This is a genomic window from Rhodococcus sp. BP-349, assembly GCF_019835845.1.
GTDB lineage: Bacteria > Actinomycetota > Actinomycetes > Mycobacteriales > Mycobacteriaceae > Rhodococcoides.
The window spans coordinates 1369008-1481461 of record NZ_JABUDR010000001.1; the positions used below are offsets into that span (position 1 = coordinate 1369008).

Consider the following 112454-nt stretch of genomic DNA (forward strand, 5'->3'; position numbering starts at 1 on the left):
GCGTCGCGTGCCTGGGAGTTCGGCGACACCGAGCCGTGGGACGTCGTCCGGACGGTGACCAACGCCGTCCTGCGCACCGCGACGGAACCTCGCGGAGACGGCGAGACCGGAGTGCGTCTGGCAGTCACCGACGTCGAGATCAGCGAGACCGAGCAACGGTCACAGGCAGTGGTGGCCCTGCTGGTGGACACGTCGTTCTCCATGGTTATGGAGGGACGCTGGGTTCCGATGAAGCGCACGGCGCTGGCGTTGAATCATCTTGTCAGCACCCGGTTCCGTGGGGACGATCTGACGATGATCGGCTTCGGTCGACACGCGCAGACTCTGACGCCGTCGGAGCTCGCGGGTCTCGACGGCGCCTGGGACCAGGGCACCAACCTTCATCACGCGCTGATGTTGGCCGTCCAGCATCTCCGTCGCAATCCCAACGCCCAACCCGTGGTGCTCATCGTCACGGACGGCGAGCCGACCGCCCATCTCGAACCGGACGGCCACGCCTTCTTCGACTATCCGCCGCATCCGCGGACCCTCGGTCTGACGGTCAAGGAGCTCGACACCCTGGCGAAGATCGGTGCGCAGGTGACGATCTTCCGACTGGGAGACGATCCCGGTCTGGCCCGCGTCGTGGACCGGATGGCCCAGCGTGTGGGCGGGCGGGTCATCGCGCCCGATCTGGACGGACTCGGCGCGGCGGTGGTGAGCGACTATCTGAACGCCCGCACGAAGCGCTGAACCGCGTCAGGTCCCGTTGAGCACCGTGCGGGTGCCCACCGGGGCCGCGAGTTGCAGCTCCATCGTGCCGTACACGGCGATCATGATGCAGGACTTGTCCTTCGCCGATTCGAGGGTGCCGGTCCGGACGGTGACCACCACCGACTCGGCGGTCTCCTCGACGGTCGCGTCGGCGCCGTAGCACTCGGGTGTCCCGGTGACGAAGTGCACCGCGATCCGGTTGTCCGGCAGCGCGGTCCACGCCTCGAACGGTGTGGACTGCGCCATCACCAGCGGCGCACCGGGTGTGAATTCGGTGCCCACCTGGTCCGCGGACACCTCGTGGGGGACCGGCGGCGAGCCGGGGACGGGCACGAGATCGGTGGGGGACGCCGCGCCGGTCTCGAGGTCGCCGACGTCGCCCGGGTCGGAGGAGCCGCATCCGCCGAGCGCGACACACAACAGCAGCCCCAGGGCGAACGACCTCATGACCTCCACGGTAGCGCGGCCGCGCGCGGGCCCTGCCGCGCTACCGCTCGCACTCTCACGCGAGCAGCGCGGCGACGAGGGCGATGACCGGAACGGACACCAGCGTCGTGACGAACGCGGTGTCGCGCGCCAGCACGGTCCCCCGGCCGTAGCGAGTGGCGTAGATGAACACGTTCTGCGCGGTGGGCAGTGCCGCGATCACCACCACTGCAAAGAGGTCGTGCCCGTCGACACGCCACACCCACCGTGCCAGGACGTAGGTGAGGACGGGCAGCACCGCCATCTTGAGGAAGGTTGCCAGCGCGACGTCGCGGCGCGGTCCGGCGCCCCGCTCGAGCACGCGCACGCCCTGCAACGACATGCCGAAGGCGAGAAGAGCGCCGGGCACGCTGGCACCGCCGAGCAGAGCGAACGGCTGCATCACGGGGTCCGGCAGTGTCAGGCCCGTCACCGCGAGAACCAGGCCGGCGAGGCCGGCGAGGACGATCGGGTTCGTGAAGGGGGCAGCCACGACCCCCACCAGCGAGGTGTCGCGTGACGACGTCGACACGTCGAGGATCGTCAGGGCGAGCGGCGAGTAGATCATGATCTGGAAGAGCAGCAGCGGCGCCACGAACGACGCGTCGCCCAGCACGTACACGGCGATGGGGATACCGAGGTTGGCCGCGTTGACGTAGGACGCGGCGAGGGCGCCGATGGTGGCCTCGGGGACCGTGCGCTTCGCGATCGTCAGGGCGATCAGCAGGTACAGGGCGCCGACGAGCAGAGCCCCCACGGCCGTGATGGCGAGCGTGGGGGAGAAGATCACCGACAGGTCGGCGCGGGCGAGGGTGTCGAACAGCAGCGCCGGGGTGGCGACGAAGAACACCATCCGCCCCAGAACGAGTCCGCCGGACTCACCGAGTACGCCCGTGCGGGCGACGACGTAGCCGATGAAGACGACCACGAAGATGACGGTGAATCCGGCGAGAACTCCTGCCACGGGGGGCCTGTCAGCCCCTACCGGTCGGCACTCAGCGGGTGGTGAACGGAAGGAGCGCCATCTCACGTGCGTTGCGCACGGCGGTGGCGACCTGGCGCTGCTGCTGGGGGGTCAGCCCGGTGACGCGGCGGCTACGGATCTTGCCGCGATCGGAGATGAACTGGCGGAGCAGGTTCACGTCCTTGTAGTCGACCTCGGTGATGCCCGCCGCGATGAGCGGGTTCTTCTTGGGCTTGCGGTCCTTCTCGACCCGGTCCTTCTTGGACGGGCCCCTCTTCACTGCCATGAGTTCTCCATCTCACCAACTGCTCTTGTGGACGCCGGGAAGTTCCCCGCGATGTGCTCTCTCTCGAACGCCGATGCGGGAGAGTCCGAATTTCCGGAGGTACCCGCGCGGGCGACCGTCCGCAGCGTCTCGATTGCGCAATCTTACCGGACTCGCATCGCGCGGCAGACGGTGGAGAGCCCGCTGCGCCGCGAACCGGTCCTCGTCGTTCGTCGAGGGCTTGCGGATCAGCTCTTTCAGTTCGTGACGACGCGCCGCGTGCCGGGCGACGATCTCGGCCCGCTGGGTGTTGCGGACGATCTTCGACTTCTTGGCCATCAGCGTTCCTCCCGGAAATCGACGTGTCGACGCACGACGGGGTCGTACTTGCGCAGCACCAACCGGTCGGGGTCGTTGCGGCGGTTCTTGCGAGTGACGTAGGTGTAGCCGGTGCCGGCGGTCGACTTCAGTTTCACGATCGGCCGGACGTCGGTGCTCTTGCTCGCCATGTCAGAACCTCTTTCCGGCTGCGATCAGACGAGTCACGACGGAATCGATGCCGTCGCGGTCGATGGTCTTGATCCCCTTCGCCGAGACCGTCAGCCGCACTCGTCGGCCGAGACTCGGTACGAAGTAGGTCTTGTGCTGCACGTTGGGGTTCCACCTCCGGCTCGTGCGGTGGTGGGAGTGCGAGACGGACTTCCCGAAGCTCGGTACCCGTCCTGTGACGTCGCAGTGCGCGGACAAGAGCCGCTCCTTCCTGTGCTGTGTGTCGTCGGTCCGCTGTGTCGACAATCGTTGTCGACAAGCGCTGGGTCGGAACTGTACGCTCGGACTGCTGTAACTGACAATCGTTGTCGACAACTCGTGAAAGGACGTGCTGTGCCGATGCAGAACCGCGAGACGGCCGACAGGAGAACGCCCCTGGTCGTGGTGTGCGGGCCGGAGGACCTCGGCGCCGCGGTGAGCGCCACGTTCCAGGAGCCGGGCACGATCGTGCTGCACCACGATCTCTCCGACGCATCCGTCGGTGTCGTGCGCCGCCGAACCGTCCGGGTGGACGACGACGGCACGGTGACCACCCGCGTCGTCGACCTCGCGGGGCTCGGGTGCTGTGTCTCCTGCCTGCTGCGGGAGGATCTGCTGCCCCTGCTGCGATCGGTGTCCGCGGACTCCTCCGTGCGGCGCATCGTCGTGCGGGTGGATCCCGCGCTGGAGGTCGAGGCGATCTGCTGGGCGGTCGAGAACACCGTCGTCACCGGCATGGTCGGGAGGGTGGACGCCACCGCATCGCGGGACGTGCGCATCGAGGCGGTCGTCGGTTGCGTCGACGGCGCGACCTGGCTCTCCGACGCCACCGGCGACGAACTCGTCGGCGAACGTGCGTTCCCGGCGGGGCCCGACGGCGATCAGGTCGTCGATCTTCTCGACGACCGCACCGTCGCGCAGGTGGCCGTCGGCAACGTCCGAGGGTCCGACCTGCTGGTCGTCGCGGACACCGGAGTCGATCGGTGGGACGCCGCCCGCCTCGACGCGGTGCTCGTGCGGCTCGCCCCACGCGCGCCCCGAGTCTGGATCCTGCCGGGCGAGCGACCTCGGAACCTGGTGTCCCGCGTGCCGGCGACGGCGCGCCGAGGATTGGTCGACGACGCCCACGCGCCGCTGCTCGACGGACAGCCGCCGCTGTCGGCGGAGTGCGGCGTCACCCTGCTCGAGTTCACCGACCGACGACCGTTCCACCCGGGCCGGCTGCACGACGCGATCGATGTTCTTCTCGACGGCGTCGTGTCCACCCGCGGTCGGCTGTGGGTGGCGACGCAGCCCGACGCCGTGCTGTGGCTCGAGTCCGCCGGCGGGGGGCTGCGGGTGGCCTCCGCGGGCTCGTGGCTCGCCGCGATGGCACCGGACGAGTTCGACGAGGTTCCCACCGCCCGCCGCGCTCTCGCCGCGCTGGCGTGGGACGAGGAGTACGGGGACCGCGCGCAGTCGCTGGTGGTGCTGGTGCACGAGGCCGATCCCGAGCACGTGTACGCGGCGCTGTCCGACGCCCTGCTCACGCCCGCGGAGCTGCAGAGTCCCGAGCGCTGGACCGAGTGGGCCGACCCGTTCGGGCAGTACCACGAAGATCCCTGCGAGACAGACAGTTCCGCCGTCGGGGCGGACGACGACAGAAGGGCTGCACAGTGAAGAAGAACGTACATCCGGACTACCATCCGGTCGTATTCCAGGACTCCGGGACGGGATCGATGTTCCTGACCAGGTCGACCGTCACCAGCGAACGCACCGTCGAGTACTCGGACGGTCGCACCTACCCGCTGGTGGTCGTCGACGTCACCAACGAGTCGCACCCGTTCTGGACCGGCGCGGCTCGGGTTATGGACACCCAGGGGCGCGTCGAGAAGTTCGAGCGCCGGTACGGCACCCGCACGAGAAAGGCCTGACCCGTGGCGGTTCCCAAGAGGAAGATGTCTCGCTCGAACACACGCAGTCGGCGCTCGCAGTGGAAGGCGACGCCACCGGATCTGGTGTCCGTCACCGTCGGCGGCGTGACGCACCGGGTGCCGCGTCGGCTGGTGAAGGCGGTGCAGACGGGGCTGTTGGACCCGTCACGACTGACCTGAGGGGTTAGCATCGCCGCATGAACGTCGACGTCACCCTGCTTCCCGGCATCGGGGTACGCAAGGATTTCGCGTTGTCCACGGGGCGACGCATCGGGGTCATCACGCGCAAGGACGGCACGAACGAGCTGATCGTGTCGAAGAAGGAGGACCCGGATTCGACGCAGGCGTCGATCACGCTGACGAACGAGGAGGCGGCGGCGCTCGGCAATCTGCTGGGCACGCCGCAACTCGTCGCGCAGCTGGGGGAGGAGCACCGCGACCTTCCCGGTATCCGGACCCGGCAGTTGCCGATCCACGAGGGGTCCCGGTTCGACGGCCGGCTTCTCGGTGACACCGCCATGCGGACCAAGACCGGGGTGTCCATCGTGGCGGTCATGCGGGCGGGCCAGGTGCAGCCGTCGCCACCGCCGAACTTCACCCTCGTCTCGGGCGATCTGCTCGTCGTCGTGGGAACGAGCGACGGCCTCGATCACGCGGCGAAGATTCTCGGTAGCTGACGGGTGGGAGAGACTGCGCTCGGACTGACCGAGCTGGGCGCTGTCTTCTTCGCGCTGGGGTTGCTCGCCAGGCTCGCTTCGCGGATCGGCATGTCCCCCATCCCGTTCTATCTGCTCGCCGGGTTGTTCTTCGGCAACGGCGGCATCGTCGAGCTCGACGGTATCGACGACTTCACCCATCTCGCGAGCGAGATCGGCGTGGTGTTGCTGCTCCTGCTCCTCGGACTCGAGTACACCGCGAACGAACTGGTCACCGGTCTGCAACGGTCGTGGACGGCGGGCCTGCTCGACCTGGTGCTGAACTTCGTGCCCGGCGCGGTGATCGCCCTGATCCTCGGCTGGGGACCCATCGGTGCCCTGGTGCTCGGCGGTGTCACCTACATCTCGTCGTCCGGCATCGTCGCCAAGGTGCTCGGTGACCTGGGCCGACTGGGCAACCGCGAGACGCCCGTCGTGCTGTCCATCCTGGTGTTCGAGGACCTCATGATGGCGCTCTACCTGCCGATCCTCACCGCGGTGCTCGGCGGTGTCAGCATTCTCGGCGGCGCCGAGGCCGTGGGCATCTCCCTGCTGGTCGTCGCCGTCGTGCTGGTCGTCGCGTTGCGGTACGGGTGGGTGGTGTCGAAGGTGGTCGCCAGCCGGGACCGGGAGGTGGTGCTGCTGAAGGTCTTCGGGCTCGCCCTCCTGGTGGCCGGAATCGCGTCGGCGATGCAGGTGTCCGCGGCCGTGGGGGCGTTCCTGCTCGGCATCGCCATCTCGGGATCCACCGCCCAGGCCGCCACCCGGGTGCTCGAGCCCTTGCGTGACCTGTTCGCGGCCATCTTCTTCGTCGTGTTCGGATTCAACACCGACCCGCGCTCGATCCCGCCCGTCCTGGGGTACGCGGTGCTGCTCGCGGTCATCACCGCCGTGACCAAGGTGGCCACCGGCGCGTGGGCCGCGAAGCAGATCGGCGTGGGACAGCTGGGCCGGATGCGGGCCGGGGCGGCACTGATCGCGCGCGGCGAGTTCTCCATCGTCATCGCGGGTCTGGCCGTCGCGGCCGGCGCCGTGGAGAGCGAACTGGCCGCACTCGCCACGGCCTACGTGCTGATCATGGCCGTCGCCGGACCCATCGCAGCCAGGGTCGTCGAGCCCGTGACGCAGCGTGTTCTGGCTGCCCGGGGTCCGGCTTCATGAGACCGGCCTGCTGCAGCACGGCCTTCTTCGCCGCGAGCGCCGCCCTCGCGGCCGCCCGGTCCTGCGTCCACTGCGCGACCACCTCGTCGGCGTCGACGCGGCCGATGGGGACCTGAGGTCCGACAGGCGCCCGCAGCCAGTCCATGATGCGCGCGTTCAGATCCGAGACGATCGCGCGGACCGCATCCTCGGATCGGACGTCGCGCAGCGCCTCCGGGAGACGCTCGACTTCCTTGCGCAGGCGTAGCGGCGTCGGCAGGAGGGCATCGCCCGACAGGTTCTCGCGCTTCAGATACCCCCGCACCCAGGACAACTCGTCGGTACTCGACGGCGGGATCGGCTTGCCGAGGCCCGGCAGGTTCTCGAAGGCGCCGCTCTCCTGAGCGGACGCGATCTGCCGGTCCACCCACGTCTGGACACTGATGTCCGACGGCTTGCGTTCCGTCATGCGACAAGACCTCCTGCTGTGCTGCTGCTCCACTATCCGACTGGGTCGGACCCGAGCTCCTCTATCCGACCGGGTCGGACCCGAGCTCCTCCACGAACTCGCGGACCAGTTGCTCCGCGATCACCCGCGCCTTGACGTTGGCGGCCTGACTCATCGTCGCGATGTGGTCGAAGGCCGCCTCCGGCGACATCCGCTGCGTGACCATGAGCAGACCCACTGCCTGACTCAGGACACTGCGACTGTCGAGTGCCGTGCGCAGAGAGGACACCTCGCGTTGCGCGCTACCGAGCAGCTGTTCCCGCAACCGAGCGAGCTCGAGGTGTACTCGGATGCGGGCGACGAGCTCCGCGGGCTGGAACGGCTTGGTCACGTAGTCGTCCGCACCGAGGCGGAGCCCTTCGACGACCGACTCGGATCCTGCACGCGCACTGAGCAACACGATCGGGACGCGCACCAACCGGCCGTCGGACCGCGCCTCGTCGACGAGCGAGAGACCGGAGCGTCCCGGCAGCATGATGTCGCTGACGACGACGTCCGGCGGGTGGGTACGAGCGTGCGCCATCGCGGAGTCGACATCGGCGAACATCGTCACGTGCCAGTTCTGCTCGCGGAGCAGTCCGACGAGATAGTCGCGCATGTCGGCGTTGTCCTCGACGAGCACCACCTGGCGCTGATCGGGTGTCGGGTCGGTCCGGGCGTCGTCCAGTGGTCGCCAGGTGTCGGCTTCACCGATGTAGCCGGCGCCCAACGCTTCCGCGACCTCCTGCGTGGTGGCGTCGGAGGCGGGCGGCGCGGAGGCCACCGTGCGGGGAAGCGTCACGGTGAACGTGGATCCCGTGCCGTCCGGACCGTCGCTCACGTCGATGGTGCCGTGCAGGGCGGCCACGAGGTCGCGCACCAGGGAGAGCCCGACGCCGGACCCCTCGCGGCTGCGACCGGCGGCGGCCGCGACCTGATAGAACCGGTCGAAGATCTTCGCTCGGTCGGCCTCGGGGACACCCGGTCCCGTGTCCGTGACCGTCAACGTCACCGTGTCCGCGTCGTCTCGCAGGCTCACGGTCACCGATCCCGCCGTCGTGAACTTGACCGCGTTGGACACCAGGTTCATCACCACGTGAGTCCACATCGTGCGGTCCATCTCGGCGAAGCGGTGGGTGACGCCGTCGAGTGCGAGGTGCAGTTCCACGCCGGCCCGCGCCGTCGCGTCGCGGAACATCGAGGCGCAGTCCGTGGTGAGCGAGACGATGTCGGTCGGTTCGAGAGACACGACGAATCCGTCGGCATCGCCGCGGGCGACGTCGAGCAGGGTGTCCACCAGTCGCTGCAGTCGCAGTGCCGCGCGCCGCGCGGTCTGCAGCGATCGCACCCGGTGCGGCGGCAGTGGGTTCTCCTGGTCGTCCACCACGTCGCCCAACGGACCCAGGAGCAGTGTCAGCGGGGTGCGGAACCCGTGGCTGACGTTCTCGAAGAACCGGGTCTTGGCAGCATCCAGCTCCTCCAGGTCGCGAGCCCGGCGGCGTTCTGCCGCATACGAGTACGCATCCGTCAGCGCCGTCGAGATGCGTCCGGCCACCAGATCGAGGAACACGCGGTACGGCTCGTCGAAGCGCCGCAACGCGCTGATGCCGGCCACGAGAACGCCGACGGGTCGGCCCGACGACGCGTGCAGGGGGAGCACGACGGCGGTCGTGCCCACGATCTCGCCGACACCGCTCGTGCTGACGCGATCGATCACGCCGCGATCGACGGTCGTGGCGGTGTGCGGCCGACCGGGGAGCGTCGCGGACGTCGAGGCGACGGGACGGATCTCGCCGAGTTCCGCGTCGTGGGTGGTGCGGAGGTGGATGGACGCGAACGGCACGTCGGCCTCGTTGCCGGCGAGCAGGTCCAGTGACGCCCGGCAGACGTCGTCGATGTCGCGGGAGGCCACGGAGATCGAGCCCAGCTCGTGCAGCACCGACATGCGGCGCTCCGCCAGCACCTGCTGGGTCACGTCGGTGGTGGCGACGAAGACCCCGTTCACCGTGTCGCCGGAACCGAGGATCGGGCTGTAGGAGAACGTGAAGAACGTCTCCTCGAGGTAGCCGAAACGGTCCAGCAGGACGCGCTGACGGGTGCGATGGACGGCGGTGCCGCGCAGGGCGTCGTGCGCCAACGGGCCGAGCTGCTCCCAGCCGACGCGCCAGCAGTCCGCGGCGCGCTGGCCCACGGCCTCGGGAAACAGGTCGCCTGCCATCGGGGTGTAGGCGTGGTTGAAGAGCTGGACCAGATCCTCGCCCCACCACACGAGCTGTCCCACCTCGGACGGGAACAGCGTGCGGATGGCGGTCACCAGTGCGTCCGGCCAGTTCTCGACCGGTCCGAGTGACGTCGTCGACCAGTCGAACTCGCGATGGGCGGTCGAGGTGGCGTCCGTGCCGGGGAACAGCTCGTCGCGGGTCGTCACGCGACCACGTGCATCATGCGAGCACACCCGTCATGCGCTGTGTGCTGTCGTCGTCCCCGGCATTCCTGATGAACCTTCCTCGCGCGTCTCCGTACAGTGTAAAGGTGCGCGCGGGGTGGTGACGACTGCGAGCGGATCAGGCCAGCGCACTCCCGGCGAGCCACTCGGACCACGGGACGCTCCAGTCACCGTTCTGCCACTGCTGCAGCGGTGCACCGCCGGTGTCGCGCACCTCGACGACGTCGCCGGGCATCGAGAAGTCGTAGAACCAGGACGCGTTGGCCCGGCTCAGGTTGAGGCAGCCGTGCGAGACGTTGGTGTTGCCCTGCGCCCACACGGTGTCCTCGAGTTCGTGCAGGTAGATGCCGTCGTTGCTGATGCGCGTCGCGTAGTTGATCGACTCCTTGTACCCGAGGCGCGAGTTCACCGGCAGCCCGTACGTCGAGGAGTCCATGATCACCGGGTTCGCCTTGTCCAGCACGGTGTAGACGCCGGGCTGAGTCCAGAACGTCAACGTCTGGCCGCCGACGGTCTCGCTGCCGCCCATGCCCATCGACGTGGGCATGGTGCGCACGAGCGTGCCGTTCTCGTACACCTCCACCTGCTTGGTGTCGTCGTCGGCGACGGAGACGTGCGAGTCGCCGATGGTGAACGACGTGGTGACGTCCTCCTGTCCGAACAGGCCCTCACCGACCTCGACGCCGTACACCTTCGCGGAGATGGTCACCGCGGTTCCGGGCGCGTAGTAGCTCTCCGGCCGCCAGTGCACGTTCTGATCGTCGGCCCAGTACCAGGACCCCGTCACGGCGGGCGTGGTCTGCACCGACAGCGTGCGCTCCGCAGCGGCGCGGTCACCGATGGGCTCGTCGAAGTGCACCACCGCGACGATGCCGACGCCGAAGGTGCCGCCGTCCGTGAGCAGGTTGCCCCCCGATGTCACGAAGGAGGGCAACGTGTAGTTGTCCGGCTCCACGGTGGTGAAGGTGCTCGTCTGCCGGTGCGCGGCGCCGTCGGTCGCCTCGGTGTCGATCTCCAGGGAGTACTGCTTCCCGTAGCCGAGCGTGGTGGCCGGCTTCCAGGTCGAGCCGTCGGGTGTGACGACCCCGTCGACGACGACACCGTCCGCATTGGTCATCCGCACCGCGGTGATAGTCCCGTTCGACGCCGTCACGCTCACCGGCGCGAGCGGGTTGACGTCGGCGGCACCGTCCGGCGGGTCCAGGGTGACGGTCGGCGCCGGAGCGGCCTGTGTCGTCTCCGGCGCGGCGCCGGAGCCGCCGTCGCCCGATCCGACGGTGCAGGCCGAGGCCAGCAGCGTCACGAACGCGAGACACGTCAGGAGAACGGTGCGAAGGAGGGCAGGGCGGGACGACATGCGGGTGCTCCGTAAGGGTGCTAAATCGGGCAGCGCGACGACACGGCGCTGACCACCACGGTAGCGCGTGTGTCCCGCTCACCCCCGCCGAGCGGTGGAGTGGGTTCGATGGAAGCATCGCGGGCATGACCACGACTCGCCGCCGATCCTCCGTCCCGGACGCGTTGCCGCCACAGGTGGTCGTCCTCTTCGGTGCCACCGGGGATCTGGCCAAACGCAAACTGCTGTCCGGAATGATGCACCTCGTCCTGTCCGAACTGGCGCCGCGGATGCGCGTCGTCGGTACGTCTTTGCAGGAGATGTCGTCGGACGAGTTCCGGGCGATGGCGAAGGAGGCCGTCGAGCAGTTCTCCACGCGCACACCGACGGACGACGAGTGGGACCGCTTCGCGGCTCGCCTGACCTACGTGCCCCAGACCGCCGGTCCGCAGGCGTTGTCGGACGCGGTCGCGGCGGCGGAGAAGGAACTCGGCAGTGGGGTGGGACAGCCGGGGGTGCAGCGGCTGCACTACCTGTCGGTACCGCCGTCCGCAGCGCTCGCCGTCATCGACATGCTCTCCGAGGCGAAGTTGGTGGAGCGGGCCCGCATCATCATGGAGAAGCCGTTCGGCACCGACCTCGCCAGCGCGGTCGCACTCAACGCGGCTGTGCACGAGACCTTCGCCGAGGAGCAGATCTTCCGCATCGACCACTTCCTCGGCAAGGAGCCGGCGCAGAACATCCTCGCGTTCCGCTTCGCCAACGGTCTCTTCGAGCCGATCTGGAACCGCACGTTTATCCAACACGTGCAGATCGACGTGCCCGAGACCCTCGGACTGGACGGTCGCGCCGGCTTCTACGAATCGACGGGTGCCTTCAAGGACATGGTGGTGACCCACCTGTTCCAGGTGTTGGCCTTCACGGCCATGGAGCCGCCCACCGCGCTGGAACCCGAGGCGATCAAGGAGGAGAAGAACAAGGTCTTCCGCTCCATGCTTCCCCTCGATCCGCGGAACGTCGTGCGCGGCCAGTACTCCGGCTACCGGAGCGAGAAGGACATCGCCCCCGACTCGGACACCGACACCTTCGTCGCGCTGAAGTGCCACATCGACAACTGGCGGTGGGCGGGCGTGCCGTTCTATCTCCGTACCGGCAAGAAGCTGGCCGAGGGGCAGCGCATCATCTCGATCGCGTTCCGGGAACCGCCCAAGTCGATGTTCCCGGCCGGATCCGGTGTCGGAGCCCAGGGCCCGGACCACCTGACCTTCGACCTCACCGACTCGTCCAAGGTGTCGCTGTCCTTCTACGGCAAGCGGCCGGGCCCCGGTATGCGTCTGGACAAGCTCAGCATGCAGTTCGCGTTGCACGAGACCGACAGTGCCGCAGACGTTCTGGAGGCGTACGAGCGGCTGATTCTCGACGCGATGCACGGGGATCACACCCTGTTCACGACGTCGGAGGGCATCGAGCGGTTGTGGGAGGTCTCGGCACCGCTGCTCGAGGACCCGCCGCCCGTGCGGTCCTACGCGCCGGGGTCGTGGGGCCCCAACGCGATCCACAGTCTGGTCGCGCCCGATGCGTGGCGGCTGCCGTTCGAGCGTGAGTGGCGCGGGGAGTGAGCTGGTGAGCTAGCTGCAGGTACTCGGCGCAGGTGTCCCGGCGAATCGGCCGTCCAGCCATTCCGCCGGCGCGCTCCCGAGGTTCAGGATGCCGTGGCCCTGCCCCGGTGCCTCGCGAAGTTCGATGGTGTCGCCGAGCGCGCACGCCCGCTGCACCGCGGCCACGGTCCACTCCGGGAGCGCGAGTCGGTCCAGTTCTCCGTAACCGACGAACATCGGTGCCGTCGCCGGGGCGCCCGGTACTGCGGCCGCGGAGAGCCACGCGCGCAGGCGATCTGCGGCTGCTCGATCCACCGGTGCGTAGTCCGCCGGCGTGACCGACTCGACGATCAGGCTCTCGAGTCCGTCGTTCTCACCCTCGCAGGCGGCGAAGACGTCCCGGCGTTCGTACAGCACGCCGCGGAGGTAGTCGGTCACCTGGAGGTCGGGGTGCGCGACGGAGAGTCCTGTCAGAACCGACGGCAGCAGGGCGATCTGTTCCGTGGTCAGGGTCCCGGCGACCATCGCGTCCACCATGGGGCTCAGATCGGTCGCGGGGGACATGCTGATGGTGCCGACGAGACGGAGTCCTGCGCCGTAGTCGCCGGCCCGTTCGTTCGCGGCCCACACCGCCTGTCCACCCTGGGAGACGCCGTAGCCGATCCACGAGTCGGACGTCGCCGGTTCCACCTCTCGCGCCGCGCGCACCGCGTCGATCACGTTGTTGCCGGCCGTGGCGGCGTCGAGGTACGGGTGCGGCCCCGGTGTGCCCAGACCCTCGTAGTCGGACATCGCGACGACGTAGCCGTTGGCGAGGAACGGGATCACGGTGGTGAGCGATCCGAGCAGCCCGATGTGGGTGGACGGCGCGCACCGACTGTCGGTGCCGGTGGTCGCGTGGCCGAGGGAGACCACGGGCCACCCGCCGGCCGGTGGGTCGCCGCGAGGAACGAGGACCAGCCCGCTCACCTCGGTGGCTGCACCGTCGATGCCGGAGGTCGAGCGGTAGAGCACCGTCTTCGACGCCGCGGTCAGCGCGGCGAGTGCGGGGTAGCCGGCGAAGTCGCGGGGAGTGGCCAGGAGCGAGCCGGCGGCGACGTCCGCGGGCGAGTCGGCTGCCGTCTCGGTGTCCGACTGTCCCGGCATAACGGTGCAGCCCGCACAGAGGACGATCAGCACCGACAGCCAGGTCAGCGCAGCGTGGCGGCGCGCGGTGGTCGTCCCGTGCGCGGCCACCGCACGTCACTCGCCGTCGGAGCGCAGGTCGGCCGTGTTCTGCTGCAGCAGCGCGACGGGATCGGCACACGCGCGAGCGAGGGCACGGTCGACGATCTCGGTCTCGATCATGCCGCTGCAGAACGATGCCGAGTACGTCCGCGCACCCTGGACCTGAGAGACCAGGATCGAGATGCCGTCCGGACCGTCGGGTTCGAGGGAGGCCGTCATCTGACGGGGTCGCCCGTCGTCGAGCCAGGGAAGGTGGTCGTAGCACGACAGCGTTCCCAGGTCGCTCACCGCGAGACGCGGTCGGTCGGGAACCGTGACGACGTCTTCGCTCGGCGCCGGTGCCGGGGCTGTCCTGTGCCCCTCGAGAGTTGCTCGCGCATCGGCCATTCCGAGCACGGCGATGGGCCAACCCGAGTCGATGACCTGCTTCATGACCCCGGCGACGTCACCGGGCGTCGGCAGCACGGGCAGGCGTACCGGGATACCGATCGCGAAGTTGCCGTGTTCGGCGCGGTGCTTCTCGTCGAGGTATCGGCGGCAGTTGAACAGGATCATGACGTGCTCGTCCAGCGCCACACCCTCGGCGCGCAGCGCGGCGACCATCAGGGCGACGGACACGGACGCTCCGGTCGCGCCGGGTGCGTTCGCCTTCGACCACGACCGCAGTTCCGCGACCCGCTCGGGACGCATGTAGGCCGCGCGGGTGGTCTTCGTCGATTCCCAGTGCTCGATGCGGCGGGTCGGAACCCCGTCGGTCGGTGCATCGCGCCGCTTGTGGACGGCGCGCAGGCGCCGGAGGTCCTGCAGGGCCCGAGGGTGGGACCGGTAGTGGCGTCGCAGTGCGCTCCACGTCGCGTTTCTCGGCAGGGACGGAGCCATACTGCGAGCGAATGCGAAGCCGGGGTCGCTCGCAGCGGCGCCGACGAGAAGAACGCCGAGCTGCCCGTCGCCCACTCCGTGCGAGTAGTGGACCACGGCGTAGTCACCGCACAGCACGATCTCCACGGGAGCCCGCACACCGTCGCGGGTACGCACGCGATCCATCAGCTCACCGAGGTCGTCGGTGGCCAGATCGGGCCTGCTGGTGACGGCGGTGCCGGCGCCGATGTCGGTGCGGTAGGCCCAGTTCCGTCGGTCCGAGCGGGGATCGAGACGGATGCGGGAGGTGGGGGACGCGCTCTCCGCCGCGGCGAGCATCGCCCGCACGGCGTCGACGTCGAGACCTGCCGTCGGACCGACGACGGCCAGGGTCTGCGCGGACGCGAAGGTGCGGTCGAGTTCGGTCGACGGGTACTCAGACTGCGGCATCGATCACCTCCTGCATCCGTGAGCGGAAGTTGGCTCGCGAGAAGCCTTCCGCCCAGACGCGGATCTGCGCTCGATCGAACTGGGCCGGATCGAACGTCTTCATGGCGTCGGCGAAACCGGTGACGATCTCGTCGTCGGTACCGGGCTGCACGTGCAACCCGGTGGTGCCGTGGATGACCGAATCGACGGCACCGCCCTCACCGAGCGCGATGACCGGGGTGCCGGTGGCCATGGACTCGACGGGAACGATGCCGAAGTCCTCGATACCGGGCATCAGCAGTGCGCGCGTGGAGCGGTGGAGCTCGAGCAGCTTCTCGTGCGAGACCCGACCGAGGAACACCGTCTTCGGTCCGGCGAGGGCGCGGCACTGCTCCATCGCGCGACCGTCGCCGGCGACGATGAGGGGTACGTCCGCCAGGGCTGCCGCGCGGATGGCGATGTCGGGACGCTTGTAGGGCACCAGACGCCCGGCGAGGAGGAAGAAGTCCTCGCGCTCCACCGTCGGGTCGGGGGTGAAGCCCTCGGTGTCGACGGGTGGGTGCACCACCACGGCGTCGTCTCGTCCCCACCATCGCGAGATGCGGTCCGCGACGGCGGTCGAGTTGGCGACGACGGTGGTCAGACGCGGCGCGGCACCGGTCTCGCAGCGCCGTGCGACGGCCGACAGTGCCGTGAGGATCGCGGCACCTGCGCGGCCGCCGCCCTCACCCGCCCGCAGTTCCGGATCCCACGCCCAGCGCGCCGGACTGTGCACGTAGGCGATGACGGGAGCATCGGTCGCGTGCACGGCCTGTGTCGCGAAGGCGTGGTGGCTGACGACGACGGCCTCGGCGTCCCGCAGCGGCAGACGACGGAACGCCGTCGGCATCAGCGGCAGGACCGGGGCGTAGGACCGCTGACCGATGCCGTTGTAGATCGAGTTGAGCCACGTGGTGCTCGGCGGCGTGGTGAGCCCGGCGGGGGTTCCCTCGGGCCGAGCGATGGGTGCGTAGACCCGGGCGCCCGGCCACTGCAGAGCGAGCTGTTCGACGACGTGCTCGGACCCGGCGATCTCGGTGAAGCGCTCGTGGACGATCGCGATCTTGTCAGTGTCTGGCATTGTGTCCGACCTGTTCCTCGGGGCGCTGGGAAGCCGTGCGTCCTCCCGGAGCGGGATCGGACCGGCGCTTGCGGCCGGACGGTTGCACGACGAGGTGAGTGTGGATGCCGAACGTCCGCAACTGCTTCAGAACTCCCTCGGCAGCTCGGCGGTCATGTCCACCGGACGACAGTAGTACCACCGCTGTCTCGACGTCGTGCACGTCGATGAACGTCCACCACTCGCTCGTGAGGTCGGCCCCGACGAGTGCGTCCGGGTGACGGGGTTGCCCGCCCGCGGACAGGGAGGTGGGAGTCGGATACACGGCGTCGTCGCCGACGAGCACCAGCACGTTCTGCTCCACGCGACCGTGGGCGGCGTGCCGCGCGCCGGCCGAGCGGGTGCCGTTGCCGTTACTGCCGTTCCCGTTCGACGACGGCGCGCCCCGCGTGGATTCCGACACCGACGCGGCCACCGTCGCGGCGACGACCGGCGGCAGGCCCATGGTGACCTTCGGATCGAACTCGGCCTGGTGCTTGCGGGCGACGCGGCGGGCCCAGGCGGGGCGCGGACGTCGCCCGAGTCGACTGCGCAACAACACGATCAGCTCGGCGGCGACGATGAACGCCACCAGCCCGGCGACCGACGCCTCCGAGGCCGGCATGGGTGAGACGGGGGCGGTGCTCTGTTCGGGCACGGCGAGCACCACCAACTGGTTCCCACCGCCCGTGCTCTGCAGCTGGGTCAGCTGGTCGCGGAGATCGGCGAGCGACTGGTCCGAGGCGGTGCGGGCGGGGTCGCCCGGGATGAGCTGGGAGTTGCGTGCCTCCTCGGCGGCGATGGAGGCCTGGACCTGCTCGAGCTGCCCCTGCGCGTTGCGGGCGGCGTTGGCGGACGATGCCTGCGACACCGTCGTCACCGTCGTGCGGGCGACCTCGAGTGCGAGCTCGGGCGAGTCCGCGGTGACGGTGAAGGTGAGCAGGGCCGGCGAGGTTCCCGGCGAGAGCTCGAGGTGCGAGGCGAGCTCACCGGCATCCCATCCGGTGTCCACCTGCGACAGGACCTGATCCAGCACGTCGTTGTCCCCGGCCAGTCCGATGAACGGGGCTCGCAGCTGCTCGATGAACGCGTCGCCGGGAATCACCTCACCGGTCGCCCGGATCTCCGTCACGACGGACGCCGCGTACTGCTTCTCGGTGCCGAACTCGCGTAGGGCGAAGACGCCGGCGCCGACGATCAGCGCGATCACCAGAGCAGGGAGGAACGCACGTCCCAGTTCCCGCATGTGCCCGGCGAGGTCTATCGGCGGAGGTACGTCTCCGCGGTGCACGGGGTCGTCTACGGGCGCCAACCGAATCTCCTCGAGTTGCTGATGCGCGTGCATTCATGCCCGGTCGACGGCATGTCCCATTCGATACTACGCAGGGATGGAGGCCATTCCTGCGTAGTCCAATCACCGTGTGTCACCGTCCGGGAGATCGGTTCGCGAAATGTAGACAAACCGACGCGGTACCCATTCTCGCCGCCTCGACAATGGCCGTTGACCGTTTTCGCGCCGACATTCATGTGGTCAATTCCGTCAACAGTCGGGGAAGCGTGTGCGCGATGTCGTGGCGGGTCGCGACGGTGTCCCGCGCCCGTGCTCCCATGTCCGCGCGCGCCGCGTCGTCGCCGAGCACCCTCCGCAGGGCGTCGGCCAGTGCCGCCGCGTCACCCGGCGGGACGAGCACGCCCTCTCCGCGCGCGAGGAACTCGGTGGGACCGCCGTGATCGGTCGCCACCACCGGCACCCCGTGGGACATGGCCTCGAGGACGGACAGGGGTCCCGCCTCGGGGAGAACACTGGCCGACACCACGACGTCCCACTGTCGCAGCACGCTGTCCGGATCGACGTGTCCGAGGAAGCGGACACGACCCGCGAGATCGGGACGTGCTGCGCGCGTGTGCAGTTCGTCGACGTACGCCTGGTCACCGGAGAAGCTGCCGCCCGCCAGTTCGACCACCACGTCGTCGAGCGTGGCGACGGCGTCGAGCAGGACGAGGTGCCCCTTCCACGGGGTGAGCAGAGCGAGCATGCCCACGACGGGCGGCGCATGGGTGGGAGCAGCGAAGTCCTCCACGGGCCACGGCACGCCGTAGGGCACGATCTCCACCTCGATGCCCAGGTCGCGCACCGGCGCCGCCGCGGCGGACGTGCACGCGACGGCGCGGCGTACGACGGCTCGACTCGCCGACGCGACGGCGCGCTGGCGTCCCGCGGCGATCGCGTCGTGCACCAGCCACGCGACACCGTGCGGCGGCCGAGCCAGTCGGGCTGCGGGCAGGGCGAACAGCGAGTTGACGACGGTGTGGGTCGCCGGCCGTCGCGTCACCGCACGCAGCGTCCGTGCGGCGGACACCCACCGTGCCGCCATTCTCGCCGCGGCGCCGATACGGGCGAGGCCGTGCTCTCCGCCCAGGCCCAGCTCGGGGATCGTGACGTGCGCCGCGGCCTCGGGCAGCGCCTCGGACAACGCTCCGACGGGACAGACGACGGTGACGCCGCCGGGCCCCCGCAGTGCCTCGGAGACGAGCGCCAGCAGCATCTTCTCGGCACCCGAGATGTTCGCGGTGTGCGCGACGAAGACGGTGGTGCGATCCGGAGTCACGAGGCGACCTCCGGGGCAGGAGAGTTGCTGCGCGAGTCGCGCCTGGACAGGAGGAACCCGCACGCGGCGACCAGGAGCGCCGCGACGACCGAGATCAGGAACCACAGAGAGGGTGCCGCGTCGACCAGCAGGGTCGCTCCGACCGTCACCACGGCCGTCACGACGGCGAGAACGAGGATCGGCGACACGGCGAGCAGCCCCGACATGGGCATGCTGCGCTCGATCACGACCCACAGCATGATCACCGTGACACCGAACGTGACGACGGTGGCGATGGCGGATCCGTTGTAGGACAACCGCGGGATGAGCGCGACGTTGAGGCCGATGTTGAGCGCGAGGCCGAACAGCGCGACGAGCGGGTAGTGCCGCTGCATTCCCGCGGAGGCGAGCAGGAAGATGCCGAGCAGGATGAGCGACATGATCGCGGCACCGAGGACGAGGAGCCGTGCCGCGTCGGAACCGGGAGCGAAGCGCTCGCCGTAGAGCAGGCGGATGAGCGGCTCGGCAGAGGGCCAGAAGCCGGCGACGGCGACGGCGCCGAAGGTCGCGAAGTACAGTCCCGCGGAACGGGATCGGGCGCGGAACGTGGCCGTCTCGCTCGGCCAGGCCGCCACGAGGAGGGTGCTCACCGGCGCCACGGCGGCCAGCGCGATGGTGTCCATCATGTCGGAGAACTTGTAGCCGATGGAGTACAGGCCGACCGCGTCGAAGGTGTCGAGAAGGCTCAGCATCAGGACGTCGATCTTCAGCATCGCGATGGTCAGCGCGAAGCCGATCGCGAGGGGAATCGCCTCGCGGAGGTAGGCACCCCACCGGTGGACGTCGATGTGACGGGACGGGCGCAGCCCCACCGACCGCCGCCGCACCGCGAGACCCTTGCCGACCGCGCGGAACGCCTCGTTCAGCACCGCCGGCAGCACGAAGATCAGCAGCACCGGCGCGAAGACGGCGGCGAGGATGGTGAGCACCAGTTGCAGGCCCTGACCCAGGCTCTCGATGACCGCGACCAGCAACAGTCGATGGCGAGCCTGGAACAGCACGGAGAGCGCGTGGGACGGCGTCGCGAACACCACGACGAGGCCGCCCAGCGCGGTCGCCGCGATCACCTCACCCGGGTACTGCAGCACCACGACGTAGCCCACGGCGAGGACGTACCCCACGAGTCCGAGAACGGTGCGCAGTGCGAGGAACGACGATGCGGTGCGGCCGATCTCGTCGGCATCGTCGTCCATCAGCCGGGCCAGGACGACGCGACCGACGCCGAGGTCGGTGACGACGGACATGAGTCCGAGCAGCGCGAAGACGAAGCTGAACTGGCCCCATCCCTCGGGGCTCAGCGAGCGGGCCACGATGACGCTGCCCACCCAGCCGAGTCCCGCCACGATCACCCGAGAGATCAGCACCGCCGCGGTCGCCCGCGCCGCCGCCTTCGGATCGGCGGCGAGCGCGCGATAGTCGGGTGCTGTGGTCTCAGGTCCAGGGGTGACGGCACCCTCGACGGTGATGTCGTCGTCCATCAGAGCAGGCCTGCGTCCCGGTAGGCGTCGGCGGTGCGCTGGGCGGTCCGGGCCCACGTCAGGTCGGCCATCGCGTGCAGGGCCTCGGTCACCAGGTCCGCCCGCGCGGTCTCGTCGAACATCAAGGGGCTCAGTGCCTCCGCCCAGTGGTCGACCCGCTCGTCGTCGAGCAGCACCGCACCCTTGCCGACCACCTCGGGCAGGGCTCCCACCGCGCTCGCGACCACGGCGCCGCCGCACGCCATCGCCTCCACCGGGGGCAGGCCGAAACCTTCGTAACGCGACGCGTACGCGGTGACGGTCGCTGCCGCGTACAGCGCGGGCAGATCCTCCACGTCGACGTAGCCGAGCCCGTTCGCGTAGCGAGGTGCGTCCGGGCCGGTGGACCCCGCGCCCGCCAGGAAGAAGGGCACGCCGAGCTTCTCGGCGGCGTCGGCGACCAGCTGCACGTTCTTGCGCGGCTCCACGGTGCCCACCTGCATGACGAAGCGTTCGGGCAGACCGTACTTCGCGCGCACGGTCTCCACCGCGCCGTCCTCCGGCGGCGTGGCCCACGCGGCCGGCGCGAGTTCGACGACCGCGGCGTCGCGGCCGCTGACGGCCTTGATGCGGTCGGCGGTGAACTGCGAGACGGCGATCAGCAGATCGGCCTTGCGCAGCGAGCGTCGGACGAGGCGCTGTTCGCCGGCGGCGCGGAAGCGACTCGACGCCGAGGGCATGTCGATGACCGAGATGTCGTGCACCGTGGCGACGGTGGCACCCCGGCCGACGAGGGGAAGGTCGACGTCGAGACCGTGGACCACGTCGTGCGGCCCGACCGGGAGTGCACCGAGCACCGCGCGGACGGCGCCGCCGGACACCGGCCGGGGGAGCGCGTCGACGCCTGTCGGCAACTCGCCGATCGCGTCCTTCTGGACGACGGCGGCGAGGTCCGTTCCGGGGAGACGGCCGGGCAGCTCCCTCAGGAGCTCGCGGATGTATGTCTGGACGCCGCTGCCGCCGGGACGGAGGGCGAGGGCCCCGAAGACGATTCGTGTTGTGCTGCTGCGCATCCCACAACTCCTAACAAGAGCCAGAAATAGACGTCGATAGGGAAGATCTCGAAATAGGTGGCCACCAGCGACGCGAACATCGCCGCCACGATGGAGGCGCCGACACCGAGTGTCAGCGCGCCGTCCTGACCGGGGAGGGTGCGCGAGAGTCGCGTGCACCAGATCAGAGCGGTCACCAGGAGTGCGATGACGGCCCACAGTCCGATGGGACCGAGTTCGAGTGCCGTCTTCACGTAGTAGTTGTCGGGCTGGTAATTGGTTGACAGCCCTTGTGATCCGGTGATGTTCTCACCCGCGGCGGACGAGATCCGGTCCGCTGCGGCGCCACTCGACCCGAGCCCCTCGCCGAGCCAGTGTGTGCGCACCTTCTCGATGACCTCGTTCCACCGACCGCCGCGTTCGTTCAGGCTGCTCGACGAGAAGAACACCGACGTGATCTTGGGGACGAACGGCAGGATCGCGCCGACGAGCGCCGCCATGATCACGAGCAGGCCGCCGAGTGCGCGGAACCGGATGATGGTCATGTAGATCAGCCCGACCGCGAGTCCGAGCAGAGCCGCACGCACGATGGCGCTCGACATGGCGACCACCATGACCGGGCTCGCGCACAGGAACAACAGGTTGCGTCGACGCATGGGATTCGCCAGCGCCACGGCTCCGCCGACGAGCAGCGACAGCATCACGTAGAGCCCGAACGGGAACGGCAGATTGAACGTACTGAACGTGCGGAGCAGGCCGCCGGACGTGCGGACCTGAGTGCCGTACTCGTACCCCAGTGCCACCAGCGCCGCCGGTCCGGCGAGCAATTGGGCGATGCCGACGAGGGACGTGAACGCTCCCATGCCCATGAGAATGGTGACGAGGTGGTCCCGGTCGCGGGCGTCGAACGGTGCGAGCCACAGGATCGCCACCAGCAGCAGGTAGAAGAACGTCACCTTGATGCCGACGAAGCCGATGACACCGAACGACAGCAGTGCCGACGCCGTCCCGAACACCAGGAACAGGGCTGCGGCCGGCCACCAGGGCATCAGCAGTGTCGGGCGCCGCACGCCGAGCGCTCGGCTGCGCCGGATCCAGGCGCTGCCGAGCGTGAAGATCACCAGGCCCTCCTTCCATCCGGCGACGAAGCCGGGCAGCGGAAGGATGGCGAGGAGACCGTTCAGTGGGACGAACGCAGCCACCAGGAGCACGCCGAGTTGGGGTCGATGAAAGACCGCGCGCGCCACCAGGAACGCGACGATCAGGACGACGACCGCGGCGAGCCCCTCCAGGACGATCAGCATGACGGGACCGCCGACACGGTCAGTCTTCCGCCTTCTTCAGGACGGCCGCGATGGTGAGGAACAGAATCTTGATGTCGAGGGACAGTGACCAGTTCTCGATGTAGTAGTTGTCCCACTCGGCGCGGTCGGCGATGGACGTCTGTCCGCGCAGTCCGTGCACCTGGGCCCACCCGGTGACACCTGCCTTCACCCGGTGGCGCTCGCCGTAGCGGCGGATCTGCATCTCGAACAGATCGACGTACGCGGGGCGCTCCGGTCGGGGACCCACGAGGCTCATGTCGCCGCGGACGACGTTGAGGAGCTGGGGCAACTCGTCGAGCGATGTCTGGCGCATGATCTTGCCGATGCGCGTCCGGCGATCGACACCCTCGACACCGCCCGGTGCGGAGCCCTCGACGCGAGCGAACTCGGCGTCCGATGCGCGCGGCGGGCGCATGGACCTGAACTTCAAGCAGCCGAACGAGTTGCCGTCACGGCCGATGCGCTCCTGGGAGAAGAAGACGGGCCCGGGAGAGCTCGTCTTGACCAGCAGCGCGAGGATCAGGAAGACGGGGGAGAGGACGAGCACACCGAGCCCGGCGAGAGCGCGGTCCATGACGCCCTTGACGACGAACTGCCATCCCTTGGGGTCGGTGTGCGGCAACACCATCAGGGGCAGCCCGCCGAGATGCTCGACGCGGGTACGTACCCCGACGGTGTCGAACAGGCGCGGTACCAACCACACGCGCATACCGTTCGAGTGGGCCGTGCGAATGGCCTTGACCAGACTCTCGGTCGGAACGTCCGAGAACCCGATGACGAGTTCCTCGGCACCCGTCTCGTCGATGGCCTGCGCGAGCTGCGCCGGTGTGCCCATGTAGGGGACGGCCAGTGCTTCGGGAGTGTCCGGCTGCGCATCGACCGCAGGTGCTTTGTCCAGCACGCCCACGGGGTCGAGGCCGTACTCGGGGAACTGGTGCATGCGAGCGGCGAGCTGGTGGGCGATCGGGCCGCCGCCGATGATCAGTGTCGGCGCAGCCGACTTGTGGTTCACCCGCAGGTAGCGCTGGATCGTCGTGCGCACGAACCGCGCCACCGCCACCAGGATGCCCGCGGCGATCCACACGCGGACCATGAAGAGGCCGGGTCGATAGTCCGTGCCGATCACCAGCAGGATCGTCAGCACCAGGAGGGTGGCCATCGCCACGGACGTCTCGACGGGACCGATCTCGTCGAGGAAGTTCCGTCGCAGTCCGCGCCGGTAGAGCGAGCGAGACGCCAGGATGAGCAGGACCAGCGGTACGAACAACCACGGCACCCAGCCGTAATCGATGCCGCCGGTACCCGGCCAGAACCTCGCCACGGCGACCGCCAGGATCGCTGCCGTCGCATCTGCCGCGATGGTGACCATCGTGTGTGCGGGATCGACGCGAAGACGGTCCGCTAATCCACGTTCTTTGGACACCCTCGTGGCAGGGGCGTTGCGTAGCAACGTATCTCGCGATTCCAGTGTTTCGGACACAGGATTCACTCCGTACGGACCTAGTGGTTGACCGACCGAGGTCAACACTAGACCATTCTTGAGTGGTGTCTTCTCAGAATGGTCACGGCGCCATTACGGAAAAGCGACCGATAGACAGGCAAACGGCGCGAAAAGGCAGATCACGCCCGGAATGGTTCGCTCACTCGAAAATACGCTCGCGAACCATCCACGCGATGTCCTTGAGTACCTGTACGTGCCCCGTCGTCCATTGCCGTGGTTCGGCGTCCCAGACGCACAGCGTGCCCACCGCGTGACCGCCGTCGTCCACCAGCGGGATACCGAGGTAGGAGATGAAGGTCTTGTCCAGTACGCCGGGGTGATTCATGAACTTCTCGTCGAGGCGGGCGTCCTCCACCAGCAGGGGCTCACCCAGGGCCACCGTGTGACGGCACATGCCGGCCTCGAGGGGAATCTCCCGGGGTCGCTCCTCCTCCGGTCCGAAACCGACGGCGCTCTTGATGAACTGCCGGTCCTTGTCGATCAGCGAGATCGAGGCGCCGGGCGTGGACAAGGCGTCCGCAGCCATGGTCACGATGCGGTCGTAGGCCGGTTCGGACGGGGTGTCGAGTAGGCCGGTGGCCTCGACGGCGCGGACCCGATCGGGGTCGGTGACGATCGCGGGCATCTCGGATCCTGCGGGCGACGTGGACGCGGGCGTGTCGGGCACGGGATCCGCCGTCGCCTCGAGGCGCTTGAGAAGGTGTCCCAGATCGGTGTCGTCGGCCTCGGCGAGCTCCTTCACCAGGCGTGTCATCACAGCGCGCCGAACATATGCGGGCACCGTCTCGCCGACCCTCACGGCCTGCTGCTCCAGAACCTCGTTCAGGCGGGCGTCGAAGCCGTCGTTTCCCGTCGTCATTTCGCCGATACTAATGCAGGTGTGTACGGGATCGAGCGATGTGGAGAATCATCGTATTCGGAGTCTCGCCTGTGTCCGTTTTGGCTGGTACGCCCCGCGCGGCCACCGCTGTTAGCCTGGCCCGGTGCTCACCGATCGGTCTGTTTCTCGTTCGAGGCCGACTCGGCGCGGAGCCGGTGTCGGCTTTCTTCGGCGGTGTTCTCTGTCGGCCGTCGCTGCCATTCTCGTTCTCGTCGGTGTTCCGATGCAGGCGTCCGGCGCCCCGTCGGGCGACGTGCCGCGGTGCGTCGCGGAATCGGACGGTGTCCGGGTGGGTGGTTCTCCCGGCGGTTCGTTCGGGTTCCTGTCGGACGAGGACCTCGGACGCGAACTCGACATCGCGAAGATCGCCGGCATGTTCTCGGTCCGGATCGACATCGACTGGTCGGTGGTGGAGCCGCAGCCCGGTCGGCGTGACTGGGCGTCGACGGACCGGGTGGTCGACGCCATCATCGCTCGGGGCATGTGCCCGTACGCCATCGTCACCTACGCGCCCGGCTGGGCGCGTGTGGCGACGGCCCGGGATCAGCCCTACGCGCGCCCGGCGAGTCCGGACGTGTTCGCGGCTTTCGCCGCGCTCGCCGCGGAGCGGTACCGAGATCGGATTGCGTTGTGGGAGGTGTGGAACGAGCCGAACATCACGACGTACTTCACGCCGCTACCCGATCCGACGGTGTACGCGCTGATGCTGCGCGCGACGTACCGCGCCATCAAGAAGGTGCTCCCGGATTCGCTGGTGCTCGCCGGCGGCATGGCGCCCGCCGTGAACAACGGCACCAACATCTCGCCGACGGCCTTCCTCTCGTCGCTGTACACCCTCGGAGCGAATCGCTATTTCGATGCCTTCAATGTCCACCCGTACACGTGGCCGTTTCTTCCGAACGATCTGGCGACGGCGCCGTGGAACACCGCGATGGCGATGTGGTCGATGCACGATGTGATGGCCGCCGAGGGTGACGGCGACAAACAGATCTGGATCACCGAGATGGGGGCGCCCACGGGGACCGACGAGAACGCCATGAGCGAGGAGGGGCAGGCCGAGTCCATCGCCATCATGCTCAATGCCCTTCTCGGCAATTCTTGGCTCGGGCCGGCCTATGTGTACAGCCTGCGCGACTCGGGCAGCGACCTGTCCGACACGGAGCAGAACTTCGGAGTGGTACGCCGCGATTTCTCGCCCAAGCCTGCGCTCGCCGAGATCACGGAGTTCACGGCTGAACATTCCGGCTGAGCATCCGGGTTCACCCGTGTCGGGATTCGCTCAGTCGTCCGGCGGCGGCGCGAGGTGCCGTTCGGGAAAGTTCAGGTGGTTCGGGATGCCGTGCCGACCCTCGTCGATGACGGCAGGCGGATGCCACAGCACTGTTCCCGGGTACGGATGACCCGGAGGAGCGATGCTGGTGGCCCACTGGCCGGTGCGTTCGCCGACGAGAGGGTGGTGGACGTCGCACGCCAGCGCGAGATCGTCGATGTCGGTGAGACCGCCCGCCGCCCAGTCGTCGACGTGGTGCGCCTCGCACCGTGACGCGGGGGCCGTGCACCCCGGCCCGGTGCAGCCGCGGTCGCGGGCGAACAGGGCGAGCCGTTGGTCGGTGCTCGCACACCGGCGAGCTCGGGCGAAGTGCAGCGTGCTGCCGCTCGCCCCGTCGAAGACGCGGAGGTAGTGGTGCGCTTCGGCTGCCCGCCGCACCACCTCCGCCACCGGAATCGTGGACCCGGTGGCGGTGAGCCCGAGACCCGCTGCGGCAGTGAGTTGCTCGAGTGACACCGACACGATCACGGACAGCGGTACGCCGCGGTGCTGTCCGTGGCGCCCCGACGACAGCGAGTCCTTCAGCAGGTATGTCAGTGCATCGTGATTGCGCTGGCCGGGGGTGCGGTGATCCCACTCGGCCTCCTGGTCCCGCGCGTCGGTCGGAGCCGGGGCATCGAGATCGACTGCTGCGGGGGCACCCTCGGGAGTGAGGGTTCCCGGTGCCGCGAACTTGGCGAACAACGCCTCGAGGACGGCACGCAGCTCGGGATCGGCGCAGAAGCGGCCGGTCGTCATCGAATCGGGGCCCTGGGGATCGAGTTCGAAGAAGCGCTTCCGGGCGCGGTCACGATCATCAGGCTCCGCGCCGTCGGGATCGAGGTATTCGGTGAGGCGCGTCGCGATGGCCGTGAGTTCCTCCGGCCCGACGGTCCGCGCAAGGTCGGCGAGGGTCTGCTCGGCGGAGTCACGGGTCTCGGCGTCGACTGCATGGGGAAGCTTCTTCAGGAACGAGCGGATGATCGAGACGTGTGCCTCTGCCAGCGCGCCGTCCCGTGCCGCCGAGGCCGTGTGGGGGAGCGGCGGATCCAGCGCCTCGCCCGTCATCGTGGTGCCGGTCCCGAGATCGCGGGCCACGGCGAGCCGGGATGCCGCAGCAGCCGTGGTGATGCGCAGCATGTGGGCCAGCGCATGCGGCACGCCGCTCGCTCCGATGGCACCGAGCACCGAGTCGAAGCCCGAGCCGGCCACCAGGCCGTTGAGCCAGGTGTGTGACGCGCCGGTGAGCAGCCGACGGGTGTTCTCGGCCCCGCACACGAGCGCCAGTCGGTCCTCGCTGGTGAGCGTCGACGCGTCGAGCTCGGCGATGCCCTCGACCGCGGAGGCGAGCTGGGCGAGCAGCGCGCACACGCGAGGATCGTCGACCGGCGCGGCGACAGCAGGCAGCGCGCCGACATGTCGGCCCATCTGCACCTGCCAGGCCGACCCTGGATCCCCCGATTCCATGACCTCAGACTACATGCAATCGAACATATGTTCGATAGTAGATGTCACCAACTGTTTACAGCGAACTGCCCATCGTTCACAGGTGAACGATGGGCAGTCGGTCTGTACGAAGTGTCAGCGTGAACGGTAGCTGTGCGACATCTGGCGTCCCTGGAAGTCCAGGTCGCGTCCGCCGGACAACAGTGCGACCGCGAGTGCTGCCGCCCCGACGAGTGTCAGTGTGATCATCATGTGTTTCCTCCGATCGTGCTGAGGTCGGTTCCCCTGACCGGCCTCGACGAGAACGTGTCCCGCCGTGCTCCATGATTGCCCGTTCCGGGGTGGTTTCCACCGGAATGAGGGGCACCCCACGTGGTGCCGATCGAGGCGACGCGGGTCACAACTGAGTGTGACGCGAGGTCACGGCTACTCGCGCAGACCGTCGGCCAGCTCGAAGACCCGGCCCACGTAGCGAGAGACGAAGACGTCGAGTGCGTGGTCGGACAACTCCAGGCACCCCACCCGTCGGAACCAGTGTTCGAGGTCCACCAGCTTGTCGCCGAGGGCCACTCGATGGTCGTCGAGCGCCCGGAGTTCGTCCGCGACCGCGCGCAGCTCGAGCACCTTGTCGTTCACCGAACTCTGCGTCGCACCCACCTCGTCCATGACTGAAGAGCCTAGCGGTGATCGAACATATGTTCTAGTCCGGAATCCGGTGTCGTGGCGGTACGGTGACGCCGTGCCGAACCGCTCCCGCCGCCTGCTGCGCGCCCTGGTGACCCTGACCGCCACGACGTCCGTCGCGCTGACCCTCACGGGTGTGGCGCACGCGCAGGACCGCGACCCGGGCACGCTCGTCGGATCGACGGCGTCGCCTGCCCCGATCCCCGGAAGTGTCGACGCCCGGCGCATCACCTACTGGTCGGTGGGCTCGCAGAACGAGCCTGCCCTGAGTACCGGTGGCGTCTATCTGCCGCGCGGTGAGGCGCCCGAGGGCGGCTGGCCCGTCATCGCATGGGCGCACGGCACGTCCGGGCTCGGCGACGACTGCGCTCCGTCGGTCGTGGGTCCCACGTTGCCGGACCGCGACTTCCCGTACCTCCAGACGTGGCTCGACCGCGGTTACGCGATCGTCGCCACGGACTACGTGGGTCTCGGTACCCCCGGAGTGATGCCGTACCTGGACGGCAAGGTGCAGGCGCACAGTGTCGTCGACAGTGTCACCGCTGCACGGGAACTGGAGCCCACCCTGTCGAATCGGTGGGTCGCTATCGGCCAGTCCCAGGGCGGCGGCGCCGCGGTGACGACCGCGCGGTACGCCACCGAATACGGCGGCGCCGGCCTGGACTACCTCGGCGCCGTCGGGACCGGTGTGCCCGCCAACATCGAACTCGTCCTGCTCCCGCTCGGGCCCGGTGTGCCGCCCGTCGCGATTCCGGACGGTCTCACGTCGTACGTCTTCTACATCCTGGCGGGACTGCGCGCCGCCCATCCGGAGATAGATCTGAACTCCTACCTCACGCCGCTCGGTCGGCAGTGGGTCGACACCGCCGAGACGCAGTGCGCGAACCCGTTCCACGACGCGGTGTCCGGGTTGCGACTCGGCGACATGTTCTCGCGGCCGTTGGCGCAGATCCCGAACGTGTACGGATTGCTGAACGACTACATGGGTGTGCCCACCTCCGGGTACGACCGCCCCGTGTTCATAGGCCAGGGACTGCGGGACCTCGACGTGCCGGCACCGTCCGCGCTGTCGCTCGCGGCGGCCATGACGGCCAGCGGCGAACCGCTCACCTTCCGGACCTACCCGGGCGACCACAGTCAGACGTTCCGTGACTCGCAGCCCGACGCCATCGCCTTCGTCGACCGGCTGTTCGGGCGCTGACGCAGGCCGTCTCCATGTCCTCTCAGCAGCGTCTCAGTCGTCAGGGACACACTGTTCCCATGCGTGTACTGGTGACCGACGACGATCGTGCCGTCCGAGAATCGCTACGACGGTCGCTGACGTTCAACGGGTACACCGTGGACCTGGCGACCGACGGTCTCGACGCCCTCGAGAAGGTCGCGGCCGAGCGACCGGACGCGTTGGTGCTCGACGTCATGATGCCGAGGCTCGACGGGCTCGAGGTGTGCCGCCGTCTGCGCAGCACCGGCGACGATCTGCCGATCCTGGTCCTGACGGCTCGTGACTCCGTGTCCGAGCGCGTGGCGGGTCTCGACGCCGGCGCGGACGACTACCTGCCCAAGCCCTTCGCCCTCGAGGAGTTGCTGGCGCGGCTGCGCGCCCTGTTGCGACGCACCGGCGGGGAACTGGGTCCGGACAGCGAGGCCATGACGTTCGCGGATCTGTCGCTCGACCCCGTCACGCGTGAGGTGCGACGCGGCGAACGCCCGATCAGTCTCACCCGCACCGAGTTCTCGTTGCTCGAGATGTTGCTCGCCAACCCCCGACGGGTGCTCAGCCGGAGTCGCATCCTCGAGGAGGTGTGGGGCTACGACTTCCCGACGTCGGGCAACGCTCTCGAGGTGTATGTCGGGTATCTGCGACGCAAGACCGAGGCCGACGGCGAGACCCGACTCATCCACACCGTCCGCGGTGTGGGCTACGTGCTGCGGGAAACGCCTCCGTGATGGTTGCTCCCTTCGGCCGTCGGCGGGGCGAGGCCGGGACCGACAAGGCGCGCGCGGCGCAGGACGGACTGATGCGTCCTCCGATGCCGCTCACCCGCTCGGTGTCGCTGCGGTGGCGTGTCACGCTGCTCGCGGCGTCCGTCGTGGCCATCGCGGTCGCCGTCATGGCGATCGCGGCGTACGCGGTGGTGTCCCGTGCGCTGTACGGCGACGTGGACAACCAGCTCCGCACCCGGGCGAGTGCGCTGATCGAGACCAACCTCGTCGCGTTCGATCCCCGGTACGTCGCGGGCGCCACGCTCTACAGCACCGATGTCAGTGTCGCGCTGATCTTTCCGGATCTGACCAAGTACATCCCGCCGGGCTCGGTAGTGCCCATCGGTGATCCCGAGATGGACGTCGCGCTGGGCCAGTCGACCTCGTCGCTGCGCACCACCTCGGGTGCTCGCGTTCTCGCCGAGCGCACGCAGACCGGAAGCACGCTGGTGATCGCGCAGCGGCTCGCGCCCACCGGCCAGGTCCTCGACCGACTGGCCTGGGTGCTGTTCGTCGTGGGTGGTTGCGGCGTCGTCCTCGCGGCGGTGGCCGGCACAGCCGTGGGACGCACCGGTCTCCGCCCCATCGGACGTCTGACCGCGGCCGCCGAGCGTGTCGCCCGAACCGACGACTTGACTCCCATTCCCGTGACGGGCAACGACGAACTCGCCCGCCTCACCGACAGTTTCAACACGATGCTGCGGGCGCTCGCCGAGTCGCGGGCGCGGCAGAGCCGACTCGTGGCGGACGCGGGCCACGAACTGCGGACTCCGCTGACGTCGCTCCGCACCAACATGGAACTGCTGATCGCGTCGAGTCGGCCGGGTGCGCCGCGCATCCCGGAGCAGGACATGGCCGAGCTGCGCCTCGACGTGGTGGCGCAGATCGAGGAGTTGTCGACGCTCGTCGGCGATCTGGTCGACCTGGCACGTGAGGACGCCCCGGAGAACGTCTTCGAACGGGTCGACATGGCCGATGTCGTCGAACGCAGTCTGGAACGAGTTCGCCGACGCCGCAACGAGATCGACTTCGACTCGATGACCACACCGTGGATTCTGTACGGCGATCAGGCGGGACTGTCCCGCGCCGTCCTCAACGTCCTCGACAACGCGGCCAAGTGGAGTCCGTCGGGCGCCACCGTGCACGTGGCGATGATCGCCCGGCCCGACGGCCTGCTCGAACTCACTGTGTCCGATGCGGGTCCGGGCATCGCGCCGGAGGAGCGGGAGCTGGTGTTCGAACGCTTCTACCGGTCCACCGCATCGCGGTCCATGCCCGGATCGGGGTTGGGTCTGGCGATCGTGCGTCAGGTGGTGCTCAAGCACGGCGGAACCATCGCGGTGGAGGACTCGGTGACCGGCGGCACCCTGATTCGAATCGTCCTTCCGGGGGAATCCGCCGGTCCGCAAGACCCACAGGCGACTGACACGCTGATCTCAGCGCCCTCTCAGTCCGGCGGAGCATCGTCGATCAGGACGACGTGAGGTGACCGGTGCGAGCCGGTCATGGAGATGGAGCGAAACGCATGAACGAGGACCGCACCACTGGTGACAACGGCCGCGACGGCCGGGACGGCGCATCGGAGCCCACCGCGCAGCAGCCCGCGTACGGGGGACAGGGGCACACGCAGCCCCAGTACACCGGGTGGGACGGTCGACAGGCGGGTCAGCACCAGCAGCCCCACAACCCGTATCAGCAGCCTCACCAGCAGGGGCAGAACCCGTACCAGCAGAACCCGTACCAGCAGCAGCCGCAGTACTACGGCGGGACCGCGCCGGCGACCACCTCGCGGAAGCCGGGGCGTGCAGCCCTCGTCGCGGGCGCCATCGCGCTGGCCCTGGTGAGCGGCGGAGTCGGCGGCGCGGTCGGTGCCATCGCCGCGGACGGCGGCAGCGGCGGCATCACCAATGCCCTCAACCAGCCGGTCACCCAGGCCAACCCGGCCGCCAACGCCCCCGACGGTTCGGTGCAGGCCGTCGCGGAGAAGGTTCTCCCCAGCGTGGTCCAGATCCAGGTGGCGGGCCGCACCGCGGAGGGTGAGGGATCCGGCGTGATCCTCTCCTCCGACGGCCTCATCCTGACGAACAACCACGTCGTGTCCGGTGCGGGTGCCAACGCGCAGCTGACGGTCTCCTTCAACGACGGGTCCACGTCGTCGGCGACGGTGGTCGGCGCGGACGCGTCGTCCGACATCGCGGTGATCAAGGCGCAGGGACGCAGCAACCTGACGCCCATCGAGCTCGGCACCTCGGACGGCCTCCAGGTGGGCCAGGGTGTCGTGGCCGTCGGTTCGCCGCTCGGCCTCGCCGGCACGGTGACCTCCGGCATCATCTCGTCCCTGAATCGTCCCGTCGCGACCAGCGGCGAGTCCACGGACCAGACCACGGTGATCGACGCGATCCAGACCGACGCGGCCATCAACCCGGGTAACTCGGGCGGTGCGCTCGTGGACATGAACGGCAAGCTGGTCGGCGTCAACAGCGCCATCGCGACGTTGGGGGCGGGCGCCAGCTCGTCCGAGTCGCAGAGCGGCTCCATCGGTCTGGGCTTCGCCATCCCGGTCGACCAGGCGCGCCGCATCGCGGACGAGTTGGTGCAGACCGGCAAGGCGACGCAGGCCATCATCGGTATCAGTGTCCCGAGCCGTGACGACGCCAACGGGGCGACGGTCATGGCCGTCACCGAGGGCGGGCCGGCCGCGCAGGCGGGTGTACCGACGGGTGCGGTGGTCACGAAGGTCGACGACCGCGTCATCGCCAGCGGCGACGCTCTCATCGCGGCGGTCCGCTCGCACGCTCCGGGCGACGAGGTCTCGGTGACCTACACGCAGGGTGGCTCCGAGCAGACCGTGCAGGTCACGCTCGGGACGGCCCCGAGCGGAGGCAACTGATGAAGCGCCCCCGGATCGTCCGTGATCGCGGCCACCTCACGCCCATCGTCGGGCACATCGAGTCTCCGTCGGGCCCGGGCATTACGGTGAGCGACATGACTATGGATGCAGCCGTGGCCGGACGTGCGCTCGTCGTGATCGTCGACGACCGCACGGCCCATGGAGATGCCGACTCGACCGGGCCTCTGGTCAACGAACTGCTGACCGAGGCGGGCTTCCTCGTCGACGGTGTCGTCGTGGTCAGCAACGACGAGGTGGACGTGCGCAACGCACTGAACACCGCGGTCATCGGAGGCGTCGACCTAGTGGTCTCCGTCGGCGGCACCGGCACGTCACCGCGCGACGTCACCCCGGACGCGACGGCCGAGGTGCTCGACCGCGAACTGCTCGGCATCAGTGAGGCGCTCCGCTCCTCCGGACTGGCGGCGGGGTCGCTCGACGCCGGGCTGTCCCGCGGGCTCGCCGGAGTGTCCGGCAGCACGCTGGTGGTCAACCTGGCCGGGAGTCGCGCCGCCGTCCGCGACGGAATGGCGACGCTGACGCCGCTCGCCGCCCATGTCATCGGTGAGCTGTCCAGTCTTGACGGCTGACGACCCCCAGAAGAACGCCCCTCCAGCCGGCGACGCATCACCTGTCGATCCGGACTCCGAGGACACTGCGAGCCGGGCCCGTGCACGACGGGCCCGGCTCGCTCGTGTGTTCGGTGACGTCCTTCCGGAGTCGACTCGGGACGACGCAACGTCCGACGAACCACACCGAGGTGATTCGGGGCAAGGCTCGGAGGAATGGTTGAGGAGTCAGAGACCTCCCCATTACCACTGAAGTGGTGTGATCCACATCACTGGGAGTTACCACAAGGCGAACCCGATGTTGCCTGTCTGTTAACCGCGAATTCGCTGAATCGGGACGATCACCCCGTGGGTTACCGCAGGGTAGATGTGACTGGTGTGACTGGCAACCCCCGTGTCGGGACCGTTGTACTCGGGTGTGAGCCTGATAACGCGCACGTCACGGGGCATGCGTCGAGGCGATTAGCACAGATCCGGCAGGATCCCGACCATTGGAGCTGCGGCGCGTCGTGCGGCCAAAACGCTTGTGACGCACGTTCACACGCACGAAACGTGGGCGGCGGTGTTCGAGCGCAACGCCGTGAACGTAGGGATTGTCACGGTCCGAATCACCCTCTAAGGTTTCGCTCAGGTTCAACGGTGGATGCTGAATCGATACGAGGATGCGTCCAACTTGTGTTCCTGCACTGCCCGACGCGTAAGCCATGAGCTTGCAGTCGCCGCCTGATACGGTTCGCTCGAAAGCGAACCGCTCGGGAGGACGTCAGAGCCCGACAGCGCACCCGAGGCGAACACGCCGCGGGACGAACATGATGAGGAAGTACATGACCGTAATTCGTAAGCCGCGGCGCAGCCGGGGGCTCAAGTCCATGAGTGTTGCAGCTGTGGCAGGCGCCTCGGTCGTCGGTCTGGTTCTCGGAACCGGCACCGCGCAGGCCGGCGTCGACGCCAGCAACACCGTCGTTGACGCTGATGGCAACTCCATCACGGTCAACCTCGAGGACACCTTCGTGAACAGCGTGTTCCCGCTCGACGGCAACCCGCTCACCCGCGAGTGGTTCGGCAACGGCCGCATCACCTGGGCCATCAACGGCCCGTCCGCCGACGACTTCGAGGGCACGGTCAAGGTCGGTTACCAGGTTGGTTACCCGGCCAGCCTCGGTGGTTCGTTCACCGTTGCCTACACGACGCCGCAGATCTCGCTGGGCAGCAGCTCATCGACAGGTGCTACCGGTGCCGTGACCGGGGGCGGCTCCAGCGTCTCCACTGACGGCCTCCTCCCGACCGCCACTGCCTCTGTCGAAATCTCACCCGGACCCGGCATCGTCCAGTCCGAGGGTGCAGTCGCAGTCATCGACGAGTCGGCTGACATCACCGGTGGCGAGCAGGAAGCTGCCGGCTCCGAGGGCTCCGTCCAGCTGGCCAACGTCCACGGAACCGCCACCGGCATCCTGGGCAACGTCCGCGTCCGTCCCTACGCCTCGATCGTGTCCGCCACCGGCGACACGGCCGTCGCCTACGGCCCCGTGTGGACCTTCAACTGATCCTGGCCCAGCCAGTATCGGTTGCCTGCTGATCGGTAGTCCGCTGCCACAGCAGATCTGAACACAGACGAAGCCCCATCCGGGTCATCCGGGTGGGGCTTCGTCGTGTTCGTGAAGCGTGACAATGGCGCACGACAACGGTCGGTGGCATGTCACCAGGGTCCGAAGGTGCACCGCCCCACTGCGTTCCGGTGGTCGTGCGTCCTGTTGAATGGTCGGCATGAACTCCGGTACCGCGACTCGTGTGATGACTGCCGCCTTTGCCCTCACGGCCCTGGTGGGCCTGTCCGCCTGCAGCAGCGGGGATTCCGGGTCGTCCGACGACTCGTCCGAGAACGCCACCGCCTGCACCGAATTCGAGACCACGTACGACCAGTTCACCGCCCTCGTCAAGGCCGGCCCGGCCGACACCGACGTGCAGACGTGGACCGACGCGAAGACCGCCGAGATGCAGAAGTTCCAGCCGCTCGCGGACACCGCCACCGGTGACGTCGAGTCCTCGCTCAGCACCCTCATCGGTGCGCTGCCCGCAGATTCGCTCGAGCTCACCGAGCCGGACAGCTCGTCCGGTCAGGCCTTCGTCGACAACTCGACGGCTGTGGTCGACGCGTGCTCCGCGGCCGGCACCGCGATCACCCTCGACGAGTTCCCGCTGGTCAAGTTCAACTGATCTCGCTCCGAACAGACGACGAAGGGCTCGTACCCACCGCGCGGTGAGTACGAGCCCTTCGTCGTGTCTCGGGTGACGACGTCTCTCGAGTGACTACGTGGTGGTGCTGCCCGGGGTCGCGGTGCCGGTGATGCCGTCGGAGGTGGTCTTGACGCCGTCGGACCGGCCCTCCGCCAACAGGTCCCGGATCTGGATCAGGATGTCCTGATCGCTGAGGGCCTTCTCCTTCTTCGTCGCGAAGCGGTTCTTCGCGGTGTTCACCGGGAGGATGAGCACGAAGTACACGACCGCCGCGATGATGACGAAGTTGATCACCGCGGTGATGACAGCCCCGATGTTCACGAACGTCGCATCGTTGCCGGAGCGGATCAGGAAGCCCCAGCCCAGCTCGTTGCTCGCCCCGATGGACGAGATCAACGGGTTCACGATGTTGGTGGTGAATGCGGTGACGATGGCCGTGAACGCCGCACCGATGACCACCGCGACCGCGAGGTCGACCACGTTCCCGCGCAACAGGAAGTCCTTGAAGCCCTTCAACATGCGATCCGCCCCTACTCTCGTCGATCATGGATTGAGCCACGACGAGAGTAACCGACCAGCGCGTCTCGAGGGGCCCGGCAGCAGGACCGTGACGGGACGGTCACCGCAGGAGGACGGTGAGCGCGTCGGAGAGTGACGCGGCGGCGACGGCCGACGCGTCGTCGGCCCGCAGGGCGACCAGAACGAGCTGTTCGCGTCGCGAGACCCCGGAGCTCGGAGCCGACACCATCACCACGGTGGCGCTCTCGGCGATCACACCGGATGCGTCGTCCCCGTCCGGTGAGTTCGCCGCCCGCACCACGTCGACCACGTCGCCGGCCCGAAGCAGTTGTGCCAACTCGGGATCGGCGAGGCGGATCGGCACGATGCGGGCATCGCCGGACGGCAGGGTGGCGGACGCGAGCCGGGGCCCAAGCAGTCGGACATCGGTGAGTGCCTCGCCGGAGCGGACGGGTCCGGCGACCGTTCTTCCCACAGCCTCGTCCACCGACCGGAGCGTTCCGTCCGCGAGCAGAGACGAGTCCACGCGGGTCAGCGTGACGTCGGCTGCTGTGAGGTAGGTGCCGGGAGTAAGGTCCGCGGCGGCGACGACCACCGGTACCTCCGTGCGCGACGGATCGGTCCGGTAGGCCGAGACGGCGGCGAGTGCCACGAGAGCGCCGGCGAGGATGCGCCGAGCGGCGGGCGACCGCAGGCGCGGCGGCATCGGCGGGATGCGGTCGAACAGGCGCGCACTCAGCGGGTGGTCGACCGTGGGAGACATGACGCGACCGTAGGACGTGCGCGAGTCGCGGCGCCGCGAGAGTCAGCGGCGCCCGGGGACAGCGGCTCGGCGATCCCCGGGTCGGACGATCAGCTTGCGGCGGCGGGGGTGGAGGTGCTGGTCGACTTCTTCTCGCTCGACTTCTTCTCGCTCGAGGTGCTGGAGGTCGAGTCGGACTTCGTCTCGCTCTTCTTCTCGCTCGAGCCCTTGCTGTCCGACGAGCTGCCGGAGTCGGAGGAACCCGATTCGCTGCTGCTCGAGCTGCCACGGCTGTCGTTGCGGTAGAAGCCGCTGCCCTTGAAGACGATGCCCACGGTGTTGAACAGCTTGCGGAGCTTGCCGGAGCACGCGGGGCACACGGTCAACGAGTCGTCCGTGAACTTCTGGACGATGTCGAACCGGTTGTCACACTCGGTGCACGCATAAGAGTAGGTAGGCACGTTTCCTCCGCTGTCGGTCCCTGACTGGCACTCTACAGTCGACAGTGCCAGCGTCGGCAATCGAGGCAACGTCGGTGCAGGTGGCGCTATTCCTCAGCCGCGACTGTCGTGGACCAGCCGCTGCAGCCCCGACAGCGGCGTCAACACGTGGGTCATGCGCACGTCGTGCGGTTCGGTCGGCAGCGCGTCGACCACGTCGTCGTCGTACACGACCCCCACCAGCCACGCGTCCGGCCGGACGGCACCGAGCGTGCGGTCGTAGAAGCCGGCGCCCCGACCGAGGCGACCACCGCTGCGGTCGACGGCGAGCGCGGGGACCAGCACGATCGACGCGTCCGCGACGGTCTCGGGAGGAAGCGTCGGGCCGGCCGGTTCACGCAGGCCGTACGCGGCCGAGACGAGCGAGTCGGGTCCGGTGTACTCGGCCCACGACAGTGGCCCGGGTTCGCGCGCGACGGGCAGCAGAACGCGCACGCCGGTGGCCAGTGCGGAGTCCAGCATGGTCACGTCGCCGGGCTCGCTACCCACCGGTACGTAGGCGGCGAGAGTGTCGCCGCCGCGCTCCCGCACATCGGAGGCCAAAACCGACACGGCGTGAGAGAGTGCCTCTGATGCCCGCTCCCGTGCGAGGACGTCTCGCTGTTTCCGGGCAGTGAGTATGCGTGTCCTCCACTCGAGTTTGTCGTCACTGATCACGGGGGAAACCCCAGTGTCTCGCGAAGGACGATTCGCGGTCTACATGGATAGGGTGTGCGCATGAGCTCAGCAAACAGTGAGTCCGAGGCCGGTGGCAAGAAGCCGTCGTTCCGTACGGCCGTCGTACCCGCTGCAGGCATGGGAACGCGTTTCCTCCCCGCCACGAAAACGGTGCCGAAAGAGCTGCTGCCGGTGGTCGACACACCCGGGATCGAATTGGTCGCCGGAGAGGCCGCCGATTCCGGTGCCCAGCGTCTGGTCATCGTCACCTCGCCCGGCAAGGACGGTGTGGTCGCACACTTCGTCGAGGATCTGGTGCTGGAGAACAAGCTCGAGGCGAGCGGCAAGCTCGAGATGCTCGAGAAGGTCCGTGTCGCGCCCGGACTTCTCGACGTCCAGTCGGTGATCCAGGCGGAGCCGCTGGGGCTCGGGCATGCCGTCGCGTGCGCCGAGGAGGTGCTCGACGACGACGAGGACGCGATCGCCGTCCTGCTTCCCGACGATCTGGTGATGCCGCGCGGGGTGCTCGACGTAATGTCGCGGGTGCGTGCCAAGCGCGGCGGAACCGTGTTGTGCGCCATCGAGGTTCCCGAGGACGCGGTGTCCGCCTACGGCGTGTTCGACACCGAGATCGTGCCCGACGCGGTGAATCCCAACGTGCTCAAGGTCAACGGCATGGTGGAGAAGCCCAAGAAGGAGGACGCGCCGTCGAACTACGCGGCGGCCGGCCGATACCTTCTGGACCGGGCCATCTTCGACGCATTGCGACGCATCGAGCCCGGCGCCGGCGGCGAACTGCAACTCACCGATGCCATCGCGCTCCTCATCGAGGAGGGCCATCCGGTACATGTGGTGGTGCACCGCGGAGTGAGACACGACCTCGGAAATCCCGGGGGATACCTCCGCGCTGCGGTTGACTTCGCACTGGAACGCGAAGATTACGGTCCGGCGTTGCGCGAGTGGCTCCAGGAGCGCTTGAGCGACAGCTGGGCACCGGAGCTCACGACCTACGAGTGACGCCCGGTCGACACGGATGACGGAAGGTGCGGATGCGCTCGGTTGAGGAGCAGCAGTCGAGAGTGACGGCTGCAGCGGTTGCCCCCCGGCCGGTGCGAGTCGCCATCTCCGAGGCGCAGGGATTGCTGTGCGCAGAGGAAGTGGTGACCGAGCGCCCGCTGCCCGGGTTCGATCAGGCGGCCATCGACGGCTACGCGGTCCGCAGTGTGGACATCGCTGCTGCGGGGTCGGCCACCGACGACGACGGCGCGCCCGTCGACATCTCGCTGCCCGTGGTGGGTGAGGTCGCGGCGGGGTCGCGTCAGCCCATCCGTCTGCAGCCGCGGCAGGCGGTACGCGTGGACACGGGCGCACCGCTGCCCACCCTGGCCGACGCCGTTCTCCCCGTGGAGCGAGCGAAGTTCGCGCGCGGCCGCATCGAGGTGCTCGCACCCGTGCGCTCCGGGGAGTACGTGCGCCGCATCGGTGACGACGTGCAGCCCGGCGACGTCGCGGTGCGGTCCGGGACCATCATCGGCGCGGCGCAGGTCGGGCTCCTCGCAGCCGTGGGCCGCGACAAGGTCCTGGTGCATCCCCGTCCGCGACTCTCGGTCATCTCGATCGGCGGCGAGCTGGTCGACATCGAACGCACACCGGGCCAGGGCCAGGTGTACGACGTGAACAGCTACGCCCTCGCTGCCGCGGCACGTGACGCGGGCGCGGACGTCAACCGCATCGGCATCGTCAGCGGTGACGCCAAGCGGCTCCGCGAGGTGGTCGAGGGGCAGCTCATCCGCTCCGAGATCGTCGTCATCGCCGGAGCCGTCGGCGGCAGCGCGTCCGACGAGATCCGCGAGGCGCTCGAGGACTTCGGCGACATCGAGGTCGGTCGCGTGGCGATGCACCCCGGATCGGTGCAGGGCTTCGGCCAGCTCGGTCGCGACGAGGTGCCCACCTTCCTGCTGCCGTCCAACCCGGTGAGTGCGCTCGTCGTCTTCGAGGTGATGGTGCGGCCGCTCGTGCGCATCGCGCTCGGTCGACGGCAGCCCATGCGCCGCATCGTCACTGCCCGCACCGTCGGACCCATCACGTCCATCGCCGGGCGCCGCGCCTACCTGCGCGGCCAGCTCATGCGGGACGAGGGCACGGGGGAGTACCTGGTGCAGGCACTCGGCGGTGCTCCAGGCAGCTCGTCGCACCTGCTGGCGACGCTGGCGGAGGCCAACTGCCTGGTCATGGTCGACCCCGAGGTGACCGAGGTGCGGACCGGCGAAGAGGTCGACGTCGCATTCCTCGCGCAGCGCGGCTGACGCTCCGTCCTCTTCGCTAAGGTTTCGAAGTATGCCGCGATCGTGGTCGAGCCATCCCGGATGGCCGGCGAAGCTGGGACCTCTCGTGGTTCCCGCGGGCGAGGTGACGGTCCGGCCGGTGCGTCTGCGTGACGCCGCGGTGTGGTCGCGGACCCGCATCGACAACCGCGCGCACCTCGAACCGTGGGAGCCCACCGGTGAGGCGCCCTGGGACATGCGGCACGCGATGTCGTCGTGGCCGCCCCTGTTCTCGAGTCTCAAGGCCGAGGCCCGGCGCGGGATGATGCTGCCCTTCGCCATCGAACTGAACGGCACCTTCGTCGGGCAGCTGACGGTCGGCAACATCGTCCGCGGAGCCCTTCGGTCGGCGTGGATCGGCTACTGGGTGGCCAAGGACGTCGGCGGCCAGGGCGTCGCGACGGCGGCACTCGCCCTCGGCGTCGATCACTGCTTCGCGTCGGCCGGGCTGCACCGGCTCGAAGCCACCGTGCGGCCGGAAAACGCTGCCAGCCAAGCGGTTCTGCGTAACGTCGGGTTCCGTCAGGAGGGCCTGTTGCAGCGGTACCTCGACGTGGACGGTGCGTGGCGCGACCACATCCTCGTGGCCATGACGGTGGGGGAGACGCCCGGAACGGTGGCCGACGTCCTGGTGCGCAGTGGTCGGGCGGCGTGGGCTCGGTAGAGGGGTTGCGTGTTCCCGCTGACGCTGTCGGGACGTGCTGACGCTGTCGGGATGTGCTGACGCTGTCGGGATGTGCTGACGCTGTCGGGATGTGCTGACGCTGCAGCACCCACGGCTACCGGCACCGTCCGCGGTTGCTGCCACGTTCGGGGAACGCTCGCGCGAGCCCCTCGTTCAGCAGTCGCCGCAGGCGTCGGGGCAGGCGTCCCTCCCAGTCGAAGTCCGAGCGGGCGACGAACCGTCCGAGGGAATCGACGAACCGGTGCTGCAAGCGGGGCGCCGGGATCTCCGGCCACTGCATCATCAGCGCCCGACTCCACGACTCGCCGATGCTCTCGGTGAGTGGGCTGGCCAGGTGTACCGCCGTGCGTGCGCGAGCGATACCGTCCCGGCGGCCCATCCCGGGCAGCGCCGCCGCGACGTCCGCCCGAGGCGCAGCGCTGATTCCACCGCGCACAACGCCTGAACGGGCGACCCGACGCACGAGAGATCGAGTGCCGTCCGCGCCGGGGTGGTCACCCGGAGCCCGTCCACCGAGGTGCGGTCGGCGTCGGTCGACGACACACGGTGCTCGACGCAACTCGAGGTCGACTTCCCGCCGCCCCGGCCTTCGACACTCACGTGCACACGGGACCGGTCGGGGTGCAGCGTCGCGAGTCCCAGCACGGCCGCCGCCGAGTGGTGGCTCGCCACGGCGATGGACGACCGGCGCGAGAGTGCCGCGCGAACCCGGAGCAGGTAGCGCTCGTCGACATCGGCTGCGCGCCATCGATCGCCGTCGACGTAGCAGCCTCGTCCGAGCCGGACCAACTCTCCTCGCCGCACCATTCCGCGCAGTTCATCGTCGGTGTGGTCGTCGATGTCGCGGAGTGTCATCGGGACAGTGTCGGACAGCGCCGCGTCGCCGAACGGCCAGCGAGGGCTGCCTGTGGATGACGCACGCTGACCGTGCCGGGATGTGCTGACGCTGCAGCGACCACGACTCCCGATTGCGTCAGCACATGGCGCGGGCCTGTGACTGGTGTGACATGAGTGCACTCGTGTTCGGCGCGTCGCCGTCGGCGGTTCACCGCGCCCCACTACGCTGACGTGCAAGCTCACATGAATGTGATTCACGTCAGGAGGTGGTGGGTGTGCCCAATTCGGTGATCTGGATCGGCCTCGTCGCCATCTGGCTGTTCGTGCTCGTGCCGATGGTGGTGAAGTCGCGCCCGCGCATCCGGCGCACCACCGATGTCGCGCTCGCCACCAGGGTTCTGCATCGGGGCGGAGCACGGCTCCGTGTCGACCCCGGCCCCGCGGCGGGTCATCGCAGCGACCCCGATTGGCGCCCGTCCGACGACGACCTGCACTCGACCGACTCGCTTTCGGAGGATCCGATGGAGACCCAGCACGGCCACGAGAGCGACGAGCACGTCGACGAGTACTTCTCGGAGGACTTCGTGCCGCAGCGACGCGGACGTGGTGGCTTCGATCCCGAGGCCGACGCCATCGCCCGCGCCGCCCGCTACTCGTTCCGTCAGCGCACGGTGCTCGGCTCCGTGTTCGTCATCGCGATGTCCGCAGCATTGGGATTCCTTGCGAGCCCGATCTTCTGGTGGGTCTTCGCCGTCACCCTCGTCGGACTGTCGTCCTACCTGTTCTACCTCCGCCGCCAGGTGCGCATCGAGGAGGACATCCGTCGTCGTCGCATGCAGCGTCTGCAGCGCTCGCGCCTCGGTGTCGAGTCGAGCACCGATCCGGAGCTCGCGCTCACTCCCGAGCGCCTGCGTCGCCCCGGTGCCGTGGTGCTCGAGGTGGACGACGAGGACCCGGCGTTCGACCATCTCGAGCACTACGACGAGCACGTCGGCGACTCCCACCTCGACGTCCGCATGCGCCGCGCAGCGGGGGAGTGACCGGATTTCTGGCAGTCCCGCGGGGCTGCTAGAGTTCGAGTCGATCCTGGTTCGCCGGGTCAGGGGCTGTGGCGCAGTTGGTAGCGCGTCTCGTTCGCATCGAGAAGGTCAGGGGTTCGATTCCCCTCAGCTCCACCACGTTCGACTCTCATCATCATCGCGTCACAACGCCTTGCGGAACTCGTCCATGAACGGTGACGGCGATTCCCGGCGGCTCCGCCACGATCGCATCAGCCACATCTCGATCAGCTCGGGGCGTACGTGGCCCAGTCTCGCCCACTCGTCGAGCACCTCGCAGTAGCCGAGGTAGCGCCGCACGGTCATGGCCGACACCGACGGATTCTCCACCCACCCCCGATGCACGAGCTCGGACAATGCCTGCTGGTCGAGGAGTTGTGGGCGGTGCAGCGTGCTCTCGGACCCGATCGCCCACACGTACAGGGACATCGGAACGCGCCCGAAGCCCGTGGCCTTCGGCCAGCCCGACCAGTCCCGGTGCGGCCCGACGTCGATGAGCGCCGGCGCGCGGCGGCACTCGTCCAGGGCCGTTCGGACGGTGTGCAACCGCCGCTCGTCGGCGGGCTCCGCCAGATCACGCGCATCGGGAAAGCGTCGAGCGCGGTCACGGTCCCGATGGCCGACGAGCCATGCGGCGCAGTGATAGACGGTGGCCAGATCGCACCCGTTGCCGAAAGTCTGCAGGTCGCCTCGGCGCAGGAACCCGATACCCGTCTCGACGATGTCTCCGTCCAGCGCGCGGGCGCGAACGCGCACCGGGATCCGTGCGGTCGTGAGTCGACTGTTCCACCAGTCGAGGTCGATCTCGGCGAGATCACCCAGCACGTCGTACTCGTACGAACGGGCGCTGCACCACGCGAGGCAGGCTTCGGGCAGTGCCGGCGTCGTCGTCATGTCGGCGATCGTGGCAGGTACCACCGACAGCCTCGGTCGCGATTGCAAAGTATCTGTAAAGACTGCAGGCGGCCGTGCCGCATATGGCGCCGGTCACACCTAGTGTTCGTTCGGTGCATCCCCTGCACCGGACCGAAAGGTGACCATCCATGGCCACGACAGCCATCCCCGCGGGGCCTCCCTCGACGAAGCGCGCGGTGTTCAACACCATTCGCGGATCGCTCGGCAACCTCGTCGAGTGGTACGACGTGTACGTCTACACGGTCTTCGCGTCGTACCTGCAGTCGAGCTTCTTCGCCGACGGTGAGCCCAACGCGGGCATCTACACGATGGGCATCTTCGCGATCACGTTCGTCATGCGCCCCATCGGATCGTGGTTCTTCGGCCGGTACGCGGATCGGCACGGGCGTCGCCCCGCACTGGTGTTCAGCATCTCGCTGATGGCGGGAGCATCGCTGCTCATCGCGCTGACCCCCACGGCCGAGTCCATCGGGTCGGCCGCGGTGGTCATGCTGGTGCTGTGCCGATTGCTGCAGGGCTTCGCGACGGGCGGTGAGTACGGGACCTCGGCGACGTACATGTCCGAGGCGGCGACGCCGGGGCTGCGCGGGTTCTTCTCCTCGTTCCAGTACGTCACCCTGGTGGGCGGTCACGTGCTGGCTCAGGTCACGCTGCTGATACAACAGAGCGTCCTGACCGACGAGCAGATCGCTTCCTTCGGCTGGCGCATCGCGTTCGGGATCGGTGCCGTCGGCGCCGTGGTCGTCCTGTTCCTGCGTCGGAGCATGGACGAATCGCTGCAGACCGACGTCGACGGCAAGCGCAGCGGATCCATGACCGAGCTGTTCACCGCGTACCCGAAGCAGCTGCTCATCTGCTTCCTCGTGACCCTCGGCGGCACCGTCGCGTTCTACACCTACAGCGTCAACGGGCCGCTCATCGTCAAGAGCACCTACGCCGATCAGGGTATGACGGCGACGTGGATCAATCTCGCGGCGCTGGTGCTGCTCATGGTGATCCAGCCGCTCGGAGGTCTGCTGAGCGACAAGATCGGGCGCAAGCCGCTGCTCGTCGGGTTCGGCATCGCGGGCGTGCTGTGGTCGTGGACCTTCCTGAACCTGCTGCCCCGGGTCGAGACGCCGATGGTGTCCTTCCTGCTGCTCGCCGGAACCTACGTCATCCTCACCGGCTACACCTCGATCAACGCGATCGTGAAGGCCGAGCTGTTCCCGGCTCACGTACGCGCGCTGGGGTTGGGACTCGGTTACGCACTGGCCAATTCGATGTTCGGTGGCACGGCCCCGGTGATCTACGAGGCCGCCAAGGAGAACAACGCACTCGACGCCTTCGGCATCTACGTCACCATCGCCATCGGTGTCTCGCTCGTCGTGTACGTCTTCGTACTGAAGAATCGCGCGCCGACCTTCCTGGACGCCGAGCAGGCACGCCGAGCGGACGCGAACACGGCAACCGTGTCCTGAGCCTGCGTTAGGCTCTTCGCGCCGGACGGGAGGGCCTGACGATGCAGATTCTCGTCGTGGAGGACGACCTCGGGGTCGCCGACGCACTGACGCAGTCGCTGCGTCGGCAGGGCTGGGCGGTGCGCCACGCCGCCACCGGGACCGCAGCACTCGACATGCTCGACGACGCCGATCTCGTCCTGCTCGACATGGGGCTCCCGGATCACGACGGCCTGTGGGTCTGCCGCCGGATCCGGGAGCACTCGTCCGTTCCCATCGTGGCGCTCACGGCGCGGCGCACCGAGGATTCCGTGATCGGCGCTCTGCGTGCGGGTGTCGACGACTACGTCACCAAGCCGTACAGCTTTGCGGTGCTGCTCGCACGGCTGGACGCGGTGGTGCGGCGCAGCGTCGGACGCGTCGCCACCGAGCCGACCGTCGATCTCGGCTTCGACCTCGCTCGGGACACCCGCGAGGTCACCGCGCCCGACGGCTCCGTGCGCACGCTCACCGCGAAGGAATGCGAACTGCTCGTGGCACTCTCTCGCACACCGGACCGCCCCGTGAGCCGCGCAGCTCTCATGGAGGAGGTGTGGGACACGACGTGGGTGGGTGCCTCGCGCACGCTCGACGTCCATGTCGCCTCGCTGCGGAACAAGGTGAAGGACATCGCCCGGATCGAGTCGGTGCGCGGCGTCGGCTATCGACTGGTCACGGCGGCCGGGCCCGACGAGTGAGGAGACGGCTGCTCGCACTGGCGATCACGTTGACGGCCGCCGTGCTGGCGGCGCTCATCGCGCCCCTCGTGGCCGCCCACGCGGAGGAGCGGGCGATCACCATCCACGAACGCCGGCTGGCCGCCGCCACCCGGTTCGCCACCCTGGCCGACAGTGTCGGGGACGCGAGCTCGCTGGGACCTGATCTGATGCGGTACGGCGAGGTCACGCAGAGCACCCGTACCTGGCTCGTCGACATCGACGGATCGGTGCTCGCACCGTCCGGTTCGAACCTGCCGGCGGACGTGCCGGGGCTTAACGGCGCGGTGCGCGACGCGCTGGCGGGAACACCGACCTCGGCTCCGACCGCGCTGTGGCCGTGGCAGAGCGAGCCGTTGATCGTCGCGACGCCGATCGGCCGGGACGCGCAGATCCTCGGTGCCGTCGTCATGCTGGAGGACACGTCGGACGCACGGGACAACGTGCAGCGAGCGATGGTGCTGGCCGCGGCGGGCGGCGCCGTCGTCCTCGCGCTCGTCGCCTGGCTCGTGGGAGTGCCGCTCGTCGGCTGGGTGGTGCGGCCGGTCGACGATCTGACCACCCGCGTCGAGCAGCTGTCCCGTGGCCGCACCCCGACAGAGGGACGCCACGTCGGGCCGCCCGAACTCCGGCGGCTCGCGGAGTCGTTCGACGACATGGCGGCGAACGTGGAGCACTCCCGGCAGCAGCAACGCGAACTGGTCGCGGACGTGTCGCACCAGTTGGCCAATCCGCTGACGGCACTGCGGCTTCGGCTCGAGAACCTGGCCGTGGACGATCCGGCCGTCGAACCGGTGCTCGCCGAGACCGAACGCATGGCGCGCTCGCTCGACGCGGTGATCGAGATCAGCCGCGCGGGAGGCTTCGACCGACGCTCGACGGAGGTGGACGTCGCCGGGCAGCTACGCGAGCGAGTCGCGTTGTGGGCGCCGTTGTTCGGGAGTCTGCTCACCGTCCGGGTGGACGTCGACGCGGCCCCGGCGGTGCTGGAGGAGGACCTCGTCCCGACCGTGCTCGACGTCCTGCTGGACAACGCCGTGAAGTACGCGGAGGGTCGGTCCGTCGACGTCGTGCTGGAGCAAGCCGGCGACGCGTGGCGAGTGACGGTGCGTGATCACGGTGACGGCGTCAGTGCCGCCGAAGCCGCCGAGCTGGGGCGACGCTTCCACCGACTCGAACGACACGCCGGCGTCGAGGGCACCGGACTGGGTCTCGCGATCGTCGTCCTCCGCATCCGTGACGCCGACGGCGAGGTGGTCTTCGAACCCGCCGATCCCGGCCTGCGGACGGTCATCTCACTTCCCGCGCGTCTCGATCGCGGAACCACCGCAACGCCCCCGGATGCAGCGGGACCGGCTGGGTGAACATCCCGGCGGCGACGGTCGGCTGTCGGACGTCGGGCACGGTCTGCGCGATCGCGTCCTGACGGTCGAAGACGACGGACGTGAATCCGTAGGCAGTGTCCTCGCGGAGCGTCGGCGTCGCTATGAGGTACGTCTTCACGCTGACCGTCTGGACGGCGGCGGGCAGACGGTACGGCCCGGCCGGCAGCGGACCGGTGACGTACTGCGGACCCCACGTCGACACGAGTCCCTCGACCAGTCCACCGATGTCGAGGGCGCGGACCGGTGTGCGCGCGCCCAGCTCGACCAGTGCCCGCACCGGAAACCCGCTGACGAAGGCCAGGGCGTCGACGCGCCCGGAGCTCAGTGCCGCTGTCGAGTCGCCGAGCGGCTGCGCGACGAAGTCGACGTCCGCCGTGTCCACTCCCGCTGCGGCCAGGCATCTCTCGGTCACCGACCGGGTTCCCGAGTCGGTCTGGCCCGCGCTCAGGCGCAGGCCGGCCAGATCGTCGATACTCGTGACCGGAGAGTCCACCGGGACGAGGATCTGCAGGAAGCTGTCGTAGAGCCGGGCCAGCGCTGTCAGGGAGACCGGGGTGTCGAAGGACCCCGCGCCGCGCACCGCGTCGAGCGCCGTGTCGCCGAGGCAGAACGCGACGTCCGCGGTGCCCGCTGCGAGATCGAGCACGTTACCCACGGAACCGCCGGTCACGACGACCTCCGCGCGCACGCCCGGGAGCACTCGGGAGGCCTCCGTGCGCAGAGCCGCGCCGTACTCGTCGAACACCGCCCCGACGTTGCCGGTGGCGATGCGGAGTCGGCCGGACGCGTCCTGCCACCACGGATCTCGGGAACACCCCGCCAGGGCGGCACCGGCGGCAACCGCACCGGCCCCGCGGAGGAACTGCCGTCGGCCGAGCACTCGCTCAGCATAGGCCCGAGCCGGGCCGTCAGCGCTGGGGGAGCCGCGACCCTGTCTCGACGGACACGACCCCGGAACCGAAGAGTCCGTCGACGATCTGGTGCACGGCGGTGGCCAGTTCCTGCGCGGCAACTGGATTGAGCATGTCGGCCATCGACGGGATGCCGATGTCGACGGCGGCGTCGAACGCCATCTCCACGGCGCCGTCGCCGGTCTCCCGCACCGCCCACCGGCCGCCGAACGATCCGAGGTCGCCGCTCGACTGTTCGAAGGTGACGGTGCGCCCGGCCACGTCGACGGTGTCCGTCTCGATCCACTGCAGCAGCCCGCCTCGGAAGTGGGTCGACCACGACGACGACCGGACGTGTCCGGTCGCATCCTGCGACTCGGGATCCGTCACGGTGATGCGGTCGACCATCGGCACGTGGTCCCCGAACGACGCGAAGTCGCTGACCCGAGCGAACACGTCGTCCGGGGTGACCCCGGTGAGGGTGGCGAGCACACTGATGATGCTGGGGGACATGAGAACTCCTCGACTGGGAACACGATCAGGCGGATTGCAGGACGGGATAGGCGCCGGGGGAGCGAGACACCAGGTGCCGGGCGGTGAGTCGAGCGGAACGTTCGATGGTGTCCGCCGTCTGTACGGGCGGGAGGGGCCCCGAACCCAGTGACGTGGGAAATGGGCTGGTATTGAACAGGTTCGCGACGGAGGCGAGGAGGTTGGCGAACTTCGTCTGCGACGCGGGATCGAGCAGATCGAAGAAGGCCGGCCTCCACAGGCGCTGGAACACGTCCGGATGCAGCCGACGAGGCGCGTCCACCGCGACGCCGAGGCGAGTGGCCTCGTCGACCAGCACGGCGACGAGGGAGTCGATGTCCAGTGCCGCGGCCCCACTGGTGACCCACACGTGCTCCCGGTCGTACCGCTGTGGGTGCGCCACCACCGTCGCGATCGACCGTGCGACCACGTCGCACGGTACGAAGTCGTACTGCAGCGCGTCCTCGCACAGGACCACCGGCAACGTCCCGCGCAGGAAGGCGCGCACGAGGGTGTGCAGCCCCTGCAACTCGGAGATCTCGCCGGTCACGGAATCGCCGCACACGATGGACGGGCGGACGATGGTCCAGTCGAGGCCGCTGCTCCGCACGACGTTCTCGCCGTCTCTCTTGCTGGCGATGTACGCACCGGGGTGCATGGTGGCGAGTCCGCCTGTCACGTCGGCGATCACGGGCTGCTCGACGAAGGCGGTGCTCACATGCACCAGGCGTGCCGACGCTTCTCGGGCCAGTTCCACGACGTGGCGGACGCCGTCGACGTTGACGGCGCGAGTGGACTCGTCGTCCGCTCCGAAGTCCACGACGCCCGCGCAGTGCACGACGGTGTTCACGTCGCGGGTGAGGGTGGACCACGTCCGATCGTCGAGACCGAGGTGCGGCGCACGGAGATCACCGCGGACGGTGACCCCCGAGTGATGCACGGCGCGTCGACCTTCCAGCACGATCACGTCGTGGTCCTCGGTGAGGGCGCGGAGCGTCGGCAGTCCGACGACGCCGGAGGCGCCGGTCAGCAGGATCGTCACAGGTGTCCTTTCGAGTACGTCTCGCGCAGCGCCCCGGCGACGGCGCTGAGCATCCAGTCGACATCCGCCTCGGTCATCGTGGCCGGGGGTGTGAAGCGCACGACGGGACTGGCGTTGAGGGAGTGGTTGGCCACGACGCGTCGGTCGAGCAGTGCGAGCAGGAACCGGCCGGCGATACCCGCGTCGCCGAAGTCGAGCCCGATGAGCAGCCCACGACCGCGGACCTCCACAGGCCCGACATCCGCCGCGAGCAGACGTAACTCGTCGAGGAGTCGGGCACCCGTCCGGGCGGAGCGCGCCACCAGTTTCTCGTCGTCGATGACCTCGAGCGCGGCGCACGCAGCCGCCATCCCCAGCGGCGCACCGGAGAAGGTCGACGTGTGGATGCCGAAGTCGATGTCGAACGCACGGAAGGCGCGCGGTGTCGCGACGGCGGCCGACACGGGAATCACGCCGCCGCCCAGACTCTTTCCCACGAGGACGATGTCCGCCTCGACGGCATCCCGCTCGCTCTCCCACATCAGGCCGGTGCGTCCCAGCCCGGTCATGATCTCGTCGATCACGAGGAGTGCACCGCGTTCACGGCACAGCGCCGAGGCGACCGCGAGGTAGTTGCGGGGCGGCAGCACGACCCCGCCCTCGCCCTGCACGGGCTCGAGGACCACACAGGTATCGGAGGCGTCGTCGCCGAGAGCGTCCGACAATGCGTGGCTGTCGCCGTACGGCACGGTGGTCGCCGCGGTGAACAGCCGACGGAACGGGTTCTGATACGACGGATTCGCCGTGAGGGCGAGTGCGCCGAGGGTCTTGCCGTGGTAGCCGCGGCTCGCCCCGATCAGTCGGTGGTGGCCGGCGCTGCAGGCCATCTTGACGGCGGCCTCTGTCGCCTCGGTTCCGGAGGCGCCGAAGTACACCTTCGACAACGGATCCGGCAGACGCGCCGCCAGTGCCGCCGCGGCCTCGGCCACCCGAGGTTCGAGCAGAGTGCGGGTGGCGACGGGATGGCGACCGAGCTGGGCGATCACGGCGTCGACGACGCGGGGATGCCGAGCACCGAGCAGGAGGGTCCCGTAGCCACCGCAGTTGAGATACTCGACGTCCTCGGTCGACCACAGCCTGGCTCCGAGAGAGCGGTCCTCCACGATGTCGCCCAGCATGGCGGCCACGCGTGCACGAGACTCGGACAGGTGAGCGCGGGTGTGGCTCTGTACCCGCCCGTCGAGGGACGTCGAGATCGACATGATGGGACTCCCGAGACGAGGAGAAGCGATGAGGCGTGCGACCCGGCGGGCCACCGCGATCACCGACGGTAACCCCGTCCCTGGACGTCGTCAAAGCGGCAGCGGATCCGGATGATGTTGTGACACAACCGCTGACGCGAACTGCGGTTATCGCCGAACCGTCACCCGGCGGCTGGTCCTCTCGTCTCGTCGCGCCGGTCGGAAACCGCATATTCGTGCGAATATCGGTTCACCGGAAACCGGCCGGGGTCAGCTCCGCTTGCGAGCCCGGTACGCGGCGACATTGGCGCGGTTGCCGCAGTTTCCGGTGTCGCAGTACCGCCTCGATCGGTTGCGGGAGAGATCCACGAGCACCGCGTCGCAGTCCGGTGCGTCGCACAGACGGAGCCGCTCGAGCTCGTCCGACCGCACCATGTCGGCGAGGGCGACGGCGGTCTCGGCCGTCATGCGATCGGCGAGGGGCGCATCGTCGTCGCTGACGTGCATGTGCCAGCCCCAGTCACCGTGGCGGGTGAGGTACGGCCGCGCGTCCGATGCGGCCAGCATCGCGTTGACGACGGGCACGACCGCGTCGGGTTCGCCCGTCTCCCACAGCGCTCGCCAGGCCGGGCGCAGTGCGCACACGGCGTCGAGTTCCTCCTGCGTGCCGTCACGGCGCCCCGTCCACTCGTGCTCGTCGAGCATCGAGGACAGGGTGCTCGTGTCGTGGAGGTGGTCTTCGCCGTTCGCGGCCGTGTTGATCAGCGCCGCTGCCCAGACGAGCGCGGTGCGTGTGTCATGAGCAAAAAGCATTTGACTCCTGACCTTGCGGGTATCTACTGTCATGACCAATCTACAGTTACGGTCATGACAGCGCGTCGGACGCCGTGACCGGTTCCTCGAAAGGGTCGCTCATGGTGTCCTCCCGTTCCGGTGTCGCATTCGCCGTGACCTCCGCGATCGCGTTCGGAATGTCGGGCCCGTTCGCCAAGGCGCTGACCGACACCGGGTGGTCGCCCGAGGCCGCGGTGCTCGCTCGCATCGTCGGCGGCGCGGTGATATTGCTGCCCGTGGTCGTCCTGCTGCGCCGCGGCGCACTCCGCGGCATGCTGTCCGCCCCCGTCACGGTCGTCGCGTACGGCGTCATCGCGGTGGCAGGAGCGCAGGTCTGCTTCTTCAATGCGATCCAACACCTCTCGGTCGGTGTCGCGCTCATGCTCGAGTACCTCGGGCCGGTGCTGGTGATCGGGTGGATCTGGATCACCACTCGGCGATGCCCCCGGCCTGCGACCCTGGCGGGCGTGGCACTCGCACTCGGCGGTGCGCTCGTCGTGCTCGACGTGTTCGACGGCGCCGTGTTCGATCCGGTCGGTGTGCTCTGGGGGCTGTCCGCGGCCGTGTGCCTCGCCTTCTACTTCGTGGTGTCCGCGAAACAAGGTGACGCCGTCGATCCGTTGGTGCTCTCGGCCGCCGGACTTGCGGTGGGCGCCATTGTGGTCGGCGTTGCCGGAATGTCGGGAATGGTTCCGTTGCAGGTGTCGACCAACGACGTCGCACTCGACGGCCGAGCGTGGCCGTGGTGGACGGCCGTCGCGGTGCTCGCCCTGGTCTCCGCAGCCGTCGCGTACGTCTTCGGGATCATGGCGTCCCGCGCGCTGGGGGCCTCGACCGCGTCGGTGATCGCGCTGGTCGAGGTGCTGTGCGCGGTGGGTGCGGCATGGCTCCTGCTCGGCGAGACGGTGTCTCTCACTCAAATCGCGGGTGGTACAGCAATTCTGACGGGAGCCGCGGTGGTGCAGTGGCGATCCGATGCACCGCCGCCCGCGGAGGCGTTGCCGGCGTCGGCAGGAATGGACGGATCCCACGGGGTATCCGTTCTCCCCTGACGCGGCACTGTATGGTGAGGGCGCGTCGTGGTATTCGGCGGACGGTCACTTCTCCGGGCGGGGTCGCGAGTGCCGGTCCGCCGGAATGGCAGTGATCACTACGCGGACATCGAAGCCGTTGCACGGGAGCCCGTCATGACCATCGAATTCGTCGACCTCGCGGAAACGTGGGTTGCGGGTCTACCTGTGCGCAGCCCGAAACGGGCGCTGGGCTCTCTCTACGACACCAATCTCGAACGTGCGTGGTCGGGAATCCTGAACCAGGACATCGGTGAACCGCTCGGGTCGGTGTACACCGACTTCGTTCCCGCGATCGGGTCCTACAGCACGCAGATCGTCGGGTACCGCGTCGTCGACGGTGACGTGCGCCGCGGCCACATCGTGGCGCGTGTGCCGGCGGGGCGTTACGCGAAATTCTCCGCGGTCGGCAATTTTCCGAAGGTCCTGACGACGCTGTGGAACGAGATCACGCACGCGGAGGAGATGGGAGCCTTCACTCGTGCCTTCACCGGCGAGTTCGAGGTGTATCCCCACGCGTACAAGATCGAGATGTACGTTCCGGTCGAGACGCCGGGCTCGCGGGGCATCGGCGGTGCGGGATGACCTTCCGTCTCGTCGCCCGGCCCAGCGAGGTGTTCGGAGGGCTGGTCGTGCCCGGTGTCGATCCCGGCCCCGAGGGCAGCGCCAGTGACCTCGTCGTGTTCCTGCGCGAACGCATCCGCGAACGCGAACCGGAGGGCGCCGACGTCTACACCGTCTACGTCCCGGATCAGCGTGGTGTGTGCAACGTGGTCGTCGGAGTTCCTCGCCGACACGTCGACGAGGTCCCCGTCGGCGACGTCTTCGTCACGCTTCCGTCAGGAGCGTTCGCCGTCTTCACGCCCTCGATGACGCTGCCCGACCGCGCCGAGGACGCGTGGTCGCAGGCCGAGGACGCCATTGCCGACGGGTCGATCGTGCGGGCCGGAGGGGTGGAGTTCGAATGCCTCTCGCCCGACGGGAATGTCGAGATCTTCGTGTCGGTCCTGCTGCAATGACGTGCGCCGACGTCCAGAAACGACGAACGAGAAGTCGGCTCTACGCGCGATAAGGAACCTACCGACGAGTAGACGGCACCGGAGCGGTGCTCGGACTCGCTCGCGCACCGGTCGTCGTTGTGATTTTGTCTCGAGTGCATTTTGCGCCCGTGTTCGGGTCCAACCTGTGCTTATCATGATCACGCGCAGTAGAAGGGTGTGACACGGGATTCACACCGGCGGTTCGGAGTTCTGGTCCGAACGCGCGTGACTAGTGGGGAGTAACAATGGTCAGGCAATTACGTGCAGAGGCAACGCGGTCCGCGGCCCTGCGGGCTGCCGCCGATCTGTTCCTGCGGGTCGGCCATGCCACGGCGACCCTGAGCCAGGTCTCGGCGGAGTCGGGTGTGACCAAGGGCGCGCTGTACTTCCACTTCGCCTCCAAGGAGGAGCTGGCTCGCGCGCTCGTGGACGAGGGTCGCGAGCGTGTCGCTGCCGCCTGCACCGGAATGGTCGACAGCCGTTCTCCCGCACTGGAATCCGTCATCGGAATCACGTATTCCGTTCTGGACCTTGCCAATACCGACAACCTGGTGCGCATCATGTACCGCCTGCAGCTCGAGGTGGACGCACCGGACCCCACGCGGGGAAGCGTCTTCGGAACCTGGCAGAACATCTTCTCGCATCTCTTCGAGCGCGCGATCGAGCACGGGGACGTCATCGACTCGTTGGATGCCGAGACCGCGTCCTGCCTGGTCTCGGAGATGCTCAGCGGTGTGCTGATGGTCGCCGAGGGCACGGCGCGCCTCGACGGTGCCGCGGTGCGCATGGAGCAGGTCTGGCACACGATCCTGCCCTCGCTCGTGCCGCCCGCGAAGCTCCCGTACTTCCGTGAGTTCGCGTCGCGGAGCCTGTCGAGCTTCGTGCGTGATCGCGCGGCCGCCGCCGACACCACCAGCGGCGTCTCCAGCAGCCACTAGCGTTCGGCGCTGTCTCGGCGCACACTGTGACGTGGGACACACGATGTGGTGTGTCGACTGCACGAGTGACGTCGGGAGAGAACCATGGAAGACATCGCCACGCGCGAGCGCGCCGACCGCCGCATGTCCGACAACGAGCTGCGCAAGGCCATTCGCGTTCTGCAGTCACGGGCGGACGACGCGCGCAAGCGCGGAGACGACGACGATGCTGCACGCATCGAGCGCACCGTCCGGGACTACCAGGACGAGATGACTACCCGCCTCTGACATCGGCCGGGCGGGGTCGGGTGTCAGCTGGGACCGAAGCGCTCCGTGCGGATGTTCGCCGGCGAATGTCCCCGTGCGACCAGCATGTCCGCGACCGTGTCGACGAAGCTCGTGGGTCCGCAGATGTAGCACCGCGGCTCGAACTCGGCGGGCCACCCGTGTGCGTCGAGATCCTCGATCGTGATGCGGCCGAGCGGCCTGGGGGAGCCGGTGGGAGCGCGCCGCGTGTAGAGCGTGGTGACGTCGACTCCCGCGGGCGGGTGCGCCCACTCGTCGGCGAAGTACACCTCCGCCGGTTCGCGGACCGAGTACAGCACGCGGAACGGCACCCGGCCGCCGCTCGATCCCGCCGCGGCCTGCGCGCGGACCATCGCTCGGAGCGGAACGATGCCCGAGCCCCCGCCCACCAGCAGGACGGGCGGTGACGGCGTCTCGGTGGGTGTCGACGGCCGCCAGACGAACCACCGGCCGACGGGTCCGCGGATCTCGAACCGGTCGCCCACCTCGACGGCGCCGACGAGGTAGGGGGACACCTCGCCGTCCGCGACGTTCTGCACCGCGATCTCGATGCGCGACGTGCCGTCCGGAGCGGAGGCGAGGGAGTAGCTACGTTGCGCGCTGTACCCGTCCTCGGCGGTCAGTTTCACGTCGACGTGCTGTCCGGCGAGATGTCCCGGCCAGCCGTCGACGTCGAGCACCAGCGTCGAGGCGGTCGGTGTCTCGCGCCGCACCTCGAGCACCGTCGCGACGAGCCAGGGCCTGGCCCCGATCCCCACCCCGGCCGTGGATCCGGTGGTCACGTCAGTCGCCCTGGTATCGCTGCTCGCGCCACGGGTCGCCGTAGTCGTGATAGCCGCCGCGCTCCCAGAATCCCTGTTCGTTCTCCTCGGTGAGCTCGATGCGCGAGACCCACTTCGCCGACTTCCAGAAATACAGGTGCGGCACGAGAAGCCGTGCGGGACCGCCGTGTTCGCGTGCGAGCGGCTCTCCGTCGAACTCGGTGACGAGCCACGCCTTCCCGTCGCGCAGGTCCTCGAGGGGCAGATTGGTGGTGTATCCGTCGAAGCCGTGGACGACGACGTACCCGGCCTCGGTGTCGAGACCGTCCAGCAGCACGTCGAGGCTCACGCCGTTCCACGAGGTGTCGAGCTTCGACCACTTGGTGACGCAGTGGATGTCGACCGTCGGGGTCTCGTGCGGCAGCGCCGCCACCTCGTCCCACGTCCAGGCCCGGGTCTCACCGGTCTCGGACGTGATCGAGAACGACCACGTGTCGGTCGCGACCACGGGCGCGGGCCCGATGGCGAGAACCGGAAAGTCGTCGGTCAGATACTGGCCGGGGGGAGTCCGGCCGTCGTCGCCGCGTCGGCGGCCCACGAAGCCCTTCGAGATCAACGCCATGGTGGCAGATTCTGCGCCGGTCGTCGGTCCTCTGACAAGTCGGAGCGCGCACGTCGACCGGTAGTGTCGGGGACCACAGCAGGCCGGCGAGGGGGGAGTGCGACGCGATGGTGCAGAGCAGGCTGAGAGGGAGACGTCCGCGGCGGTCGTGGACCGACCTCGAGGGGTCGATCGTGCTGGTCACCGGCGCCGCCAGCGGCATCGGCCGCGCCACGGCCATCGAGGCCGCGCGGCGTGGGGCGCGGCTGGTCGTCACCGACATCGCGGAGGCGGGACTGGCCGCCACGGCCGCCACCATCGCCGAGAACGGCGGCAGCGTCGTCGCCTCGCGTGCGCTCGACGTCTCCGATCACGACGCCGTCGCCTCGTTCGCCGACGCCGTGCACGCCGAGGTGGGGAGTGTCGACGTCGTCATGAACGTCGCCGGGATCTCCGCGTGGGGCACCGTCGAGAACATGGCCCACGAGACGTGGAAGGCGCTGATCGACATCAACCTGATGGGCCCGATCCACGTCACCCAGTGCTTCGTTCCCCCGATGATCGCGGCGGGTCGCGGTGGGTACCTGGTCAACGTGTCGTCGTCGGCCGGCCTGCTCGCGTATCCGTGGCACGCGGCGTACAGCGCCAGCAAGTTCGGCGTGCGCGGCATGTCCGAGGTGTTGCGCTACGACCTCGCCCGGCACGGCATCGACGTCTCGCTCGTGGTCCCCGGGGCGGTGCGGACACCGCTCGTCGAGACGGTGGACATCGCCGGCGTGGATCGGGACGACCCACGCGTGACGAAGCTGACCGCACGCTTCGAGGCCCACGCCGTGTCGCCCGAGACGGTCGCGGAGAAGATCCTGACCGGGATGGCGAAGCGGCACTTCCTCGTCTACTCGAGCAACGACATCCGGGTGGGGTACTGGGTCTCGCGCAAGTTCGCGCGCCCCTACGAGATGACCATGCAGGCGGCCAACGACTACTTCTCCCGACTGCTGCGCTGACCTCACGCGCGTGTCGCGGCGGAGCGCGTGCCGAGTCGGCGCGCACGCACTACCGTTCTGGCATGGACGCGACGGCTCCGCTGGGAGCGGATTCCGAGGTGGGAACGCTGCGGACGGTCATGCTGCACCGCCCGGGCGACGAGCTGCGCCGGCTCACCCCCCGTAACAACGATCAGCTGCTGTTCGACGGGCTGCCGTGGGTGGACCGCGCTCGCGACGAGCACGACGCCTTCGCCGACCTGCTGCGAGGACGCGGTGTCGAGGTCCTCCTGCTCGGTGATCTGCTGACCGAGACCCTGGCCCTCAGCGGTGCCGCACGCGTGCAGGGTGTCGCCGCCGCGGTGGAGCCCCGCCGGCTCGGACACGTGCTCGCCCGGGATCTGGCGACCTACCTCCGCGGCCTGCCCGCACCCGAACTGGCGACCGTGCTGATGGCGGGCATGACCTTCGACGAACTGCCGGTAGCCGACGACTCGGGTGTCTCGTTGGTCCGGCGCATGCACCACGGCGGCGACTTCGTCATCGAGCCGCTCCCGAACCTGCTGTTCACCCGCGACTCGTCGTTCTGGATCCAGCAACGCGTCGCGATCACGTCGCTGGCGCTGCGTGCACGCGCCCGCGAGACGTCGCTGACGGACCTGATCTACGCCTTCCACCCACGATTCCTCGGCGTGCGCCGGGCCTACGAGTCGCACACCGCGCCCGTGGAGGGCGGCGACGTGCTGCTCATGGCACCCGGCGTCGTCGCCGTGGGAGTCGGAGAACGCACCACGCCCGCCGGTGCCGAAGCGCTCGCACGCAGCCTCTTCGACGACGACCTCGCGCACACCGTGCTCGTGGTTCCCATCGCGCAGGAACGGGCGTCGATGCATCTGGACACCGTGTGCACGATGGTCGACACCGACGCGGTGGTGATGTACCCGATCATCCAGGACACGCTGTCCGCGTTCACGATTCGCCGCGAGGACACCGGTGTGACCATCACCGGCGCGGGCCCGTTCCTCGACGCCGCGGCCGACGCCATGGGAATCGGCAAACTGCGGGTCATCGACACCGGACTCGACAACGTCACCGCCGAACGTGAGCAGTGGGACGACGGGAACAACACGCTCGCACTGGCTCCCGGCGTCGTCGTCGCGTACGAACGCAACGTCGAGACCAACGCGCGCCTCGAGGCGTCGGGCATCGAGGTGCTGCGCATCTCGGGATCGGAACTGGGATCAGGCCGCGGCGGACCCCGCTGCATGTCCTGCCCCGTCGCCCGCGATCCCGTCTGATGTCCGGCCGGCCTCCGGCCTTCCCGCTGACCTCCGGCCGGCCTCCGGCCTTCCCGCTGATGTCCGGCCGGCTAGAGGACCGTGCTCACCGTGGCCGCCGGGCGCGCCAGGACGGTGCCCTTCTCGCCGACCACGAAGGGTCGCTCGATGAGCACCGGATGCGTCAGCATGGCGCGCAGCACCGTCTCGTCGTCGGCATTCGCGAGATCGAGTTCCTTATACAGTGTCTCGCGCTTGCGCACCGCGGTGCGCGGGGTGAGGCCGGCGTCGGAGATGAGGGCTCGCAACGTCGCCTCGTCCGGCGGGGTGGTCAGGTAGGGCACGATGGTCGGCTCCACCCCCGCGTCGCGGATGGCCGCGAGTACGTTGCGGGACGTCGAGCACCGGGGGTTGTGATAGATCGTGACGGACATGGAGCAAGTATGGCGGGAGTGGGACCGGTGAGGTTCACGATCGACGGTGCGTCGGGGACGGCGCCGTTCGACCAGGTGCGGTCGCAGATCGTCGCCGCGGTGCGGTCGGGACAGCTCATCGCGGGATCGAAACTGCCGACGGTGCGGGCTCTCGCGGCGACGCTGGACCTCGCTCCCAACACGGTGGCGAAGGCGTACCGCGAACTCGAGAAGGACGGCGTGATCGAGACCCGGGGGCGGTCGGGCACCTTCGTGGCGGCCGGCGGCGATCCTTCGGCCGGGGCAGTGCAACTCGCGGCCACGGAGTACGTCCGCGCGGCGCGTCGCGCCGGCATCGACGACGAGGTGGCTCTGCGCTACGTGCGGACGGCGCTCGCGGACTCCTGACACCAGTGAGGTTGACGCTTCAACTTAAAGTGTGTCATCGTCATCCCGAATCCACCCCGACCCGCATCCCGCCCACCCATCAGAGGATCACTGTGAAGACACCTGTCGTCGTTCGAGACATCGCCGCACTCGTTGCGCGCATCGCCCTGGGCGTCGTGTTCGTCGCCCACGGGTGGCAGAAACTGCGTACCAACGGGCTCGATGCCACCACCGCCGGCTTCGAAGGCATGGGCATTCCGGCCCCGCAGGTGTCGGCGTACTTCGCCACCTTCGTCGAGCTCATCGGCGGAGCCGCTCTGATCCTGGGCGTGCTGACGTCCGTCGCCGCTCTGCTCCTGGTCGTCGACATGGTCGGCGCGCTCGTCTTCGTCCACCTCGACATGGGCGTGTTCGTCGGCGAGGGGGGCTGGGAACTGGTCGTCGCACTCGGCGCCGGTGCGCTTCTCCTCGCGGCCGTCGGCTCGGGCACGTACAGTGTCGACCGCGCATTCCGCCGTCCGAAGTCGCGTGCACGCGTATCGTCCTGACCAGCGAAAACAGTCCGTGAACTTGCACCGGGGCGTCGAGGCGAGCAACGTGACGTCTCATGACATCGCGTATGGACACGGACACAGGACCGGCTGACACCCCACGCGATGATGCCGCGGACGTTCCCTCGTCCGCGGCATCCGCCGTACTGCCCACCTCCGCGCACCCCGATGCGCAGGACCCCGGGTCGCAGGAACCGGCGCCGCGGCGCGCCACTCTCGACCCCGTCGTGTTCGGCGTCGCGGCCGCCGTCGTCACGGGCATCATCGTCTGGGGACTGGCCGGGCCGACCAGCCTCGAGAACGTCACGTCCTCGATGCTGGACTGGCTCGTCACCAACATGGGCTGGCTGTTCATCATCTCGGCCACCGGCTTCGTGCTCTTCTGCATCTACCTGGCGGTGTCGAAGTACGGACGCATCCCGCTCGGCAAGGACGGGGAGAAGCCGGAGTTCAGGACCGTCAGCTGGATCGCCATGATGTTCAGCGCCGGCATGGGCATCGGATTGATGTTCTACGGCGTCTCCGAGCCGCTGACACACTTCGTCACTCCGCCGCCCGGTACCGACAGCAGTGTCGGAACGGCCATGGCCACCACGATGTTCCACTGGAGCCTGCATCCGTGGTCCATCTACGCCGTCATGGGACTCGCCGTCGCGTACAGCACCTACCGCCGCGGCCGTCGTCAGCTCATCAGCTCTGCCTTCCTGCCGCTCCTCGGCCGCCGCGCCGAGGGCCCGATCGGCAAGGTCATCGACATCCTCGCCATCTTCGCGACGCTGTTCGGTACCGCCGCCTCGCTCGGACTCGGTGCGCTGCAGATCGGTTCGGGCGTCGAGGTCATCGGCTGGCTCGGTGAGGCCGGCACTCTCCTGCTGGTCGCCATCGTCGCGCTGCTGACCCTCGCCTTCGTCGCGTCCGCGGTCTCCGGCGTCGCCAAGGGCATCCAGTGGCTGTCCAACATCAACATGGTGCTGGCGCTCGTCCTCGCACTCTTCGTGTTCGTGCTCGGCCCGACGGTGCTGATCCTCAACCTGATCCCCACCACCATCGGCGACTACGCGAGCCAGCTGTTCCACATGTCGGCGCGCTCGGCGGCGTCGTCCGATCCGGAGACCGCCTCGTGGCTGTCCTCGTGGACGATCTTCTACTGGGCCTGGTGGGTCTCCTGGACCCCCTTCGTCGGCATGTTCCTCGCCCGCATCAGCCGTGGCCGCACCGTCCGCGAGTTCATCATCGGTGTCATCGTGATCCCCAGTGCCGTGAGCCTGGTGTGGTTCTCGATCTTCGGCGGCGCCGGCATCGGCGAACAGCGCGACGGCATCGACCTGGCCGCGCGTGGCAGCAGCGAGTCCCAGCTGTTCGGCATGCTCGAGAACCTGCCGCTCTTCGGGCTGTCCACGGTCGTCGTGATGATTCTGGTGGCCGTCTTCTTCGTCTCCGGCGCAGACGCGGCGTCCATGGTCATGGGCACCCTCAGCCAGCGCGGCACGCTCGAGCCCAGCCGTTGGGTCGTCGTGTTCTGGGGAGCCATCACCGGTGGCACCGCCGCGATCATCCTGTGGACCGGCGGCGCGGACGCACTCAACGGTCTGCAGACGATGACGATCATCGCCGCGGCGCCGTTCGTCCTGGTGATGATCGGGCTGTCGGTGTCGCTCTACCGCGATCTGTCACACGATCCGCTGGTGCTCACGCAGCGCCGTCGACGTCTCCGGCTGACGAAGGCCGGGCGCACCGAGCTCTGAGCGGTCAGCGCCAGCTCGGCAACCAGAGCTGCTGCTGCCACGTCTCCTGACTGATGGGCAGACCCGTGAGGATCGGCCAGAGCCACACGAAGTTGGCGATCACCACGGCGACGTACAGCGAGACGAGCAGCAGGCCGAGCGTGCGGCGCTCGCGCCCCGGCCCCTCACGCCCCTGTCCACCGCGGAGTCCTCGACCGAGGATGTCGCCGAGGACGAGGGTGACGCCCATGACGAGGAAGGGCGCGAGCGCTGCGGCGTAGAAGAAGTACATCTGGCGGTCGAGGGTGAGGAACCACGGCAGGATGCCGGCGCCGTAGCCGACGAGGACGGCGGCGTAGCGCCAGTCGCGGCGGGCCACGGTGCTCCACAGCGCCCAGCCGAGCATCGGGAACGCGACCCACCACAGAGCGGGCGTGCCGATGAGCATGACGGCCTTGACGCAGTTGCCGCCCGTCGAACAGCCGGTGATCTGCTGCCCGTCGGCGAAGTAGTAGAGCATCGGCCGCAGACCCATCGGCCACGTCCACGGCTTGGACTCCCACGGATGGCGGTTGCCGGCCGAGTTGGTCAGCCCGGCGTGGAAGTCGAGGACGTTGCCGCTGTAGTACCAGAGCGAACGCAGGGCGGCGGGCACGAACGAGAACGGCCCTCCCGTCCCGATGTCGGTGCCCACGGCGTTCCGGTCGACGCCGGTCTCGCTCGCGAACCAGCCGGCGTAGGTGGCCAGATAGACGACGAGCGGAATGGCCACGAGCGCGTACAGCGCGGGTCCGACGTCGCGCACGGCGGTGCCGACCCACGGCCGGGTGACCCCGTACTGGCGACGCGCCGCGACGTCGAAGGCGACGCTGAGCAGTCCGAAGAATGCGACGAAGTAGATGCCCGACCACTTCGTTCCGCACGCCAGACCGAGCAGGAGTCCGCCGCCGAACCGCCACCAGCGGACGCCGAGACGCGGGCCCCACGTGGTCATCTCCGTGCGGCCCTCGACGGCGACCCGGTGCAACCGCTCCCGGACATCGTCCCGGTCGCGGACCAGAGCGCCGAACGCGGCGACGACGAACACCACCATGAAGATGTCGAGCATGCCGACTCGGGACGTCACGAACGTGACGCCGTCGACGATCATGAGGATCCCGGCGATCGCACCCAACAGAGTCGAGCGCGTCATGCGGCGCACGATGCGGACGACGAGGAGCACGAGGACCACTCCGAAGACGGCCGACGACAGCCGCCAGCCCCATCCGGTGTAGCCGAACAGTGCCTCCCCGACCGCGATCAGCTGCTTGCCGACGGGCGGGTGCACGACGAGTCCGTAGGCCGGGTTGTCCTCGACACCGCCGCCGGTGAGTACCTGGTAGCCCTGCGGGGCGTAGTGCTTCTCGTCGAAGACCGGGGTGCCGGCGTCGGTCGGATAGCCGAGCATCGTGAAGCGGGTGACGGCTGCGAGGACCGTGAGGACCGCGGTGACGATCCATCCGCGCATGCGGTCGGTGGGCCCGAACACCGCGGGCGGGAGAGCCGGGCGCGGCGCGGTGAGGTACTCGTCGGAACCGTCGCGACCGGTGGGGATACGCGCGGTCACGAGGGTCACCCTTCGATCGTAGGCTAGGTGGCGACGGCGACCGCGGTCGTGACCGACGAGCGAGATGAGGACGACGCGTGCTGGTACTCGGTGCGACACCGATGGGGGACCCCGCAGACGCGTCGCCTCGACTGCGCGACGCACTGGCCACGGCCGACGTCGTGGCCGCGGAGGACACGCGTCGCACGAAGTCGCTGGCCACGGCACTCGGTGTCCAGATCACCGGCCGGGTCGTCAGCTTCTACGACCAGGTCGAGGTCGATCGGGTTCCGCTGTTGCTCGCCGAGATGCGTGAGGGACGGCGGGTCCTGCTGGTCACCGACGCCGGTATGCCCTCCGTGAGCGATCCGGGCTACCGGTTGGTCGCCGCGTGCGCGGAGGCGGGGATCGGCGTGACCTGCCTGCCCGGGCCGTCCGCCGTGACCACCGCGCTGGCCCTGTCGGGGTTGCCGGTCGAGCGCTTCTGCTTCGACGGTTTCGCCCCTCGCAAGCGTGGTCCCCGGCAGGCGTGGATGCGCACACTGGCGACGGAGAGTCGCGCCGTCGTGTTCTTCGAGGCCCCGCACCGCATCGCCGACTGTCTCGCCGACGCGTCCGAGGTACTGGGCCCGGATCGGCGCGCCGCGGTGTGCCGGGAGTTGACCAAGACCTACGAGGAAGTGAAGCGAGGAACGCTGGGGGAGTTGGCCGCGTGGGCCGCCGACGGGGTGCGCGGCGAGATCACGGTGGTCCTGGCCGGGGCCGAGCCCGTCAGCGCGGATCCCGCCGACCTCGTCGCCGAGGTGGAGGATCTCGTCTCCGCCGGGCTCGGCCTCAAGGACGCGTGCGCACGGGTGGCCGCCACGACGGCGGCGGACGTGTCCAAGCGCGCGCTCTACGAAGCGGTGCTGGCCGCCCGAGACTGACGGGCCGTCAGCCGACGATCTGCTGGCGAAGTCCGTCGGTCGCCGTCTCGAGAACGGACTTGGTCCCGCGCTTGATGATGAACCCCGGCACGGGGATCTTCGGGTCGAGCGTGATCTCGAACTCGAGGTGGGTGCCCTTGTCGGTCTCGCTGAGGCGGTACTCCGCGTGCTGCGACTTCTGCTGGGTGCTCTCGACGACGTCCCACGCCACCGACATGTCGGACCACGTGAAGCGCAGCACCTGCTCGTCGGTGAATCCCATGACGGCGACGGTCATCTCGGCGAGGACGGGGCGACCCTGGTCGTCACGCTCACGCACCGACACCTTCTTGTGGATCGACGACCACGCCGGCAGGCCTTCGAGGTCCGCGATGACCGCGAGCACGTCGGCCGGTGGTGCCTCGATCTCGACTTCTCTGTTTCCGCTGACAGCCATGGCGTGAATGTAACCGACCGTCCACACCTACAGGGCGGTTTGGGTCGGTGTCGTGATCATGTCCCGGTGCCGGCCAGGGGAACTGTGCCGCGGCGAACCTGTTCGTCGACGAACACGGCGATCTCCGAGATCGCGCGCGCGGATTCGGGAACGAAGTCCGCGGCGTGGAACACGTGCACCTGGTCCTGCCACACCTGCAGACGGCACTCGATTCCGGCGTCCGCCAGGCGCTCCGCCATCAGTTCCGAGTCGGCGTAGACCATCTCGGTGGATCCGACCTGGATGAGGACCGGAGGGAGGGCGGACAGGTCGGCGTCGACGGGACACACGCGCGGACCACGCCTGCCGTCCACGACGATTCGGGCCTCGACCTCGTCCGCCAGTTTCGTGAGCGCCGGCACGGCACCCTTGGGGAAGACCGAACAGAGAGACGCGTTGGGATGCAACATCTTCCGCGTCGGATCGAGATCGGTGAGCGGAGACAGGGCGATGATGCCGCCCGCGGGCGGCAGACCCTGGCTCTGCAGGGCGAGCGCCACCATGAACGCAAGGTAACCGCCGGCGGAGTCCCCTGCGATGAAGATCTGCTCGGGCAGGTATCCCGCGTCGAGCAGGTAGCGGAAGCCGTCGACCCCGTCCTCCACCGCGTGCGAGATGGGGTTGCGCGGCATCATCCGGTAGTCGACCGACAGCACGTCGGCACCGGTGGACTGGGCGATGCGCGAGATGAGGCGTCGGTGGCTGTTGAGGCCGCACACCACGAAGGCGCCGCCGTGGAGGTACAGGATCACGCGGTCGCGGTCCGCGCGGCGGGTCGGGCGCTCCGATCTGCCGTCGGCGCCGACACGACGGGGGCTGTCCGTGCGAATCCACTCGGCCCGACACTCGTCTAGCCGCACGGGCGCGACGGTGGTGTCTCCCACCGGCGGGAGGAGCCGGCCGGCCTGGTCGACCACGGACATGGGCCACGGCAGGGTGTGGGTCCGGGCCCACACGCCGAGGAAGGGGCGGACCGTGCGGCGCAGATACGCGGCGAGGAGCCGGGACTGCATGCTGCCGCCCTCGAACTCCTGGCGGTCGACGGCGGTGCCGACGCCGAGTGCGCGCCGCACGCGGCGACTGGCGGACGAACGTGTCAGCGACGACGGTGCGGTCATCTCGGCCGAGGCGATGCTCATGGGTGGCCCTCCACTTCCTTGCTCGTACTGTGAATCGCACGATAGGGCCGAAACGAAACACTTCTCGAGGAATAGTTGTTGCCGGGGTCACACCGTGACTCCACGTTGTCGCAATAGTTGTGGGTTCGTTACTTCCGAGTAGCACAGTGAACCTGCAGGTGAGCCGTACCGTGACCACGCGGTTCCGCAGTTCGAGAGAGGTCCGCCCCCATGCCCTTCATGCCGGTCACAGAGTCCATGTTCCTCCTGGCCGAGACGCGCGAGCACCCCATGCACGTCGGGGGACTGCAACTGTTCGTGCCCCCGGAGGACGCCGGCGACGACTTCGGGATGCAGCTCTACGAGACGTTCCAGGCCGCCACCGACGTCTACAAGCTCTTCCGCAAACGCCCGGCTCCGCCGGTCAACTTCATGGGCACCGTGCGCTGGATCTACGACGAGGATCTCGACTTCGAGCATCACGTCCGCCGCATCATGCTGCCGCGGCCGGGCCGCATCCGCGAGCTGCTGCGCTACATCTCCGCCGAGCACAGTGCGCCTCTCGACCGGCACCGTCCGATGTGGGAGCTGCACATCATCGAGGGGTTGGCCGACGGCCGCGTCGCGCTCTACAGCAAGATCCACCACTCGCTGGTCGACGGTGTCTCGGCGCTCAAGTTGTTCGAGCGCACCCTGACCACCGATCCCGATGCCCGCGACTGCGGCCCGATCTGGAACCCGGCGCTCTTCGAGCGGCCGAAGAAGAAGAGCACCGAGGTGGCGAAGGTCGACGAGGGTGGCGTCCTGTCACTGTTGTCGACGGGCGTCAAGGCCGCCGGCGAGCTCGCCGGGGTCGGACCCGCCGCGGCGCGGATCGGTCTGAACAAGCTGCGCGGCAACGAGATGGTGCTGCCTCTGACCGCACCTCGGACGATGCTCAACGTGCCGATCGGCGGGGCACGCCGCTTCGCGTCGCAGCAATGGTCCAAGTCGCGGATGAAGGACATCGCGGCAGCGCTGGGGGTCACGCTGAACGACGTGGTGCTGACGATGTGCTCCGGGGCGCTGCGGTCCTATCTCATCGACCGCAACGCACTGCCCGACCAGCCGCTGATCGCGATGGTGCCGGTGTCCATGCGGGAGGCCGGCGCGGACGCGGACGGCGGTAACGCCGTCACCACGGTGCTGTGCAACCTCGGTACCGACCAGCCCGATCCGGAACGCCGACTCGCCGCCGTCGTCTCGTCGATGAACGAGTCGAAGGCGATGATGCGCACCCTGTCTCCGCTGCAGGCGCTCAGCTACGGCGCGGCCGTGATGGCCCCGCTGCTGCTCACGCCGGTACCGGGCTTCGTGCGCAACACGCCGCCCCCGTTCAACGTCATCATCTCGAACGTGCCCGGTCCGAAGACCGAGATGTACTGGAACGGTGCGAAACTCGACGGTGTGTACCCGGCGTCGATCGTGCTGGACGGGCAGGCGCTCAACATCACACTCGCGACCAACGCCGACAACGTCAACTTCGGACTGGTCGGAGATCGGCGCAGCGTGCCGTCGCTGCAGCGCATGCTCACGCATCTCGACACCGCGCTGGAGGAGCTCGAGAAGCTGGCCGACGGGTGAGTCTCGCACTGCGGCCGATGCTTCCGCGCGATCCCCACGAGGAGCATCGCGCCGCCAGCTCGCTGGAGCTGTTCTTCGACCTGGTGTTCGTGGTGGCCGTGTCGTTCGCGTCGGTCGAGTTGGCGCACCAACTCGAGGACGGCCACTTCCTCTCCGGCGTCGGCGCGTACGCGATGGTGTTCTTCGCCATCTGGTGGGCGTGGATGAACTTCACCTGGTTCGCCACGTCGTTCGACACCGACGACTGGCTGTACCGGGTGACCACCATCGTGCAGATGGCAGGCGTGCTGATTCTGGCGAGCGGTGTCACCGACGCGATGGTCGACTACGACTACCGGTTGGTGACCGCCGGCTACGTGGTGATGCGGCTGGCGATGGTGAGCCAGTGGATCCGGGCGGGCCTGCGCAACAGCGAGTTCCGTGCCACCGCCACCCGGTACGCGGTGGGCATCACCCTGGTGCAGGTGCTGTGGGTGGCCAGGCTGGCGCTGCCGGACAGCGTCGCCGTGGTCAGCTTCGTCGTCCTGGTGGCGGCCGAGATCTCGGTACCGGTGCTGAGCGAGCGTTCCGGACGCACCCCGCTGCACGGCGAACACATCGCCGAGCGCTACGGACTCTTCACACTGATTCTGCTGGGGGAGTCGTTGCTCGCCTCGGCGACCGCCATCGTGGGCGGCATCTCCGAGCACGATCACACGGCCGAGCTCGTCGGCCTCGCGATGGCCACGCTCGTGGTGGTGGCCACCATGTGGTGGCTGTACTTCTCGGTGTCGCAGGAGGACTCGGTCGGCGCCCGGCTGGGGAGATCACTCGGTTTCGGCTACACCCATTATGTCGTGTTCGCGGCGGCCGGCGCCGTGTCGGCCGGCATCGAGGTGGCCGTCGCGCACATCGAGGGCGGCGGCTCGTTGTCGGATCGGGCGGCGTCGGCCACCATCACCGTGCCCGTGGCGCTGTTCGTGTTCTGTTTCTGGGCTCTGGCCATCAGGCCGCGCTCGACCGGCATCGTCAACGTCGCCACTCCGGTCGGCGCCCTCGCGGTGCTCGCGGCCACCGCGATTCCCGGATCCGCGATCGTCAGTGCGGCCGTCGCGGCTCTGATCCTCGCGGCGGTCGTCGCGGTGTCGGTCGTGTTCGGTGACCGAGGCGCGACCGAGGCTCACTCCTCCGGTTCGACGTAGCGGGGGAAGACGCCGGTGGGCTTGGGCAGCGCGACGCCGGGGGTGAGACGCGTTGTCAGCGAGTCGAACTCGCGGTCCGTCACCCCGAGCAGGTCGAGCAGCTTCGCTGTGCTGTCGGGCATGAACGGCTGGGTCAGCAGGACGGTCACGCGGAGCACCTCGAGGGTCACGTACAGCACCGTCGCCATGCGGGCCGGATCCGTCTTGCGCAGAACCCACGGTTCCTGCGACGAGAAGTAGCGGTTGGTCTCCGCGAGTACCGACCAGATCGCGTCGAGCGCCAGGTGCATCTCGACGGCGTCCATGTGGCCGCGCACCACGGCGTGAAGGGCATCGACGCGAGCGAGCATCGCCTCGTCGTCGGCGGTGAACTCGCCGGGTGTCGGCACCTGCGCACCGCAGTTCTTGGCCACCATGGACAGCGACCGCTGAGCCAGGTTCCCCAGTTCGTTCGCCAGGTCGGCGTTGATCCTGGTGACGATCGCCTCGTGGCTGTAGCTGCCGTCCTGTCCGAACGACACCTCGCGCAGGAGGAAGAAGCGCAACGAGTCCAGGCCGTACTCCTCGATCAAGGCCGCCGGGCTGACGACGTTGCCCACCGACTTGGACATCTTCTCGCCCTTGTTGGTCAGGAAGCCGTGCGCGAACACGCGTTTCGGCAATTCGACACCTGCCGACATCAGGAACGCCGGCCAGAACACGGCGTGGAATCGCACGATGTCCTTGCCGATCATGTGGACGTCGGCCGGCCAGAACTTCCGGAACGACTCGCTGTCGGTGTCGGGGTAGCCGACGCCGGTGAGGTAGTTCGTCAACGCGTCGACCCACACGTACATGACGTGGTCGGGATCGCCGGGAACCTGGACACCCCAGTCGAAGGTGGACCGTGAGATCGACAGGTCCTTGAGACCGGACTTCACGAAGCTCGCCACCTCGTTGCGGCGACCCGCCGGGAGAATGAACTCGGGACGCTCCTCGTACAGCGCGAGCAGCTTGTCCTGGTAAGCGGACAGCCGGAAGAAGTACGTCGACTCCTCCGTCCACTCCACCGGGGTGCCCGACTCGGTCGCGATGCGGGAACCGTCGTCCTGCAGGGTGGTCTCGCCCTCGGCGTAGTACGCCTCGTCCCGCACCGAGTACCACCCGCTGTACGAGTCGAGGTAGATGTCGCCGTTGTCGGTCATCTTCTGCCACAGGTCGCGGCTGGCCTCGAGGTGGTCGGCGTCCGTGGTGCGGATGAACCTGTCGAACGTGATCTTCAACGACTCCTGCATGGCCTGGAACGCGTCCGAGTTCCGGCGCGCCAGATCGGCGGTGGAGATACCCTCCTTCGACGCCGTCTGCGCCATCTTCAGACCGTGCTCGTCCGTTCCCGTCAGGAACCGCACGTCGAACCCGTCGAGCCGCTTGAACCGAGCGAGGACATCGGTGGAGATGTACTCGTACGCGTGGCCGATGTGGGGATCACCGTTCGGGTAGGCGATAGCGGTCGTGATGTAGAACGCAGGCTTGGTCGAACCGGTCTCAGTCATGGTGCGCCTACTCTATCTTTCGTGCCGAGAGACCGTCCCGCCCCCGACTTGCCCAGTCCGCTCGCACCGCTCGTGGACGCGCACACGCACCTCGACGCGTGTGGGGCCACCGATGCAGCGTCCGTCGCGGCCGTTCTCGACTGCGCCGAGTCCGTCGGGGTGGGCCGAGTCGTCACCGTCGCGGACGATCTGGACGCCGCTCGTTTCGCCGTCGCCGCCGCGCACTGGGATCCGCGCGTCTTCGCGGCCACCGCCATCCACCCGACGCGGGCGAACGTGCTCACCGACGAGGTGAAGACCGAGATCGAACGCCTCGCGCGAGATCCCCGCACCGTCGCCGTGGGGGAGACCGGTCTCGACTACTACTGGCCGGGGAAGCTCGACGGTTGCGCCGCGGTGGAGGAGCAGGTCGAGGGCTTCCGGTGGCACATCGATCTGGCGAAGCGCGTCGGCAAACCACTGATGATCCACAACCGCGACGCGGACCACGACGTTCTCGCGGTGCTCCTCGACGAGGGCGCGCCCGAGACGGTGATCTTCCACTGCTTCTCGTCGGGTCCCGAGATGGCCGAGGTGTGCGTCGACGCCGGCTATGTGCTCAGCTTCTCCGGGACGGTGAGTTTCAAGAATTCCCACGAATTGCGGGAAGCGGCCCAGTTGGTGCCGGACGGGCAGTTCCTGCTCGAGACCGACGCCCCGTTCCTGACGCCGCATCCGTACCGCGGCGCACCCAACGAGCCCTACTGCCTGCCGTACACGGCGCGCGCCCTGGCGGAGGCGACCGGCCGTTCCGCCGAGGACGTCGCTGCATCGGCGACGTCGACGGCGGAGCGGGTCTACCGCCTCTAGTTCGGGGGCGGGAACTGACCGTTGGGGACGATAGTGCCGCCGTCGAGCGTGAAGTCGACGTAGGAGGTGTTGGACGGGCAGCAGAACGCGTCGCTCTCGTTCAGCCAGCGGTACCGCACCGTCACCGTGGAGTCGGTCGCACCGACCACCGAGGTGTAGCTGTACGCGTCCGACGTGGCGGTCCCCAGGTAGTCACCCGAGTTGGTGAAGAACAGGACGTGCGACTGCACCGTCCCGTTCCGGATGCCGGTGCCCGTCGCCCGCGCCCACTCCAGCGTCGGGCATCCGTCGGCGCTGGTGCCGGGAGTGTGGTCGTCGATGACGAACACCCCGCCCTGCGAGTCGGTACCCAGATTCGCCACGGCAGTGCGCACGTTCAGCGAGTTCGGATCCACACACGGCACGATCTGCGCAGGTTGCACCGGCGCGGGTGCGGGCACGGTGACCGTCTCGGTCTGCGTCTCCACGCTCGTCTCCGGCGCGGGTGCGGGTGCCGGTGCCGGTGCCGGAGTAGACGACGAGGGTGCCGGGTCGTCGGCGGGGAGCGCCGTCCCGGTCGTGCCGCCGGAACCGCACGACACGGCCGCGGCGGCGCACGCCGCCATCGCGAGAACGGCCATCGAACGAGGGAGAGTGGTCACCGGGCCTCCAGGGTGTCCGTACCGAGCGTTCTGCTCGGCGGTCGAAGGGTGTGTCGGCGACCACCACCCGATCGTTACCGGTGCTCAGGTCACGATCGGGTCGCGGCGACGGATCAGTCGTCGTCGCCGTACGTCTCCACCAGTCGATCGAACTCGGCGCGGTCGATCACGCTGGGCTCGTTGATGGCCAGGGCCTGCGCGTACTTGCCCGCGAGGTGGTAATCGCGGCCCAGGGGACCACGCTCACCGTCCTCGTCGTCGTCCTGCGTGCTCGCTCCGGGCGGCACCTCGTTCTGCAGACCGTTCGTCTGCGCACCCAACCGAGCGTCGATCTTGGCCGTGATCTTCTGCATGATCTCTTGGTCGTCGCTCACTGTCGTGCCTCTCGTCGGTGTAGCGGCTTCTCGGTGCGGGGCCCGCGTCTCACAGGACCTTGTCGAGGAAGTCCTTCGTTCGCTCGTGCTGCGGATTGCCGAACAGGTCGTCCGGCGAGCCCTCCTCGACGATGTACCCCTCCGCCATGAAGATCACACGGTCGGACACCTCGCGGGCGAAGCCCATCTCGTGCGTGACGACGACCATCGTCATGCCGCCCTTCGCCAGATCGCGGAGAACCTGCAGGACCTCGCCGACCATCTCGGGGTCGAGCGCACTCGTGGCCTCGTCGAACAGCATGATGTCCGGGTCCATGGCGAGCGCCCGCGCGATCGCGACGCGCTGCTTCTGCCCACCGGACAACTGCGCCGGCTTGGCGTTCTCCTTGTCGGCCAGACCCACCTGGGCCAGCAGGCGGACGGCGTTCTCGCGCGCCTTCCCCTTGTCCGACTTCTTCGTCTCGACGGGCGCGAGCATCACGTTCTCGATGACGCTCATGTGGGGGAAGAGGTTGAAGTGCTGGAACACCATGCCGATGTGCTGGCGCACGGAGTCGAGGTTCACCTTCGGATCGGTCAGGTCGAAACCGTCGACCACGACAGTGCCGCCCGTGATGTCCTCGAGCTTGTTGAGGCACCGGAGGAAGGTGCTCTTGCCGGAACCGGACGGGCCGATGACACACACCACCTCGCCCGAGTGGACGTCGACGTCGAGGCCCTTGAGCACTTCGAGATCGCCGAACGACTTCTTCAGTCCGATGGCGCGGATCTTGACCTCGGCCGCAGCGGCGTCGGGCGCGGTGGTCTCGGTGCTCACTTGTTGATCCTCTTCTCGAGACGGTTCGACAGCATCGTCAACGCCATGATGATGACGAAGTACATGACACCGATGATCAGCCACATGTTGAACGACTGGAAGTTGCGGGCGATGATGATCCGCCCCGACTGGGTGAGCTCGGCGAGGCCGATCACCGACAGGATCGAGGTGTCCTTCAGCGTGATGACGAACTGATTGATGTACGACGGGATCATCGTCCGGATCGCCTGCGGCATCACGACCTTGCGCATGGACGTCAGGTAACTGATGCCGAGGCTCCGCGAGGCCTCCATCTGGCCCTTGTCCACCGACAGGATGCCGCCGCGGACGATCTCCGCCATGTACGCACCGGCGTTGAGCGACAGCGTGATGATGCCGGCGGTGAACGCCGACATCTGGAAACCGAGCGCGGCGGGAATGCCGAAGTAGATGAAGAAGGCCTGCACCAGTAGCGGTGTGCCGCGGAAGATCGCCACGTAGGTGGCGCCGATGCCGCGCAGCCACGCCTTGGTCGACACCCGGAAGAGTCCGAAGACGGCACCGAGGATCAGCGCCACCACGATGGAGATGACCGTCAGGACGATCGTCAGCCAGAGGCCCTTCAGCAGTTCCTTGTACTCGCTCTTGATCAGTCCGGGGATCGAGTTGTCCGTCTCGTCGGCCGCGGCGCCGATGTAGGTACCGAGGATCTCGTCGTACTGGCCGGAGGACCGCAGGTTGGCCAGTCCGGTGTCGAACGCGGCGAGCAGCTCCGGGTTGGCACCCTTGTTCACGGCGAAGCCGTAGTTGCTGGGCGACTCCTTCTCCGTGACCGTCTTCAGACCGTTCCCCTGGGTGATGCCGTACTGCAGCACCGGGTAGTCGTCGAACACGGCGACCGAGTTCCCGGTGCGCACCTCGTCGTACATGCTGGCGGAGTCGGCGAAGTACCGCGTCGTGAAGCCGTACTGCGCCTTGATGCTCTCCGCGAAGTCGGCGCCCTCGGTGCCGTTCTTGACCGCGACCTGCTGCCCGGAGAGATCGTCGTACGAGGTGATCGACGAGTTCTCGAGCACGGCCATCTGCACGCCGGACTCGAAGTAGGGCTCGGAGAAGTCGAACACCGCCTCGCGCGCCGGCGTGATCGTCATACCGGCGATGACGCCGTCGGCCTGGTTCGCCTGCACTGCCTGCAACGCCGCGTCGAACCCGAGGGGCCGGATGTCGACCTGGAAACCCTGGTCCTCCGCGATCGCCCGGATGAGGTCCATGTCGATGCCGACGAACTGACCGTCGGAGTTCTGGAACTCGAACGGTGCGAAGGTCACGTCGGTGGCGATGGCGAACGTGCGACCCTCCACCGGGCTCGGGGGCGCCGGCTGGGCCTGCGCTGCGGGTGCGAGCACCAACGCGACGAGTGCCACGACGGCGGTGATCGCCGGGAGGCGGCGCAGTCGGTGCCACCGGCCCCGTTCGGATCGCGGTGGGGAGGTCGGATTCACGAAGAGCCTTCCGGTCTGGTGCAGGTGAACAGTCGGGTCGGACCCTATCGGCCGGGAGACTCGCGGCGACCCTTACCGGAAAGTAGGAACGGTCGCGGGGCTGCTCGAGGCCATGAAGTTGCCGAACCTGTGCCCGCTCGTTACCGTATCGTGATCGTGTAAGCGTGGCGCGGGCTCGGAGAGCTCGTGATCGTCTCGACCTGGCAAGGAAATCGAAGTTGCGTTATTCGTCCGTGATGTCCGTTCGACCAGTCGTGTCCACCGGGGCGGGAGCGCAGTAACGATGTCGCATGTCGCCAGACTCAACTCCGCCCGGTCCCGCCTGCTGTACGTCGTGGTGGCTGCGCTTCTCGCCACCCTCGTCGTGGGAGCGAGCGTCGCGGTGGCCCGCCACAAGACGGTCACGATCGACGTCGACGGGCAGCAGGTCCAGCTCTCCACGATGACGACCGACGTCCGCAGCGCCCTCCAGGCCGCCGGATATCAGCCCACCGAGCGGGACGAGGTGGCGCCCGCCGCGGACGCGCCCCTCGCCGACGGGGAGACCGTCACGCTCAAACGGGCTCGCGAGGTCACCCTGACAGTGGACGGCGCGCCGTCCACGGTGTGGACCACGGCCGCCACCGTGGCCGAGGCCAAGGATCAGCTCGGCATCGCTCCCGACGTCCACATCGACGAGTCGGAGTCCGACCCGCTGCCGCTCGACGGTGCCTCTGTCAACGTCGTGCTGCCGAAGTCCGTGACCCTCGCCGACGGCGCCGCGCCGCCCGCACCGATGCGGCTCGCTGCTCCCACCATCGGCGATTTCCTCGCCGCGGCCGGTGTACCCCTCGAGCAGAACGACACCGTCGCGCCCGCGGCGAACACGCCCCTCGTCGAGGGCGCCGTGGTCACGGTGACCCGCGACCGGACCGAGACCGTCAGCGTCACCGAGCCCGTGGTCGCACCCGATCAGCGCATCGAGGACCCGACGATGAACATGAGCAAGACCATCGAGGAGTCCGACGGCGCTCCGGGTGAGCAGAACGCGACCTACTCGGTGCAGAAGGTCAACGGCGTCGAGGTCTCCCGCACCCTCGTGAAGGCCGACGTCACGACACCGCCGGTGGCCAAGACCGTGCGCGTCGGTGCCAAGCCCGGCACCGAGGTACCGCCGGTCGAGAACGGCGCCGTGTGGGACGCTCTCGCGCAGTGCGAGGCCACGGGGAACTGGGCCATCAACACGGGCAACGGCTTCTTCGGCGGCGTGCAGTTCGACCAGAACACCTGGGAGCGGCAGGGCGGGCTCAAGTACGCGGCGCGCGCCGACCTGGCCACCCGCGAGGAGCAGATCGCGATCGCGTCGCAGACCCAGCGCACCCAGGGCTGGGGCGCCTGGCCCTCCTGCACCAGCAGGCTCGGGCTGCGCTGACATACGCTCCACCCGTGTCCGAACCTCCCGTCTCCCCGCCGACGTCCGATTCGCCGGCGTCCGATTCCGCAGCCGGTCCGGCACGCGTCCGCCTGCTGGGGCCCGCGGAGGTGCGCACCCTCGCAGCCGAGCTGGGCGTCCGGCCCACCAAGACCCTCGGCCAGAACTTCGTCCACGACGCGAACACGGTGCGGCGCATCGTGACGGCGGCCGGAGTCGGTCCGGACGACACGGTGCTCGAGGTGGGGCCGGGGCTCGGATCGCTGACCCTGGCCCTGCTCGACCTCGTGCACGACGTGGTCGCCGTGGAGATCGATCCGGTACTGGCGCAGCGTCTTCCGCGGACCGTCGCCGAGCGCGCCGAGACGCGTGTCGACCGGTTGGCGGTGGTCGGTGCCGACGCCCTGCGCGTGCGCCGCGACGAGATTCCCGGCGCGCCGACCGCACTGGTCGCCAACCTCCCGTACAACGTGGCGGTGCCGGTGCTGCTGCACCTGCTCGCCCTGATCCCCACCCTGCGCACCGCGCTGGTGATGGTGCAGTCGGAGGTGGCGGACCGGCTGGCGGCTCCTCCCGGCAGCAAGACCTACGGGGTGCCGAGTGTGAAGGCCGCGTACTTCGGCGACGTCCGCCGCGCGGGCGCCGTGGGCCGTTCGGTGTTCTGGCCGGTGCCGCAGGTGGAGTCGGGTCTGGTGCGCGTCGATCGGCACGAGAATCCGCAGTGGCCGATGGACGAGACGTTCCGCCGCACTCTGTTCGCTGTCGTGGACGCGGCATTCGCGCAGCGGCGCAAGACGTTACGTGCGGCTCTGGCGGGGTGGGCCGGGTCGGCGGCCATGGCGGAGACGCGACTCGTCGAGGCGGGGATCGACCCGTCGGCGCGCGGGGAGACGCTCGACGCCGCCGCGTTCGTCCGACTGGCGCAGACCACCGGTGGTCACGAGTCCTGACGCGCGCTGTGCTCGTCGCGGGCACGGGCATATCGGGCGGCGACACGGTCGAGTCGCCGTGACTCGACCTCGCAGGCGTCGATCAACTCCTGCGGACCGCACACGGTGAAGTCCACGTCGAAGGCGGCGAGCCACCGCGCCATCGACGGGTAGGTGTCCGCGGTGATCGAGACCTCGCACCGCTCGTCGTCGAGCCGGGCGAGGGTGCCCCACTGCGGATCGACGCGATCCTCGATCCGCTCGAACGGCACGTGCAGGACGACCCGTCCGCGGGCGGCCGAGAACGCCTGATCGATGCCCCTCGACACGAACTCCGCGGCGCCGCCCTCGGGCAGGGCCCGAGGAGTGAAGCGAGGCCCCGTCGGCACCTTCGGATCGAGGCGGTCGACGCGGAACGACCGCCAGTCCTCACGGGCGAGGTCCCAGCCCACGAGGTACCACCGCAACCCCGACCGCACGAGCCGGTACGGCTCCACCTCGCGCCGCATGGTGTCCCCGCCGTGGGTGCGGTAATCGAAGCGCAGGCGCTCGTGGTTCTGGCACACGGTCGCCAGCGCCGTCAGCACCGAGGCGTCGACGCTCGACTGCACCGGACGTGACTGGACGACGTCGATCTGTAGTGCGTCGAGGCGGTGGCGCAACCGTGACGGCATCACCTGTCGCAGCTTGGTGAGGGCACCGATCGACGACTCCGCGGTGCCGGTGACGGACGCAGACGCGCCACTCTGCAGCCCGAGCGCCACGGCGATCACCTCGTCGTCCGTCAGCAGCAGGGGTGGCATCTCCGCGCCGGCACCCAGCCGGTACCCGCCGCCGACGCCGACCGTTCCGTCCACCGGATAGCCCAGTGACCGCAACCGGTCGACGTCACGGCGCACGGTGCGCGGGGTGATCTGGAGCCGTTCGGCCAGATCGGCCCCGGACCAGTCGCGCCGGGTCTGCAGCAACGACAGCAGAGCCAGCAGTCGAGCGGACGTCTCGCGCATGTCGCACATGATGCACCCGACAGCGGACAGTTCGGGTCCTCGATCCGGTTCGGTACTCGGCCGCACGCCGACTACAGTGGTGAGACGTGCTCACAGTCGTTCCGCGGCCGGTCTCGGTCCGCGCTCCCGCCAAGGTCAATCTGCACCTTGCCGTGGGTGACCTGCGCCCCGACGGCTACCACGAACTCACCACCGTCTTCCACGCGCTCTCCCTCGTCGACGACGTCTCCGTCGTGGCTGCGGAGACACTGTCCGTCAGCGTGTACGGGGACGATGCAGGCATCGTTCCCACCGACCACACCAACCTGGCGTGGAAGGCGGCCGAACTCGTCGCCGCCCATGCCGGTCGTCGGCCGGCCGTCGCCATCAGCATCGACAAGGGCATTCCCGTCGCGGGGGGCATGGCCGGGGGCAGCGCCGACGCGGCCGCGACCGTCGTCGCGCTGGACGCGCTCTGGAACCTCGGCCTGTCCCGCGAGAAGATCATGGACTTCGCGGCGCAGCTCGGCAGCGACGTCCCGTTCTCCGTCGCCGGTGGCACGGCCGTCGGCACGGGTCGCGGCGAGAAGCTGCTGCCGGTGCTCTCACGCAACTCCTTCCACTGGGTGCTCGCTCTCGCGAAGGGCGGTCTCTCGACTCCCGCGGTCTACCGCGAACTCGACCGGCTGCGCGAACGGGGAGCGCCGCCGCGCCTCGGCGCACCCGACGAGCTGATGCAGGCCCTGGCGTCGGGCGATCCGGCGCGGGTCGGGCCGCTCCTGGGCAACGACCTCCAGGCCGCGGCGCTGTCGCTCGAACCAGGCCTTCGCCGCACCCTGCGCGCCGGCACCGAGGCGGGTGCCATCGCCGGCATCGTCTCCGGGTCCGGCCCCACCTGCGCCTTCCTCTGCGCCTCCGCCGACCACGCGATCGAGGTCGGCGCGGAACTGTCCGGCGCCGGCGTCTGCCGCACGGTACGCGTGGCACGTGGACCGGTGAGCGGAGCGCGAGTGCGCACCGAACGCGACCAGAACGACACGAACCGGGGACAACACTGATGGCCAACCTGATCAACCTGGAGCAGGTCTCCAAATCCTTCGGCGTCAAGCCGCTTCTCGACGGCGTCTCGCTCGGTGTCCAGGAGAACGAGCGCATCGGCGTCGTGGGACTGAACGGCAACGGCAAGACCACCATGCTCGAGGTGCTCGCGGGCGTCGAGCAGCCCGATGCGGGCCGGGTGAGTCGCGTGGGCGGCCTCCGGATGGCCGTCGTGACGCAGCGTGGTGTCCTTCCGCCCGGATCCACCATCGGGGACATCGTCCTCGCGCCGTTGGGGGTCGCCGAGCACGAGTGGGCGGGTGACGCCCGGATCCGCAGCGTCCTGGACGGCATCGGCATCACCGGTCTCGGGCTCGACGCACCGGTCGAGCAGTTGTCGGGCGGCGAGCGCCGACGCACGGCGCTCGCGGCCGCGCTGGTGCAGGACCTCGATCTGCTCGTGCTCGACGAGCCCACCAACCACCTCGACGTCGAGGGCGTGCAGTGGTTGGCCGAGCATCTGGTGAACCGGCGGTCGTCGCTGGTGGTCGTCACGCACGATCGGTGGTTCCTCGACACCGTCGCCACCCGCACCTGGGAAGTGGTGAACGGCCAGGTCGAGACGTACGAGGGCGGCTACGCCGACTGGATCTTCGCTCGCGCGGAACGTTCTCGTCAGGCCGACGCCGCCGAGGACCGTCGTCGCAACCTCGCGCGCAAGGAACTGGCCTGGCTGCGACGCGGTCCGCCCGCGCGCACCTCCAAGCCGCGCTACCGCATCGAGGCGGCCGAGGCCCTCATCTCCGACGTGCCGCCGCCGCGTGACTCGGTCGCGTTGTCGAAGTTCGCGCAGACCCGGCTCGGTCGCATCGTCATCGAACTCGAGGACGCGACGCTGACCACGCCGGACGGTCGCACTCTCGTCGAGGACTTCACGTGGCGCCTGGCGCCGGGTGAACGCATCGGCCTGGTCGGGGTGAACGGTTCCGGCAAGACCACTCTGCTGCGCACCATCGCCGGAGAACTGGAACCGGCCACCGGTAAACGCATCCAGGGCACGACGGTGCGCATCGGGTGGCTTCGCCAGGAGCTCGACGACCTGCCGGTGGGCATGCGCGTGCTCGAGGCGGTCCAGGACGTCGCAGAACGAATTCAGCTGGGCGACAGGGAGATCTCCGCCGGGCAGCTCGCCGAGCGGTTGGGCTTCACACCCGCGCGGCAGCGCACGCCCGTCGGTGACCTGTCCGGCGGCGAGCGCCGTCGACTCCAGCTGACGCGCGTCCTGATGTCCGAGCCGAACGTCCTGCTCCTCGACGAGCCGACCAACGACCTCGACATCGACACGCTGCAGCAGCTCGAGGATCTGCTCGACGGCTGGGCCGGCACCATGATCGTGATCAGCCACGACCGGTACCTCATCGAGCGTGTCTGTGACTCGACGTGGGCCCTGTTCGGCGACGGCAAGCTCACCAACCTGCCGGGTGGCATCGAGGAGTACCTGCGGCGTCGCGCGCGGATCGCCGCAGCCGACGACGCGGCTCCCGGCATGTCGTCCGGCGGGGGAGCGAAGCCGGCAGCGGCCAGGGGCGGTGCCGACGAGCGCGCCGCTCGCAAGGAACTCTCGAAGCTCGAGCGCTCCCTGGTCAAGCTCGACGATCGGGTGCGCGCACTGCACGTCTCGCTGGCCGAGGCGGCGACGGACCCGGCGACGTTGCAGTCGCTGAACGCCGAGTTGCTCACCGTCGTCGCGGAGAAGGACTCCGTCGAGGAGCGCTGGATGGAGCTGGCCGAGGAACTGGGCTGACACGGTCTACCCTCGCGTTCAGGCGGTCGATCGGCGACCGCGTTCTGCGCGAGGAGTGACGATGACATCCGTCGTGTCCGAGGTCATGGGCTCGGAGTTCGAGAAGCTTCATCCGAAGGTGCAGTGGCGCTTCGGTTTCGGTGCGGACGATCATGTGGCGCAGTTCGGCACCGGTGTCATGGAGACCATCACGCACTCTCCGCTGCTGCCGCCGCCGGCCCTGTGGCTCGGTGGCAAGCGGCGGATGGTCCCCTCCGACTCGGGCGAGAACATCCCCTTCACCATCGCCAACTACGCGTACACGGACGAGCTGGGCAGGCCCACGCTCGCGTTCGTCCGTCGTTTCCAGTTCCCCGGCCACGAGGTGGCACTCGACTCGGTGATGGTCGTGGGATCGCGCGGCGCACTCGACTACATCGGTGCCGGCCCCGACATGGTGGTGCACACCCAGTGCTCCGCGGACGCCGACGGTAGCCTGCGGCTCGACAGCGGTCTGCCCCGGTTCCTCGCTCCGCGTGGGTCGATCAAGCCGCCGGGTCTCCTGTCGGCGGAGACGATCGGCCGCGAGTGGTGGGACGAGGAGCAGCAGCGCCACCGCATCGACATCGAGGTGCGTGGCCGCACGCTCGGGCGATTGTTCCGCTACACCGGATGGTTCACGGCCACACAGGAAACCTGCCTTCCGACCGATCTGCCCGCCGAATTGGGGCCGGGGCGTACCGATCCCAGGGAGTGATCCCTGGTCGGACCCCGAAGTGACTGGTGGGGAATTTTTCTCACAACCGTCACCAATCCCCCATGGGACCCGGATCCGAATGGTGGATGACACAACCGACAGCGGCCGGTGATCATCACCGGCGGTGAGCGGCTATCAGATCCGTACAAGAAGGGTTCTCGCCATGAGCGTCACCAAGAGCAAGAGTGCAGTAGCAGTCGGCTTCGCAGCAGTTGCACTCCTCGGACTGTCCGCATGTTCGTCCGACGACAGCAGCAGCACCACCGAGACCACCGCGAGCAGCAGCATGGAGTCGATGACCTCGTCGGCCATGTCCTCCTCCACCGCGATGAACTCGAGTGCCGACCCGGCCTCCAACCTCATCGGCTCGGGCTGCGCAGCCTACGCCGAGCAGGTCCCGGACGGTGCCGGCTCCGTGAGCGGAATGGCTGCCGATCCGGTCGCCGTCGCCGCTTCCAACAACCCGATCCTCACCACCCTGACCGCAGCGGTCTCCGGTGGACTGAACCCGGACGTCAACCTGGTCGACACGCTGAACGGCTCCGAGTTCACCGTCATCGCCCCGACCGACGACGCGTTCGCGAAGATCGACCCGGCCACCATCGAGACGCTGAAGACCGATTCCGCGCTGCTCACCAAGATCCTCACGTACCACGTGATCCCCGGCCAGCTCGCGCCCGACGCGATCGCCGGCGAGCAGACCTCCGTCGAGGGCCAGGCCGTCAACATCACCGGCGAGGGCGATTCGCTGAAGTTCAACGACTCCAACCTGGTGTGCGGTGGCGTCACGACCGCCAACGCGACCGTCTACATGGTCGACTCGGTCATGATGCCCCCCGCCTGATCCTTTTCCACAGGGATCATGAGGACGAACACTCTCTTCGCGGCGGTCGTCCCCCGACTGTGTCCGTCGTGAAGTAGTACGAGGCGACCCGAGATTCTTCTCGGGTCGCCTTCGTGCGTCACGGGGACGGATGACGACAGCACGAGAATGGCCCCCGGCGATGCCGGGGGCCATTCTCGTGTGTCAGGGGAGGATCAGCGGAAGCCCTTGGCGGGGTTCTGCAGATCGAGCACCACGGTCGTGCCGTTGGAACGCACGTGCAGCTCGGGGCTCGCGAGCCCACCGGAGGTGAGGTACTCACCGAGGAGCTGCAGCAGCTCGTCGGGACCGGTGGAGGAGTCCATCGGGCGCGTGTCGCGGCTGGTGATCTCGTTCTGGGTCAGCCGACCCGCGATGCGGATGGACGCGATGCCCATGGCGGTGCGGCGATCGGGACTCGGGTGACGACCCGCGGCGAAGCTGCTGCCGTTCGACGACCCGTTGGTGGACGTGCTGCCGCCAGGCAACGCGTGTTCGGAAATCTGATCACTGGTTGTCATGTCGACCTCACTTGTGCTCGGAGTGACGCTCGAAGGTGTCCCGTTGGATCGGTGGGCTGGTGCCTTGCCGATCTTGATCCCCGTGAGGGGCCCACTTGATCCATCGCTCATTACTCGGACTGCTCCTCGATCGTCTCGGTACGTGACTCGAATACTTCCGAAGAACAAACCAGAAGTACGTTCGAACAGAGAAAAAGTACCACGGGAAGGAAACGGCGAACAGTTCTCTCCCTATGGATTGGAGATGACACCAATGAGGGGGTGAGGTGGTGTGGAGATGTCCCAGAGTGTCAGTCGGCCGCAGCGACCAGCGGCTCGAGCAGCAGGTCCGGCAGCTCCTTCTGGATGTACTGCAGACGCCACTTGTCACTGACCAGTGCCAACATCACGCCGTCCGTCCGGGTGAACACCTCGACACCTCGTTGGCGACCCAGTTCACCGGCGGACGCCGCATCGGTCCGTCGGGCGATCGAGTACCCCAGGGGCTCCATGCGCGCCTCGACACCGAATTCCGACTTCATCCGCGCGGACACCACCTCGAACTGCATCGGACCGACGGCCGCGAGAACCGGCGACGCGTCACCGCGGATGTCGTTGCGGAGGATCTGGACGACACCCTCCTGATCCATCTGGTCCACGGCGCGACGGAACTGCTTGTACTTGCTCGCGCTCTCCGCGCGGAGGACGGCGAAGTGCTCGGGAGCGAAGGACGGGATCGGCGGGAACTCGACCTTGCGATCCGCGTACAACGTGTGGCCGGGAGCGAGCGCGGTGGCGTTGACCAGCCCGACGACGTCGCCGGGATAAGCGTTCTCCACGGTGGTGCGCTCGCGGCCGAACACCGTCAGCGCGTACTTCGTCGTGAACGGTTTGCCCGTCTGGGCATGGGTGACCACCATGCCGCGCTCGAAGACTCCGGAGACCACGCGCATGAAGGCGAGGCGGTCGCGGTGCGCCGTGTCCATGCCGGCCTGCACCTTGAACACGACGGCGCTGAAGGGGTCGGTGACCTCGCGCTCGCCGCCGGCCACGTCGGGACGGGGGCCCGGGGCCGGAGCGAACGAGACGAGGGTGTCGAGGATCTGGTGCACGCCGAAGTTCAGCATCGCCGACGCGAAGATCACCGGAGACGTCCGGCCCGCGAGGAATTCGTCCTCGTCGTGGTGCTGCCCGCTCTCGACGAGCAGCTCACTCTCCTCGACGGCGGTGGTCCAGTCGTCGCCCTCGCGGGCCTGCGCCGACTCGGAGTCCAGGAACTCCTCCGGTGCGATCGTCGCGCCACCGGCCGTGCGGGTGAAGTGGATGTACTGGTGTTCCGACACGTCGAGCAGTCCGCGGAAGTCACCCGCGATACCGACGGGCCAGTACAGCGGCGTCGGCGTCAGACCGATGCGCTCCTCGATCTCGTCGAGCAACTCGAGGGGAGAGCGGCCCGGACGGTCCCACTTGTTGACGACGGTGATGACGGGGATGCCGCGGTGCCGACACACCTGGAACAGCTTGAGCGTCTGCGGTTCCAGACCCTTCGCCGCGTCGATCAGCATCACGGCGGCGTCCACCGCGGTCAGCACCCGGTAGGTGTCCTCGGAGAAGTCGGCGTGGCCGGGGGTGTCCACCAGATTGATGGTGTGGTCGGCGTAGTCGAACTGCAGCGCCGTCGAACTCACGGAGATGCCGCGCGCCTTCTCCATCTCCATCCAGTCGGAGACGGTGGAGCGGCGACCCGACTTGCCGTGGATCGCACCGGCCTCGGAGATCTTGCGCGCGTGCAGAGCCAGGGCCTCGGTGAGCGTCGACTTGCCCGCGTCGGGGTGCGAGATCACCGCGAAGGTACGGCGACGCTCCACCTCGCGCCGGAGATTCTTCGGCGGGGTGGTGCCGGTCGCGGGAGCCGCGGTGGTGGTGTCGGTGTCGACGGACGGGGTGCTCACGAGGGCCTTTCTTCGGTGACCGCAGCCGTGCGGATCACTGGTCGGAACGTGTCCAGGGTACTCGGCGGACACGCCGAGCCCGTCCGTCCGTAACAGCGGCCACCGTCGTCCGGATGTAACAGTGGTGCGCGTACCCGGCACACACCACCTTTCGAGGGAGCGACGTTGAGCAGGTTCACCGAGGAGATGTACGCGACCGCGGCCACGACCGAGCGGGGACTCGTCACCGGTGAGCCCGATGCCCCGTTGCGGCAGACGTGGGGTGACATTCACGCGGTCGCGCGCCGGATGGCCGGCGGGCTCGCCACGGCCGGCGTGTCACGCGGGGATGCGATCGGCATCCTGGCCGGTCAGCCGGTGGACATCGCCCCGTCGTGCCAGGCGGCGTGGATGCGCGGCGCGTCCGTCACCATGCTCCATCAACCGACGCCGCGCACCGATCTCGCCGTGTGGGGTGCCGACACCGAGACCGTCATCCGGATGATCGACGCGGCCGCGGTGGTGCTCGGCGCACCGTTCGACGCCGCGGCGCCCATCCTCGAGGAACGCGGGATCACCGTGTTGACCATCGACGATCTGCGCGGCGGGGAGGACACCGATCCGGTGCCCACCGACGAGTCCGACATCGCGTTGCAGCAGCTCACCTCCGGGTCCACCGGATCTCCCAAGGCCGTGCGCATCACGCACGAGAACTTCTACGTCAACGCCTACGCGATGATCGATCGCATCGAGTACTCGCTCGAGGACGACGTGATGGTCAGCTGGCTCCCGCTGTTCCACGACATGGGGATGGTCGGCTTCCTGTCGGTGCCGATGCAGGTCGGTGCCGAGGTCGTCAGCATCACCCCGATCGACTTCCTGCGCTCGCCGCTGCTGTGGGCGCAGCTGATCGACAAGTACCGCGGCACCGTCACCGCCGCTCCCAACTTCGCGTACTCCCTACTGGCGCGCAGGCTGAAGCAGGCGCCTGCCGACACCGTCCTCGATCTGTCGTCGTTGCGCTACGCGTGGAACGGTGCAGAGCCGGTGGATCCCGACACGATGCTCGCCCTCGCCGAGGCGGGCGGCCGGTTCGGGCTCGCCCCGACGGCTCTCGCACCCGTCTACGGGATGGCGGAGACCACGCTCGCGGTGTCGATCCCGGTCCGCGATCAGGGTCAGGTGCTCGACGTGGTCGACGCGGACCTGCTCGAGGTGATGGGGCGCGCCGTTCCTTCGACCAAGGGCAACGTCCGTAGTCTCGCGACGCTCGGCCGGATGGTGCCGAATCTCGAGGGGCGTGTCGTCGACGGCGAGGGTCAGGTGCTTCCGAGCCGCGGCGTCGGTGTCATCCACGTGCGGGGACCGGCGGTGACGCCCGGGTACGTCACGGTGGAGGGCGCGGTGTCCGCGCAGGACGAGGACGGGTGGCTCGACACCGGCGATATCGGGTACTTCACCGAGGAAGGCCTGGTCGTCGTCTGCGGGCGCATCAAGGACGTCATCATCATGGGCGGCCGCAACATCTATCCGACGGACATCGAACGTGCCGTGGGCACCGTCGCGGGCGTACGGCCGGGCAACGCCGTGGCGATCCGTCTCGACGCGGGGCAGAAGCGGGAGAGTTTCGCGGTCGCGGCGGAGACCAACGAGATCGCCGATCCCGAAGCGGTCAAGCGCATCGAGCACGACATCGTGCACGCGGTGTTCGTGGAGGTGGGGGTTCGACCTCGCACGGTCGCGGTGCTGGGCCCCGGCACCATTCCGAAGACGTCGTCGGGCAAGCTCCGCCGCGCGAACTCGGCCTCCCTCCTCGGCTGAGACACGGCGTCAGGGTCGGTGGATGCGATTCTGCGCGTCCTCGAGGCTGCCCTTCAGCAGGAGCTCGACCGCGTCCGCGGCCTCTTCCAGCACGACGGCCAGTTCGTCGCGCTCGGACGCGGCGAACGGCTTGAGCACGTACGACGCCGGATCCATCCGACCGGGCGGCCGCCCCACCCCGACCCGGACTCGCAGGTAGTCCTTGGTGGACAACGACTTCGAGATCGAGCGCAGCCCGTTGTGCCCGCCCTCGCCGCCGCCGATCTTGAGCCGCACCCGACCCAGATCGACGTCGAGTTCGTCGTGCACGACGATGATGTCCGCCGGCGCCACGGAGAAGAACCGGGCCAGGTTGGCGACCGGGCCCCCGGATTCGTTCATGTACGACCGTGGCTTCCCCAGCACGACCGGGCGAGTCCCGAGCCGTGCCTGGAGCACGTCGGAGTTGCTGCGCTTGTGCGACGAGAACGACCCTCGCATCCGCGCCGCCAGGGTGTCGACGACGACGGCACCGACATTGTGTCGGGTGCGCTCGTACTGCGGCCCGGGATTACCCAGACCGATGACGAGTGCGGGGCGATCGGTCATGTGCGGCAGTCGCTTTCAGCTCGTGACGTGCGGGGTCGTTCAGGGTGGGGAACGAGAAACGGCGCGCCTCCGGTGAGGGAGGCGCGCCGCGGTGGTGCTCGGTGGATCAGTTCTCGTCTGCTGCTGCGGCCTCGTCGGCGGCGGAGCTGTCCTCGACAGCCTCCTCTTCCTCGGCGGCGACGTTGCTGGCGAGATCGCCCGCGCCCTCGGCCTCGAGTGCAGCCTCGCTGGGCGCCTCGACGACGTTGACGAGGAGGAGCTCGGGATCGGAGATCAGCGTCGCGCCGGACGGCAGCTCGATCGACGAGGCGAGGATCTGGGTGCCGATCTCGGCGTCCTCGACGGAGACCTCGAACTGCTCGGGGATCTGGGTCGCGTCGACCTCGATCTCGATGACGTTGGCGTCGGTGGTGACGAGGGCGCCGGGCGCCGCGTCTCCGGTGACGATGACGTTGATCTCGACGGTGACCTTCTCGCCGCGACGGATGACCAGGAGGTCGGCGTGCTCGATGTAGTTACGGATCGGGTGGACCACGACCGACTTGGTGAGGGCGAGGTGCTTCTCGCCGTCGACCTGGAGCTCGATGACGGCGTTGGTGCCGTCGGCGCGGAGCACGGCGGCGAACTCGCGGGACGGGAGCGAGAGGTGCTTGGGCTCGGTGGCGTGTCCGTACAGGACGGCGGGGACGAGACCGTCGCGACGGGTCCGGCGCGCTGCGCCCTTGCCGAACTCGGTGCGGACGGTGGCATTCAGAACGTTGGCCATGTGACGGGACTCCTCGGAAGATCTGGTGTGACTGCGGTCTGGTGCGGCTGCGGCCCGGTGGGACTGCTGCGGGTACTACTCGCTCGGCGTGGACACGAACGAGGACGGCTGTGAGACCGCGCCTGCGTCGATCACGGTGACGTACGCACTGCGCACTCGTCACCCTCGCCGAGACAACTGCGTGAACACTACCCGAACTCGCCGAACTGCAGCGAATCACCCCTGCTCGTCACCGCCGGCCGGTCAGGGCCCGGCACTCGTCCACGGCCTGATCGATCTGATCGAGGGTGAGGAAGTAGTGGGGGGACGCTCGGACGAGGGAGTCCAGTCCGCGGGCCGTCATGTCGAGCAGAGTCGACGATGCCGGGCTGACGGAGACGGTGACGTCGCGATCCGCCAGCGCGTCCTTCACCGCGGCGGGCGCGATGCCCTCGACGGTGAAGGTCACGATGCCGGTGCGGTGGTCGCCGAGGTCGTGCACCGCGATGCCGGGCACGTCGGCGAGTGCGGTCCGCAGCCGCTCGGCCCGCACGCGCACCGCGGCCTCGACCGCGCTCGGTCCCAGCTCGAGCAGCAGATCGACGGCGGCGCCGAGACCGAGCCGGGCCGCGACGTCGTGTTCCCACGTCTCGAACCGTCGAGCGTCGTCGGCCACGGTGTAGGAGTCGGGGCCGGTCCAGGACGCACTGTGCAGATCCAGTGATCGCGGTTCCAGGGTGTCGAGCACGGCGGGGGCGACGTGGAGGAAACCGGTACCGCGTGGCCCTCGCAGCCACTTGCGTCCCGTCGCGGACAGCGCGTCCACACCGAGCTCCGCCACGTCGAGCGCGACCTGGCCCACCGACTGGCAGGCGTCCAGCAGCACGAGGGCCCCGTGACGATGGGCCAGGTCGACGATCTCGCGGACCGGGTTCAGCAGTCCGCCGTTGGTCGGTGCGTGCACCAGGGAGACCAGCGCGACGCGATCGTCCATCATCCGCTCGAGGGCCTCGAGATCGATGCGCCCGGACAGGTCCACGGGAATGGTGTCGACCACGGCGCCGGTAGCCTGCGCTCGCTGCAGTGCGGCGATCGCGTTGGTGGCGTATTCGACGGTGGAGACCAGGATGCGATCGCCGGGGGAGAGCGGCACCGCGTAGAAGAAATCGCACCAGGCACGCGTGGCGCTGTCGGACAGTGCCACGGTGCCCGTCGGCGCTCCGATCAGCGTCTCGACGGACGTGCGCACCGCGGCGAGATCGTCGGAGCGCTCCCGTGCCGCGCGGTAACCGCCCACCTCGGCCTCACGACGCAGGTGCCCGACGACGGTGTCGACGACGCGCTGCGGTGGCAGCGACGAGCCGGCGCTGTCGAGGAACACCCCGTGCTCGGCGGCAGGGGTGTCCGCGCGAACGGCGAGCATGTCGACGGTGTCGGTCTCGGGGGTGGTGATCATGAGGATGCCGACACTACCGGCGACCGCGCGCGGGAGCGATTAGTCTGTGGAGGGCGGGGGTAGACATCATCCGGACACGCAGTGTCCGTTCCTCTTCCCGCACGCAGTGCCCGTTCCACTTCACGCTCCACCGTCACCCGCGGAGGCATCCATGACTGCCGTTTCCGGCACTCTCAGTTCGCGGCCCGCCGCCGAGGCGTACCTGGCCCGGGTCTGTTTCAAGGTGGGGCCGCCGACTCTGATCGGCGCAGAACTCGAATGGTTCACCCGCTCCGCGTCCGGTGCACGTCCCACTCTCGACTCGCTCGCCGAGGCACTGGGTGCCCACACCCCGCAGTCTCTTCGGCCCGAGTCCCCCGCACTCGCCCTCCGCTCCGGAAGTGTCGTCTCCGTCGAGCCCGGTGGTCAGATCGAATTGTCGTCCTCGCCCGCCACGTCCCTCGCCTCCGTCGTCGAGGCGTTGCGCGACGACGAGCAGACGTTGACCCGCCTGCTCGATTCGCACGGGATCTCCCTCGCCGGAGGCGGCGCGGACACGCTGCGACCTCCCGACCGCCTGCTCACGCTGCCGCGCTACTGCGCGATGGAGCAGCGCTTCGAGCAGTACGGCCCGTACGGCAAGCTCATGATGTGCAACACGGCTGCGGTCCAGATCAGTGTGGATGCCGGCGGCGACGACCAGCAGATCCGACGACGATGGGCCACAGTGCATGCCGTGGGTCCGGCACTGCTGGCGGCGTTCGCGACCACGCCCGCGCTGTACGGCGTTCCCGACGGTCGGTGGGCCTCGCAGCGCATGCGCACCTGGTTCGAACTGGACCGCACCCGCACGCGCGTTCCGCTCGGGGTCGACCCCGTCCGCGACTACGCACGCTGGGTGATGGACGTCCCGCTGTTGTGTGTGCGCCGCGACGGGCGACTCGCCGCCCCGCCGCGCGAGGCCACCTTCGCGCAGTGGCTCGCGGGTGATCTGGACGACGACATGGGTCGCCGCCCCACGACGGCCGACCTGGACTACCACCTGACGACGGTGTTCCCCCTCGTCCGCGCGAGTGGCCACCTCGAGATCCGGTACCTCGACGGCCAACCCGACGGGACGTGGGAGGTGCCGATGTACGCGGTGGACGCCCTGCTGTCCTCCGACTCGGTGGCCGATCAGGCGCTGGACCTGGCGGAACCCACCCTGAACAGGTGGGAGGACGCGGCGCGCGACGGACTCGCGGACCAGGCGCTGCGGCGAGCAGCGGTGGAGCTGCTGACACTCGCGGCCGATTCCAGTCACGGCGAGGCGCGAGACGCCCTGGGCCGCGCCGCGACACGCTGCTCGGCCGCCCGGCCGCCGACGGCACCAGGGACAGCGACGACACCACCGCGCGGCGCTGCTCGGAAGGAGTTCTCACGATGACGGTGAACACGACGGTCGACGAGGTGGCGCTGCGCAGCCGACTCGAATCGATGCTGGTGCGCAGTCGTGCCCGGACCCTGGCCCTCACCGGGTGCCTCGACGAGGACGGGTTGCGCGAGCAGGTGTCGCCGTTGATGAGCCCACTGGTGTGGGATCTCGCCCACATCGGCAATCAGGAAGAGCTGTGGCTGGTCCGCGACGTGGGCGGCCGAGACGCGGTGCACCCCGAGATCGACGACCTCTACGACGCGTTCCGCCATGCACGTGCCACGCGACCGGGACTGGATCTGTTGTCGCCGGACGAGGCGCGCACCTACGTGGACGCCGTGCGCGCTCTGTCGCTGGATGCGTTGCAGCGCTGCACCTTCGACGAGAGTCGGTTGGTGGAGAACGGCTTCGTCTTCGCGATGGTCGCGCAGCACGAACAGCAGCACGACGAGACGATGCTGGCGACGCATCAGCTGCGCACCGGCGACGCCGTGCTGGAGGCACCCGACGCTCCCCGCGCCCAGCTGCCGCCCGCCCACGACGTCGAGGTCATCGTCCCCGGTGGTGCGTTCGAGATGGGCACCGGCGACGATCCGTGGGCCCTCGACAACGAGCGGCCCGCGCACAGTGTCGAGGTGCCCACCTTCGCGATCGACGCGGCCCCGGTGACCAACGGTGAGTATCTCCAGTTCATCGCCGACGGGGGCTACGACCGCGAGGAACTGTGGACCGAACGCGGCTGGGCGCACCGCGCCGAGGCCGGTCTCACCGCGCCGCAGTTCTGGTCGCAGGACGACGACGGTGTGTGGTGGCGCCGAGTCTTCGGACGTGCAAAGCAGATCCGGGCAGCGCAGCCCGTGGTTCACGTCAGCTGGTTCGAAGCCGACGCCTACGCCCGCTGGGCCGGCAAGCGCCTGCCGACCGAGGCCGAATGGGAGAAGGCAGCGCGGTTCGATCCCGCGTCGGGGCTCTCCCGGCGCAACCCCTGGGGCGACGACGACGCCGACGAACGTCACGCGAATCTCGGGCAGCGCCACCTCGAACCCGCCGACGTCGGCGCGTATCCCGAGGGTGCGTCGCCGCTCGGCGTCGAGCAGCTGATGGGCGACGTCTGGGAGTGGACGTCGTCCGACTTCGAGCCGTACCCCGGGTTCGAGATGTTCCCCTACCCGGAGTACTCCGAGGTGTTCTTCGGCGGCGATTACAAGGTCTTGCGCGGCGGTTCGTTCGGTACCGACCAGACGGCGGTCCGCGCGACGTTCCGCAACTGGGACCACCCGATCCGGCGCCAGATCTTCGCGGGCTTCCGGTGCGCCCGCGACGTGGGACACCGGTAGCGGATGTGCCGACACGTCGGCTATCTCGGACCCGAACGCGCCGTCGGAGACGTGCTCACCGCGGGACCGACATCGCTGCTCACCCAGTCGTACGCGCCCCGTGAGATGCGCGGCGGCGGCACGATCAACGCGGACGGGTTCGGTGCGGCCTGGTGGTCGAACGGCACCGCGTCGTCGTATCGGAGCGCGATGCCGATGTGGGGTGACCCGGCTGTGACCGACACGCTCACCCACATCCGCTCGGTGGCGGTGATGGGGGCCGTGCGGTCCGCCACCGTCGGCATGCCCGTCGAGCGGTCGGCGTGCGCGCCGTTCGTCGAGGGGCGGTGGGCGTTCAGCCACAACGGTGTCGTGCGGGGGTGGCCGCAGTCGGTCTCCGCACTCGCCGAGAAGGTGCCCGTCGACATGCTGCTGCGGTTGGCGGCACCCACGGATTCCGCTGTGCTGTGGGCGATCCTGCAGCAGCGACTGGTGGACCGCGACCCTGCGGACGCGCTCGCCGGTCTGGTGGCGGACGTCGACGCCGCCGCTCCCGACTCCCGCGTCAACCTGCTGCTCGGCGACGGCGAGTCACTGTGGGCGACCACCCTGTACCACTCTCTGTCCGTCCGGTACGACGAGGACAGCGTCGTGCTCGCATCCGAACCGCTCGACGATCTGCCCGGATGGGAGCAGGTACCCGATCGGTGCCTCGTCTCCGCCCGACCGGGTTCGGTGGACATCACCACCTTCTGACCGCTCCACCCCTGCACCTTCCATGCTCGTCAGCAACAAGGAGTTCGTCATGACAGCGCCGTCACTGGACATCCACATCACCGAGGGCGATCTACAGGAATCGCTGCGGGAGGATGCCCGCCGCGGACTCACCGCGACGCCGAAATGGTTGCCGCCGAAGTACTTCTACGATGCCGTGGGCAGCGAACTGTTCGAGCGCATCACCGAGTTGGACGAGTACTACCCGACGCGCACCGAGCGCGCCCTGCTGACCGAACGGGCCGCGGAGATCGCGCGCGTGACGGGAGTCGAGGTGCTGGTCGAGTTGGGCTCGGGATCGTCGGACAAGACCCGAGTGCTGCTGTCCGCTGGTCTCGAGCACGGGACCCTGCGTCGCTACGTCCCGCAGGACGTGTCGCCGTCGGCGTTGACCGGTGCGATGGAGGAGTTGTCGCGCCAGTTCCCGAACCTCGAGATCCACGGTGTCGTCAGCGATTTCACCAGTACCGGTGGCCCGGACAGTGGATTGTTCTGGGTGCCGACCGGCGGGCGCAGGACGCTGGCGTTCCTCGGTGGCACGCTGGGGAACCTCGTGCCGCAGGAACGCGCCGAGTTCCTCTCCGCCATCTCGAACACCCTCGATACGGGGGAGTTCCTGTTGCTGGGGGTCGGTCTGGTCATCGATCCGGCGGTGCTGGTGCCCGCCTACGACGACGCGCAGGGAGTGACGGCGCAGTTCGACCTGAACGTGCTCTCCGTGTTGAACGGCCAGTTGAACGCCGCCTTCGACGTCGACGACTTCGAGCACGTCGCCGTGTGGGACGAGCGCAACGAGTGGATCGAGATGCGGCTGCGGGCACGCCGCGACCACACGGTGCGCGTCGCGGACCTCGATCTGGACGTGCAGTTCGCGGCGGGCGAGGAGATGCGGACCGAGATCTCCGCCAAGTTCCGCCGCGAGTCGATCACCGGTGAACTGGCCGCGGCCGGTCTGACGGTCGACGAGTTCTGGACCGACCCCGAGCAGCGCTTCGCCCTGGTGCTGGCCCGGAAGTAGGGCACCCGACGACGACACTCCCCGCGGACCAGGTCCGCGGGGAGTGTCGGTCGGTGACGTCGTTTCTCAGGCGTTGCCGTTGAACAGGCTGGTGACGGACCCGTTCTCGAAGACCTCGCGGATCGTCTTGCCGAGCAGGGGTGCGATGGAGAGCACGGTCAGCGACGGGAACATCTTGTCCTCGCTGATCGGCAGCGTGTTGGTCACGACGACCTCCTTGGCGCCGCACGATGCGAGACGCTCGGCCGCCGGGTGGCTCAGCACACCGTGGGTGGCGGCGATGACGACATCCCCGGCGCCCGCTTCCTTCAGCACCTTGACGGCGCCGGCGATGGTGCCGCCGGTGTCGATCATGTCGTCGATCAGGATGCAGGTGCGTCCCTCGACGTCACCGACGACGCGGTTCGACTTGACCTGGTTGGGAACCAACGGGTCTCGTGTCTTGTGGATGAAGGCGAGCGGCGCTCCACCCAGCGAGTCGGCCCACTTCTCGGCGACGCGCACACGGCCGGAGTCGGGGGAGACCACGGTGATGTGCTCGAGGTTGTAGCCCTCGCGGATGTGGTCGGCGAGCTGACTGTGCGCGTGCATGTGGTCGACGGGACCGTCGAAGAAGCCCTGGATCTGGTCGGTGTGCAGGTCGACCGTGATGATCCGGTCGGCACCGGCCGTCTTGAGCAGGTCGGCCACCAGGCGGGCGGAGATCGGCTCGCGGCCGCGGTGCTTCTTGTCCTGGCGGGCGTAGGGGTAGAACGGCAGGATCGCGGTGATCCGCTTCGCCGATCCGCGCTTGAGCGCGTCGATCATGATGAGCTGCTCCATGAGCCACGTGTTCAGCGGGAACGGGTGGCTCTGCAGCACGAACGCGTCGGAACCGCGGACCGACTCCTCGAAACGAACGAAGATCTCGCCGTTCGCGAAATCACGAGCCGTCTGCGGGGTGACCTCGATTCCCAGTTCCTCGGCCACCTGCGCGGCCAGCTCGGGATGAGCGCGACCGGAGAAGAGCATCAAGTTCTTCTGGTTGTCGATCCAGTTGGCTGTGGTCACTGCTCTACTCGCCGTCCTTCGGTTCGTGCACGTGTGATTCCTCGGTCGAACGGGCGCGTTCGGCGGCCTCCGCCGCCGGCGTTCCCGGACGCTTCTTCTGCACCCAGCCCTCGATGATCCGTTGCGGACCACCGGAGACCGCGAGCGCTCCCGCCGGTACATCATGGCGTAGGACGGTTCCGGCGCCCGTGTAGGCCCCGTCGCCCACACGCACCGGCGCGATGAACATGGTGTCGGACCCGGTGCGCACGTGCGAACCGATCTCGGTCCGGCTCTTGCCGACCCCGTCGTAGTTGACGAAGACACTGGAGGCGCCGATGTTGGAGTGCTCGCCGATGCTGGCGTCCCCGACGTACGTCAGGTGCGGCACCTTGGAGTGCGCTCCGATGGTCGCGTTCTTGGTCTCGACGAAGGCGCCGAGCTTGCCCTGCTCGCCCAACTCGCTGCCCGGCCGTAGGTAGGTGAAGGGCCCGACCGTCGCTCCGGCGCCGATCACCGAGTTCGAACCGTGGGACCGGACCACCGTCGCGCCGTCGCCGACCGACACGTCGGTGAGCGTCGTGTCGGGTCCGATGATCGCGTCCTCCCCGACCACGGTGCGTCCGTGCAACTGCGTACCGGGGTGGAGCACGGCGTCGCGTCCGATGGCGACCTCGACATCCACCCACGTCGACGACGGGTCGATCACGGTGACGCCGGCGCGCATGTGGCGGGCCAGGATGTGCTCGTTGAGGATGCGGGTGACCTCGGACAGCTGCACCCGGTCGTTCACGCCGCGCACCAGCGACGGGTCGGTGAGCTGGGTGCTGAACACCGGCAGGCCGCGTCGGCGCGAGATCTTCAGGACGTCGGTCAGGTACAGCTCGTGCTGGGCGTTGTCGGTGCCGAGCGAGTCGAGTGCGACCCGCAGCGACTGCGCGTCGAACGCGTACACGCCCGAGTTCACCTCGGTGATGGTCAGCTGGTCGGGAGTCGCGTCGGCGTGCTCCACGATCTCCTGGACCTGGCCGGACTGATCGCGGACGATGCGGCCGTAGCCGTTGGCGTCGTCGGGGACGAAGGTGAGGACCGACACCGCGACGGGCTCCGCGGAGGAATGGTGATCGTGCAGGAGTGCCTGCAACGTGTGGGCGTCGAGCAGCGGTACGTCTCCCGCGGTCACCACCACGGTGCCGTCGAAATCGGCGGGCAGTGACGCCAGGCCGCACTGCACCGCGTGGCCGGTGCCGTGCTGTTCGGCCTGCACCGCGATGTCGATGGTGCGACCCACCGTCTCGGCCAGATCGGCGACGGCGGCCGAGACCTTCTCGCGGTCGTGCCCGACGACGGTGACGAGGTGGTCGGGATCCACTCCGTCGGCCGCGTGCAGGGCGTGCGCGAGCATGGACCGACCGGCCAGTTCGTGCAGAACTTTCGGAGTCTTCGATCGCATTCGGGTTCCCGCCCCCGCGGCGAGCACGACTACAGCGACCTTCGACGTCATGAATCTCCTCGACCGACTTCGGATGTGCCCCGGGCGGGGGACCCGCCACACTCGTCGCCACGGCTCCGCCGCCCTACGACAGCAGCTCCGCCGCTGTGGTGTCACGGCTCCGCCGCCAGGATTCGAACCTGAACTATCTGAACCAAAATCAGAGGTGCTGCCATTACACCACGGCGGATCACAGCCTCGGCTGGCGTGCGCCGAGCGCGTCGATCCTCGCACGAGTGCACCCGCTCCGTAAAACGCTCCGCAGGCCTCACTCGCTGCGCAGCGCTCGCGTGTCACAGTGAAACCATGACCTCGACGCCCGACGCGCCCCGCGAGCCCGATCAGCCGCGCGCACCCGGTGACGCCGGCACGCCGGAGCGTGCACCCCGCGTCCGGATGACGGGGACCCAGCGCCGGGCCCAGTTGATCGAGATCGGCCGCACACTGTTCGCCGAGCGTGGCTACGAGGCCACGTCCATCGAGGAGATCGCGCAACGCGCACAGGTGAGCAAGCCGGTCGTCTACGAGCACTTCGGCGGCAAGGAGGGTCTCTACGCCGTGGTGGTGGACCGCGAGATGTCGACGTTGCTGTCCATGATCACGTCCTCGCTGACCGAGAACCGGTCCAGGATCCGGGTCGAGCGGGTGGCACTGGCCCTGCTGACCTACGTCGAGGAACGCAGTGACGGGTTCCGCATCCTCGTGCGCGATTCCCCGGTCGCCGCGGCCGAGGGGACGTACTCGAGCCTGTTGAACGACGCCGTCGGCCAGGTCGGTCACATCCTGGCCGGTGATTTCTCCCGCCGTGACATCGACCCGGCCAATGCCCAGCTGTACGCGCAGGCATTGGTCGGAATGGTGTCGATGACGGCGCAATGGTGGCTGGACGAACGGTCCCCCTCGAAAGAGGTGGTCGCCGCGCACATCGTGAACCTGTGCTGGAACGGGCTCACGAATCTTGAGCCGGATCCCCGGTTGGGGAGCTGAAAGCGCGGGTGTCACCAGAGGTGGTCACGATCGACCGCCGCATCGGTCGTGACGACACGACGCTCGGACTCCGGGACGAGTGCTCGTGCTGTGTAGCTGTCCAGTGGTACCGTTCTCGCGTTGTTCCCGGATTGAATGCCCCACACTTTCGAGGCGGATCGCATGGTCAGACAGGCACGCGCCGAGATCACCAGAGACACGGTGCTCGCGGGGGCCGCCCATGTCTTTCTCCGGCTCGGGTACGCCAATGCCAGCCTCAGCGAGATCATTTCGCAGTCGCAGGTCACCAAGGGAGCTCTCTACTTCCACTTCGGGTCGAAGGAGGAGCTGGCTCGCGCCGTCATCGACGAGGGCGCACGGCGGCTCACCGCGGCGTGCCGCGCACTGGACGACGGCCGGATCCCCGCACTCGAGGCCGAGATCGGTGTCTCGTACATCACGGTGGATCTCGCGGTCACGGATCCGATGGTCGCCGCGATGTTCCGACTCAAGCACCAGATCGGCGACTACCGCGGTACCGGTGAGAACGTCATGGAGGGGTGGGCGGAGTATCACACCGGCCTGGCTCGTCGGGCGATCGACGAGGGTGACCTCGAGCCGGATCTCGATCCGGTGACCACCGGGATGCTGTTCCTGGAGGTCATCGTCGGTGCGCACATGGTCGCCGTGGCCACCGACCGCACCAAGGAGCTGTCGGCACGCATGGAGCGGCTCTGGCACTACCTGCTCCCGTCGTTGGTTCCCGCTCGCAAACTCGACTACTTCCGTGAGTTCGCCGCCCGCCGGGTCCTGCGCTACGGCGCCTGACCGCGGCCGGCCGCGTCGCGGTCGCATCGCTCGGCCCACGGTCGTTTCTGTCGGCGACTGCTTCTAGAATCGGTACCGAGTCGTCACCGACCGTCCGATCCCCGTCAGAGGTGGTCGAGCATCGCGGGTGCACGATCGTGTCGTCTTTCCGTCAGGAGTTCTGCTGGTGTCCTCGCCGTCCGTCCATGTTTCCCCCGCGCAGACCCCGGACGACGGTGCGGGCCGGATGTCCGGACTGCTCGAGTTCGCGCTGCGCGACGCGTCGTTGGCCCGGATCGTCGACCTGTCGGGCCGTTCCGAGGCCACCCTGGTCGCTCCCACTCCGGCACGGGCGTTCATCGCCGCGGCCATGGCCCGCACCACACCGGTCCTGCTCGTCACCGCGACGGGCCGCGAGGCCGACGATCTGACGGCCGAGCTCACCGAGATGGTGGGCGGCGCCGTCGCGCAGTTCCCGTCCTGGGAGACGCTGCCGCACGAGCGTCTGTCTCCCGGCGCGGACACCGTCGGTCGTCGCATCGAGGTGCTGCGGCGCCTCGCTCGGCCGGAGGACGCCGATTACGGCGTCCCGCTGAAGATCATCGTCACCACGGTGCGTTCGGTGCTCCAACCGATGGCACGCGGACTGGGCGAGATCGAGCCGGTCGGCCTACGTGTGGGGGCCGAGTTCGACTTCGAGGAACTACAGAAGCGACTGGTCGAACTGGCGTACACCCGCGTCGACATGGTCGGCAAACGCGGCGAGTTCGCGGTTCGCGGCGGCATCCTCGACCTGTTCTCGCCCACGGCGGACCATCCGGTGCGCGTCGAGTTCTGGGGTGACGAGGTCACCGATCTGCGCGCGTTCTCGGTCGCGGACCAGCGGTCGCTCCCCGATGTCGAGGTCGACGCCGTCATCGCGCCGCCCTGCCGGGAGATGATCCTCGACGAGGCGGTGCGCGATCGGGCTGCGCGTCTGGCCGACGACAACACCGGCGACCCGATCCTCGTGGAGATGCTCGAGAAGATCTCCGCCGGAGTCCCGGTCGAGGGCATGGAGGCGCTGCTACCGGTGCTGAAGGCCGGCGGTCTCGAACTGTTGACCGACGCACTGCCGGACGGCGCACACGTCCTGGTGTGCGATCCGGAGAAGGTACGCACGCGTGCGACGGATCTGGTGCGGACGGGCAAGGAGTTCCTCGAGGCGTCGTGGACGGCGGCGAGCATCGGTGCGGCCGCTCCGCTCGACACCGCTGCGCTCGACACCAGCAGCGTGAAGGACGAGACCACCGTCCTCGATCTCGATCTCAGTGCGTCGGCGTACCGATCGTTGCGGCAGGTGCGCGAGTCCGCCGAGGCGGCCGGCCGGCCGTGGTGGACCGTCGGCCCGCTCGCCTCCGGCAGTGACGAGGAGATCGCGCTCGATGTGGATGCCGCGCCGGACGTGCGCGGCTCCGAGGAGGCGCTGGCGACCCTCTTCCAGATGTTCACGGCGCACCTCGCGTCCGGTGGCCGGGTGGCCGTCGTCGTCGCCGGTGCGGGGACGGCGCAGCGCACGGTCGAACGACTGCGTGAGGCCGGTGTGCCCGCACTGCATCTCGATGCCGGTGCCGAGCCGGGCCCCGACGTCGTCGGCGTGCTGTGCGGGTCGTTGCACTCGGGTCTCGTACTGCGCGACGCCGGCCTCGTGGTCGTCACCGAGGCCGATCTCACCGGCAACCGTGTCGCGGCTGCGGGCGACGGCAAACGCTTGCCCGCCAAGCGCCGCAACCAGGTCGACCCGCTCGCGCTGACGGCCGGCGACATGGTGGTCCACGACCAGCACGGCATCGGCCGTTTCGTCGAGATGGTCGAGCGCACCATCGGTGGAGCACGCCGTGAGTACCTCGTCGTCGAGTACGCGCCGAGCAAGCGCGGGCATCCGGGTGACCGTCTCTTCGTGCCCATGGAGTCGCTCGATCAGCTGTCCCGGTACGTCGGCGGCGAGATGCCGAGCCTGAGCAAGCTCGGTGGATCCGACTGGACCAACACCAAGCGCAAGGCCCGCAAGGCCGTTCGTGAGATCGCCGGCGAGCTCGTCCAGCTCTACGCGGCGCGGCAGGCGGCGCCCGGCCACGCCTACGGACCGGACACTCCGTGGCAGAAAGAGATGGAGGACGCCTTCGCGTTCACCGAGACCGTCGACCAGATGACCGTCATCGACGAGGTCAAGGCCGACATGGAGAAGCCCGTCCCGATGGACCGCGTGGTCATCGGCGACGTCGGCTACGGCAAGACCGAGGTCGGCGTCCGCGCGGCATTCAAGGCCGTCCAGGACGGCAAGCAGGTGGCGGTGCTCGTTCCCACCACGCTGCTGGCTCAGCAGCATCTGCAGACCTTCACCGAGCGGATGGCCAACTTCCCGGTGACGGTCAAGGGACTGTCCCGGTTCTCCGACGCCGCCGAGTCGCGCGAGACGTTCGCCGGTCTCGCGGACGGAACCGTGGACATCGTCGTGGGCACGCATCGGCTGCTGCAGACCGGAGTGCAGTGGAAGGACCTCGGGCTGGTCATCGTCGACGAGGAGCAGCGCTTCGGCGTCGAGCACAAGGAGCACATCAAGGCGCTGCGCACCCACGTCGACGTCCTGACGATGTCGGCGACGCCGATTCCGCGCACGCTGGAGATGAGCATGGCGGGCATCCGCGAGATGTCCACCATCCTGACGCCGCCCGAGGAGCGTCACCCCGTTCTGACCTACGTCGGTGCATACCAGGAGAAGCAGGTGGCGGCGGCGATCCGCCGTGAGCTGCTCCGTGACGGCCAGGTGTTCTACGTCCACAACCGCGTGAGCAGCATCGACAAGGCCGCCGCCAACATCCGACGGCTGGTACCGGAAGCGCGCGTCGTGGTCGCGCACGGTCAGATGAACGAGGACGCACTCGAGAAGACGGTGCAGGGGTTCTGGGAGCGGGAATTCGACATCCTGGTCTGCACCACCATCATCGAGACGGGCCTCGACATCTCCAATGCGAACACGCTGATCGTCGAGCGCGCCGATTCGCTGGGTCTTTCCCAGCTTCACCAGTTGCGTGGGCGCGTCGGCCGCAGCCGGGACCGCGGCTACGCCTACTTCCTCTACCCACCGGAGAAGCCGCTCACCGAGACGGCGTACGACCGGCTCGCCACCATCTCGCAGAACTCCGACCTCGGTGCCGGCATGGCCGTCGCGATGAAGGACCTCGAGATCCGCGGCGCGGGCAACGTGCTGGGCGCCGAACAGTCCGGCCACGTCGCCGGCGTGGGCTTCGACCTGTACGTCCGACTGGTCGGCGAGGCGGTGGAGGCCTATCGCGCCGTCGCCGACGGCCGCCCCGTCACCACCGACGAAGCGCCGAAGGAGGTGCGCATCGACCTCCCCGTCGACGCTCACATACCGCCGGACTACGTCACCAGCGACAGGCTGCGTCTCGAGGCGTACCGCAAGCTGGCGGCAGCGCAGAACGACGCCGAGATCCGTGCGGTCATCGACGAGCTCACCGACCGCTACGGGCCGGTGCCGGCCGAGGTGGCGCGGCTCGTGGCCGTGGCCGTCCTGCGGATCCTGTGCCGTTCCTACGGCATCGTCGACGTGCAGATGGCGGGGACCATGGTGAAGTTGGCGCCGATGGACCTACCCGACTCCAAGCAGATACGGTTGAAGCGGCTCTACCCCAGCGCACAGTATCGGGCGACCACCGGCACGGTGCAGATCCCGATTCCTCGCGTGGCAGGTGGTGGAGTCGGTTCGGCCCGTGTCCGCGACGAGGAACTTCTGCAGTTCGTCGCCGACGTGCTGCTCGCCATGGACGGGCAGCCTGCGGGCTCCGTACGAGTCGAGCAACCGATCGGGGTGTGAGCGCGCGATGACGATTCTGTTGCTGGATCCCCTGCGACCCACCATGGTGCCGGTGCAGGCCGTGACGTTGCTGGACAAGCCGGTCGGCTTCACGGAGGAGGTGCCGGTCTCCATCCGCTGGCGCCTCACAGGGTTCACGTCCGCGGGTGACGACGAGCCCGAGGTGCTCATCAGCACCAGTCGCGACAATCCGGACGTCCAGGAACGCATCACACGCGGCGAGGACGTCATCGAGGTGCCGGTGCCCCGCGGCGGCAACCTCGCCGAGGCGGTCTTCGTCATCGACAAACTGCGCTCACTCGGCGGATGGGAGGCGCAGCAGACGCACGAGTCGCTGCGCGGGTACCTCCTCGAGGAGACCTACGAACTGCTCGACGCCATCGAGACCGGCGACGCGGACTCGATTCGGGAGGAGCTCGGCGATCTGCTGCTGCAGGTCATCTTCCACGCGCGCATCGCCAAGGACGCGGGCGCCGAGGCGTTCGACATCGACGACGTGGCGTCCACTCTGGTTGCCAAGCTCACCCACCGCAGCCCGCACCTGGCCGACACGTCCGGCGCACCGATCGACATCGGTGCGCAGGAGAAGGCATGGGAGGAGCGCAAGGCCGCGGAGAAGGTACGCGCGTCGTGTCTCGACGGCATCGCCATGGCGCAGCCGTCGCTCGCGCTCGCCCAGCAGGTCATCACCCGAGCGGTCAAGGCCGGGCTCCCTCAGGACTTCGTCCCGGAGTCCATGCTCTCGGTGCGCATCGACATCTCGGGTGATCACGGCGCCACCAGCGCCGAGGACTCGCTGCGCCGCACCGTCAACGAGTTCGTCGCCGATGTGCGTGCCGCGGAGCGCGGCGCCGCCATGGACGGAGTCCGATCGGCCGAGATGGACGCACGAGCGTGGTCCAAGTACTGGCCGGGCACCGACATGTTCGGCCGACCGCTCGCGGCGACGGGAACGGACGACGCACGCGTCGCCGCGTCCCACCATCGGCCGCAGGCGGACGAGAAGAACCGCTGACCTACTGGCCGAAGAGCGTCGAGCCCCAGTAGGCCTCGGTGCCTTCCGGCACTCCGGGTGGGCAGGCGAAGATCGCCGAACCGACGTGGGAGATGTACTCGTTCAGCGCATCTCGTCGTGCGAGAGCCTGCTGCATCGGCACGAACTGGGTCTGCGGATCGCTGCAGAAGGCGACGAAGAACAGCCCCGCATCGAGATGGCCGAAGCCGTCGGAGCCGTCGGTGAAGTTGTACCCGCGGCGGAGAATCTTGATGCCGCCCAACGATTCCGACGAGGCCAGCCGTACGTGCGCGTCCTTGGCGATGGTCGAGGAGCCGAGGTCGACGGTGTCGAACTCGGCCGTGCCGCCCAGCGGCGCGCCGGTGGCCTTGGACCGACCGATGACGCGCTCCTGTTCGCCGAGCACCGCACGATCCCACGGTTCGATCTTCATCCGGATGCGTCGGGCCACGAGATAGGTGCCGCCGGTCATCCAGTCGGACTCGCCGCCGCTCACCCACACGTGCTCGTCGACGGTCGCCGCTTCCTCGGCCTTGATGTTGTTCGTGCCGTCCTTGAAGCCGAAGAGGTTGCGCGGTGTCGCCTGGGCGGTCGACGTCGACGCGGTGCGACCGAAGCCGAGCTGCGACCATCGCACCGCCGCGGTGCCGAACGCGATGCGGGCGAGATTACGGATGGCGTGCACCGCCACCTGGGGATCGTCGGCGCAGGCCTGCACCGCGATGTCGCCACCGCTCCGCGCCGGATCGAGGTCGTCTCCGGGGAATCGCGGAAGATCCTGCAGTGCAGCCGGTCTGCGGTCGCCCAGACCGAACTTGTCGAAGAACGACGGGCCGAAGCCGATGGTCAGCGTGAGGTTGGACGGCATCAGGCCGTAGGCCTCACCGGTGTCACCGGGCGGCTCGTACTGCCCGCCGCCGACCACGCCACCGGGTACCGACTCGGCGCCGACGGTGAGACGCTCGGCCATCGCCGTCCACTTCGTGAGCATCGCGACGATCTCGTCGCGCGAGGTGGTCGTCACGTCGAAGGTGACGAAGTGCATGCGGTCCTGTGCGGGCGTGACGATGCCCGCCTGGTGGACGCCGCGGAACGGCACCACGGCCTCGGCCGCGTCGGCGACCACGGGTTCGGGTGCGGTCGACCGGCCCAGCGTGGCACCGGCGCCGACCGCGAGTGCGCCGGCTCCCACGCCACCGAAGAGCGCGCGGCGCGAGAGGCGTCGACTCGGCGGGGCGGCGGCGTCCGTGTCGGACGTCCGCTCAGGCGCCTGCGACGACACCCTGTACCTGGCTCACCGACGCGGACAGGGCGTCGATCTTCTTCGACAGGTCCTGGCGCTGCGGCTCGGTGACCGTGTCGTAGGAGACGAAGCCGTCACCCTGGCGGTACTTCGCCAGCTCGGTGTCGAGCTCGGCGAACCGCTGCTCGATGGTGGCCGCGAGTTCCGGGTTCCGCTCGGACAGCACCGGAGCGAGCGCCGCAACCGCTGCCTGCGATCCGTCGACGTTCGCCTGGAAGTCGTACAGGTCGGTGTGGGAGAAGAAGTCCTCCTCACCGGTGATCTTCGTCTGGGCGACCTCGTCGAGGAGGCCCTGTGCGCCGCCCGCCACGGTGATCGGGTCGATGACGAAGTCGGGGGACTGCACGCCCGCGACCAGTTCGTCGACATCCGCCTTCAGCTGCTCGGCGATCGCGTTCGTGTCCGGCTGGAGTCCCTGTGCCCACAGGTCCTTCTCCAGGCGGTGGAATCCGGTCCACTCCGCGCCCGGCTCGACGTCCGGCTCGCGCAGGTCGATGCGGGGGTCGAGATCGTCGGGGAAGCTCTCCGCAACGGGTTCGATGCGCTCGTAGTAGGTGCGGACGAGCGGGAACTGGGCCTTGGCGCCCTCGACGTCACCGGACGTGACCGCGGTGACGAACGATGCCGTCGTCTCCTGCAACGCCGTGACCTGGCTGACGACGTAGCGCTTGTAGCCGTCTGCCGCCTCGGCGAGCGTGCCGTCGGCGTCGGACTCCTTGGCGTCACCGGTGACGACGAAGTCGCCGCGGAGGCCGTCGCCGACCATGCCCGGCTTGCACGCGGTCTGGTACGTGGCGGGCTCGGGCAGCGCGACGATGAGCTGGCGGGAGACGCCGGGCCCGATGTTCTCGATCTCGCCCATGACGCGGTCGCCCTCGCCGTAGACGTAGAACTCGGTGACCTTGGAGCCGTTGTTGGTCACCTGGAAGGTGGAGCTACCCGTCTGTGCACTCGTCGTACCGACGTCGCACGAGCTGTCGGTCGCGTCGACCACGATGTCGCCGCCCTCGGCCGAGGTCGCGGCCTCCTTCTCGGTGCAGGCCGTGAGTGCCAGCGGCAGCGCGGCGGCGCAGAAGAGGAGGCGGGTGGTGGTGCGCATGTCAGTGGTGCCCTTCGGGAGCGGGGAGGCCGGTGGTCGGCACTGAAGCAGATGTGTGTGGGTCAGGAGGCGGCGGGTTGCGGCTGTGGTGCGGTGACTCGTGGCACGGCCTTCGGCCGCCGGAGGAACAGGGGCAGGACGACGACGAGGTAGAGCACCCAGGCCGCGACCTGCAGAACGGTCGGCTCGGGGCGGAAGTTGAAGATGCCGGCGACGACGGTGCCGTACCAGCTGCCCGCGTCCCAGGTGTCGCTGATGTCGAACGCGGTCGCGCTGCCACCGGGGAGGATTCCGCCGATCTGCAGTGCCCGCAGTCCGTACGCCAGGATTCCGGCGGCGACGAACACGAGGAAGACCCCCGTCCAGCGGAAGAACCGGGCGAAGTCGATGCGTACGGCTCCGAAGTACAGGAGGACGGTGAGGATCGCAGCGACGGCAATTCCGGCCAGCAGACCCAGCAGCGGCCACGAACTGCCGTTGGTGTTCTCCGCGTAGCCGACCATGAGAAGTGCCGTCTCGATTCCCTCGCGCCCGACCGCCAGGAAGGCGAGCGACGTGACCGCCACCGGCCCGACGTCGAGCGCGCGAGCCATGCCGGCCTTCAACGTGCCGGAGATGGAGGCGGCGGCCGACCGCATCCACAGCACCATGCCGGTGACGATCGCGACGGCGATCAGCGAGGCGATGCCGGCGATGATCTCGGCGGTGAGGCCCGTGACCGTCGAGGTACCGAGGTGGATGACGGCGAACACGACGGCGACCATGGCCACGGCGGCGGCGACACCCGTCCACACCCACTTCAGCGCGTCGCGCCGGTCGGACTTCACGAGGAACGCGACCAGGATCATGACGACGATGCCGGTCTCCAGCCCCTCCCGGACTCCGATCAATCCGCTGCCGACCATCTGCGTCACGACGGACGGCGCGGACGCGACGACGGCGACTGTGGACACGGCGGGATCTCCCGGGTTCGAGTGGAGCGGGGCGTCTTAGGCAAGGCGACCCTCATACGAAAGGTGAACATACACCGGCTTCGGGGTGGGAAACAGCCGCCGACCAGGACTTTTGCATACCTTTACGTTTCTATTACTTTGACTCGGGATGATGGACGCATGCCCCCACCGCGCTCACGGCGCCTCCGCGTCGTCGCGGCTGCCCTCGCCACGGCCGCCGTCGTCTCCGGCTGCGGTGCTCTCGGCCTCGATCCGGGCAGACCCGCCGTGGAGATACCCGAAGGCATTCCGCCGGGGCCCGGCGCGCCCCTGCCGCCGATCGACGTGGACGCGCCCGGCCGCTCGGCCGACCTCCTCGCAGGCTGGGCGGAACCGCTGGTCGACCCCACCGGCATCGGCCGCACCGCGCTCGAGGCCTACGGCCACGCGGCCGCGGTCATGGCCCGCTCGTCACCGGGGTGCGGTCTGGCCTGGACCACGCTCGCCGGGATCGGCCGCATCGAGAGCCGCCACGGCACTTTCGGCGGGTCGTCCGTCGGTCCGGATGGCACCGCGACCCCGCCCATCCGCGGAGTGCCCCTCGACGGCACCGCCGGCAACGCGGAGATCGCCGACACCGACGGTGGAGAACTGGACGGCGACACCGTCTTCGACCGCGCGATGGGACCGATGCAGTTCATCCCCGAGACCTGGCGCAAGTGGGGCGTCGACGCCAACGGGGACGGCCGCGCCGACCCCGACAACCTCGACGACGCCGCACTCACCGCGGGCCGCTACCTCTGCGCCCGCGGGGGAGACCTCACCACGCCGGAGGGATGGCAGGCCGCCCTCATGGCCTACAACCTGTCGGGGGTCTACCTGAGGGACGTCCGCGACGCGGCCTCCGCCTACTCCGTCGGTGCCCGGCCGTCCTGACGCCGACCTGAACCCCGACCGGCCTCCGGCCTGCCCGCGTGGTTCACGACCGGCCTCCGGCCTGCCCGCGTGCGCGCCTGCGCGTCGAAGATCGAGCGCGGCGGCTGCGGCGGCTAGTCTGTCTTCGAGCCGCGCCCGACCACGGGTGACCGGTTCGCGCCCGAAGCTGTGTGTTCAACGCCTGACTAGGAGTTCATTCGTGGCCATCATCGAACAGGTCGGAGCTCGCGAGATCCTCGACTCACGTGGCAACCCCACGGTCGAGGTCGAGGTCGCGCTCGACGACGGCACGCTGACCCGTGCAGCGGTGCCCTCGGGCGCCTCCACCGGTGAGCACGAGGCCGTCGAGCTCCGCGACGGCGGCGATCGCTATGGCGGCAAGGGCGTCGAGAAGGCCGTCAACGCCGTGCTCGACGAGATCGCGCCGGCCGTCATCGGCCTCGACGCCATCGAGCAGCGCACGGTCGACCAGGCTCTGCTCGACCTCGACGGCACCGCCGACAAGTCGCGTCTCGGCGCGAACGCTCTGCTCGGTGTCTCGCTCGCCGTGGCCAAGGGTGCTGCGGAGTCCGCCGGACTGGAGCTCTTCCGTTACCTGGGTGGACCCAACGCCCACATCCTGCCGGTGCCGATGATGAACATCATCAACGGTGGCGCCCACGCCGACAGCGGCGTCGACGTGCAGGAATTCATGATCGCCCCCATCGGTGCGCCGACCTTCAAGGAGGCCCTGCGCTGGGGCGCCGAGGTCTACCACGCACTGAAGTCGGTCCTCAAGGCCAAGGGCCTGTCGACCGGGCTCGGCGACGAGGGCGGTTTCGCCCCCGACCTCGCGGGCACCAAGGCCGCACTCGACCTCATCTCGGAGGCCGTCGGCAAGACCGGCCTCACGCTGGGCTCCGACATCGCTCTCGCGCTCGATGTCGCCGCCACCGAGTTCTTCACCGCCGGAACGGGATACGCCTTCGAGGGCAACACCCGCACCGCGGAGGAGATGTCGGCGTTCTACGCGGACCTGCTGAACCAGTACCCGCTCGTCTCCATCGAGGATCCGCTCGACGAGAACGACTGGGACGGCTGGGTCGCCCTCACCGACAGCATCGGTGACCGGGTCCAGATCGTCGGCGACGATCTGTTCGTCACCAACCCGGAGCGCCTCGAGGAGGGCATCGTCAAGGGAGCCGCCAACGCTCTCCTGGTGAAGGTCAACCAGATCGGCACGCTGACCGAGACCCTCGACGCCGTCGATCTCGCGCACCGCAGTGGCTACCGCACGATGATGAGCCACCGCAGCGGCGAGACCGAGGACACCACCATCGCCGATCTCGCCGTCGCCGTGGGCAGCGGACAGATCAAGACCGGTGCCCCGGCTCGCAGCGAGCGCGTCGCCAAGTACAACCAGCTGCTGCGCATCGAGGAGGCACTCGGCGACGCCGCGCGCTACTCGGGCGAGTTGGCGTTCCCGCGGCTCGACTTCACCTCGAAGGACAGCTGAGCTCACCGATGGCAGACCGGGACTCTCGACGCAGTGCGGCACGGCCGGGTGGCCGTTCGCCGCGCCGTGACGCGCGTCCCGGTCGATCCACGCGTCGCGACGGGTCCGGGGCCTCGCAGCCTCGGACCGTCGCCGGTGCGGTCAACGACGTCGTCACCGAAGGTGCCGCGCTGGTCGGTCGGCGCGGACGTCGCCGCGGAGGCGAGAAGAAGGAACGCACGTTCCTCGGACTCTCGACAGGCAAGGCCGTCGTCCTCGCCGTGGTCATCTGTGCGTTGGCCCTGACGCTCGCGGTTCCGTTGCGCACGTACATCTCCCAGCGCGGGGACGCGGCTCAGGTCGCCGCCGAGCGGGTGGCGCTGGAGCAGCGCGTGGCCGAGCTGCAGATCCGCAAGGACCAGACGGACGATCCTGCCTACATCACCGCGCAGGCGCGCGAGCGTCTCGGCTACGTCATGCCCGGTGAGACTCCCTATCAAGTCCAGTTGCCCGGCGCGCGTGCACGATCGGACGTCGAGAACGATCCGCCGCCGCCCCCGCCCGGACCCTGGTACAGCGACCTGTGGTCCACCGCGACCACACCACGGTGACCCCTCGGCCCCTGCCGACCCACCCGATCCGGAAATGAGTCAGATCCTGTGAGCGACGTGTCGCGCGAAGACCTCGACGCCGTGTCCGCGCAGCTCGGACGAGAGCCGCGCGGCGTGCTCGAGATCGCCTACCGCACCCCGGACGGCCGTCCCGCCGTAGTCAGGACAGCGCCGAAACTGCCCGACGGCACGCCGTTCCCCACCCTCTTCTACCTCACGGATCCGCGTCTGACGGCCGAGGCCAGCCGCCAGGAGTCCGCCGGCGTGATGCGCGAGATGACCGAGCGGCTGCAGCAGGACGAGGATCTGGCCGCGGCCTACCTGCGCGCCCACGAGGCGTATCTGGCCGAGCGCAACGAGATCGAGTCGCTCGGAACCGATTTCACCGGCGGCGGGATGCCGGACCGGGTCAAGTGCCTCCACGTGTTGATGGCGCACTCGCTGGCCAAGGGGCCGGGGGCCAATCCGCTCGGCGACGAGTCCGTGGCACTGGCCGCCGAGGGTCCCCTGCGCGGCACGGCGTTGCCCGCCGACTGGCCCACCATCGAGGAGCTTCGAGCATGAGGGTCGCTGCGATCGACTGCGGCACCAATTCGATCCGTCTGCTCGTGGCCGACGTGGACGACGACGGTCTCCGAGACCTCGCGCGTGAGATGCGTGTGGTCCGGCTGGGGCAGGGTGTCGACGCGACCGGTTCGTTCGCACTCGAGGCGATCGACCGCACCGAGGCGGCGCTGCGGGAGTATGTCGACATCATCACCGCGCTGGGCGGTGTCGACGCGGTGCGCATGGTTGCGACGTCAGCCACGCGCGACGCCGACAATCGTGATCTGTTCTTCGACATGACGCGCCGGACACTCGCCTCCGTCGCGGACGGCGCCGTGGCCGAGGTCATCTCGGGAGACGAGGAGGCTCGTCTGTCGTTCGCCGGTGCCGTCGTCGATCTGGATCCGGACGAGGGGCCGTTCCTGGTGGTCGATCTCGGCGGCGGCTCCACCGAGCTGGTTCTCGGCGACGCCGACGGCGTACGCGCCGCCTACTCCGCCGACATCGGATGCGTTCGGCTCACCGAGCGGTGCCTGCGATCCGACCCGCCCACCGAGGCCGAGCGCAGGGCAGGGCAGGCCTTCACCTCGGAGCGCCTCCAGCCGGCGTTCGACGCGGTACCCGTGAAGGATGCGCGCACCTGGGTCGGGGTTGCCGGGACGATGACCACCCTCTCGGCCGTGGCACAGAATCTTCACGCCTACGATCCGGACGCGATCCACCTGTCGCGCATCCCGTTCACCGATCTGCGCGACGTCTGTGATCGTCTGCTCGGCATGACGAGGGCGGACCGTGCCGTGCTCGGCCCGATGCACCCCGGTCGCGTCGACGTCATCGGCGGCGGATCCCTCGTCGCGGCCACACTCGCCGAGCACATCGGTGGCGAAGCCGGAATCGACACCCTGGTCGTGAGTGAGCACGACATTCTCGACGGGATCGCTCTCAGCGTCGCCGGGCGGTGATCACTCGGGCTTCGGGCCGTGCTTCCTGACAGTCACCGGAGCACGGCACTCCCACGCCTCCTCGATCAGTTCACGGAGTTCGTCGACGTCCACTTCGGGCAATCGCACGAGCACCGACGCATGACCCTCGTAGTGATCGGTGGTGAAGAACGCTGCCGGGTTCGAGCTGATGAGGGCCTCGCGGTCCTCGACGCTCGGTCTGCGGAGCAGCAGTACATCGGGCATCTCGTGGACCCGTGCGAACAGTCGGTCCTTCACGCGGAAGCCGGGAGTGCCGTACGACGGCTTCTCCGTCACCTCGCGCAACGCGAGTGCGATACGCCTGACGTCGTCCTCTGTCGCCATGAACGAAGTGTGCCACCTGCGGTCCTGCATCGCCGCAGATCGAAGGTGCAGGGATGCCTCTTGCCATCGGGCGGGACCACGGGAAAGGTCGATCGAGGCCGTTGTGGTCCCCGACACACCGATCGCTCGACGACCAGGAGGTCACCATGGCAGTCCGCGACACCGACGCACCCGCGGAGAAGGGTCTGGCGCGAACGGCCCAGGCGCTGGCGCGAGGTACCGAGAAATGGTTCCCCGACGCCTACATCTTCGCGCTGGTCGGCGTGCTGGTGGTGGCGCTCGCCGCATTCGCGAACGGATCGTCGCCGCAGAACGTGGTCGACGCGTTCGGAAACGGCTTCTGGGACCTGACGGCGTTCACCCTCCAGATGGCCATGGTGGTACTCACCGGTTACGTGGTGGCGACGTCACCACCCGTGGCGCGGCTCATCACGAGACTGGCCGCGCTGCCGAACAATCCACGCACGGCGGTCAGCTTCGTCGCGCTCATGTCGTGCTCGGTGTCGTTCCTGAACTGGGGTCTCAGCCTCGTCTTCGGTGGACTTCTCGCTCGAGCCATCGCC

At 68.7% G+C, this 112454-nt stretch carries 113 protein-coding genes and 2 tRNA genes (2 of these 115 cut by a window edge); 58 read left to right on the top strand and 57 right to left on the bottom strand.

Going from position 1 to position 112454, the window contains the following annotated elements; translation table 11 throughout:
• Positions 1-732: the final stretch of a VWA domain-containing protein gene (locus HQ325_RS06455; protein WP_222627424.1), read on the top strand. It extends 1230 nt beyond the left edge of the window; the window shows 732 of its 1962 coding nt (coding positions 1231-1962); its start codon lies off the left edge, out of view; it ends in the stop codon at positions 730-732.
• A 6-nt stretch (positions 733-738) separates the two neighbouring features.
• Here HQ325_RS06455 and HQ325_RS06460 read toward each other — a convergent pair whose 3' ends face one another.
• From HQ325_RS06460 to rpmB, 6 genes are read right to left on the bottom strand one after another with little or no spacing between them, the layout of a single operon-like run.
• On the bottom strand, positions 739-1200 hold the full coding sequence (locus tag HQ325_RS06460; protein ID WP_222627426.1) for a hypothetical protein: 462 nt from the start codon (positions 1198-1200) through the stop codon (positions 739-741).
• 55 nt (positions 1201-1255) lie between these two features.
• Positions 1256-2182 carry an AEC family transporter gene (locus HQ325_RS06465; RefSeq protein ID WP_222627428.1) on the bottom strand — a complete coding sequence of 309 codons (927 nt, stop codon included), beginning with the start codon at positions 2180-2182 and terminating at the stop codon, positions 1256-1258.
• 31 nt (positions 2183-2213) lie between these two features.
• The gene (gene rpsR / locus HQ325_RS06470) at positions 2214-2468 is read right to left on the bottom strand and encodes a 30S ribosomal protein S18 (protein ID WP_027504142.1); all 255 of its coding nucleotides are present in this window, start codon (positions 2466-2468) and stop codon (positions 2214-2216) included.
• A gap of 12 nt (positions 2469-2480) precedes the next feature.
• Positions 2481-2786, bottom strand: coding sequence for a 30S ribosomal protein S14 (rpsN, locus tag HQ325_RS06475; protein WP_222627430.1), 306 nt, complete (start codon positions 2784-2786; stop codon positions 2481-2483).
• On the bottom strand, positions 2786-2956 hold the full coding sequence (rpmG, locus tag HQ325_RS06480) for a 50S ribosomal protein L33 (protein ID WP_204866409.1): 171 nt from the start codon (positions 2954-2956) through the stop codon (positions 2786-2788). The genes rpsN and rpmG overlap by 1 nt, the downstream gene beginning before the upstream one ends.
• 1 nt (position 2957) lies before the next feature.
• On the bottom strand, positions 2958-3194 hold the full coding sequence (gene rpmB, locus HQ325_RS06485; RefSeq protein WP_204866411.1) for a 50S ribosomal protein L28: 237 nt from the start codon (positions 3192-3194) through the stop codon (positions 2958-2960).
• A gap of 141 nt (positions 3195-3335) precedes the next feature.
• Between rpmB and mrf the strand changes: the two genes are divergently transcribed.
• Genes mrf through HQ325_RS06510 form a run of 5 tightly spaced genes read left to right on the top strand, consistent with a single transcriptional unit; the run spans position 3336 to position 6744 of the window.
• Complete coding sequence (gene mrf / locus HQ325_RS06490; RefSeq protein WP_222628983.1) at positions 3336-4634, top strand: ribosome hibernation factor-recruiting GTPase MRF; 1299 nt, start codon at positions 3336-3338, stop codon at positions 4632-4634.
• On the top strand, positions 4631-4888 hold the full coding sequence (locus HQ325_RS06495; protein ID WP_222627433.1) for a type B 50S ribosomal protein L31: 258 nt from the start codon (positions 4631-4633) through the stop codon (positions 4886-4888). The genes mrf and HQ325_RS06495 overlap by 4 nt, the downstream gene beginning before the upstream one ends.
• A 3-nt stretch (positions 4889-4891) precedes the next feature.
• The gene (gene rpmF / locus HQ325_RS06500; RefSeq protein WP_056447007.1) at positions 4892-5068 is read left to right on the top strand and encodes a 50S ribosomal protein L32; all 177 of its coding nucleotides are present in this window, start codon (positions 4892-4894) and stop codon (positions 5066-5068) included.
• A gap of 17 nt (positions 5069-5085) precedes the next feature.
• A complete protein-coding gene (locus tag HQ325_RS06505) occupies positions 5086-5565 on the top strand; it encodes a cation:proton antiporter regulatory subunit (RefSeq protein ID WP_027504135.1) in 480 nt (159 codons plus the stop codon).
• 3 nt (positions 5566-5568) lie between these two features.
• Positions 5569-6744: a cation:proton antiporter gene (locus HQ325_RS06510; RefSeq protein ID WP_222627435.1), complete on the top strand. Its 1176-nt coding sequence runs from the start codon at positions 5569-5571 to the stop codon at positions 6742-6744.
• Here HQ325_RS06510 and HQ325_RS06515 read toward each other — a convergent pair.
• From HQ325_RS06515 to HQ325_RS06525, 3 genes are all read right to left on the bottom strand, one after another.
• Positions 6659-7192, bottom strand: a complete 534-nt coding sequence (locus tag HQ325_RS06515; RefSeq protein ID WP_222627437.1) for a DUF1992 domain-containing protein — start codon at positions 7190-7192, stop codon at positions 6659-6661. The two genes, HQ325_RS06510 and HQ325_RS06515, sit on opposite strands and share 86 nt — an antisense overlap.
• 61 nt (positions 7193-7253) lie before the next feature.
• Positions 7254-9638: an ATP-binding protein gene (locus tag HQ325_RS06520; protein WP_222627439.1), complete on the bottom strand. Its 2385-nt coding sequence runs from the start codon at positions 9636-9638 to the stop codon at positions 7254-7256.
• Positions 9639-9774: 136 nt separating this feature from the next.
• Entirely contained in the window at positions 9775-11013 is a 1239-nt protein-coding gene (locus HQ325_RS06525) for an Ig-like domain-containing protein (RefSeq protein WP_222627441.1), read from the bottom strand.
• A gap of 125 nt (positions 11014-11138) precedes the next feature.
• On the opposite strand from HQ325_RS06525, the gene zwf reads away from it, so the two are divergent.
• Positions 11139-12611, top strand: coding sequence for a glucose-6-phosphate dehydrogenase (gene zwf, locus HQ325_RS06530; RefSeq protein ID WP_222627443.1), 1473 nt, complete (start codon positions 11139-11141; stop codon positions 12609-12611).
• Between the two features lie 9 nt (positions 12612-12620).
• On the opposite strand, the gene HQ325_RS06535 is transcribed toward zwf, so the two are convergent.
• The 10 genes from HQ325_RS06535 to HQ325_RS06580 form a co-directional block, all read right to left on the bottom strand.
• Positions 12621-13826 carry a lipase family protein gene (locus HQ325_RS06535; RefSeq protein ID WP_308014281.1) on the bottom strand — a complete coding sequence of 402 codons (1206 nt, stop codon included), beginning with the start codon at positions 13824-13826 and terminating at the stop codon, positions 12621-12623.
• A 6-nt stretch (positions 13827-13832) separates the two neighbouring features.
• Positions 13833-15125, bottom strand: coding sequence for a hypothetical protein (locus tag HQ325_RS06540; protein WP_222627445.1), 1293 nt, complete (start codon positions 15123-15125; stop codon positions 13833-13835).
• Complete coding sequence (locus tag HQ325_RS06545; protein WP_222627447.1) at positions 15112-16224, bottom strand: glycosyltransferase; 1113 nt, start codon at positions 16222-16224, stop codon at positions 15112-15114. The genes HQ325_RS06540 and HQ325_RS06545 overlap by 14 nt, the downstream gene beginning before the upstream one ends.
• Positions 16211-17554 (bottom strand): hypothetical protein, encoded by a 1344-nt coding sequence (locus HQ325_RS06550; RefSeq protein ID WP_222627449.1) that lies wholly within the window; start codon positions 17552-17554, stop codon positions 16211-16213. The genes HQ325_RS06545 and HQ325_RS06550 overlap by 14 nt, the downstream gene beginning before the upstream one ends.
• A 211-nt stretch (positions 17555-17765) precedes the next feature.
• Positions 17766-18851 carry a glycosyltransferase family 4 protein gene (locus HQ325_RS06555; protein WP_222627451.1) on the bottom strand — a complete coding sequence of 362 codons (1086 nt, stop codon included), beginning with the start codon at positions 18849-18851 and terminating at the stop codon, positions 17766-17768.
• Positions 18848-20368: a flippase gene (locus HQ325_RS06560; RefSeq protein WP_222627453.1), complete on the bottom strand. Its 1521-nt coding sequence runs from the start codon at positions 20366-20368 to the stop codon at positions 18848-18850. The genes HQ325_RS06555 and HQ325_RS06560 overlap by 4 nt, the downstream gene beginning before the upstream one ends.
• The gene (locus HQ325_RS06565; protein ID WP_222627454.1) at positions 20368-21420 is read right to left on the bottom strand and encodes a glycosyltransferase family 1 protein; all 1053 of its coding nucleotides are present in this window, start codon (positions 21418-21420) and stop codon (positions 20368-20370) included. Before HQ325_RS06565 ends, HQ325_RS06560 begins: the two co-directional genes overlap by 1 nt.
• A complete protein-coding gene (locus tag HQ325_RS06570) occupies positions 21330-22703 on the bottom strand; it encodes an O-antigen ligase (RefSeq protein ID WP_222627456.1) in 1374 nt (457 codons plus the stop codon). Before HQ325_RS06570 ends, HQ325_RS06565 begins: the two co-directional genes overlap by 91 nt.
• Before the next feature lie 19 nt (positions 22704-22722).
• Complete coding sequence (locus HQ325_RS06575) at positions 22723-24093, bottom strand: sugar transferase (RefSeq protein WP_222627458.1); 1371 nt, start codon at positions 24091-24093, stop codon at positions 22723-22725.
• A gap of 271 nt (positions 24094-24364) precedes the next feature.
• Positions 24365-25084, bottom strand: a complete 720-nt coding sequence (locus tag HQ325_RS06580; RefSeq protein ID WP_222627460.1) for a GAF domain-containing protein — start codon at positions 25082-25084, stop codon at positions 24365-24367.
• A gap of 244 nt (positions 25085-25328) precedes the next feature.
• On the opposite strand from HQ325_RS06580, the gene HQ325_RS06585 reads away from it, so the two are divergent.
• Entirely contained in the window at positions 25329-26354 is a 1026-nt protein-coding gene (locus tag HQ325_RS06585; RefSeq protein WP_261777705.1) for a beta-xylosidase, read from the top strand.
• A gap of 30 nt (positions 26355-26384) precedes the next feature.
• On the opposite strand, the gene HQ325_RS06590 is transcribed toward HQ325_RS06585, so the two are convergent.
• Entirely contained in the window at positions 26385-27881 is a 1497-nt protein-coding gene (locus HQ325_RS06590; RefSeq protein ID WP_222627462.1) for an HNH endonuclease signature motif containing protein, read from the bottom strand.
• 405 nt (positions 27882-28286) lie between these two features.
• Positions 28287-28526 carry a hypothetical protein gene (locus HQ325_RS06595; RefSeq protein WP_027504121.1) on the bottom strand — a complete coding sequence of 80 codons (240 nt, stop codon included), beginning with the start codon at positions 28524-28526 and terminating at the stop codon, positions 28287-28289.
• 73 nt (positions 28527-28599) lie between these two features.
• Between HQ325_RS06595 and HQ325_RS06600 the strand changes: the two genes are divergently transcribed.
• The 7 genes from HQ325_RS06600 (at position 28600) to HQ325_RS06630 (ending at position 36200) form a co-directional block, all read left to right on the top strand.
• Positions 28600-29745: a lipase family protein gene (locus HQ325_RS06600; protein ID WP_374107191.1), complete on the top strand. Its 1146-nt coding sequence runs from the start codon at positions 28600-28602 to the stop codon at positions 29743-29745.
• A gap of 59 nt (positions 29746-29804) precedes the next feature.
• Entirely contained in the window at positions 29805-30491 is a 687-nt protein-coding gene (locus HQ325_RS06605) for a response regulator transcription factor (RefSeq protein WP_027504120.1), read from the top strand.
• A gap of 71 nt (positions 30492-30562) precedes the next feature.
• The gene (locus HQ325_RS06610) at positions 30563-32011 is read left to right on the top strand and encodes a HAMP domain-containing sensor histidine kinase (protein WP_261778009.1); all 1449 of its coding nucleotides are present in this window, start codon (positions 30563-30565) and stop codon (positions 32009-32011) included.
• 41 nt (positions 32012-32052) lie between these two features.
• Positions 32053-33417, top strand: a complete 1365-nt coding sequence (locus tag HQ325_RS06615; RefSeq protein ID WP_222627466.1) for a S1C family serine protease — start codon at positions 32053-32055, stop codon at positions 33415-33417.
• A 95-nt stretch (positions 33418-33512) separates the two neighbouring features.
• Positions 33513-34007, top strand: coding sequence for a molybdenum cofactor biosynthesis protein B (locus HQ325_RS06620; protein ID WP_197027709.1), 495 nt, complete (start codon positions 33513-33515; stop codon positions 34005-34007).
• Between the two features lie 848 nt (positions 34008-34855).
• Positions 34856-35530 (top strand): MspA family porin, encoded by a 675-nt coding sequence (locus HQ325_RS06625; protein ID WP_261777707.1) that lies wholly within the window; start codon positions 34856-34858, stop codon positions 35528-35530.
• 247 nt (positions 35531-35777) lie between these two features.
• Entirely contained in the window at positions 35778-36200 is a 423-nt protein-coding gene (locus HQ325_RS06630) for a hypothetical protein (RefSeq protein ID WP_222627470.1), read from the top strand.
• 93 nt (positions 36201-36293) lie between these two features.
• Here HQ325_RS06630 and mscL read toward each other — a convergent pair whose 3' ends face one another.
• The 4 genes from mscL to HQ325_RS06650 form a co-directional block, all read right to left on the bottom strand.
• On the bottom strand, positions 36294-36740 hold the full coding sequence (gene mscL, locus HQ325_RS06635; RefSeq protein ID WP_222627472.1) for a large-conductance mechanosensitive channel protein MscL: 447 nt from the start codon (positions 36738-36740) through the stop codon (positions 36294-36296).
• Between the two features lie 100 nt (positions 36741-36840).
• Complete coding sequence (locus HQ325_RS06640) at positions 36841-37503, bottom strand: SAF domain-containing protein (protein WP_222627474.1); 663 nt, start codon at positions 37501-37503, stop codon at positions 36841-36843.
• Positions 37504-37592: 89 nt separating this feature from the next.
• Positions 37593-37943 (bottom strand): FmdB family zinc ribbon protein, encoded by a 351-nt coding sequence (locus HQ325_RS06645; protein ID WP_222627476.1) that lies wholly within the window; start codon positions 37941-37943, stop codon positions 37593-37595.
• 93 nt (positions 37944-38036) lie between these two features.
• Positions 38037-38639: a 5-formyltetrahydrofolate cyclo-ligase gene (locus HQ325_RS06650; protein WP_222627499.1), complete on the bottom strand. Its 603-nt coding sequence runs from the start codon at positions 38637-38639 to the stop codon at positions 38037-38039.
• Positions 38640-38699: 60 nt separating this feature from the next.
• On the opposite strand from HQ325_RS06650, the gene HQ325_RS06655 reads away from it, so the two are divergent.
• Genes HQ325_RS06655 through HQ325_RS06665 form a run of 3 tightly spaced genes read left to right on the top strand, consistent with a single transcriptional unit; the run spans position 38700 to position 41627 of the window.
• Positions 38700-39656, top strand: coding sequence for a UTP--glucose-1-phosphate uridylyltransferase (locus HQ325_RS06655; RefSeq protein WP_222627501.1), 957 nt, complete (start codon positions 38700-38702; stop codon positions 39654-39656).
• 32 nt (positions 39657-39688) lie between these two features.
• Complete coding sequence (glp, locus tag HQ325_RS06660) at positions 39689-40945, top strand: gephyrin-like molybdotransferase Glp (protein ID WP_222627503.1); 1257 nt, start codon at positions 39689-39691, stop codon at positions 40943-40945.
• A gap of 31 nt (positions 40946-40976) precedes the next feature.
• Complete coding sequence (locus HQ325_RS06665; protein WP_222627505.1) at positions 40977-41627, top strand: GNAT family N-acetyltransferase; 651 nt, start codon at positions 40977-40979, stop codon at positions 41625-41627.
• Between the two features lie 115 nt (positions 41628-41742).
• Here HQ325_RS06665 and HQ325_RS06670 read toward each other — a convergent pair whose 3' ends face one another.
• Positions 41743-41931, bottom strand: coding sequence for a hypothetical protein (locus tag HQ325_RS06670; protein WP_222627507.1), 189 nt, complete (start codon positions 41929-41931; stop codon positions 41743-41745).
• Positions 41931-42503: a type IV toxin-antitoxin system AbiEi family antitoxin gene (locus HQ325_RS06675; protein ID WP_222627509.1), complete on the bottom strand. Its 573-nt coding sequence runs from the start codon at positions 42501-42503 to the stop codon at positions 41931-41933. Before HQ325_RS06675 ends, HQ325_RS06670 begins: the two co-directional genes overlap by 1 nt.
• Before the next feature lie 257 nt (positions 42504-42760).
• Here HQ325_RS06675 and glpR point away from each other — a divergent pair, with 257 nt between their 5' ends.
• The gene (gene glpR / locus HQ325_RS06680; protein WP_222627511.1) at positions 42761-43525 is read left to right on the top strand and encodes a gephyrin-like molybdotransferase receptor GlpR; all 765 of its coding nucleotides are present in this window, start codon (positions 42761-42763) and stop codon (positions 43523-43525) included.
• A gap of 62 nt (positions 43526-43587) precedes the next feature.
• Positions 43588-43663, top strand: a tRNA-Ala gene (locus tag HQ325_RS06685).
• Between the two features lie 24 nt (positions 43664-43687).
• On the opposite strand, the gene HQ325_RS06690 is transcribed toward HQ325_RS06685, so the two are convergent.
• The gene (locus HQ325_RS06690) at positions 43688-44437 is read right to left on the bottom strand and encodes a hypothetical protein (protein ID WP_222627513.1); all 750 of its coding nucleotides are present in this window, start codon (positions 44435-44437) and stop codon (positions 43688-43690) included.
• A gap of 149 nt (positions 44438-44586) precedes the next feature.
• On the opposite strand from HQ325_RS06690, the gene HQ325_RS06695 reads away from it, so the two are divergent.
• From HQ325_RS06695 to HQ325_RS06705, 3 genes are read left to right on the top strand one after another with little or no spacing between them, the layout of a single operon-like run.
• Complete coding sequence (locus tag HQ325_RS06695; RefSeq protein ID WP_222627515.1) at positions 44587-45918, top strand: MFS transporter; 1332 nt, start codon at positions 44587-44589, stop codon at positions 45916-45918.
• Positions 45919-45959: 41 nt separating this feature from the next.
• Positions 45960-46634, top strand: coding sequence for a response regulator transcription factor (locus HQ325_RS06700; RefSeq protein ID WP_222627517.1), 675 nt, complete (start codon positions 45960-45962; stop codon positions 46632-46634).
• Positions 46631-48016, top strand: a complete 1386-nt coding sequence (locus tag HQ325_RS06705; RefSeq protein ID WP_222627520.1) for a HAMP domain-containing sensor histidine kinase — start codon at positions 46631-46633, stop codon at positions 48014-48016. The genes HQ325_RS06700 and HQ325_RS06705 overlap by 4 nt, the downstream gene beginning before the upstream one ends.
• Here HQ325_RS06705 and HQ325_RS06710 read toward each other — a convergent pair.
• From HQ325_RS06710 to HQ325_RS06730, 5 genes are all read right to left on the bottom strand, one after another.
• Positions 47943-48917 carry a TAXI family TRAP transporter solute-binding subunit gene (locus HQ325_RS06710; RefSeq protein WP_222627522.1) on the bottom strand — a complete coding sequence of 325 codons (975 nt, stop codon included), beginning with the start codon at positions 48915-48917 and terminating at the stop codon, positions 47943-47945. The two genes, HQ325_RS06705 and HQ325_RS06710, sit on opposite strands and share 74 nt — an antisense overlap.
• A gap of 28 nt (positions 48918-48945) precedes the next feature.
• Positions 48946-49440, bottom strand: a complete 495-nt coding sequence (locus HQ325_RS06715; protein ID WP_222627524.1) for an SRPBCC family protein — start codon at positions 49438-49440, stop codon at positions 48946-48948.
• Positions 49441-49465: 25 nt separating this feature from the next.
• The gene (locus HQ325_RS06720) at positions 49466-50500 is read right to left on the bottom strand and encodes an SDR family oxidoreductase (RefSeq protein WP_222627526.1); all 1035 of its coding nucleotides are present in this window, start codon (positions 50498-50500) and stop codon (positions 49466-49468) included.
• Positions 50497-51741 carry an aspartate aminotransferase family protein gene (locus HQ325_RS06725; RefSeq protein WP_222627528.1) on the bottom strand — a complete coding sequence of 415 codons (1245 nt, stop codon included), beginning with the start codon at positions 51739-51741 and terminating at the stop codon, positions 50497-50499. Before HQ325_RS06725 ends, HQ325_RS06720 begins: the two co-directional genes overlap by 4 nt.
• 249 nt (positions 51742-51990) lie before the next feature.
• On the bottom strand, positions 51991-52533 hold the full coding sequence (locus tag HQ325_RS06730; protein WP_222627530.1) for a CGNR zinc finger domain-containing protein: 543 nt from the start codon (positions 52531-52533) through the stop codon (positions 51991-51993).
• A 101-nt stretch (positions 52534-52634) separates the two neighbouring features.
• Between HQ325_RS06730 and HQ325_RS06735 the strand changes: the two genes are divergently transcribed.
• The 5 genes from HQ325_RS06735 (at position 52635) to HQ325_RS06755 (ending at position 55869) form a co-directional block, all read left to right on the top strand.
• Positions 52635-53606 carry a DMT family transporter gene (locus HQ325_RS06735; protein ID WP_222627532.1) on the top strand — a complete coding sequence of 324 codons (972 nt, stop codon included), beginning with the start codon at positions 52635-52637 and terminating at the stop codon, positions 53604-53606.
• Positions 53607-53741: 135 nt separating this feature from the next.
• Positions 53742-54209, top strand: a complete 468-nt coding sequence (locus HQ325_RS06740; RefSeq protein ID WP_222627534.1) for an effector binding domain-containing protein — start codon at positions 53742-53744, stop codon at positions 54207-54209.
• Complete coding sequence (locus HQ325_RS06745) at positions 54206-54643, top strand: effector binding domain-containing protein (RefSeq protein WP_222627536.1); 438 nt, start codon at positions 54206-54208, stop codon at positions 54641-54643. Before HQ325_RS06740 ends, HQ325_RS06745 begins: the two co-directional genes overlap by 4 nt.
• Positions 54644-54909: 266 nt before the next feature.
• On the top strand, positions 54910-55602 hold the full coding sequence (locus HQ325_RS06750; protein WP_222627538.1) for a TetR/AcrR family transcriptional regulator: 693 nt from the start codon (positions 54910-54912) through the stop codon (positions 55600-55602).
• Positions 55603-55686: 84 nt separating this feature from the next.
• Positions 55687-55869 carry a hypothetical protein gene (locus HQ325_RS06755; protein WP_222629228.1) on the top strand — a complete coding sequence of 61 codons (183 nt, stop codon included), beginning with the start codon at positions 55687-55689 and terminating at the stop codon, positions 55867-55869.
• Positions 55870-55892: 23 nt separating this feature from the next.
• On the opposite strand, the gene HQ325_RS06760 is transcribed toward HQ325_RS06755, so the two are convergent.
• A complete protein-coding gene (locus tag HQ325_RS06760; protein ID WP_308014282.1) occupies positions 55893-56669 on the bottom strand; it encodes a ferredoxin reductase in 777 nt (258 codons plus the stop codon).
• 1 nt (position 56670) lies between these two features.
• Entirely contained in the window at positions 56671-57270 is a 600-nt protein-coding gene (locus tag HQ325_RS06765) for a sulfite oxidase-like oxidoreductase (RefSeq protein WP_222627540.1), read from the bottom strand.
• A gap of 107 nt (positions 57271-57377) precedes the next feature.
• Here HQ325_RS06765 and HQ325_RS06770 point away from each other — a divergent pair, with 107 nt between their 5' ends.
• Both HQ325_RS06770 and arcA read left to right on the top strand, forming a co-directional pair.
• Positions 57378-58256, top strand: a complete 879-nt coding sequence (locus HQ325_RS06770; RefSeq protein ID WP_222627542.1) for an SDR family oxidoreductase — start codon at positions 57378-57380, stop codon at positions 58254-58256.
• 62 nt (positions 58257-58318) lie between these two features.
• On the top strand, positions 58319-59533 hold the full coding sequence (gene arcA, locus HQ325_RS06775; protein ID WP_027504489.1) for an arginine deiminase: 1215 nt from the start codon (positions 58319-58321) through the stop codon (positions 59531-59533).
• Positions 59534-59604: 71 nt separating this feature from the next.
• Here the strand turns inward: arcA and arsC are convergent, their stop codons facing one another.
• Positions 59605-59946 (bottom strand): arsenate reductase (glutaredoxin), encoded by a 342-nt coding sequence (gene arsC / locus HQ325_RS06780; RefSeq protein ID WP_027504100.1) that lies wholly within the window; start codon positions 59944-59946, stop codon positions 59605-59607.
• 27 nt (positions 59947-59973) lie between these two features.
• Between arsC and HQ325_RS06785 the strand changes: the two genes are divergently transcribed.
• The 3 genes from HQ325_RS06785 (at position 59974) to HQ325_RS06795 (ending at position 62608) form a co-directional block, all read left to right on the top strand.
• A complete protein-coding gene (locus tag HQ325_RS06785) occupies positions 59974-60333 on the top strand; it encodes a GntR family transcriptional regulator (protein ID WP_222627638.1) in 360 nt (119 codons plus the stop codon).
• A 92-nt stretch (positions 60334-60425) separates the two neighbouring features.
• Complete coding sequence (locus HQ325_RS06790; protein ID WP_222627546.1) at positions 60426-60860, top strand: DoxX family protein; 435 nt, start codon at positions 60426-60428, stop codon at positions 60858-60860.
• Positions 60861-60919: 59 nt separating this feature from the next.
• Positions 60920-62608: a BCCT family transporter gene (locus HQ325_RS06795; RefSeq protein WP_261777714.1), complete on the top strand. Its 1689-nt coding sequence runs from the start codon at positions 60920-60922 to the stop codon at positions 62606-62608.
• Between the two features lie 4 nt (positions 62609-62612).
• Here the strand turns inward: HQ325_RS06795 and HQ325_RS06800 are convergent, their stop codons facing one another.
• On the bottom strand, positions 62613-64094 hold the full coding sequence (locus HQ325_RS06800) for a dolichyl-phosphate-mannose--protein mannosyltransferase (RefSeq protein WP_222628996.1): 1482 nt from the start codon (positions 64092-64094) through the stop codon (positions 62613-62615).
• A gap of 176 nt (positions 64095-64270) precedes the next feature.
• On the opposite strand from HQ325_RS06800, the gene rsmI reads away from it, so the two are divergent.
• The gene (gene rsmI / locus HQ325_RS06805) at positions 64271-65098 is read left to right on the top strand and encodes a 16S rRNA (cytidine(1402)-2'-O)-methyltransferase (RefSeq protein ID WP_308014283.1); all 828 of its coding nucleotides are present in this window, start codon (positions 64271-64273) and stop codon (positions 65096-65098) included.
• Between the two features lie 7 nt (positions 65099-65105).
• On the opposite strand, the gene HQ325_RS06810 is transcribed toward rsmI, so the two are convergent.
• On the bottom strand, positions 65106-65534 hold the full coding sequence (locus tag HQ325_RS06810) for an SRPBCC family protein (protein ID WP_222627548.1): 429 nt from the start codon (positions 65532-65534) through the stop codon (positions 65106-65108).
• Positions 65535-65590: 56 nt separating this feature from the next.
• Entirely contained in the window at positions 65591-66586 is a 996-nt protein-coding gene (locus tag HQ325_RS06815) for an alpha/beta hydrolase (RefSeq protein ID WP_374107209.1), read from the bottom strand.
• A 336-nt stretch (positions 66587-66922) separates the two neighbouring features.
• Between HQ325_RS06815 and HQ325_RS06820 the strand changes: the two genes are divergently transcribed.
• Positions 66923-68314, top strand: a complete 1392-nt coding sequence (locus tag HQ325_RS06820) for a wax ester/triacylglycerol synthase family O-acyltransferase (protein WP_222627551.1) — start codon at positions 66923-66925, stop codon at positions 68312-68314.
• Positions 68311-69495 carry a low temperature requirement protein A gene (locus tag HQ325_RS06825; protein WP_308014284.1) on the top strand — a complete coding sequence of 395 codons (1185 nt, stop codon included), beginning with the start codon at positions 68311-68313 and terminating at the stop codon, positions 69493-69495. The genes HQ325_RS06820 and HQ325_RS06825 overlap by 4 nt, the downstream gene beginning before the upstream one ends.
• Here the strand turns inward: HQ325_RS06825 and metG are convergent.
• Entirely contained in the window at positions 69474-71027 is a 1554-nt protein-coding gene (gene metG / locus HQ325_RS06830) for a methionine--tRNA ligase (RefSeq protein ID WP_222627553.1), read from the bottom strand. The two genes, HQ325_RS06825 and metG, sit on opposite strands and share 22 nt — an antisense overlap.
• Before the next feature lie 21 nt (positions 71028-71048).
• Between metG and HQ325_RS06835 the strand changes: the two genes are divergently transcribed.
• Positions 71049-71876, top strand: coding sequence for a TatD family hydrolase (locus HQ325_RS06835; RefSeq protein WP_222627555.1), 828 nt, complete (start codon positions 71049-71051; stop codon positions 71874-71876).
• On the opposite strand, the gene HQ325_RS06840 is transcribed toward HQ325_RS06835, so the two are convergent.
• From HQ325_RS06840 to HQ325_RS06855, 4 genes are all read right to left on the bottom strand, one after another.
• Complete coding sequence (locus tag HQ325_RS06840) at positions 71873-72517, bottom strand: LppP/LprE family lipoprotein (RefSeq protein WP_222627557.1); 645 nt, start codon at positions 72515-72517, stop codon at positions 71873-71875. The two genes, HQ325_RS06835 and HQ325_RS06840, sit on opposite strands and share 4 nt — an antisense overlap.
• Before the next feature lie 113 nt (positions 72518-72630).
• On the bottom strand, positions 72631-72891 hold the full coding sequence (locus tag HQ325_RS06845) for a hypothetical protein (protein WP_027504090.1): 261 nt from the start codon (positions 72889-72891) through the stop codon (positions 72631-72633).
• 49 nt (positions 72892-72940) lie between these two features.
• The gene (locus HQ325_RS06850) at positions 72941-73708 is read right to left on the bottom strand and encodes an amino acid ABC transporter ATP-binding protein (protein WP_308014285.1); all 768 of its coding nucleotides are present in this window, start codon (positions 73706-73708) and stop codon (positions 72941-72943) included.
• The gene (locus tag HQ325_RS06855) at positions 73705-75093 is read right to left on the bottom strand and encodes an amino acid ABC transporter substrate-binding protein/permease (RefSeq protein WP_374107210.1); all 1389 of its coding nucleotides are present in this window, start codon (positions 75091-75093) and stop codon (positions 73705-73707) included. The genes HQ325_RS06850 and HQ325_RS06855 overlap by 4 nt, the downstream gene beginning before the upstream one ends.
• 379 nt (positions 75094-75472) lie before the next feature.
• Here HQ325_RS06855 and HQ325_RS06860 point away from each other — a divergent pair, with 379 nt between their 5' ends.
• Positions 75473-76600, top strand: a complete 1128-nt coding sequence (locus tag HQ325_RS06860) for a resuscitation-promoting factor (protein ID WP_222627559.1) — start codon at positions 75473-75475, stop codon at positions 76598-76600.
• Positions 76601-76692: 92 nt separating this feature from the next.
• On the top strand, positions 76693-77550 hold the full coding sequence (gene rsmA, locus HQ325_RS06865) for a 16S rRNA (adenine(1518)-N(6)/adenine(1519)-N(6))-dimethyltransferase RsmA (RefSeq protein WP_222629010.1): 858 nt from the start codon (positions 76693-76695) through the stop codon (positions 77548-77550).
• Here the strand turns inward: rsmA and HQ325_RS06870 are convergent.
• Positions 77538-78536 carry a YafY family protein gene (locus HQ325_RS06870; protein ID WP_222627561.1) on the bottom strand — a complete coding sequence of 333 codons (999 nt, stop codon included), beginning with the start codon at positions 78534-78536 and terminating at the stop codon, positions 77538-77540. The genes rsmA and HQ325_RS06870 overlap by 13 nt on opposite strands.
• A gap of 86 nt (positions 78537-78622) precedes the next feature.
• Here HQ325_RS06870 and HQ325_RS06875 point away from each other — a divergent pair, with 86 nt between their 5' ends.
• The 4 genes from HQ325_RS06875 (at position 78623) to HQ325_RS06890 (ending at position 82937) form a co-directional block, all read left to right on the top strand.
• On the top strand, positions 78623-79573 hold the full coding sequence (locus tag HQ325_RS06875; RefSeq protein WP_222627563.1) for a 4-(cytidine 5'-diphospho)-2-C-methyl-D-erythritol kinase: 951 nt from the start codon (positions 78623-78625) through the stop codon (positions 79571-79573).
• Positions 79573-81357: an ABC-F family ATP-binding cassette domain-containing protein gene (locus HQ325_RS06880; RefSeq protein ID WP_222627566.1), complete on the top strand. Its 1785-nt coding sequence runs from the start codon at positions 79573-79575 to the stop codon at positions 81355-81357. The genes HQ325_RS06875 and HQ325_RS06880 overlap by 1 nt, the downstream gene beginning before the upstream one ends.
• A 61-nt stretch (positions 81358-81418) precedes the next feature.
• Positions 81419-82093, top strand: a complete 675-nt coding sequence (locus HQ325_RS06885; protein WP_222627568.1) for a DUF4166 domain-containing protein — start codon at positions 81419-81421, stop codon at positions 82091-82093.
• A gap of 163 nt (positions 82094-82256) precedes the next feature.
• Positions 82257-82937, top strand: a complete 681-nt coding sequence (locus HQ325_RS06890) for a fasciclin domain-containing protein (protein WP_222627570.1) — start codon at positions 82257-82259, stop codon at positions 82935-82937.
• 194 nt (positions 82938-83131) lie between these two features.
• On the opposite strand, the gene HQ325_RS06895 is transcribed toward HQ325_RS06890, so the two are convergent.
• Complete coding sequence (locus HQ325_RS06895) at positions 83132-83476, bottom strand: hypothetical protein (RefSeq protein ID WP_261777717.1); 345 nt, start codon at positions 83474-83476, stop codon at positions 83132-83134.
• 290 nt (positions 83477-83766) lie between these two features.
• Positions 83767-85407: a peptide chain release factor 3 gene (locus HQ325_RS06900; RefSeq protein WP_222627575.1), complete on the bottom strand. Its 1641-nt coding sequence runs from the start codon at positions 85405-85407 to the stop codon at positions 83767-83769.
• A gap of 165 nt (positions 85408-85572) precedes the next feature.
• Here HQ325_RS06900 and HQ325_RS06905 point away from each other — a divergent pair, with 165 nt between their 5' ends.
• Positions 85573-87207 (top strand): fatty acyl-AMP ligase, encoded by a 1635-nt coding sequence (locus tag HQ325_RS06905; protein ID WP_222627577.1) that lies wholly within the window; start codon positions 85573-85575, stop codon positions 87205-87207.
• Positions 87208-87216: 9 nt separating this feature from the next.
• On the opposite strand, the gene pth is transcribed toward HQ325_RS06905, so the two are convergent.
• The 3 genes from pth to HQ325_RS06920 all read right to left on the bottom strand — a co-directional run bounded on the left by pth (position 87217) and on the right by HQ325_RS06920 (position 89996).
• Entirely contained in the window at positions 87217-87795 is a 579-nt protein-coding gene (gene pth / locus HQ325_RS06910; protein ID WP_222627579.1) for an aminoacyl-tRNA hydrolase, read from the bottom strand.
• A gap of 106 nt (positions 87796-87901) precedes the next feature.
• The gene (locus HQ325_RS06915; protein ID WP_204866499.1) at positions 87902-88561 is read right to left on the bottom strand and encodes a 50S ribosomal protein L25/general stress protein Ctc; all 660 of its coding nucleotides are present in this window, start codon (positions 88559-88561) and stop codon (positions 87902-87904) included.
• Between the two features lie 229 nt (positions 88562-88790).
• Positions 88791-89996, bottom strand: a complete 1206-nt coding sequence (locus HQ325_RS06920) for an aminotransferase class V-fold PLP-dependent enzyme (protein ID WP_374107192.1) — start codon at positions 89994-89996, stop codon at positions 88791-88793.
• Between the two features lie 151 nt (positions 89997-90147).
• Here HQ325_RS06920 and egtA point away from each other — a divergent pair, with 151 nt between their 5' ends.
• Genes egtA through egtD form a run of 4 tightly spaced genes read left to right on the top strand, consistent with a single transcriptional unit; the run spans position 90148 to position 94497 of the window.
• Entirely contained in the window at positions 90148-91401 is a 1254-nt protein-coding gene (egtA, locus tag HQ325_RS06925) for an ergothioneine biosynthesis glutamate--cysteine ligase EgtA (protein ID WP_222627581.1), read from the top strand.
• Positions 91398-92726, top strand: a complete 1329-nt coding sequence (gene egtB, locus HQ325_RS06930; protein ID WP_222627583.1) for an ergothioneine biosynthesis protein EgtB — start codon at positions 91398-91400, stop codon at positions 92724-92726. Before egtA ends, egtB begins: the two co-directional genes overlap by 4 nt.
• A gap of 3 nt (positions 92727-92729) precedes the next feature.
• Positions 92730-93461 carry an ergothioneine biosynthesis protein EgtC gene (egtC, locus tag HQ325_RS06935; protein ID WP_222627585.1) on the top strand — a complete coding sequence of 244 codons (732 nt, stop codon included), beginning with the start codon at positions 92730-92732 and terminating at the stop codon, positions 93459-93461.
• 49 nt (positions 93462-93510) lie between these two features.
• Positions 93511-94497 carry an L-histidine N(alpha)-methyltransferase gene (gene egtD / locus HQ325_RS06940; RefSeq protein ID WP_222627587.1) on the top strand — a complete coding sequence of 329 codons (987 nt, stop codon included), beginning with the start codon at positions 93511-93513 and terminating at the stop codon, positions 94495-94497.
• Positions 94498-94563: 66 nt separating this feature from the next.
• On the opposite strand, the gene HQ325_RS06945 is transcribed toward egtD, so the two are convergent.
• The 3 genes from HQ325_RS06945 to HQ325_RS06955 form a co-directional block, all read right to left on the bottom strand.
• Complete coding sequence (locus tag HQ325_RS06945; protein WP_222627589.1) at positions 94564-95547, bottom strand: ribose-phosphate diphosphokinase; 984 nt, start codon at positions 95545-95547, stop codon at positions 94564-94566.
• A gap of 4 nt (positions 95548-95551) precedes the next feature.
• The gene (glmU, locus tag HQ325_RS06950) at positions 95552-97030 is read right to left on the bottom strand and encodes a bifunctional UDP-N-acetylglucosamine diphosphorylase/glucosamine-1-phosphate N-acetyltransferase GlmU (RefSeq protein WP_222627591.1); all 1479 of its coding nucleotides are present in this window, start codon (positions 97028-97030) and stop codon (positions 95552-95554) included.
• Positions 97031-97137: 107 nt separating this feature from the next.
• A tRNA-Gln gene (locus HQ325_RS06955) sits at positions 97138-97208 on the bottom strand.
• Positions 97209-97414: 206 nt separating this feature from the next.
• Between HQ325_RS06955 and HQ325_RS06960 the strand changes: the two genes are divergently transcribed.
• The 4 genes from HQ325_RS06960 (at position 97415) to HQ325_RS06975 (ending at position 103683) form a co-directional block, all read left to right on the top strand.
• Complete coding sequence (locus tag HQ325_RS06960; RefSeq protein ID WP_204870240.1) at positions 97415-98005, top strand: TetR/AcrR family transcriptional regulator; 591 nt, start codon at positions 97415-97417, stop codon at positions 98003-98005.
• A 162-nt stretch (positions 98006-98167) separates the two neighbouring features.
• Positions 98168-98812: a ScbR family autoregulator-binding transcription factor gene (locus HQ325_RS06965; protein WP_222627593.1), complete on the top strand. Its 645-nt coding sequence runs from the start codon at positions 98168-98170 to the stop codon at positions 98810-98812.
• 166 nt (positions 98813-98978) lie between these two features.
• Positions 98979-102668, top strand: coding sequence for a transcription-repair coupling factor (mfd, locus tag HQ325_RS06970; RefSeq protein ID WP_374107193.1), 3690 nt, complete (start codon positions 98979-98981; stop codon positions 102666-102668).
• 7 nt (positions 102669-102675) lie between these two features.
• Positions 102676-103683, top strand: coding sequence for a MazG family protein (locus tag HQ325_RS06975; protein ID WP_081821037.1), 1008 nt, complete (start codon positions 102676-102678; stop codon positions 103681-103683).
• A 1-nt stretch (position 103684) separates the two neighbouring features.
• On the opposite strand, the gene efeB is transcribed toward HQ325_RS06975, so the two are convergent.
• From efeB to efeU, 3 genes are all read right to left on the bottom strand, one after another.
• Entirely contained in the window at positions 103685-104965 is a 1281-nt protein-coding gene (efeB, locus tag HQ325_RS06980; protein ID WP_222627596.1) for an iron uptake transporter deferrochelatase/peroxidase subunit, read from the bottom strand.
• A complete protein-coding gene (gene efeO, locus HQ325_RS06985; RefSeq protein WP_222627598.1) occupies positions 104946-106085 on the bottom strand; it encodes an iron uptake system protein EfeO in 1140 nt (379 codons plus the stop codon). The genes efeB and efeO overlap by 20 nt, the downstream gene beginning before the upstream one ends.
• A 62-nt stretch (positions 106086-106147) precedes the next feature.
• Positions 106148-106990, bottom strand: coding sequence for an iron uptake transporter permease EfeU (gene efeU, locus HQ325_RS06990; RefSeq protein ID WP_222629013.1), 843 nt, complete (start codon positions 106988-106990; stop codon positions 106148-106150).
• Positions 106991-107197: 207 nt separating this feature from the next.
• Between efeU and HQ325_RS06995 the strand changes: the two genes are divergently transcribed.
• The 5 genes from HQ325_RS06995 (at position 107198) to HQ325_RS07015 (ending at position 111546) form a co-directional block, all read left to right on the top strand.
• On the top strand, positions 107198-107953 hold the full coding sequence (locus HQ325_RS06995) for a lytic transglycosylase domain-containing protein (protein ID WP_222627600.1): 756 nt from the start codon (positions 107198-107200) through the stop codon (positions 107951-107953).
• Positions 107954-108152: 199 nt separating this feature from the next.
• Positions 108153-109448 carry a phosphopyruvate hydratase gene (gene eno, locus HQ325_RS07000; RefSeq protein WP_027504061.1) on the top strand — a complete coding sequence of 432 codons (1296 nt, stop codon included), beginning with the start codon at positions 108153-108155 and terminating at the stop codon, positions 109446-109448.
• Positions 109449-109456: 8 nt separating this feature from the next.
• Positions 109457-110038, top strand: a complete 582-nt coding sequence (locus HQ325_RS07005) for a septum formation initiator family protein (protein WP_222627602.1) — start codon at positions 109457-109459, stop codon at positions 110036-110038.
• A gap of 48 nt (positions 110039-110086) precedes the next feature.
• The gene (locus HQ325_RS07010; RefSeq protein WP_222627604.1) at positions 110087-110602 is read left to right on the top strand and encodes a DUF501 domain-containing protein; all 516 of its coding nucleotides are present in this window, start codon (positions 110087-110089) and stop codon (positions 110600-110602) included.
• Complete coding sequence (locus HQ325_RS07015; protein ID WP_222627606.1) at positions 110599-111546, top strand: Ppx/GppA phosphatase family protein; 948 nt, start codon at positions 110599-110601, stop codon at positions 111544-111546. Before HQ325_RS07010 ends, HQ325_RS07015 begins: the two co-directional genes overlap by 4 nt.
• Here the strand turns inward: HQ325_RS07015 and HQ325_RS07020 are convergent, their stop codons facing one another.
• Positions 111547-111891, bottom strand: a complete 345-nt coding sequence (locus HQ325_RS07020) for an MmcQ/YjbR family DNA-binding protein (protein WP_222627608.1) — start codon at positions 111889-111891, stop codon at positions 111547-111549.
• Between the two features lie 146 nt (positions 111892-112037).
• On the opposite strand from HQ325_RS07020, the gene HQ325_RS07025 reads away from it, so the two are divergent.
• Positions 112038-112454: the 5' end (the start) of a short-chain fatty acid transporter gene (locus tag HQ325_RS07025; RefSeq protein WP_222627610.1), read on the top strand. The gene runs 1017 nt beyond the window's last position; only the first 417 of its 1434 coding nucleotides appear in the window; its start codon is at positions 112038-112040; its stop codon lies beyond the right edge, outside the window.

What these genes read in the sequence shown, in the direction of transcription:
- HQ325_RS06735 (WP_222627532.1), top strand. Translation starts at nt 52,635, where the DNA reads ATGGTGTCCTCCCGTTCCGGTGTCGCATTCGCCGTGACCTCCGCGATC.
- HQ325_RS07005 (WP_222627602.1), top strand. Translation starts at nt 109,457, where the DNA reads ATGGCAGACCGGGACTCTCGACGCAGTGCGGCACGGCCGGGTGGCCGT.
- HQ325_RS06715 (WP_222627524.1), bottom strand. Translation starts at nt 49,440, where the DNA reads ATGTCCCCCAGCATCATCAGTGTGCTCGCCACCCTCACCGGGGTCACC.
- HQ325_RS06755 (WP_222629228.1), top strand. Translation starts at nt 55,687, where the DNA reads ATGGAAGACATCGCCACGCGCGAGCGCGCCGACCGCCGCATGTCCGAC.
- HQ325_RS06590 (WP_222627462.1), bottom strand. Translation starts at nt 27,881, where the DNA reads ATGGAATCGGGGGATCCAGGGTCGGCCTGGCAGGTGCAGATGGGCCGA.
- HQ325_RS06750 (WP_222627538.1), top strand. Translation starts at nt 54,910, where the DNA reads ATGGTCAGGCAATTACGTGCAGAGGCAACGCGGTCCGCGGCCCTGCGG.
- HQ325_RS06565 (WP_222627454.1), bottom strand. Translation starts at nt 21,420, where the DNA reads ATGCGCAGCAGCACAACACGAATCGTCTTCGGGGCCCTCGCCCTCCGT.
- HQ325_RS06895 (WP_261777717.1), bottom strand. Translation starts at nt 83,476, where the DNA reads ATGACAACCAGTGATCAGATTTCCGAACACGCGTTGCCTGGCGGCAGC.
- egtB (WP_222627583.1), top strand. Translation starts at nt 91,398, where the DNA reads ATGACGGTGAACACGACGGTCGACGAGGTGGCGCTGCGCAGCCGACTC.
- HQ325_RS06795 (WP_261777714.1), top strand. Translation starts at nt 60,920, where the DNA reads ATGACATCGCGTATGGACACGGACACAGGACCGGCTGACACCCCACGC.
- HQ325_RS06770 (WP_222627542.1), top strand. Translation starts at nt 57,378, where the DNA reads ATGGTGCAGAGCAGGCTGAGAGGGAGACGTCCGCGGCGGTCGTGGACC.
- HQ325_RS06695 (WP_222627515.1), top strand. Translation starts at nt 44,587, where the DNA reads ATGGCCACGACAGCCATCCCCGCGGGGCCTCCCTCGACGAAGCGCGCG.
- HQ325_RS06525 (WP_222627441.1), bottom strand. Translation starts at nt 11,013, where the DNA reads ATGTCGTCCCGCCCTGCCCTCCTTCGCACCGTTCTCCTGACGTGTCTC.
- HQ325_RS06800 (WP_222628996.1), bottom strand. Translation starts at nt 64,094, where the DNA reads ATGCGCGGATGGATCGTCACCGCGGTCCTCACGGTCCTCGCAGCCGTC.
- HQ325_RS06505 (WP_027504135.1), top strand. Translation starts at nt 5,086, where the DNA reads ATGAACGTCGACGTCACCCTGCTTCCCGGCATCGGGGTACGCAAGGAT.
- HQ325_RS06885 (WP_222627568.1), top strand. Translation starts at nt 81,419, where the DNA reads ATGACATCCGTCGTGTCCGAGGTCATGGGCTCGGAGTTCGAGAAGCTT.
- HQ325_RS06820 (WP_222627551.1), top strand. Translation starts at nt 66,923, where the DNA reads ATGCCCTTCATGCCGGTCACAGAGTCCATGTTCCTCCTGGCCGAGACG.
- HQ325_RS06995 (WP_222627600.1), top strand. Translation starts at nt 107,198, where the DNA reads ATGCCCCCACCGCGCTCACGGCGCCTCCGCGTCGTCGCGGCTGCCCTC.
- HQ325_RS06975 (WP_081821037.1), top strand. Translation starts at nt 102,676, where the DNA reads ATGACGATTCTGTTGCTGGATCCCCTGCGACCCACCATGGTGCCGGTG.
- HQ325_RS06690 (WP_222627513.1), bottom strand. Translation starts at nt 44,437, where the DNA reads ATGACGACGACGCCGGCACTGCCCGAAGCCTGCCTCGCGTGGTGCAGC.
- HQ325_RS06460 (WP_222627426.1), bottom strand. Translation starts at nt 1,200, where the DNA reads ATGAGGTCGTTCGCCCTGGGGCTGCTGTTGTGTGTCGCGCTCGGCGGA.
- rpsN (WP_222627430.1), bottom strand. Translation starts at nt 2,786, where the DNA reads ATGGCCAAGAAGTCGAAGATCGTCCGCAACACCCAGCGGGCCGAGATC.
- egtA (WP_222627581.1), top strand. Translation starts at nt 90,148, where the DNA reads ATGACTGCCGTTTCCGGCACTCTCAGTTCGCGGCCCGCCGCCGAGGCG.
- HQ325_RS06960 (WP_204870240.1), top strand. Translation starts at nt 97,415, where the DNA reads ATGACGGGGACCCAGCGCCGGGCCCAGTTGATCGAGATCGGCCGCACA.
- HQ325_RS06640 (WP_222627474.1), bottom strand. Translation starts at nt 37,503, where the DNA reads ATGTCTCCCACGGTCGACCACCCGCTGAGTGCGCGCCTGTTCGACCGC.
- HQ325_RS06570 (WP_222627456.1), bottom strand. Translation starts at nt 22,703, where the DNA reads ATGCTGATCGTCCTGGAGGGGCTCGCCGCGGTCGTCGTCCTGATCGTC.
- HQ325_RS06580 (WP_222627460.1), bottom strand. Translation starts at nt 25,084, where the DNA reads ATGACGACGGGAAACGACGGCTTCGACGCCCGCCTGAACGAGGTTCTG.
- HQ325_RS06575 (WP_222627458.1), bottom strand. Translation starts at nt 24,093, where the DNA reads ATGGTCACCATCGCGGCAGATGCGACGGCAGCGATCCTGGCGGTCGCC.
- HQ325_RS06615 (WP_222627466.1), top strand. Translation starts at nt 32,053, where the DNA reads ATGAACGAGGACCGCACCACTGGTGACAACGGCCGCGACGGCCGGGAC.
- arsC (WP_027504100.1), bottom strand. Translation starts at nt 59,946, where the DNA reads ATGTCCGTCACGATCTATCACAACCCCCGGTGCTCGACGTCCCGCAAC.
- HQ325_RS06630 (WP_222627470.1), top strand. Translation starts at nt 35,778, where the DNA reads ATGACTGCCGCCTTTGCCCTCACGGCCCTGGTGGGCCTGTCCGCCTGC.
- HQ325_RS07015 (WP_222627606.1), top strand. Translation starts at nt 110,599, where the DNA reads ATGAGGGTCGCTGCGATCGACTGCGGCACCAATTCGATCCGTCTGCTC.
- rpmG (WP_204866409.1), bottom strand. Translation starts at nt 2,956, where the DNA reads ATGGCGAGCAAGAGCACCGACGTCCGGCCGATCGTGAAACTGAAGTCG.
- HQ325_RS06585 (WP_261777705.1), top strand. Translation starts at nt 25,329, where the DNA reads ATGCAGGCGTCCGGCGCCCCGTCGGGCGACGTGCCGCGGTGCGTCGCG.
- efeO (WP_222627598.1), bottom strand. Translation starts at nt 106,085, where the DNA reads ATGCGCACCACCACCCGCCTCCTCTTCTGCGCCGCCGCGCTGCCGCTG.
- glp (WP_222627503.1), top strand. Translation starts at nt 39,689, where the DNA reads ATGCGCTCGGTTGAGGAGCAGCAGTCGAGAGTGACGGCTGCAGCGGTT.
- metG (WP_222627553.1), bottom strand. Translation starts at nt 71,027, where the DNA reads ATGACTGAGACCGGTTCGACCAAGCCTGCGTTCTACATCACGACCGCT.
- HQ325_RS07020 (WP_222627608.1), bottom strand. Translation starts at nt 111,891, where the DNA reads ATGGCGACAGAGGACGACGTCAGGCGTATCGCACTCGCGTTGCGCGAG.
- HQ325_RS06670 (WP_222627507.1), bottom strand. Translation starts at nt 41,931, where the DNA reads ATGATGCAGTGGCCGGAGATCCCGGCGCCCCGCTTGCAGCACCGGTTC.
- HQ325_RS06665 (WP_222627505.1), top strand. Translation starts at nt 40,977, where the DNA reads ATGCCGCGATCGTGGTCGAGCCATCCCGGATGGCCGGCGAAGCTGGGA.
- HQ325_RS06545 (WP_222627447.1), bottom strand. Translation starts at nt 16,224, where the DNA reads ATGCCAGACACTGACAAGATCGCGATCGTCCACGAGCGCTTCACCGAG.
- HQ325_RS06920 (WP_374107192.1), bottom strand. Translation starts at nt 89,996, where the DNA reads ATGATCACCACCCCCGAGACCGACACCGTCGACATGCTCGCCGTTCGC.
- HQ325_RS06595 (WP_027504121.1), bottom strand. Translation starts at nt 28,526, where the DNA reads ATGGACGAGGTGGGTGCGACGCAGAGTTCGGTGAACGACAAGGTGCTC.
- HQ325_RS06815 (WP_374107209.1), bottom strand. Translation starts at nt 66,586, where the DNA reads ATGCAGTCCCGGCTCCTCGCCGCGTATCTGCGCCGCACGGTCCGCCCC.
- rpsR (WP_027504142.1), bottom strand. Translation starts at nt 2,468, where the DNA reads ATGGCAGTGAAGAGGGGCCCGTCCAAGAAGGACCGGGTCGAGAAGGAC.
- mrf (WP_222628983.1), top strand. Translation starts at nt 3,336, where the DNA reads ATGCAGAACCGCGAGACGGCCGACAGGAGAACGCCCCTGGTCGTGGTG.
- HQ325_RS06890 (WP_222627570.1), top strand. Translation starts at nt 82,257, where the DNA reads ATGAGCGTCACCAAGAGCAAGAGTGCAGTAGCAGTCGGCTTCGCAGCA.
- HQ325_RS06965 (WP_222627593.1), top strand. Translation starts at nt 98,168, where the DNA reads ATGGTCAGACAGGCACGCGCCGAGATCACCAGAGACACGGTGCTCGCG.
- HQ325_RS06515 (WP_222627437.1), bottom strand. Translation starts at nt 7,192, where the DNA reads ATGACGGAACGCAAGCCGTCGGACATCAGTGTCCAGACGTGGGTGGAC.
- HQ325_RS06765 (WP_222627540.1), bottom strand. Translation starts at nt 57,270, where the DNA reads ATGGCGTTGATCTCGAAGGGCTTCGTGGGCCGCCGACGCGGCGACGAC.
- HQ325_RS06625 (WP_261777707.1), top strand. Translation starts at nt 34,856, where the DNA reads ATGAGTGTTGCAGCTGTGGCAGGCGCCTCGGTCGTCGGTCTGGTTCTC.
- HQ325_RS06560 (WP_222627453.1), bottom strand. Translation starts at nt 20,368, where the DNA reads ATGGACGACGACATCACCGTCGAGGGTGCCGTCACCCCTGGACCTGAG.
- HQ325_RS06675 (WP_222627509.1), bottom strand. Translation starts at nt 42,503, where the DNA reads ATGACACTCCGCGACATCGACGACCACACCGACGATGAACTGCGCGGA.
- zwf (WP_222627443.1), top strand. Translation starts at nt 11,139, where the DNA reads ATGACCACGACTCGCCGCCGATCCTCCGTCCCGGACGCGTTGCCGCCA.
- HQ325_RS06620 (WP_197027709.1), top strand. Translation starts at nt 33,513, where the DNA reads ATGACTATGGATGCAGCCGTGGCCGGACGTGCGCTCGTCGTGATCGTC.
- HQ325_RS06810 (WP_222627548.1), bottom strand. Translation starts at nt 65,534, where the DNA reads ATGGCTGTCAGCGGAAACAGAGAAGTCGAGATCGAGGCACCACCGGCC.
- HQ325_RS06745 (WP_222627536.1), top strand. Translation starts at nt 54,206, where the DNA reads ATGACCTTCCGTCTCGTCGCCCGGCCCAGCGAGGTGTTCGGAGGGCTG.
- efeU (WP_222629013.1), bottom strand. Translation starts at nt 106,990, where the DNA reads ATGGTCGGCAGCGGATTGATCGGAGTCCGGGAGGGGCTGGAGACCGGC.
- HQ325_RS06870 (WP_222627561.1), bottom strand. Translation starts at nt 78,536, where the DNA reads ATGCGCGAGACGTCCGCTCGACTGCTGGCTCTGCTGTCGTTGCTGCAG.
- arcA (WP_027504489.1), top strand. Translation starts at nt 58,319, where the DNA reads ATGGACGCGACGGCTCCGCTGGGAGCGGATTCCGAGGTGGGAACGCTG.
- HQ325_RS06740 (WP_222627534.1), top strand. Translation starts at nt 53,742, where the DNA reads ATGACCATCGAATTCGTCGACCTCGCGGAAACGTGGGTTGCGGGTCTA.
- HQ325_RS06915 (WP_204866499.1), bottom strand. Translation starts at nt 88,561, where the DNA reads ATGGCCAACGTTCTGAATGCCACCGTCCGCACCGAGTTCGGCAAGGGC.
- HQ325_RS06605 (WP_027504120.1), top strand. Translation starts at nt 29,805, where the DNA reads ATGCGTGTACTGGTGACCGACGACGATCGTGCCGTCCGAGAATCGCTA.
- HQ325_RS06730 (WP_222627530.1), bottom strand. Translation starts at nt 52,533, where the DNA reads ATGCTTTTTGCTCATGACACACGCACCGCGCTCGTCTGGGCAGCGGCG.
- HQ325_RS06880 (WP_222627566.1), top strand. Translation starts at nt 79,573, where the DNA reads ATGGCCAACCTGATCAACCTGGAGCAGGTCTCCAAATCCTTCGGCGTC.
- HQ325_RS06700 (WP_222627517.1), top strand. Translation starts at nt 45,960, where the DNA reads ATGCAGATTCTCGTCGTGGAGGACGACCTCGGGGTCGCCGACGCACTG.
- HQ325_RS06655 (WP_222627501.1), top strand. Translation starts at nt 38,700, where the DNA reads ATGAGCTCAGCAAACAGTGAGTCCGAGGCCGGTGGCAAGAAGCCGTCG.
- HQ325_RS06540 (WP_222627445.1), bottom strand. Translation starts at nt 15,125, where the DNA reads ATGCCGCAGTCTGAGTACCCGTCGACCGAACTCGACCGCACCTTCGCG.
- egtC (WP_222627585.1), top strand. Translation starts at nt 92,730, where the DNA reads ATGTGCCGACACGTCGGCTATCTCGGACCCGAACGCGCCGTCGGAGAC.
- HQ325_RS06860 (WP_222627559.1), top strand. Translation starts at nt 75,473, where the DNA reads ATGTCGCATGTCGCCAGACTCAACTCCGCCCGGTCCCGCCTGCTGTAC.
- glmU (WP_222627591.1), bottom strand. Translation starts at nt 97,030, where the DNA reads ATGACGTCGAAGGTCGCTGTAGTCGTGCTCGCCGCGGGGGCGGGAACC.
- egtD (WP_222627587.1), top strand. Translation starts at nt 93,511, where the DNA reads ATGACAGCGCCGTCACTGGACATCCACATCACCGAGGGCGATCTACAG.
- mscL (WP_222627472.1), bottom strand. Translation starts at nt 36,740, where the DNA reads ATGTTGAAGGGCTTCAAGGACTTCCTGTTGCGCGGGAACGTGGTCGAC.
- HQ325_RS06725 (WP_222627528.1), bottom strand. Translation starts at nt 51,741, where the DNA reads ATGTCGATCTCGACGTCCCTCGACGGGCGGGTACAGAGCCACACCCGC.
- HQ325_RS06610 (WP_261778009.1), top strand. Translation starts at nt 30,563, where the DNA reads ATGCGTCCTCCGATGCCGCTCACCCGCTCGGTGTCGCTGCGGTGGCGT.
- pth (WP_222627579.1), bottom strand. Translation starts at nt 87,795, where the DNA reads ATGACCGATCGCCCCGCACTCGTCATCGGTCTGGGTAATCCCGGGCCG.